We start from the raw sequence: 110,647 nt of genomic DNA on the forward strand, positions 1-110,647 counted from the left end.
CGCTCGCGCAGGCCTTCGACGTCCGCGGGCTCGACCTCGCGGCGCCCACGCCGTTCGAGGTCGCGCCGGGCCTGCTCCTCACCGCCTTCGCGGCGCACCACGCGGTGCCGAGCGCGTCGCTGCGCTTCGAGGACGCGGAGACCGGCGCGACGGTCGCCTTCTCGAGCGACACCTCCGACTGCCCGGGCCTCCGCGCCGCCGCGCACGAGGCGGACCTGTTCGTCTGCGAGGCGACCTACCTGGCGGCCACGCCGCAGGAGCTCGAGGGGCACGGGCACCTCACCGGGTCCGGCGCGGGCGGCGTCGCGGCGGGGGCGCGGGTGGGCACGCTGCTCGTCAGCCACATCGCGGATCCGGCCGAGGCCCCGGCGATCCTGGCCGACGCGGCGCGGGCCGCGGGGCCGGACGTCGCGACCCTGCTCGCGCGGCCGGGCGCGCGCTTCCCGCTCGACCGGCGGACCCGGGCTGCGGAGCGCGCCCCCGCCCGCTGAGGGCGGGGGCACGAGCGGGCGGCGGCAGCGCCGCGCTCCCTCGCGCCGAGTCCACGCCGCCGTCCGGGGGACGGCGGCGCGGGCCCGGCCGGTCGCCGCCCCCGCGCCTCGGTACGCTCGCGAGGTGACGCGCCCCGGGGATCCCATCGACCCGGCGGCCGCGCACCCGGGATCCGCCCCCGGCACCACCCCGGCCGGCGTGGAGTCGGCGGTCGCCGACGTCGCGCGCACGGGAGCGGAGGGCGCCACGGGCGCCGACGGTCCCGGGCCGAGCGCCCGCACCACCGCCGCGGGCGCCGCGATCCAGGTCGGCACCATCGTCAGCGTGAGCCTCGGGTCCTCGCTCGCCGGGCTCGTGATCCCCGTCGTCGGCGCCGTGCTCGTGGTCGCCGCGCGCCAGGTGATGATGGCCGCGCTGGTGCTGCCGGTGGCGCGGCCGCGGATCCGCCGCATGACCCGCGCCCAGCTCGTGCCCGCCGTGCTGCTCGGGCTCTCGCTCTCCCTGATGAACCTCTCCTACTACGCGGCCGTCGACCGGCTCGGCCTCGGCATCGCGGCGACCATCGAGTTCCTCGGCCCGCTGTCCATCGCCCTCATCGCCTCCCGCCGCCTGCTCGACGCGGCGTGCGCCCTCGTCGCGGCCGCGGGCGTCGTCGTGCTGACCGGGCTCGAGGGCCGCATCGACCCGTTCGGCCTCGTGTGCGGCGCGACCGCGGCGGTCACCTGGGCCGCGTACATCGTCTTCACGCGACGGGTTGCGGAGCGGCTGCCGGGCCTCGAGGGGATCTCGGTGGCGAGCCTCGTGAGCGTCGTCGTGCTCGCGCCCTGGGCGCTCCTCACGCTCGACGTCGCCGCGCTGGACTGGCGCGTGGTCGGCCTGCTGGCCGCCATCGGCGTGCTGTCCTCGGCCGTGCCGTACTCGCTCGACACCGTGATCCTCCGCCGGATCACGCCGCGCCTCTTCGCCGTGCTCACGAGCCTCAGCCCGGTGGTCGCGGCGGTCCTCGGCGTGATCGTGCTGCGCGAGACCCTCTCACCCGTGCAGCTCGGCGCGATCGTCGTGGTCTGCGTCGCGGCCGGCGTCGCCATCGCGACGCGCGCGCCGTCGCGCCCGGCCGCCGCCTGACGACCGGGCGCGACGCGGCCGAGCGCGACCGGCGTCAGCGCGCCCCGAGCTCCGTCAGCACCTCGGCGAGCTGGCCCACGGCCCAGACGAGGTCCTCCTCCTCCACGACGATGGGCGGCGCGAGCCGGATCGTCGAGCCGTGCGTGTCCTTCGCGAGGACGCCGCGCTCGGCGAGCCGCTCGCACACCGCGCGTCCCGTGGCGAGCGCGGGGTCGATGTCGATGCCGGCCCAGAGGCCGCGTCCGCGCACCTCGAGCACGCCGTGGCCGACCAGCTCGCCGAGGCGCGCGTGCAGCACGGCGCCGAGTCGGCGGGCCCGCTCCTGCGGCTCGCCCGTCGCGAGCATGTCGACGACCGCGTGGCTCACAGCCGCGGCCAGCGGGTTGCCGCCGAACGTGGATCCGTGCTGCCCCGGCCGGATGACGCCCAGCACGTCCGCGTCGCCGACGACCGCGGAGACGGGCACGATGCCGCCGCCGAGCGCCTTGCCGAGGAGGTACAGGTCGGGCACGACGCCGGCGTTGTCGCACTCGAAGGTCGCGCCGGTGCGGCCGAGGCCCGACTGGATCTCGTCGGCGATCATGAGCACCCGCTCGCGCGTGCAGATCCGCCGCACGTCCGGCAGGAACGACGCGGGTGGCACGACGATGCCGGCCTCGCCCTGAATCGGCTCGACGAGCACGGCGACCGTGTCCTCGTCGATGGCGGCCTCGAGCGCCGCCGCGTCGCCGTAGGGCACGGTGACGAAGCCGGGCGTGAACGGCCCGAAGTCGGCGCGCGCCTCCTCGTCGTCGCTGAAGCTGACGATGGTGGTGGTGCGGCCGTGGAAGTTGCCGGCCATCACGATGATCTTGGCGCGGCCCGCGGCCACGCCCTTCACGCGGTAGCCCCAGGCGCGCGCCACCTTGATCCCCGACTCCACGGCCTCGGCACCCGTGTTCATGGGCAGGACCATGTCCTTGCCGGCGAGCGCGGCGAGCGCCGTGACGAACGGCCCCAGCTTGTCGTTGTGGAACGCGCGGCTCGTGAGCGTGATCCGCCCGAGCTGCTCGGTCGCGACCCGCACGAGCTCCGGGTGGGAGTGGCCGAAGTTCACGGCCGAGTAGGCGGCGAGGCAGTCGAGCAGGCGCCGGCCGTCGAGGTCGGTGACCCATGCGCCCTCGCCGGACGCGACCACGACGGGCAGCGGGTGGTAGTTGTGCGCGGCGTGCGCCTCCTCCGCGTGGATCGCGAGGGCGCCGGCCTCGGAGCCGGCGGGGCGGTCGAGGGTGTCGGTCATGTCCCCGCCCCCTACTTCCGGAGCTCGAGCGTGCAGCACTTCACGCCGCCGCCGCCGAGCAGCAGCTCGGACAGGTCGACGCCGATGGGCTCGTAGCCGCGCTCCCGCAGCGACGCCTCGAAGCCGACCGCCTTCTCGGCGATGACGACGTGCAGTCCGTCGCTGTAGGAGTTGAGGCCGAGGATCGACGCGTCCTCGGCGCTCACCTCGATCGCGTCGGGGTAGCGGCGCTCGATCTCCTCCAGGCTCGCCGCGTCGAAGGCGCTCGGAAGGTAGGCGATGTTGGTGTCGTCGAGCACCGCGATGGCGGTGTCGAGGTGGTAGAACGACGGGTCCACGAGGCGCAGGGTCACGACCTCGCGGTCGAAGATCCGGGCGACCTCGGCGTGGCTCGTGCTGTCGCTGCGGAAGCCGGTGCCCGCGAGGATCGTGTCGCCGACGAGGAGGATGTCGCCCTCGCCCTCGTTGACCTCGACGGGCACGCGCACGTCGAAGCCGGCCTCGCGGAACCAGTCCATGTACGCGGGGCCCTCGGGCTGGCGCTCCGGGTGCTGGAAGGAGGCGCCGTACGCGATGCCGTCGAGCGTGAAGCCGCCGTTGGCCGCGTAGACCATGTCGGGCAGGCCCGCGATCCCGTCGATGAGGTCGACCTGGAAGCCGAGGCCCACGTAGGTGTCGTGGAGGGTCTGCCACTGGCGCACCGCGAGCGAGGTGTCGGTCGGCACGGCGGGGTCCATCCAGGGGTTGATCCGGTACACCACGTCGAAGTGCTCGGGCCGGCACATGAGCACGCGCTTCGCGACGGCGGTGCGGCCGGATCCGGTCTCGGACGGTCGGGAGAGGGTGGAGGGCATGGTGCTCCTGCTTCGTGCGGCGCGCCTCGCGGCGCGGTCGTGGAGGCGGACGATGTCCCAGAGCCCCGAGGGGACGCCTTCCGGACAGCCTGGCATGCGGATCGCGCCGGTTCGCGATGCCGGCACGCGGATTCCGCGCGTGAGGGCCCGGTCGCGCGCACGATCCCGCCGTAGGCTCGGGACATGGACAACCTGGACCACCGGATCATCGACCTCCTCCGCCAGAACGGCCGCGCCGGCTACGGCGACATCGGCGGCACGGTCGGGCTCTCGGCCAGCGCGGTGAAGCGGCGGGTCGACCGGCTGGTGGCCGACGGCGTGATCCGCGGCTTCACGATCCAGGTCGACCCCGCGGTCGACGGCCTCAGCACCGAGGCCTACGTGGAGCTGTTCTGCCGCGGCACGGTCGCGCCCGACGAGCTGCGCCGGATCCTGCAGGGCGTGCCCGAGGTCGTCGACGCGGGCACCGTCACGGGCGACGCCGACGCCATCGTCCGCATCCGCTCCCGCGACATCCCGAGCCTCGAGGACGCCCTCGAGAAGGTCCGCCAGGCTCCGAACGTCGACCACACCCGCAGCGCCATCGTGCTCAGCCGTCTGGTGAACCGGACGCTGGAGTAGCGCTACCCGACCCGCACCCCGTGGAGCGCCGCCGCGGAGCGCGGTGCGACGGTGGGATGCAGGGAGGCATCCGCCTCGTCCTCCTGGATGGCGGCGAGCTCGTCGACCACCGCGGGATCCGGCCGGAACGGAGCCAGGAGCTCGACCAGGCACGCGAGCGGGGTGGAGCCCGCGTAGACGGTCCGGTAGGAGCCGTCCGGCGAGTCCCACCGACCGCGGAAGCGCCCGCGTTCCGCGTAGCGCCAGTCCGTCCACACCCACGGGTCAGGAGCGCGGCCGACGCGCCAGACCTCACCGGGAGACGTGCGCAGCGCGTAGCGGGGCCGCTCCACCGGACGCGTCTCAGGCGTCCGCGACGAAGGACCGCGCCGCCGCGAGGATCCGCGCACCCGCCTCGTCGAGGTCCGGCGAGTCCCGGATGAGCCGCGCGGGCGACGCGTCGTCGAGCTGCGGGTTGAGCCCCGTGAACCAGGCCTGGACCACCCGGGGGTGCTCCCGCTCCGCGAGGATCCCGGCCGCGTGGAAGGCCAGGCGCAGCCGCGTCATCGTCGCGGTCGAGGGGACCCGCTCCCCATCCGCCCACTGCCGGACGGCGCGCGTCTCCCGGACGGAGCCCAGGTAGGCGACGAGCTTGGCGCCGAGCACCTCGCGGAGGCCGCCGACCAGGTCGGCGTCCGGTGCGCGCGTGGCCGTCTCGTAGGCGCCCAGCCCGGGCGTGGTGATCGACATGCCGCCAGCCTACTCGTTCGACGTGCGGATCACATGCGCCGTGACAGGGTGATCACACCCGGGATCACACGGGCGCTCAGGCGAAGAGCGCTACCAGGATCACGACGAAGATGACCACGAAGAGCGCAGGGATCGCGTAGCGGACGAGGTTCGTGAGCCCCTCGGAGGCGATGACGGCACGGGCCGCGTGCGAGGTGGCGCCGCGGTCGCGGAGGTCGCGCGCGACGGCGATGGCCTGCGAGTTGATGGAGAACTGCACGGCGGCACCGAGCACGCCCGTGGCGAGCAGGATGAGCGCGGCCGCGAGGCGCGTGCCGAGGTCCGCGTCGGCGAGGCCCGTCCGCAGCAGGACCACGGTGGAGGTGAGCAGGAAGACCGGGGCGAGCTGGCTGATGATCATCTGCTTGCGGGCACGCGACCACATGGTGATCAGCTCGAGCTCGGACATGCGGGGCCTCCTGTCGGCGGCCGGGCGGGCCGCTCCCCCATCCTCCCCCGCGGACGCGGTCCGCGGGGCGCCGTGCGGCGCATGTCGCGGCGTCCGGCGGCCGACGGATCGCTAACCTCGGCGCATGGATCCCGCGCCCGGCTACCGCATCGACCCGGGCTCCGCGACCCCGCCCTTCGAGCAGCTCCGCGCCGAGGTCGCGCGCCGGGCCGCGGACGGCGACCTGCCGGTCGGGGCGCGGCTGCCGACCGTGCGGGCGCTCGCGGAGCAGACGGGCGTCGCCGTGAACACGGTGGCGCGGGCGTACCGGGAGCTCGAGGCGGACAGGGTCATCGAGACGCGCGGGCGCGCCGGCTCGTTCGTCGCCGCGCAGGACGAGGTGCCCGCGGCCCTGCGCGACGCGGCCGTCGCGTACGCGCGGCTCGCCCGGCGCCTCGGCGCGGCCGACGAGGACGCGCGCCGCGTGGTCGACCAGGCGCTCGCCGCCGGCTGATCCCGGTCCGCGCCGGCACGCGGCGCCGCCGGGTCGCCGGGATTCCACCTCCCGTTCACCCGGAGGCCGGACAGTACGGACGCCGCCCCACCCGAACGGAGACCACATGCCCGAGTCCTCCCCGGAGGCGGCGACGCCGCACGACGACGCCGCGCAGCTCGTGCTCGACCGCGCCGACGCCGTCACCCCGCCGCGAACCCTCGTGGACGTGCTGCGGGCGACGGTCGCGGAGCACCCCGACGCCTCCGCCATCGAGGACGGCGAGGGCGCGCTCAGCTACCGCGAGCTCATGGCGCGCGTCGTGCAGGTCGCCGCATCCCTGCGGGAGGCGGGCGTGGGGAAGGGCGACCGGGTCGGGATCCGCATGCCGTCCGGGTCCCGCGACCTCTACGTGACCGTGCTCGGCGTGCTCGCGAGCGGCGCCGCCTACGTGCCCGTGGACGCCGACGACCCCGACGAGCGCGCCCGCCTCGTGTTCGGCGAGGCGCGCGTCGCGGGCGTCGTGACGGGGACGGGCGCGTTCACGCCGCGCACCGCCGACCCCGACGCCGCCGAGGCCGCCGCGCTCCGCGTGCTCCCCGCCGCCGCCGCGCACGCCTCCACCTCCGCCCTCCCGCTCGTCGCGCCGCCCGCGCCCGAGGACGACGCGTGGATCATCTTCACCTCGGGATCCACCGGCACCCCCAAGGGCGTCGCCGTCTCGCACCGCTCGGCCGCGGCCTTCGTGGACGCCGAGGCGCGCCTCTTCCTCCGCGACGAGCCGATCGGCCCCGGGGATCGCGTGCTCGCGGGCCTCTCGGTCGCGTTCGACGCCAGCTGCGAGGAGATGTGGCTGGCCTGGCGCCACGGCGCGTGCCTCGTCCCCGCGCCCCGCAGCCTCGTGCGCAGCGGCATGGACCTCGGGCCCTGGCTCACGACGCACGGCGTGACGATCGTGTCCACCGTCCCGACGCTCGCGGCGCTGTGGCCCGCGGAGTCGCTCGAGAACGTCCGGCTCCTCATCTTCGGCGGCGAGGCCTGCCCGCCCGAGCTCGGCCAGCGGCTCGCGACCGACGGCCGCGAGGTCTGGAACACGTACGGCCCCACCGAGGCGACGGTCGTCGCGTGCGCGGCGCCGCTCGGCGGATCCGGCCCGGTGCGGATCGGCCTGCCCCTGGACGGCTGGACCCTCGCGGTCGTCGACGCCGAGGGCGCGCGCGTGCCCGAGGGCGGCGTCGGCGAGCTGATCATCGGCGGCGTCGGGCTCGCGCGCTACCTCGATCCCGCCAAGGACGCCGAGAAGTACGCGCCCTTCCCCGCGCTCGGCTGGGACCGCGCCTACCGCAGCGGGGACCTCGTCCGGTTCGAGGCGGCGGGCCTGGTCTTCCAGGGCCGCGCGGACGACCAGGTGAAGGTGGGCGGCCGGCGCATCGAGCTGGGCGAGATCGAGGCGGCGCTGCAGGACCTCGACGACGTGCAGGGCGCGGCCGTCGCCGTGCAGACGACGGGTGCCGGCAACCCGGTGCTCGTCGGCTACCTCGTGCCCCGGGATCCCGCGGCGTTCTCCCGCGAGGACGCCGTGCAGCGCCTCCGCGTCGCGCTGCCCGCCGCGCTCGTGCCGCTGATCGGCGTGGTCGAGTCGCTGCCGACCCGCACCTCCGGCAAGGTCGACCGGGCCGCGCTCCCGTGGCCGCTCCCGGGCGCCGCGGGCGACGAGGGCGCCGACCTCGACGCCGAGCTCCGCCCGCTCGCCGAGATGTGGTCCGCCGCGCTCGGCACGTCCGTCGCGAGCGCCGACGCCAACTTCTTCGACCTGGGCGGCGGGTCGCTCTCGGCCGCGCAGCTCGTCGCCCGGATCCGCACCGTCGACCCCGAGTTCACGGTCGCCGACGTCTACGCGCACCCGCGCCTCGGCGCCATGCACGCGGCCATCGCCGGACGGGCCCCGCGGGCGGAGCGCAGCGGGCCGCGGGTCGACGTGACGCCCACGCCCCGCCGCACGCAGTGGATCCAGACCCTCCTCGGCGCGCCCCTCCTCGCCCTGCAGAGCCTCCGCTGGCTCGCGCTCCTGCTGACGGCGAGCGCGCTGCTCCGCCCGCTCGGCGGCTTCGACGCCCTGCCGGACGTGTCGTGGTGGCTGCTGGTGCCCGGCCTCCTCCTCTTCGCGACGCCCTTCGGCCGCATGGCGATCTCCGCGGTCGCCGCGCGCCTCCTCCTCCGCGGCCTCACGCCCGGCGACCACCCGCGCGGCGGCCGGTGGCACCTGCGGATCTGGCTGGCCGAGCAGATCGCGCAGCAGATCGGCGCGGTCGGGCTCGCGGGTGCGCCGTGGATCACGTACTACGCCCGGGCGCTCGGCGCGCGCATCGCCGACGACGTCGACCTGCACACGCTGCCGCCCGTCACGGGCATGCTCCGCATCGGCCGGGGCGCATCCGTCGAGCCCGAGGTCGACCTCTCCGGCTACTGGATCGACGGGGACACCGTGCGCGTCGGCGCGGTGCGCATCGGGGCCGGGTCAACGGTCGGCACGCGCTCGACGCTGCTGCCGGGCACGCGCATCGGCAAGGGCGCGGAGATCGCGCCCGGCTCGGCCGTCTTCGGGCGCGTGCCGGCGGGCCAGCGCTGGGCGGGCTCCCCCGCGGCGCGCGAGGGCCGGGCGCGCGTCTGGTGGCCCGAGCACCGGCCGCCGCGCGGCACGCGCTGGGTCGCGGCGTACGGCGTCGCCTCGGTCGCCACCGCGCTCGTGCCCGTGGTGGCGTTCGTCGCGGGCGGCGGGATCCTCGCGGTCGCGATCCGCGGATCCGCCGACCTCGGCGACGTGTGGTGGCGCGGCCTCGGCGCGCTCGTGCCCGCCGTGCTCGCCACGGGGATCGTGCTCGCGCTGCTGGTCGTGGGATCCGTGCGCCTCCTCGGCCTCGGCGTCACCGAGGGCGTCCACGGCGTCCGGAGCCGCGTCGGCTGGCAGCTGTGGTCGACCGAGCGCCTGCTCGACCTCGCCCGGACCGTGCTCTTCCCGCTCTACGCGGGCCTCTTCACGCCGGTGTGGCTGCGCCTCCTCGGCGCCCGGGTGGGGAAGGACGTCGAGGCGTCGACCGTCCTCCTCATCCCCGCGATGACCACGATCCGCGACGGTGCCTTCCTCGCCGACGACACCCTCGTCGCCGGCTACGAGCTCGGCGGCGGCTGGATGCGCGTCGCCCGCGCCGAGATCGGCCAGCGCGCGTTCCTCGGCAACTCGGGCATGGCGGGTCCCGGGCACAAGGTGCCGAAGGACGGCCTCGTCGCCGTGCTCTCGGCGGCGCCCACGAAGTCGAAGGCCGGATCCTCCTGGCTCGGCTCCCCGCCCGTGCGGCTCCGGCGCACGGTGGCCGCGGCCGACGACGCGCGCACGTTCCGCCCGCCGACGCGCCTCCGCGTCGCCCGGATCCTCTGGGAGCTGCTGCGCGTCGTGCCCGTGATCGTGACGTGCGCCATCGGCCTGGCCGTGCTCGTGACCCTCGCGGCCCTCACCGAGGCGTGGGGCCCGCTCGTCGCGTTCCTGCTCGGCGGCGTGGTGCTGCTGGTGGCGGGAGCCGCCGCGGCGGGCATCTCGACGGCCGCCAAGTGGATCCTCATCGGCCGCGTCCGCCCGGAGGAGCACCCGCTGTGGTCGTCGTTCGTGTGGCGCAGCGAGGTGTCGGACGTGTTCACCGAGATGGTGGCCGCGCCCTGGTTCGCGTCGTCGGCCGCCGGCACGCCCGCGCTCGTCTGGTGGCTGCGCAGCCTCGGCGCGCGGATCGGGTCGGGCGTCTGGTGCGACTCGCACTGGCTGCCCGAGGCGGACCTCGTGACGCTGGGGGACGCGTCGACGGTCAACCGCGGGTGCGTCGTGCAGACGCATCTGTTCCATGATCGGATCATGAGCATGGACACCGTCACCCTCGACGCGGGTGCGACCCTCGGGCCGCACAGCGTCATCCTCCCCGCGGCGCGCATCGGCCCGCAGGCCACCGTCGGCCCCGCGAGCCTCGTGATGCGCGGCGAGCTGGTGCCCGAGGCGAGCCGTTGGAGCGGCAACCCCATCGGACCGTGGCGCGAGGTCAAGACGGGTCGCTACCTCCCCGCCGCCGCGACGGCCGTCGCCGTCGCCGCTCCCGCTCCCGCCGACCCCGCCGCGCGCGCGACCGCCGGGCCCCGGTGAGGGCCCCGGTCTCGTCCGGCGACGACTACACCCCCGAGGTCGGATCCTCCGCGTACGCGGTCGAGCGCTACGACCTCGAGCTCGACTACCGCGTGGCCCGCAACCGCCTCAAGGCGCGGGCGGTCCTCACGGCCGTCGCGCGCGAGCCGCTCGCCCGGTTCGAGCTCGACCTCACGGGCCTCCGCGCGACGGACGTGCGCGTCGACGGCCGGCGCGAGACCCGGCACGTGCAGCGCGGCGGACGCCTCGTCGTCACGCCGGCTGAGCCGATTGCCGCGGGCGCGACCTTCGCGGTCGACGTCGCCTACTCGGGCGAGCCGGGCCCGCGCCGCACCGTGTGGGGCGAGCTCGGCTGGGAGGAGCTCGGCGACGGCGTGCTCGTCGCGTCGCAGCCGAGCGGCGCGTCGACCTGGTTCCCCTGCAACGACCGGCCCGACGACCGGGCCGCGTACCGCGTGCGCGTGACGTGCGAGGTCGACTACGCCGTCGTCGCGAGCGGCCGGCTGCTCTCCCGCGTGGAGCGCTCGGGCCGCGCGACCTGGACCTACGCGCAGGACGCGCCGACCGCGCCGTACCTCGCGACCGTGCAGATCGGCCGGTACGCGGAGAAGCGCCTGCCCGCCGGATCCACCGAGGCCGTCTTCGCGTACCCGCGCCCCCGCGAGGCGCGCGTGCTCGCCGACCTCGCGCCCGTGCCGCGCATGATGGCGTTCTTCGAGACGCTGTTCGGGCCGTACCCGTTCGGCGAGTACCGGGTGGTCGTCACCGACGACGAGCTGGAGATCCCGCTCGAGGCGCAGGCGATGGCGGTGCTCGGCGCGAACCACGCCGACGGCACGGGCGGATCCGAGCGCCTCGTCGCCCACGAGCTCGCGCACCAGTGGTTCGGCAACGCGGTGGGCCTCGCGTCGTGGCGGCACATCTGGCTCAACGAGGGCTTCGCCTGCTACGCCGAGTGGCTGTGGTCGGAGGAGTCGGGCGGTCCGTCGGCGGATCAGCTCGCGCGCGAGCACCACGCGCGCCTCGTCCGCGAGGGGTCGCGGCTGGCGATCGGCGATCCCGGGCCCGACGCGATGTTCGACGACGTCGTCTACAAGCGCGGCGCCCTCGCGCTGCACGCGCTCCGGCTGACGCTCGGCGAGACGGCCTGGCGCGAGCTGCTGCTGCGGTGGACGGATCCGACGTGGACGGCGCCGCGCACCACCGCCGACCTCGTCGGCGCGGCCGGCGACGCGGGAGCCCTGCTGCGCGCGTGGCTCGCGGGCGGGCCGCTGCCCGCGCTGCCGCGGGTGGGGCGGCGCTGAGGCGTCCGACAGGGAGAGCCTCGGCTGGTGGATCGTTCTTACACTTCGGGCCGATGTATGACGACGATGGCGCTGCTCGACTCTCCTGTCGGCCCGGTCTCGCGCTGGGCTAGGGCCGTGACCAGATCGCTTCCGAGCTCCACGTCGACCACCCGGTAGCGCTCGTCCTCGCCGTCGATCCACGCGGCCATCCCGGTCGCGTCGCTCGCGAAGAGGACCAGCGACGGATCCACGAGCAGCCCGCGCCCGTCGGCCTTCAGCACGGCCTCGATCCGCACCCACTCCGCGAGGGTGATCCCCGGCGGCGCCTCCCGGCCGCGCGGCTCCGCGTCGATCCCGATCGGCCCGTGCTCGCTCACCGCGACGACGACCGCGTCACCCGCGTGCGCGACGCTCGCGTGCAGGCCGTCGAGCGCGCGCGATCCGCCGAGCACCGGCCGCCCGTGCGGCCCGCCGCAGGTCGCGCAGCGGGCGCGCACGGTGACGTCGGCCGGATCCGCGCCCACGAGCTCCGCAGCGAGCGCCCGGAGCGCGTCCCGGCCCGCGGCGGTGCGGGCGGGGCGGGACGCGTCCGGCGCGACCGGGACGCGGGCGACGCGGACGGCCTCGCGCCCCGCCCCGGCGCGCGCGATCACGGCGGTCTCGTCCATGCGCTCATCGTGGCAGGCGCCGGAGGAGGGCGACCGCCCGTCGGCGTCGCGTCCGCGGTGTCCCGGTCGTCCGCGGGGCCGCCACGCCGCCGCCTCCCGGCGACGCGGTGATGACGGAGCACGGGATCACGAGCCTCGCGTCCGACGACGGCAGCACGCCGTCGGTCAGAGGAGCGCGGGGGCGCGCCTCCGGTCCTCGTGGCGGGCGGAGATGGACGCCCCGAGCAGGACCAGCCGGAGCGTGCGCTCGGCGGCGTCCTGGAGGAGCCGCTCGCCCTGGTCGACGGCGTCGCTTAGGGGCATGGGGATGGTCATGATGGACGCGATCGCGTCGATGCCGATGTCGTGGACCGCGGGCGCGCCCTCCCCGATCGACCCGGCGATGGCCAGCACGGGCACGCCCGCGCGCTGGGCCCGCGCCGCGATCTCGGCCGGCACCTTCCCGCGGGGCGTCTGGTAGTCGATCGCCCCCTCGGCGGTGATGACGAGGTCGGCGCGCGCGATCAGGCCGTCCAGGTCGATGGAGCCGAGACCCACGCCCAGCAGCGCGTCGAACCGCGACACGAGGCGGGCGCCCAGCCCGGCGGCGAGGCCGGCCCCGAGGCCTCCGGACGCTCCCGTCCCGCCGCCGAGGCGGAGGTCGAGGCCGGCGGCGTGCGGCGCATCCCGCGCGAGGACCGCGGCCCACGTCTCGAGCGCGTCGGAGAGCCGCTCGACCTGGTCGGGGGTGGCGCCCTTCTGCGGGCCGAAGACGCGGGCCACGCCGCGGTCGCCGCAGAGGACGTTGTGGATGTTGCACGCGACCACGACCTCGATCGTCGCGAGGCGGGGATCCAGGCCGCGGAGGTCGACCTCGTGCAGGCGGGCGAGGTGCTGCCCGCCGTCGGGGAGCTCCTGGCCCTCCGCGTCGAGCAGGCGGGCGCCCAGCGCGGACAGCGCACCGGCGCCGCCGTCGGAGGTGCCCGAGTCGCCGCATCCGACGATGATCGTGGTCGCGCCGTCGTCGAGGGCCGCGAGGATGAGCTCGCCGACGCCGCGGGTGGTCGTGCGCCCCGGATCGCGGTCGTCGCGCGGCACGAGCCGGAGTCCCGCCGCCGCGGCCATCTCCACGACGGCCGTGGAGCGGGCGCTCCCCCCGAGGCGCGCCCAGTGCGCGTCGAGCGCCTGTCCGACCGGTCCGGTCACGCGGGCGGCCACGAGGTCCCCGCCCGTTGTCCGCGCGAGCATCTCGGCGGTGCCCTCCCCGCCGTCGGGGATGGGCACGAGGTCGAGGTGGACGCCGGGGAGCACGCGGCGCACTCCGGCGCCGATCGCCCGGGCGACGGTCGCGGCGTCGAGGCTCTCCTTGAACCCGCTGGGGGCGATGAGGATGCGGTGGGGCACGTTCATGGACATGGGACTACCTCGGGCTCGGTCGGGCGGGCGGGCGGGCGTGGCGGGCGGGTCAGGGGAGGAAGAGGGGCAGGCCCAGCAGCGGCCAGACCCACCAGGCGAAGGCGGCGATGATCGCGAGCATGACCGGGCCGAGGACCGCCGAGAGCCGGAGGAGCTGCGACGGCTGGAAGCCGGGGACCCCCTCGACGGCCGCGAACATCGCGACGGGCTTGGCCGAGCTCGTGAGGGTGTGGCAGAAGCCGGCCGCGGCCGTGGAGGCGAAGGCCGCCGCGGCGGGATCGACGCCGACGCCCGGGGCGAGGGCGACCACGATGGGCACGAGCGCCGCCGAGCGCGCCGAGCGGGACTGGATGACCAGGTGGGCCGCGAGGGAGACGGCGATCACGGCGACCACGAACACGGGGCCCGCGGCACCGCCCAGCGCCCCGAGCGGCGCGAAGGCGCCCTGGGCCAGCCACTCGGCCGCGCCCGTCGAGGTGAGCGCGGTGCCGAGCGTCAGGGTCGCGGCGAGGAACAGGATCAGCGTCCACGGCACCGCCTTGAGCGCCTTGCCGAGCGACGTCGACCCGTAGCGGGGCGACGTGGCGACGAGGGCGCCGAGGAGGGCGACGATGGCCGGGTGCAGTCCGTGCAGGGGCTCGGTGCACCAGAGCACGATGACGGCGGCCAGGAGGAGCGCGGCCCGCGACTCGACCGCGGTGAGCGCGCCCGAGACGGGCGTGGGCGCGTCCGCCTCGAAGTCGCCCAGGTCGATCGACAGGTGCCGGCGCCGGTCGCTGCGGTCCGTGAACAGGAGGAGCACGATCTCGCACGCGACGTGGGAGCTGACGAGCGCCACGGGCAGCCCGAGCAGCATCCACCGGACGAAGTCGAATCCCGTCCCCGTCGCCGTCTCGACGATCTGGCTCGTGATCAGGTGGGCGCCGGCGCCGAGGAGCGACGCCGCCGCGGACAGCAGGATGACCGTGGGGAACAGGAGCGACAGGGCGACGACGATCCGCGCCCGGTCGGCGAGGACGCGCGCGAGGGCGAGGAACACGGGGAGCGCGAGGGCGGCCCGTCCGGACGTCGCCGGCACGGCGAAGGTCGTGACGACCAGCGAGGCCGTGACCAGGTGGAACAGCTGGCGCGGCGTCCTCGCCCCCACCATCACGCTCGCGGCGCCGCGGAGCGCCAGTCCCGACGAGGCCACCCCCGACGCGATGACGAAGGCCGCGAGCAGGAGCCAGACCGTCTCGTCGCCCAGGGACTGGAACAGCTCGTCCGTGTCGATGACGCCCATGACCACGAGGGCGGTGGCGGCGCCGAGGGCCACGTAGGTGTCGTCGACGGGCGTGAAGATCCAGAACCAGACGGCGAGCACGAACACGACCAGGGCGGCCGCCGCCGCGCCGTCGAGCCCGGCTCCGGGGCGGGACACCGTGGACGCGAGCAGGACGACGACGACGATCCCGGCGATCGCGCCGAGGATGCGGGGCGTCCTCCGCGCCGTGAAGAGGCTGCGGAGGTCGCGGCCGGTGGCCGGGTCGCCCGCGGGCGGGTCCGGCGGCGGCGGGGTGGTGGCGTACCTCGTCTCGCTCACCGGAGCCGGTATCCCGCGCCGCGGACGGTCTCGACCCGGGCCGCCCCGATCTTCGCCCGCAGGGCGCGGACGTAGGCGTCGACCACGTTCGAGGCGGGATCGAAGTCCTGCCCCCAGATGGCGCCGAGGATCTGGTCCCGGGACAGCACCTGCCCGGGGTGCCGGAGGAACAGCTCGAGCAGCGCGAACTCGCGCGGGGTGAGGTCGTGGGTGTCCGGCCCGATCTGCACGCGGCGACCGCGGACGTCGACGACCATGCCGTCGTGGACGAGCTTGGCCTCCGGCGTCAGGCGCTCGAAGTCGTCCAGCCGGAGCCGGACGCGCGCGAGCAGCTCGGCGAACTGGAACGGCTTGGACATGTAGTCGCTCGCGCCGCCCTCGAGACCGCTGACGGTGTCGACGACCGAGTCCCGTGCCGTGAGGACGATCACGGGCACGTCGACCGCCTCGCCGCGGAGCTGGAACAGGACGGTGAAGCCGTCCATCACGGGCAGGCCGATGTCGAGCACGACGAGGTCGAACCGTCCGGACCGCGCCATGAGGAGCGCGGTCTCGCCGTCCCCGACCACGGTGGTCTCGTACCCGGCCCCGCGGAGGCCGCGGCCGATGAAGGTGGCGATGTTCCGGTCGTCCTCCGCGATCAGCACGCTCTTCGCCCTCATGGCGCGGCCCCGTCCTCGGGCGCGGGCGCCGGCTCGTCGCCCGCGTCGCGGGCCGCGGTCGGCGCCGGGACGGTGATGCCGAAGGTCGCGCCGTGCCCCGGCGTGCTGGTGAGCCAGGCCGAGCCGCGGTGCGCGTCCGCGATGGCGCGCACGATGGCGAGCCCGAGCCCGGCGCCGTCGCGCTGCCCGGATCCGGAGCCGTGCTGCGGGGGCGCGTCGTTCGCGCTGCCGTGGTGGAACCGCTCGAAGATCCGGCTGGCCTCGTGCTCCTCGACGCCGGGTCCGTCGTCGGCCACCCAGAACACGACCACGCGGTCCGCCGCCCGGCCCTCGAACCGCGACCCGAGCCGGACCGTGGATCCCGTCGCCGTGTACTGCACGGCGTTCGCGGCGAGCTGGAGGACCGCCTGGGTCACGCGCTGCTCGTCCACGCGGATCGTCCCCTCCGCGATCTCCATGAGCCGCCAGCGCCGGTCGCCGAGCGCCTGCGCCTTCGTCTCGACGTCCAGGGTGAGGGACGTGGCGTCCACCTCCTGGACCTTGACGAAGTTGGGCTGCTCCGCGCGGGCGAGCATCAGGAGGTCCGACACGATGCGCCCCATGCGGGCGAGCTCCGTGTCGACGAGGCGCAGGGTCTCGGCCCGCCTCTCCGGCTCGCTCTCGAGCAGCTCCAGGTGCCCGCGGACGACCGTGATCGGCGTCCGGAGCTCGTGGCTGGCGTCGTCGACGAACTTCTGCTGCGTGGTCGACGCCCGCTCGAGCCGGTCGAGCATCGCGTTGAACGTCTCGGCGACGGCCGAGATGTCGTCGCGGCCGCTCACGGGCACCCGCCCGGTCAGGTCGTGCTCGGTGATGTCCTTCGCCACCTGGTGCACCTGCCGGATCGGGGCGAGGATCTGGCCGGCGACCAGCCACGCGATGACCGAGCTGAGCAGCAGGCCGCCCAGCGCGACCCACGCGATGGTGACGACGGCGTCGTCGACCCCGTCCCGCTCCTGGTCGGTGAACTGCGCGATGACGAGCGCTCCGGTCTCCGACCCGACGACGAACTCCGCACGGCCCCAGCGGACCGGCCCGTCCTCGGTCTCGGGGAGGGAGCCGGAGCGCTGCCGCGGGTCCAGCATGTCCTCCAGCAGGTCGTCGGCGTCGGCGAGGTCGGGGGTGGATCCGCGGTCCGGCGTCTGCGTGCCGACGACCTGCGTGCCGATCACGCCGGCCATCGACTCCCCGGTGCCGGGCGACTGCCGCGCGAGGTAGGTGGCGAGCAGCCGCTCGGCCGAGCCGAACGGCCGCGTGGTCGTCGGGTCGACGCCCTCCGTCGCGAAGCGGGCGAACTCGTCGAACTCCTGCGCGATCTCGGCGTTGGCGTCCTGCTCGACCTGCGTGAGGAAGATGCTCCGGGCGGTCACCGTCACGGCGATCAGCGCCATCATCGTGGTCAGGAGGATCCAGCCGGTGATCCGCCACCGCGCGGGGATCGAGGATCCGCGTTGGACGGACGCCGCCGGGGAGGCCGGGGCCGCCGCCGTGACGCCCGCCGCCGGACGGGGCGCGGGGCTAGTCGTCGGTGTCGCTGCCGATGTCGTCGTCATCGTCGCCTCCCTCGTCGTCGTCGTCGCCGTCGGCGGGAGGGGCCGGAGCGGGGGCGGGAGGGGCGGGCGCGGGCGCGTCGACGCTCGCGGAGCCACCGCCCGCGGGAGGCAGCGGCACGGCGTCGCCGCCGGCCGGGGCCTCGACCGCCGGGGCGTCGCCGGCCGGGGGGACGCTCGTCGGGTCGGCCGGCACCGGCACCGGCGTCGGCTCCGGCGCGGTCCCGGTGTCCGCGGGCAGGGACGAGGGGACCCGGATGGGCTCCTCCGGCACGACGGGATCGCCCGGAGCGGTGGTCAGCGCCTGGCTCCCGAGGGCGAGCAGGACGGGGACGGCCAGGAGACCCGCGAGGACGGCGTACTTCTTCGTCAGGGCCACGATCCGAGCATGTCGGAGCCGCATGAAGGAAATATGAAGGACGACGCCCGGCGGATCAGTCCAGGTCGCGCGCCAGCTCCTCGTCGGTCTCCGTCGCCTGACGGGTGCGGCCGTCGTCGTCCACGTACTCGTAGGCGCTCGTCGTGATCCTGCCCGTGCCGCGGTAGCCCAGCCGCTCGTACAGCGCCCGGGCGCGGGGGTTGTCGAGCGCCACGCCCCCCGTCAGGCGGCCCGGCGCGACGCGCGCGTCCGCGGCCCGGACGATCGCCGTGCCGACGCCCCGCCCGCGCGCGGCCTCCTGGACCTGCAGGTTCCGCAGCTCCGGCCGGTCGCCGCGCAGGTCGAGCTGGCCGGATCCGAGCGGCCGGTCGCCGTCCCACGCGACGAGCAGCACGGATCCGCCCGCCTCCTGCAGCTCCCACATGGCCCGCGCGAAGCCGCGTCCCGGCGGCTCCTCCCGCTCGAGCCGCCCGACCTCCGAGGCCGCGAGCGCGCGGACCTCGACGCCCGTCACCTAGATGACCGCCTCGCTCCAGCCGTCCGGGTTGCCGAAGCGGTGGGCCGTGATGCTGATGGCCTGCTCGCGCAGGAACGTGAGCATCTCGACGCGGCCGGCCGCGGTGATCTCGTCGGCGAAGACGGCGACGTCGGGCGTGCCGCGGAGCGCCTCGGAGAGGGCGCGCGCCTCCACGATCCGCGTCCCCCGGTCGGCGATCAGCCGCACGCGCTCGGTCGGGATCCCGTCGGCCGCGACCCGCGCGAGCCACGCGTCGTCGGTCTCGATGGTCACGTGCACGCGCGGGAGGTCATCGAGCACCTGGCCGAGGCCGGCGGGCAGGATCCCCGGCACCGACACGTGCATCTCCGCGCGGGCGAGGCGCCCGGCCGCGAGCACGCGCAGCAGGTCGGCGAGCGCGCCCGACTCCTGGAGCCGCACCGTGACGGGCAGCGGACGGTAGCGGAACAGGTTCCGCTCCACGCCGAGGCCGCTCGGGTCCTTGACCTGGCCGAACTCCTCGTGCCAGGCGACCGCGTCGCTCAGGGCCGAGCGGCGGACCAGGTCGAAGTCCTCGTAGCGGATGGCGGGCTGCGCCGACTCGATGAGCTCCGTGACGCGCGGCGCGAGCCCGCGGAGGTGCAGCGAGCTGGAGTGCCGGCCCTCGTCGGTGATCCACGAGCCGAGGCCCATGAGGTAGTTCGGGCCGCCGGCCTTCGTGCCCGATCCGACCGAGGAGCGCTTCCAGCCGCCGAACGGCTGGCGCTGCACGATGGCGCCCGTGATCCCGCGGTTCACGTAGAGGTTGCCCGCCTCCACGGTCTCGAGCCACTGCTCGAGCTCGCGGGCGTCGAGGCTGTGCAGGCCCGCGGTGAGGCCGTACGGGATCGCGTTCTGGAAGCGGATCGCCTCCTCCAGGTTCCGTGCGCGCATCACGCCGAGCACGGGTCCGAAGAACTCGGTGAGGTGGAAGTACGACCCGGGCTGCACGCGGTCGCGGACGCCCGGCGACCAGAGGCGGCCGGTCTCGTCCCTCTGCTCGGGCTCCACGAGCCACCTCTCGCCGACGCCGAGCTGCGTGAGCGCGTGCTTGAGCTTGCCGTCGGCCGGCTCGATGATCGGACCCATCTGCGTGGTCGGGTCCGACGGGTAGCCCACGCGCAGCGACGACACGGCGTCGGTGAGCTGCGTCAGGAACCGGCGCGACTTCCCGACGGAGCCCACGAGGATCACGAGGCTCGCCGCCGAGCACTTCTGGCCGGCGTGGCCGAACGCGCTCTTCACGACGTCGGCGGCGGCCAGGTCGAGGTCGGCGCTGGGCGTGACGATGATGGCGTTCTTGCCGCTCGTCTCCGCCAGCAGCGGGAGGTCGGGGCGCCAGGAGCGGAAGACCTCGGCGGTCTCGTAGCCGCCCGTGAGGATCACCCGGTCGACCGCCCGGTGCGAGATCAGGTGCTCGCCGAACTCGGCCTCGCCGGCGTCGACGAGCGCGAGCAGCTCGCGCGGCACGCCGGCCTCGCGGAGCGCCTCGACGAGCACGGCGCCGGAGCGACGGGCCTGCCCGGCGGGCTTCAGCACGACGCCGCTGCCGGACGCGAGGGCCGCGAGCACGCTGCCCGCGGGGATCGCGACGGGGAAGTTCCACGGCGGCGCCACGACGGTGACGCGCGACGGCACGAACCGGGCGCCCTGCACGCGGTCGAGGTCGCGGGCGCGCTCCGCGTAGTAGTGCGCGAAGTCCACGGCCTCGCTGACCTCGAGGTCGGCCTCGGCGATGGTCTTGCCGGTCTCCGACGCCATGACCTCGATGAGGCGCGCGCGGTTCCGCTCGAGGGCGACGCCCACGCGGTGCAGGAGGGCGGCGCGCTGCTCGCCGGGGCGGGCGCCCCAGGCGGCGGCCGCGGTGCGCACGCCGTCGAGGATGTCGTCCAGCTGGTCGGTGGAGTCGATGCGCGCGGCGTCGATGGTCGTGACGCCGAGCCGCGACGCGGCCACGCGCGACAGGATCTCGCGGCCCCAGGCGCGGTTCGCGGGCAGCGCGGGATCGGTGTCGGGCGCGTTGTGGAACGGCGTCGGGGGAGGCGTCCGGGTCGGCGAGCGTGCCGGGCGTCAGCAGCGAGCCGCGCGTGAGGCCCATGACCACGCTCGTGAGCTGCGGGTCGACCTCGTCCTCAGGCTCCTCCGGCGTCTCGGGCTCGGCGAGCGGATCCACGTCGTCGAGCTCCGGCGGGAAGCGGCGGTCCTGGGTGCGGTTCGGCGCGGGGATCGCCTCGTCCACGCCCGCGAGCGACGACCGGAACCGCTGCTCCTCGCGCGCGAACAGCTCCTCCGACGTGCTCAGCTCGAACACGGCCGACATGAAGTTCTCCTGGCTCGCGTTCTCCTCCAGGCGGCGGATGAGGTACGAGATGGCGACGTCGAACTCGGTCGGGTGCACGACCGGCGTGTAGAGCAGCAGCCCGCCGACCGTGCGCTTCACGGCCTCGGCCTGGCCGGTCGCCATGCCGAGCAGCATCTCGAACTCGATCCGGTCGGTGACGCCGCGCTCCTCGGCGAGCAGCCACGCGTACGCGACGTCGAAGAGGTTGTGCCCGGCGACGCCGACCTTCACGGCGTCGGCCGCGGCCGGGTGCAGCGCGTGCTCGAGCATGCGCTTGTAGTGCGTGTCGGTCTCCTCCTTGGTGGACCAGGTGGCGACGGGCCAGTCGTGCATGCGGCCGTCGACCTGCTCCATCGCGAGGTTCGCGCCCTTGACGATGCGGACCTTGATGGGGGCCCCGCCCGCCGCGCGCCGCTCCTGGGCCCACGCGGTGAGCCGCTGCAGCGCGGCGAGCGCGTCGGGCAGGTACGCCTGCAGCACGATCCCGGCCTCGAGGTCCCTCAGCTGCGGCTGGTCGAGCACGCGCGTGAAGACCGCGATGGTCAGGTCGAGGTCCTTGTACTCCTCCATGTCGAGGTTGATGAACTTGGGGCGCGGCGACGCGAGCGCCAGCTCGTACAGCGGGGTCAGCCGTTCGACCACCTTCTCGACGGCCTCGTCGAAGGCCCACATCGACAGCTGCGAGACGACGCTCGACACCTTGATGGAGACGTAGTCCACGTCGTCGCGGGCGAGCAGCTCGCGCGTGCCCGCGAGGCGGCGCGCGGCCTCCTTCTCGCCGAGCACGGCCTCGCCGAGGAGGTTGAGGTTGAGGCGGGATCCGCCGGCGCGCAGCTTCTCGATCGCCGGGCCGAGCTTCTCGCTCGTGGCGTCGACGATGAGGTGCCCGACCATCTCGCGGAGCACCCGGCGCGCGACGGGGACGACCACCTGCGGGAGCACCGGTCCGAGGATGCCGCCCGCGCGGATCGCGCCCTGCATGTACCAGGGCAGGAAGCCGGGGGTCTTCGAGGTGAGCGCGGCGAGGCTGTTGCCGGCGACCGGCAGGTCCTCGGGGCGGACGACCCGGTCGACGAAGCCGATGGTGAAGTCGAGCCCGTGCTCGTCCTTGAGGACGCCCGCGAGCCGCTCGGCCGAGGGATCCGCGGGGTGCGTCGCCGCCTCCGCCAGCCAGGTGCGGACGAGGGCGACCGAGCGGTCGGCGAGGTCCTCGCGGGCGAGCCCGGCGGTCGGGACCGCGGCGGTGTCGGATGCGGGTGCGGTCTCGGCGGTCATTGCTGTGCCTCTTCGTCGTGGGTGGGCGCGGCCGATCTCCGTCGGCGGTCGCGCTCGGAGCGCGTGCTCCCAGTGTGCGACCATGCTCTCATCGGATGCGCTGAACGTTTCCGATGATCATCGTGCGGTCCCGCCGATGATTCCACGCCGCGGCCGGATCCTCGGGAGGCGCACGTGCTCGAGATGCGACGGCTGCGGCTCCTGCGCGAGCTCAAGCTCCGCGGCACGATCGGCGCGGTCGCCGACGCCCTGTCGTTCAGCCCGTCGTCGGTGTCGCAGCAGCTGTCGCAGCTGGAGCGCGAGGCGGGCGTGACGCTCCTCCGCCGGGTCGGGCGGCGCGTGGTCCTCACGCCGCAGGCGGAGATCCTCGTGGAGCACACGACGGCCCTGCTCGAGCGGCTCGAGCGCGCCGAGACCGAGGTGAACGCGTCGCTCGCGAACGTGTCCGGCACCATCCGCGTGGCCGCGTTCCAGTCGGCGCTGCTCGCGCTCGTGCCGCCGGCGCTCACGATCCTCCGCGACGACTACCCGGACCTGCGGGTCGAGATCACGATGCGCGAGCCCGAGTCCGGCCTCCACGACGTGTGGGCGCGCGACCACGACCTCGTCATCGCCGAGCAGTACCCGGCGCACGCGGCGCCGCGGCCGGCCGACCTCGACCGCGAGGAGCTGTGCGTGGATCCGCTCCGCCTGGGCCTCCCGCCCGGCCGCGACGACGTCCGCACCCTCTCCGACGCCCGGCGCCTCCCGTGGGTGATGGAGCCCGCGGGCACGGCGTCGCGCCACTTCGCGGAGCAGGTGTGCCGGGTCGCGGGCTTCGAGCCGGACGTGCGCTACGTGACCGCGGACCTGCAGGCCCACATCGACCTCGTGCGCGCCGGCCACGCCGCCTCCGTCCTGCCCGACCTGGTGTGGGCCGGCCGCGAGCCCGACGTGCGGCTGGTCGGCCTGCCGGGCTCGCCGCGGCGCACGGTCTTCACGTCCTCGCGCGTCGGCAGCCTCGACCGGCCGGGGATCCGGGCGTGCCGCGACGCCCTCGCCCGCGCCGTCGAGGTGATGGGGCAGGGCGCGGCCTGAGCCGGTCGGCCGGGACGACGACGGGCCCGGATCTCCGTGGGATCCGGGCCCGTCGTCGCGGGATGCGCATGCTCACCCCGCGGGCGGGCCGCCGTCGGGGTCGCGCGCAGCGTCCGATCCGCTCGCCGCGGCTCCCCCGGCGGACCTCCGCCGCCCGGTCATCACGATGAGGACGACCGCGGCCGCCGCGAGCACGACGATCCCCACGCCCACGCCGACGACGACCCCGAGGTAGGGCGCGACGCCCTCCTCCCGGCCGGCGGCGATGCCCGGATCCGTGGTGGTGGACCCAGGATCCGCGGACCCGGTGGCGCCGTCGCCGGAGGAGGCCGCGCCGCCCTCCGCCTGCGCGGCGCAGCCCGGGCCGTCGGGCGTGCCCGCGCTCGCCGGCGCCCCGGCGGGCGCCCGGTACGTGAAGGCCATCGAGTCGGAGACCGGGTGCCCGTCGGCCGAGACCACGCGCCAGGTCACCCGGTACTCGCCGGATCCGCCGAGCGCGACGGGCACGGACACCGTGCGGCCGCCATCGGTCGCGCAGCCGGTCTCGAAGTGCGTGCCCGCGGTGTCCGGTCCCGTCACCTGCACGACCGACGAGCCGCCGGCCGCGGGCGAGGACCCGGTCGTCGCGTCGTCGGCCGCCCCGCCCCCGGCGGCGAGGTCGAGGATCACGTCGTTGAACGTCAGCGTGACCTCCGACGGCGGCGCGTCGATCGTCGACCCCGGGGCCGGCGAGCTCGACACGAGGTAGTTGTGCGCGGATGCCGGCAGCGCGCCGTCCGGCCCGCTCCCCTGCGCCAGCCCGGCGAGCGCGAGCGCGGCCGTCGCGAGGGAGGCGCCGGCGACCACGGCGGCCGCCCCCCGGAGCGGGCCCCGACGCGGGGACGCGCGGCGGGGGCGGGCGCCGGAGCGCACGTGGATCCGGTCCCCGGGCGTCACGCGCGGCCGCCGGCCTCGCGGCGCACGCGGGTGAGCGCGAAGACCGCGACCACGAGGGCGGCGGCCCCGAGGGCGAGGCCGCCCACGCCGAGGCCCACCGCGACGGCGCCCGTGGAGGCGTCCGTGTCGGCGGCCTCGACGGTCGCCTCCGGCGCCGGGGTGCTGGTCGTCATCGCGCTCATGGGGTCGGCGGGCGGCGCGTCCTCGACGTAGAGCGTCGGCGCGGGGTGCTCCGGCTCCTCGCCCGAGGCCGGGGTCGGCTCGTCCCAGTCGACGACCGAGCCGTCCGAGTAGCCCTGATGGGCGGGCAGCACGATGCTGCCGGTCTCGGGCACGGGGCCGACCGAGATCGTGAACCGCTGGAACTCGCCGGACGCGAGGCCCTCGCCGTCGTCGGCGGTCCAGGTGACCGCGACGGGCGCCTCCGTGATCGTGGCGTCCTCCGTCTTCACCGGCGTGTCGAGCGCCGCGGTCGTGACCGCCGCGGTCCACCCGGGCACGGGCTCGGTGGAGACGCTCGAGAACGGGGTGTCCTTCGGCAGGTCGACCGTGACGCTCGTGGTGGTCGCCGTGGCGGACTCGGTCGGGACCTTGAAGGTCAGCGTGCTGTAGCTGCCGGCGGCCGCCTGGTCGGGCGAGACGCGCACGTGCGCGGAGGCCGCGAGCGGCACGGCGACGGCGAGCGCGACGCCGCCGACGAGCGCCGTGGCCGAGCGGAGGATCCGGCGGGTGCGGGGGGAGGTGGAGGAAGTGGAGGAGGTGGTCATTGCGGGGTTCCTGTTCCGGGCCGCGACGAGCGGCCCCGGGAGCGGACGCGGCGAGGCCGGCGTCCGGAGGGGAGAGGGAGGGGCGGCGGATGCACGGGGCATCGGACCGCGGCGCGACCGGGGTCGCACGGGAGGGCGGCGCATCGGCCGGGGTGGCGGATGCGCGGGACCCGCGGCCGCACGAGGGCGCGGACGGCGGGTCGTGCCGCCGGGCGAGCGGGGCGGGTCGGGAGGACCGGCCGGACGGCTCAGGCGGCGTCGAGGACGGACGCGCGCGGCGGTCCGCGGTGCCGCAGGCGCCCGAGCCGGGCGCAGAGGTCGCGCAGCGCGCGCGGCGCCCGCGCCGCACGGGACAGGGCCGTGCGGCCGCGGCCGACGGGCCGGAGGAACGGGATCGCGAGCGCCAGCACCACGCGGAGGCCGGACGCCGCGACGAGCGCGCGGAGCGCCGCCTCGCCGTGCCGCAGCGCGAGCACGGTGACGACGAGTGCCGCGCCGTGCGAGAGCAGCATGCCGGCGTCGAGCGCGGACGCCCCGCTCCCGGCGGCGGACCCGGGCAGGTCGAGCGGGACGACCCCGTGGCCCATGCCGGCGTGCGGATCCGCCGGGACGGCCGAGCCGGACGCGGCGCCGGCCGCCGTGAACAGCCCGTGGAACAGCAGCTGGCTGACGCCCACCGCCGCGGTCAGCCGCCAGAGCGCGGGCCGGGGCCCGGCGAGCGCGATGGCCGCGAGCGAGGCGAGCGCGAGCCCGAAGGCGACGACCGCCCACGAGGGCGCGGCACCGCCGCCCACCCCGTGGAAGAGCGCGGCCACGAACGTGGCCGTGGTGGATGCGGCGAGCCCCCGGATCACGCGCAGGACGCGTGGAGCGATCGGGGACGGAGCAGGCATCGACTGCAGTTTAGGGGACGGACCAATGAGCATCCGGCGACGGTCAGGCCGCGCGGCCGCCCTCCGCCGCGAGCGACGCCGCATCCGTGTCCGCCGGTCCGGCTGCAGCCGGGTCGGCGAGAGCCCCCGTCAGCCGGCCCACCACGTCATCGAGGGCGTCGCGCAGCGCCTCGAGCTCCGGGATCGTGAGCCCGGTGCGCGCCGCGGCCTGCGCGGGGACGTCCAGGGCGCGCTCCCGGAGGTCGCGCCCCGCCTCGGTGAGGGAGACCACCACGACCCGCTCGTCGACGGTGCTCCGTGCGCGGTCGACGAAGCCGGCGACCTGCAGGCGCTTGAGCAGCGGGGTGAGCGTCGCGGGCTCGAGCTGCAGGGTGGCCCCGAGGGCCGAGATCGAGCGGTGGTCCCGCTCCCAGAGCGCGAGCATCACGAGGTACTGCGGATGCGTGAGGCCGAGCGGCTCCAGGATCGGCCGGTACACCGCCACGACCGTGCGCGCGGCCACCACCGCCTGGAAGCAGACCTGGCTCTCGAGCGCCAGCGGATCCGTCGTCATCGCGTCCTCCTCGGCCGTCCGTCCGGTGCTGATCCGTGCACCGCGTTCGATGCTACGCAGACGGGGAGATGGTGGTCGCGCGACGGGAGCGTCGTCCGCCGCCGGGCCCCCGTGCGCAGCCCCGCCGGATCGGGTCAGCCGGCGGCTACGAGCTCGATGTTGATGTCGTCCGGGTCCTGCACGGAGAGGATCGACATCCCGTCGAGGTCCGTGACCTCGCCGTGCGCGATGCCCCGCGCGTCGAAGAGCGCGGCCGCCGCCACCAGGTCGTCCCGCGATCCGACCGCGAGGCTGACGTGGTCGAGGCCGCGGACGGCGGGGTCGAACGTGCCGCCGTCGCCCGCCACCGGGCGCAGGCCGAGGAGCTGGTCGCCGACGCCGTAGATGACGCCGCCGAAGAAGACGCTCGGGTCCTCGAGGACGCCGGGGTCGCTCGGGTCGGCCTCGCTCCGGATGGCGGGGGTGAGCCCCAGGACGCCCTCGTAGAAGGCGCGCGAGCGGGCCAGGTCGGACACGGAGAGGCGCACGTGGTGCACGGCCGTGATGCTGGTGAGCGGAGCGGTGGTCGGGTCGGTGTCGGTCATGGTCCGACGCTAGGACGGTCCCGTCGGGCGTCGCGGCCCGGTTCGGTTTCCGACCACGGCTCCCCGGCGACGTCCAGCTGGCGCCCCGGCGCCGCTACGGCTCCGCCCCGCCGCGGGATCAGTCGTGCAGGTCGATGCCCCAGGTGCCGGACCACTCGGATCCGGGCTCGAGCGTGATGAGCCCGTCGCCCGAGTTGAAGGCGTCGGCCGGCGCGGTCATCGGCTCGACCGCGACGGCCCACACGTGGCCGTCCGCGACGGGGTACCACGGCGTGACGAAGACCTGCCAGTAGGTGAACTCGCCGTCGGCCCAGATCTCGGTGCGGCGGCCGTCGGGCGCCTGCACGCCGTGGCGGGTGACGCCGTCGACCACGCGGGCGTCGGCCCACGCGTCGTCGAGCTGCGCGTCGCGGACGCGGACGCCGCCGCGCAGGTCGAAGCGCGTGCCCTCGACCGCCGTCTGGGCGCCCGTCGGGTTGAGGCGGACGGGATCCACCTCGATGTGGGTGGGCGCGTCGATGACGACCTCGAGGTCCTCGGTCGGCACGTCGCCGACGCGGAGGAAGGGGTGCGTGCCGACGGCGACGGGCGCATCCGCGGAGCCGACGTTCCGGATCCCGTGCGTGACGCGGACGCCCTGCCCCGTGAGCTCGTAGCGCACGGTGGTCTCGAGGGCGAAGGGGTAGCCGCGCTGCGGGTGCACGTCGGCGGCGAGGGTGACGGAGACCTCGTCGCGGTCGACGAGGCGGTACGGCGCGTTCTCGAGGAGGCCGTGGATCGCGTTCTCGCGGTCGACCTCGGTGATGTCGAGCTGGTGCGTGACGTCGCCCTGCTGCCAGATGCCGTCGCGGATCCGGTTGGGCCAGGGCGCCAGCACGATGCCGCTGCAGAAGGGGGGACGCGCCTCGTCCGGGTACGACTGGACGAGGTCGGTGCCGTCCACCTGGAGCACGCGGAGCGCGGCGCCGACCTCCGCGATCACCATGCGCTGGGTGCGTCCGTCCACCTCCGCGACGATCTCGTGCTGCTGGCCGGTGGGGAGGCGGGGGATGTACGACACGTCTTCGGGCACCCGCCGAGCCTATCCGTACCGAGCGCTGTGGCGCCTCCCAGGGCCGCGCGCGGGTCGCTCCCTAGGATCGTGCGCATGGCCCGGCATGAGAACGAGAAGGTACGCGCGATCCGCGAGAAGGCACGCATCGAGAGGGCCCTCGACGACCGCCGTCGCAAGCGCCGCCGCCTCATCGCCCAGTTCTCCGTCGCGGGCGGCCTCGTCGTCGTCATCGCGGCCATCGCCGGCGGCGTCTACCTCCTCGGCCAGTCGCAGGCGGCGAGCGCGGCGGGCCCCGTCGCCGACGCGACCGCGCCGCTGTCCACCGGCGACGAGGTGCGCGTGGCGTCCGAGCCCACGGGCGTGAGCGTCGGCGCGGCCGACGCCCCCGTCACGCTCGACGTCTTCGAGGACTACTCGTGCCCCCACTGCGCGCAGTACGAGGCCGAGGCCGGGCCCATGCTCGACCGGATCGCCGCCACCGGCCAGGTGCGCATCGTGTACCACCCCATCCAGATCGTCACGAAGTACGGGCAGGTCGCGGGCAGCGCCGCCGCGTGCGTCCTGGCCGAGGAGCCCGACAGGTGGCCGGCCGTGCACTCCGCCCTCTTCGACAACCACTCCACCCTCACCGACTCGTGGACGCACGCCGACTTCGTCACCTGGCTCACGACCGAGGGCGTCTCCTCGGACGCCGCGCGCACGTGCGTGGCGGAGGGCCGGTTCTCCTCGTGGATCACGAAGAACACGTCCGACGCCAGCGCGGCCGGCGTCACGGGCACTCCGACGCTCCGGATCCAGGGCGACGTCGTCCCGACGACCGCGGGCCAGGAGCTCGTGGACGCGCTCACGGCCGCGGGCGCGCAGCTGCCCGCGGGCATCGCCGCCGACAGCTGACCCGGATCGCATCCCGCGGCGCGGCCGCCCCGCCGCGGACGCTCGGTCGCGGACGCTCGGTCAGTGCCCGCGATGGTCCTGCACGGTCATGCGCGGGCCGAACCGGGGCTTCCGGAAGCCGCTCGCCTCGATGAGGCGCATCACCCGCTGACGGTGGCCGCGCCACGGCTCCAGGAGCTCGAGCATGCCGTCGTCGTCGACCGCGTGGCCGGCGAGCGCCCATCCGACGGTGTCGTGCACGTGGAAGTCCCCGACGCTCACGGAGTCCGGGTCGCCGTGCGCGCGCTGCGTGGTCTCCGCCGCCGTCCAGATGCCGACGCCCGGGATTGAGCGGAGCCGTCGCGTGATCTCGTCGCTCCCCCGGCCGAGCGCCAGCGTGCGCTCGAGGCCCGCCGCGGAGGTCGCGACGGCGATGAGGGTGCGCGAGCGCTTCGGATCGACGCCCGCGCGGTGCCACTCCCACGACGGGATGAGGCGCCAGCGCTCGGGCGCGGGCAGCACGCGCATCCCGGCGGGCACGGGGCCGGGGGCGGGCTCGCCGTGCGCGAGGATCAGCTGCCGCCACGCCCGGCGGGCCTCGAGCCCCGTGACCTTCTGCTCGAGCACCGCGGACGCCATCGCCTCGAACACGTGGTTGGTGCGCATGAGCCGCAGCGCGGGCAGGCGGCGGCGGGCGTCGCGGAGGAGCGGGTGCGCGGAGACGTCGAGGTCGGACCAGTCGTCGCCCTCGCCGAGGAGCTCCGGCACGCCCGCGATCGCCCACTCGGCGCCCAGGCCCCAGGCGCGCGCCTCGACGCCGCCGTCGGAGCGCGGATCGAGCCGCAGCGACGCGCTCCCGAGCGGCGTGCGGGCGGTGCGCCAGACGCCGACGCGGCGAGCGCCGGGCGGGGCCGGGTCCCAGCGGCAGGTCGGATCCGCGACGCCGCGGAACAGCGGGCGCAGCACGAGCCGGAGGTCGACCTCGCGATCGGGGAGGTAGGTGGTGCGCGCGTCGGGCGCCGTCTCCCCCGCACCGCCCTGATCCACCCCCTCAGGGTACGCACGGCGGCCGACCCCGCTCGCCGTGCCGGGCCCGCGTCGCGGAGCTCGTGAGGAGCGCCCGCATCGCGCTCCTCACCGCCGTCGACGCGCACGGGCAGCTCGTGAGCCGCCCGCTCGCCAGCCGGGAGCGCGACGTCGACGGCGACCTGCGGTCCTCCACGCAGGACCCGAGCGACACGACCGCGGAGATCGGCGCGGACGACCGGGTGGACGTGTCGCTGCAGTCCGGCGACGGGTTCCTCTCCATCGCCGGCACCGCGGAGATCACGCGCGACCGGGCCCGCATCGACGAGCTCCGATCCGCGCCTGCCGCGCACGACGACGGCCCGGGCCTCACGAGGGGGCCCGGGCCGTCGTGCGGCCGGACGCGCGCCCGCGCCGCTAGCCGCCGCCGATCGCCTCCGGGACGCCCGCCGCCGTGCCGTCGACGACGAGGTCGGCGCGGTGGCGCGTGCCCTCGACGAGCACCGCGTTCGCGCCGTCGACGTCGCGCGCCCAGGCCGCTGCGGCGTCGGCGTCGCGCCCGCCCGCCGTGTGCCGGTCCACCAGGCGCGCGAAGCGCGCGTCGTCCGGCGTCGCGCAGTACCAGGACTCGTCGAGCTCCGCGGCGAGCCGCGCCCACGGATCCTCGTCGACGAGCAGGTAGTTGCCCTCGAGCACGACGAGCCGGGCGGCGGGCTCCACCGGGATCGCGCCCGCGACCCCCTCGTCGACGGCCCGGTCGAAGGACGGCGCGTAGACCGCATGGTCCGTCTCGGCGCGGAGCCGCCGCACCAGGGCGAGCACGCCCCACCCGTCGAACGTGTCGATCGCGCCCTTGCGGTCGTGCCGGCCGAGCCGGTCGAGGGTGGCGTTGGCGAGGTGGAACCCGTCCATGGGCACGTGGACCGCGGTGCCCGATCCGGCGATCCCGTCGACGCGCGCCACGAGCGCCCGCGCGAGCGTCGTCTTCCCGGCGCCCGGGCTGCCCGCGATGGCGAGCACGGCGCGACGGCCGGCGCGGACGAGGCCCAGGGCTCGGCAGGCGAGGGCGTCGAGGTCGCCGAGCGGGGCGGCTCCGGCGGGCGGTCGAGGGTCCGGGCTTCTCTCCATCCGACCAGTCTCGCGGGGCCGTGCCCCATGATGGTCCTGTGCGCATCGGAATCCTCACCTCAGGCGGAGACTGCCCCGGACTCAACGCGGTCATCCGCGGGGCGGTGCTCAAGGGAACGACCATCCACAAGCAGGAGTTCGTGGGCTTCCGCGACGGCTGGCGGGGCGTCGTCGACGGCGACGTCATGCCGCTCGCGCGCCGCGACATCCAGGGCATCGGCAAGCAGGGCGGCACGATCCTCGGCACCAGCCGCACGAACCCGTTCGAGGGCGACGGCGGGGTGGAGCGGATCCAGGAGAACCTCGACCGCCTCGGCATCGACGCGATCCTCGCCATCGGCGGCGAGGGCACCCTCGCGGCTGCCAAGCGCCTCACGGACGCGGGCCTCAAGATCGTCGGCGTCCCCAAGACGGTCGACAACGACCTCGACGCCACCGACTACACGTTCGGCTTCGACACCGCGGTGCAGATCGCGACCGACGCCATGGACCGCCTCCGCACCACGGGCGACTCGCACAGCCGCTGCATGGTCGCCGAGGTGATGGGCCGCCACGTCGGCTGGATCGCGCTGCACTCGGGCATGGCCGCGGGCGCGCACGCCATCCTCATCCCGGAGCAGAAGACGTCGATGGACGAGATCATCGGCTGGGTCCGCTCGGCCTACGACCGCGGTCGCGCGCCGCTCGTCGTCGTCGCGGAGGGCTTCGTGCCCGAGCACGCGTCCGACGCGCACGGCGAGCGCGGCCTCGACGCGTTCGGGCGTCCGCGCCTCGGCGGCATCGGCGAGCAGCTCGCGCCGATCATCGAGGAGCGCACGGGCATCGAGACCCGCGCGACGACCCTCGGCCACATCCAGCGCGGCGGCACCCCGTCGTCGTACGACCGCGTGCTCGCGACCCGCCTCGGCCTCGCCGCGGTCGACAGCGTGCGCGACGGCCACTGGGGCCGCATGGTCGCGCTCCGCGGCACCGACATCGTGCACGTGGGCTTCGAGGAGGCGCTCGGCCGCCTCAAGACCGTGCCGCAGCAGCGCTACGACGAGGCCGCGATCCTCTTCGGCTGATCCCGGCCGGCCACCGCCGCCGCTCGCGCCCCGCTCGCGCCGCACGACGGCCCGGGCGTAGCGTGACGACATGACGTACCGCGCGCTCGTGGCCGAGCAGACAGTCGCCGACGACGGCACGAAGGGCATCGCGGTCGCGCTGCGCGACCTCCCCGACGCCCGGGCGACGGGCGGTGCGGACGGTCCGGGCGACGGCGAGGTCGTGCTCGACGTCCTCTTCTCGAGCGTCAACTACAAGGACGGCATGCTGCTCGGCGGCCGCCCCGGGATCGCCCGGACCAGCCCGCTCGTGGCCGGCATCGACGCGGTCGGCACGGTCGCGGCGGGCGGATCCCCGGCCTTCTCCCGCGGCGACCTGGTGATCCTGAACGGCGCCGGCCTCGGCGAGAGCCGCGACGGCGGGCTCGCCGAGCGCGTGCGCGTGCCCGCCGCGGCGCTCGTGCGCGTCCCCGACGGCATCTCCGCGTCCCGCGCCGCCGCCATCGGCACCGCCGGCTTCACCGCGATGCTCTCGGTGCTGGCGCTGGAGCGCGGCGGCGCCGCGCCCGGGTCCGGCGACGTGCTCGTCACGGGCGCCGGCGGCGGGGTCGGATCCGTGGCGGTCGCGCTCCTCGCGGGCCTCGGCCACCGGGTGGTCGCGAGCACCGGCCGCGTCGCGGAGCTCGGCGACCGGCTGCGCGCGCTCGGCGCCGCGGAGGTGATCGACCGCTCCGAGCTCGGCGAGCCCGGGCGACCGCTCCAGAGCGTCCGCTGGGCGGGCGCGGTCGACAGCGTGGGCAGCGCCACCCTCGTCAACGTCCTCGCGCAGACCCGGTGGGGCGGCGTGGTCACGGCGGCGGGCCTCGCCCAGGGACCGGACCTGCCGGGCACCGTGCTGCCCTTCATCCTCCGCGCCGTGACGCTCGCGGGCATCAACTCCGTGGAGGCGCCGGCCGCGCTCCGCCGCGAGGCGTGGGCGCGGCTCGCCGCCGACCTCGACCTCGCGCTCCTCGACTCCCTCACGAGCACCGTGCCGCTGGACGGCGCGATCGCGGCGGGCGAGCGGATCCTCGCGGGCGCCTCCAGCGGGCGCGTCGTGGTCGACGTCCGCGCCTGACCCGCCCGCCGTCGCCGCCGCCGTGCGGCCGGTCGGGCTCACGCCCGCGCTACCCTGGGCGCGACGCGGCACCCGGCCGCCGGAGTGAGGGAACATGACCGCGGTCGCCGCCACCGGAACGATCTTCGTCACGCTCGCGGCCCTGCTGCACGTGTTCTTCTTCCTGCTCGAGAGCGTGTGGTTCGACCGTCCGTTCGCCTGGAAGCGCTTCGGCGTCGCCGACCAGGAGAAGGCGCTCGTCATCAAGCCGTGGGCCTACAACCAGGGCTTCTACAACCTGTTCCTCGCGCTCGGCGCGGGCCTCGGCCTGATCCTCTACTTCGTCGGCAACGTCCCCGCCGGCCTCACGCTCGTCCTGTTCACGACCGCGTGCATGGTGCTGGCGTCGATCATCATCGCGAGCACGGGCAAGAAGTACCTGCTGCCCGCGCTGATCCAGGGCGTGCCGCCGCTGCTCGGCCTCGTGTTCTTCGCCGCCGCCTCCTGAGACCCCGCCGAGGGTCCGTCCGCGCCCGTCGCCGTGCCCTTCCGCGACCGAGGGTGATGAGGTTAGGCTCACCTACATCATGACCGTCGTCCCCCTCACCGAGGCCCTCCGCGACCGCGCCCGTCCGCGCGCCGAGGCGCAGGACGCGGACGAGTTCATGACCGCGCTCGTGACGGGCCGCGGCTGCCGCGACGACTACGTCGCCCTCGTCGCCCAGCACTACTTCATCTACCGCGCCATCGAGGCGGCGACGACGCGCATGGCGTCGGATCCGGTCGCGGCGCGCTTCATCGACCCGCACCTCACGCGCCTCCCTGCCATCGAGGCCGACCTCGACTTCCTCGTCGGGCCGGACTGGCGGGAGGTCGTCCGCCCGCTCGCGAGCACGGCCGCCTACGTCGAGCGGATCGAGCGGGTCGCGTCCGTCTGGGTCGGCGGCTTCGTCGCGCACCACTACACGCGCTACCTCGGCGACCTGTCCGGCGGCCGCCTCCTCCGCACGCTCCTCCAGCGCCAGTTCGGCTTCGACACGAACGGCGTGGGCCTCTACCTCTTCGCGGAGATCGCGGAGCCGCGCCGCTTCTGCAGCACGTACCGCGAGGCGCTCGACCAGGTGCCGTGGGACGACGACGAGCGCGCCCGCGTCGTCGCCGAGGTCGAGCACGCGTACCGGCTCACCACCGACGTCTTCGCCGAGCTCGCCCGCGGGCGCGCCACCGCGCCGCTCCGGCGGGCCTGACCCGCTCCCCCGGCGGCCGCCCGCCGTCCCCTCCGCGTCCACCCGCCGGGCGGATCGGGCGTCCGGGGTCGGGCATAGGCTCCGGACATGGACGGCTACGACCTCGACTTCCTGCCCATCCCGCTCCCGCTGCCCGAGGCCCCGGCCGACACGCGGCCCGTGCGGCTCGACTACCTCCACTTCACGGTGCTCATGGACACCGACCGGCGCCTCGCCGCGCTCACGGCCGTGAACATCGACGGCGCGCGGCTCGTCGACGTGGAGCGCTCCGACGACTGGCACCTGGATCCGCGCCTCCCGGAGGACCAGCAGTGCGGCCCCGAGCTGTACGCGCGCAACGACATCGACCGCGGGCACCTCGTGCGGCGGCGGGATCCCGTGTGGGGCGAGATCGCGGAGGCCGCGCGGGCGAGCGCCGACACCTTCGCGTACACCAACGCGGCCCCGCAGGCGGCGGACTTCAACCAGTCCAAGGAGCTGTGGCTCGGCCTCGAGGACTACGTGCTCGGGAACGCCGACCTCGGCGACCGGCGCCTGACCGTGTTCACCGGGCCGGTCCTCTCGGCCGACGACCCCGTGTACCGCGGGGTGCGGATCCCGCTGATGTTCTGGAAGATCGCGGCCTGGGTGTCGGACGGCTCCCTGGCGGCCACGGCCTACCTGCTCGACCAGGCGCCGGAGCTCGGCGACCTCGAGCGGGAGCCCGCCGTGGCGGACGCACCGGAGCTCGGGCCGTTCCGCACGTTCCAGGTGGCCGTGGCGGAGATCGGCGCGCTCACCGGCTTCGACGTGACGCAGCTCGCGGCGGCCGACCGGCTCGGCGTCCCCGCGACCGCGCGTCCCGGCACGCCCCACGACGGCCGCGACGGCTGGGTCGAGCTGGAGCGGTACGCGGCGATCACGCTCTGAGCCCGCGGAGGCGCGCGAGCGCCTCCCGCACGACGAGGGGCCCGGCCGCTCGGCCGGGCCCCTCGTCGTGCGCGGGCGGGCTACGCCGGCGGGGTCGCCGCGGCGGCCGCGCGGGCGGCGGCCGGGAGGGCGCGGATCACGCGCTCGAGTGACGCCTCGTCCATCGCGGCCGAGACGAACCACGCCTCGAACACGGACGGCGGCAGGCTCACGCCCTGGTCGAGCATCGCGTGGAAGAAGGCCGGGTAGCGCCACGTCTCCTGCGCCTGCACGGTCGCGTAGTCGACGATCCCGCGCTCCGGCGGCGTGCCGAAGGTGAAGCTGAAGAGGCTGCCGGCGCGCTGCACCGAGTAGGCGAGGCCCGCGCGGTCGAAGGCGAGCTCGACGGCGTAGATGAGGATGTCGGCCGCGATGTCGAGCGCGCGGTACACGTCGGCGTCCGCGAGGCGGAGCGTGGTGAGGCCCGCGGCGACCGCGACCGGGTTCCCGGACAGGGTGCCCGCCTGGTAGACGGGACCGAGGGGCGCGAGGTGGTCCATCACGTCGGCCCGGCCGCCGAGGGCGGCGACGGGGAGGCCGCCGCCGATGACCTTGCCGTAGGTGACGAGGTCGGGCGTCCACGCGTCGGGGTGGTCGGCCGCGAGGCCGGCGTTGTCGAGGCCCCAGTAGCCGGCGGGGTGCACGCGGAAGCCCGTGAGCACCTCGTCCGAGATGAGCAGGGACCCGTTGCCCTGCGCGATGCGCGCGAGCTCGGCCGTGAAGCCGGGCAGCGGCGGCACGACGCCCATGTTCGCGGCGGCGGCCTCGGTGATCACGGCGGCGATGCGCGGACCGTGCTCGGCGAACACCGCGCGCACGGCGTCGAGGTCGTTGTAGGGCACCACGATCGTCTGCGCGGCGATGGCCTCGGGGATGCCCGCGGAGCCCGGCAGCGCGAGCGTCGCGACGCCCGAGCCGGCCTCGGCGAGGAGGCTGTCGGAGTGGCCGTGGTAGTGGCCGGCGAACTTCACGAGGAGGTCGCGGCCCGTGTACCCGCGGGCGAGGCGGATCGCCGTCATGGTGGCCTCGGTGCCGGTGGACACGAGGCGGAGCTTCTCGACGGGGCGCCGGTCCGGGGCTCCGTCGACGCCGGCGACGCGCACGCGCTCGGTGACGAGCTCGGCGAGCTCCGTCTCCGCGGGGGTGGTCGCGCCGAAGCCGAGGCCGAGGGCGGCGGCGTCCTGCACGGCCCGCACGACCTCCGGGCGGGCGTGGCCGAGGATCGCGGGGCCCCACGAGTTGACGAGGTCGACGTACTCGACGCCGTCCGCGTCGGTCACGTAGGGGCCGGCGGCCCGCACCATCATGCGCGGCGTGCCGCCGACGGAGCCGAACGCCCGGACGGGCGAGTTCACGCCGCCGGGGATGACGTCGCGTGCGCGGTCGAAGAGGTCCTGGGAGTGGGTCACGGTGAGTCCTTCGGTGCCGGGCGCCGATGCGCTCGGGTGCTGCGGGCCGGACGGGGTCCGGCGGGGACGGGGAGGGTCAGCGGCGGGCGAGGCGCTCGGCCAGCTCGACGGCCCAGTAGGTGAGGATCGCGTCGGCGCCGGCCCGCTTGATGCCGAGGACGCTCTCCTCGATGGCGCGCTCGCGGTCGATCCAGCCGTTCTGCGCGGCGGCCTCGATCATCGCGTACTCGCCGGAGATCTGGTACGCCCAGACGGGCACGGCGCTCGAGGCGGCGACGTCGGCGAGGATGTCGAGGTAGCTCATGGCGGGCTTCACCATGACGACGTCGGCGCCCTCCTCGATGTCGAGCTCCACCTCGCGCATGGCCTCGCGGCGGTTGCCGTTGTCCATCTGGTACGTGCGGCGGTCGCCCACGAGCTGCGAGTCGACGGCCTCGCGGAACGGGCCGTAGAAGGCGCTCGCGTACTTGGCCGCGTAGGCGAGGAGCGCGACGTCGTGGTGCCCGGCGTCGTCGAGGGCCTCGCGCACGGCGGCGACCTGGCCGTCCATCATGCCGCTGAGGCCGAGGAGGTGGGATCCCGCCTCCGCCTGGGCGAGGCCCATGGCGCGGTAGCGGTCGAGCGTGCGGTCGTTGTCGACCACGCCGTCGGCGTCGAGCACGCCGCAGTGGCCGTGGTCGGTGAACTCGTCGAGGCAGAGGTCGGTCTGGACGACGAGCGCGTCGCCGACCTCCTCGATCGCGACGCGCGTGGCGACGTTGAGGATGCCGTCGGGATCGCTCGCGCCGGTGCCCTCGGCGTCGCGCACGGACGGCACGCCGAACAGCATGACGCCGCCGATGCCCGACTCGGCCGCCTCGACGAGCGCGCGGCGGAGGCTGTCGAGGGAGTGCTGGGAGACGCCCGGCATCGAGGTGATGGGCGACGCCTCCGCGAGGCCCTCGCGCACGAACATCGGCAGGACGAGGTCGGCCGCGTGCAGGCGCGTCTCGGCGGTGAGCCGGCGCATGGCCGGCGAGGTGCGGAGACGGCGGGGGCGGTAGTAGGGGGCGGTCATTCCGTCGTGCTCCGATCGAGGAGGTCGGCGAGGCCGGGGAGGCTCGCGGTGTCGACGCGCGGCTCCTCGCGGCGGGCGATGTCGACGAGGGACTGGATGAGGGACGCGGCCGAGCGCTCCGACGCGACCACGTCGACGCGGACGCCGGAGCGGCGCGCGTCCTTCGCGGTGCGCGGGCCGATGCACGCGATGAGCACGCCGTCGGGCACGTCGCCGAGCTGCTCGTGCACCTGCTCCGCCACGCTGCCGGACGTGACGAGGATGGCGCGGACGCGGCCCGAGGCGACGTCCTCGCGGATCCGGTCGCTGACGGGCACGCCGACCGTGCGGTAGGCGACGACCGAGCGGACGTCGTGGCCGCGCGCGATGAGCCCGTCGGTGAGCGTGGGCTTCGCGATCTCCGACCGGAGCGTGAGGACGCGACGGCGCGGGGATCCGGCGGCCATCTCGGTCCACTCCTCGAGGAGCGCGGTGGCGGAGGAGTCGATGGAGGGGACGAAATCGACCGTGTAGCCGGCGGCCACCAGCGCCGCGGCCGTGGTCTCGCCGACCGCCGCGATGCGGGTGCCCGCGGGCACGACGGCGCGGTGCGAGGACAGCACGTCGACCGTGGTGGCGCTCGTGACGGTGAGCCAGTCGAAGGACCCGGCGGCGAGGTCGGCGAGGGCCGACTCGAGCGCCTGCGCGTCCTGCGTGGCGGCGAAGTTGATCATGGGCGCGACGACGGGCGTGGCGCCGTGCGCGCGGAGGTCGTAGGCGACGCCGTCGCCCCAGGGGCCGCCGCGCGGCACGAGGACGCGCCAGCCCTTCAGGGGCTTCTGGTCTGTCGAGGTCATCGGGTCCCTCCCAGCGGCGCGAGGTCGGCCGCTCCGGCGTCGAGGAGCTCGCGGGACACCGGTCCCGCGAGCGTGGAGGCGCGTGCGCCCAGCTGCTCGAGGTCGAGCCCCGAGGTGTCGAGCTCGTGGCTCGCCGCCATGCGCTGGGATCCGTCGGGCCGGTAGACCACGGCGGTGAGGGCGAGGCGCGCGCTCGTGACGGTCGCCCACGCGCCGATGGGCGCGGCGCAGCCGGCCTCGAGGGCGGCGAGCACGCCGCGCTCGGCGAGGACCGCGGCGTGCGTGAACGGGTCGTCGACGGCCTCGACCGCGCGGCCGACGACCGAGTGCGTCTCGGCGTCCTCGGTGCGGATCTCGAGCGCGAGCGCGCCCTGGCCGGGCGCGGTGGGCCAGCGGTCGAGCTCGAGGTGCTCGGTCGCGGCGTCGATGCGGCCGATGCGCTCGAGGCCCGCGGCCGCGAGGACCACGGCGTCGAGGTCGCCCGCGCTCACGCGCGAGAGCCGGGTGTCGATGTTGCCGCGGATGTCGACCACGTCGAGGTCGGGCCGCTCGGCGAGGATCTGCGCGCGGCGGCGCGGGGATCCGGTGCCGACGCGAGCACCGCGCGGCAGGGTCGCCAGCGTGAGGCCGTCGCGCGCGCACAGCACGTCGCGGGGATCCTCGCGCGCGGGCACGGACGCGACCGTGAGACCCGCGTAGGGCGTCGTCGGCAGGTCCTTGAGCGAGTGGACCACGAGGTCGCACTCGCCGCGCAGGAGCGCCTCGCGCAGCGCGCTCGCGAACACGCCGGTGCCGCCGAGGGTCGCCAGGGACTCGCGCGACGTGTCGCCGTGCGTGGTCACGGGCACGAGCTCGACCTCGAGTCCCGACGCGCCGGTGATCTCCTCGGCGATCGCGCGCGTCTGGGCCAGGGCGAGCGCGCTCCCCCGGGTCCCGATGCGGAGCGTGGTCGTCGGAGCCGGCGTCGTGGGACCGTCCGTCACGGTGCCAGCCCGGAGACGGCGGGCTTGAAGCCGAGCCGCACGTTCTCGCAGCAGCCGGGACGGCAGACGTCGTACCAGGGCCCGAGGTCGGTGACGTGGGGGCGGTCGGCGGCCTTCACGCCGTCGCGGCGCTCCAGCACGAGGTCGATGAGGCCGTCGACGTACGCGGCGTGCACGCCCGGCGTGGGGACGCGCACCGAGTACAGGCCGTTCTCGGCGGCGGACTCGGTGGCCTCGTTGTCGAGGTCCCACTTGACCTCCATGTGGTCGCTCACGAAGCCGAGCGGCACGATCACGACGGCGCGGCGGCCCTGCGCGGGCAGCTCGCCGATGGCGTCGTTCACGTCGGGCTCGAGCCACGGCATGGAGGGCGGGCCGGAGCGCGACTGGTAGACGAGCTGCCAGGGCACGTCCTGCTCGATGCCGAGCTCCTTGCGGACCTCGTGCATCACGACCTCGGCGACCGCGAGGTGCTGCGCCGCGTAGGCGCCGTCCTCGTCGAAGCCGCGCTCGGCGGGGCCGGACTTGGCGGCGTCCGAGGAGGGGATCGAGTGCGTGGAGAAGAGGATCTCGACGTCGGTCGCGAGGTCGACGGGCGCGCCCTCGGCCTCGAAGTGCGCCACGACGTCGCGGATGCCGTCGCGCGTGCCCTCGATGAACGGCGTGACGAAGCCCGGGTGGTCGAAGAACTGGCGCACCTTGTCGATGCGGACGACGCCCTGCAGGCTCGTGTCCTCGAGCGCGTCCGCGAAGTCCTCGCGGTACTGGCGGCAGGAGGAGTACGAGCTGTACGCGCTCGTGGCGACGGCGATGAGCTGGCGGTAGCCCTTCTCCTCGGCCTCGCGCAGCGCGTCGTTGAGGTACGGGCCCCAGTTGCGGTTGCCCCACAGCACGGGCAGGTCGATCCCGCGCTCGGCGAGGCGCGCCTCGAGGGCGGCCTTCAGCTCGCGGTTCTGCTCGTTGATGGGGCTGATGCCGCCGAACGCGCGGTAGTGGTGGGCGACCTCCTCGAGGCGCTCCTCGGGGATGCCGCGGCCCTGCGTGACGTTGCGGAGGAACGGGATGACGTCGTCCTGGCCCTCGGGACCGCCGAACGAGGCCAGCAGGATGGCGTCGTAGGCGACGGGCTCCTCGACGTGCGCGGGGCCCATCTTCGCGGCCTCGCTCGCGGCGGAGACGAGGGCGCCGGGTGCGCGCGGGGCGTCGGTGGCGGGGGCGGGCTTGCGACCCAGGTTCACAGCGGCCATTACTGGAGGACCTCCACGAGCTCGGCGGTGGTGATGCGGCGTCCCGTGTAGAACGGGACCTCCTCGCGCACGTGACGGCGCGCGTCGGTGTTGCGCAGGTCGCGCATCATGTCGACCAGGTCGACGAGCTCGTTCGACTCGAGCGGGAGGATCCACTCGTAGTCGCCGAGGCCGAATGACGAGACCGTGTTGGCGATGACGCTCCGGAAGGCCGCGCCCTGGCGGCCGTGCTGGGCGAGCATGCGCCCGCGCTCCTCGGGCGGCAGCAGGTACCACTCGTAGGAGCGGACGAAGGGGTAGACGCAGAGCCAGTCGCGCGGCTCCTCGTCGCGGAGGAAGCCGGGCACGTGGGCGCGGTTGAACTCGGCGTCGCGGTGCACGCCCGCGGCGCTCCAGGAGGGGATGAGGGCGCGGATCAGGCGCGCACGTCGGATCTCGCGGTAGGCCCACTGCAGGGTCTCCATCTGGGGGCCGTGGATCCAGACCATGAGGTCGGCGTCGGCGCGCATGCCGGAGACGTCGTAGAAGCCGCGGACGGTGACGCCCTCCGCCTCGACGATGGAGACGATGCCGTCGAGCTCGTCGACCGCGCCGGGCACCTCGCGACCGTCGAGGTCGTCGGGGCGCTGCGGATCGCGGCGGAGGACGGCCCAGAGGGCGTAGCCGCTGGGGCCGGCCTCGGGGGTCGACGCGTCACCGGGACGCGCCTCTCCGGAGGGGTCGATCGGGGGGACCTGAGATGCCGCCGACTCGGCAGCCGGGATGCTCATGATCTCCATGGTACGTCGCGCGGACACCCGGCCCCGCATCGGCCGGACGCCCGTCAGATCATTCGCCGCCTACCGGGCGTCGCGGCCCGTCAGCGCCAGCAGCCGGACCTGCAGCGGGGCGTCCTCGCCGACGGGCACGGGCGACGCGAAGAGCCCGCTGGCCTCGAGCGTGTCCTTCTGCGGCGCGAACACCGTCCACGTGGCGCGCACGAGCTCGTCGTCGATGCGCTCGTCGGCGCCGGTCGCGCGGGCGAGGTCCCAGCCGTGGATCACGACGTCGGACAGCTGCTCGCGGAGGTACTCGCGGGCCGGCACGCGGTCGGTCGAGAGCACGACGGGGCGCTCCGGGTCGACGGCCCGCCACGCCTCGAGCGCCTCGCGGGAGTAGCGGCCCCACTCGGCGACCAGGTCGTCGTCGAGGTCGCGGATGAGCGGCTTCCCGGTCTCGGCGGTGTGGCCGGCGAGGAGGAGCGGCACCCACTGCTGCTCCTCGATGACGTGCGACACCAGCTCGCGGACGTCCCACTCCACGTCGGGCGTCGGGGCCGTCCAGTCGGTGACCGCGCCCAGCCGGTCGGCGAAGCCGCTGTGCGCGCGGCGGAGGAGGTCGTGCCAGTCGAGGTCGGTGTCCATGGTCGCGCTCCCGTCGGTGGTGTCCCGGGGGAACGTCCGCGGTGGGCGCGCGCATTCCCGGGAGGCCCGAGCGCGGCCCCGGCCGCCGGGCCCGGATCAGGCCGGGGGCTGCCGGGCGGCGGAGAACTGGTGGCGGGGCGCGCGGAGGGCGCGGAACGGATCCGTGCCCGCGAGCCCCTGCAGCCCGGGCGCGAGCACCCCGAGGATCCCGACCACCGCCACGAGCACGACGACGAGGCGGGGCCAGCCGGACGCGACCGTGTGCACCACGGCCATGGGCTCCAGCAGGTTCACGCCGATGAGGAACACGGTCGCCGAGACGGCGAGCGACATGGCCGCGCCGTCCGCGATGCCCACCACGGCGAGGATCACGAGCACCCACAGGCCGTACCAGGGGTAGACGACGGGCGACATGGCGACGATGCACGCGAACGCCAGCGCGAGGCGGGCCTCGCCCGAGAGCGTGCGCGTCGTGAGGATGCACCAGGCGGCGCCCGCGAAGCCGAGCAGGATGCCGGCGGTCTTGATCCCGCCCTCGACGGCACCGCCCGGGCCGCCGAGCGCGTCGACCAGCGGGCCGAACGCACCCGCGGCGAGGCCGAACGGCATGAACCACGAGACGACGGAGACGGGGCTCGACAGCGCGCCGATCCAGCCGAGGCCGACGCCCAGCACCTCTCCCCCGAGCGCGAGGAGCCCCATCGCCGCGATGCCGGACGCGGTCCACGCCGCCCAGACGCGGGGGTCGCGCGTGGGCGGGCGCAGGCCGGGGACGGCGCCCACGGAGCCGTCGACGGCCACGCCCGCGGGCGCGAGGTCGTCGCCGCGGCGGGCGCGCATCTCCGCGTGCACGATGGCGACGATCGGCAGGGCGACGAGCGCGATGGGCTTGACCGCGACGGCGGCGGTGACGAGGACCACGGCCAGCACCGGACGGGAGTCGATGGCGGCGAGGAGGCCCGCGACCAGCAGCCCCATCATCAGGGCGTCGTTGTGGGCGGCGACCACGAAGTTGAAGATCACGAGGGGGCTCGCGGCGAGGAACCACACGGTCCGCACGGGGTCGATGCGACGGCGGCGGGCGACGCGGAGGCCGCACGCGACCATCAGCACGACGCCGACGACCGCGACCGCGCGCGCCGCGAGCACCGCCGCCTCGAGCCCGAGCGCCGTGTCGATCCCGCCGATGCCGCGCTCGATCGCGAGGTGCAGCGGGCCGTAGGGGGCGGGGTTGTGCGCCCAGAGCGGGTCGACGCCCGTGCTCCGCCAGTCGGACAGCACGGCGGGCCCGTGCTCGTAGGGCGAGAGGCCGGCCCCGAGCACGCGGCCCTGGGCGATGTACGAGTAGACGTCGCGGCTGAACAGCGGCACGCTCACGAGGAGCGGGGCGGTCCAGAGGGCCGCGAGCCGCAGGGTGGCGCGCAGCCCCGACGCGCCGAGGCGCGGGAGCAGGGCGCCGAGGAGGAGCCAGGCCGCGGTGAGCATCAGTCCGCCCACCACGACGGCGACGGATGCGGTGCCCGTGGCGACGGGCGACACGCGGAGGGAGCCGACGAGCGGCAGCCGCGCCAGCTCGGACTCGGCCGGCGCGTGGCCGACCACGACCGAGGCGACGAGCAGCAGGAGCGATCCGCCGAGCCCGACGAGCGCCGGGAGCACCAGCGGGTGCCGCCCGAGGTCGCCGGGGTCCCGCCCCACCCGACGTCGCGGGAGGGCGGGCTCCCCCGCGGTCATGACGAGCGCTCCCGACGGGAGGTCAGCGACGCGCGGCGCGGGCCACGGCCCAGACCACGCCGCCGACCACGACGACGGCGCCCACGCCGACGGCCACGAGGAGCAGCGGGTCCTCGTCGGCCGTGCGGCGGATGCGGCGACGCAGGTCGGCGATGCCGTCCTTCGCCCGGCGGCGGACGTCCAGCTTCGCCTCGAGGGCATCGAGCGTGGCGGAGATCTCCTCGCGCGTGTGCTGGATGTCGAGCTTCAGCTCGGTGCGGGACCGGGGTCCCGTGGGGCGGGGGCGGTCAGTGGTCATACTTGCCGGTCCCCTTCACCGCGTCGACGTCCTCCTTGATGCTGTCCACGGTGTCCTCGGGCGTCGGCGGGACGCCCTTCTTGAACCAGCGGAGGCCGAGCAGGGCCAGCACCACCGTGATGAGGAGGAACACGCCCGCGACGATGAGCGCGGCGAGCCACGGCGCGAACGCCTCGGACAGGCCGAGGATCGCGGCGGCGACGAGCACCAGGAACGCGATGAACGCGAAGAACAGCGCCACGACGAACAGCGCCGAGCCGATCCCCGCGTGCTTGGCCTTGGAGACGAGCTCGTTCTTGGCCGACTCGATCTCGTCCTTGATCAGCTGGACGATGAGCGTCGGCAGGTCGGCGACGAGCCGGACGAGCGAGCGCTTGCTCTTCGGATTGAAGTCCTGATCCGTCATGCGGGTTTCCCTCCTGGGGATGGGCGGGCGGGTCAGCGGGAGGTGCCGGAGCCGTTCGGCTCGGGCGATGCGGGGTCCATGGTCGGGTACGTGCTGGTCGACGCGCTCGAGGGGGCGGAGCCGCTCGAGGAGTCCTTCTTGCCGCCGGTGACGGTGCCGACGACCTTCTTGGCGCCGCCGACGACCGCGTGCGCGACGTCGGGGGTGTGGTCCTTCACGAAGCCGGCCGCGTTGTCGACCTGGCGCTGTACCTTCGGGTCGTCCCAGACCTTCTTGGCGTTCGTGCGGATCTGCTCGTAGCGCTTGCGTCCCGCGCGGGCACCGAGGACGTAGCCGACACCGGCTCCGGCGACGAAGAGAAGCTTGCCTTTCATGGGAGATCTCCGATCGTTGAGGGGGCACGTGCTGCACACGTCCGTCCAGCGTATCCCTCCGGCAGGTCGCCGTGGTCGGGGGCGGCGGGGCGGACAGTGCCCGGCCAGGGGGCGGTATCGGCCCGCATCAGGAGGCGAGCACGCGGCCGGCGGCGGCCAGCGCGTCGGCCACGACGGAGGCGAGCCCGGTGCCCGCGACGGCGGATCCGGTGATCTCGAGCCCGGGGTGCTCGGCGGCCTCGTCGCGCACCGCCTGCACGCGCTCGCGGTGCCCCGAGGCCGCGAACGGGAGGGCGTTGGTCCAGCGCACGCGGGCGGATCCGGTGACGCGGCCCGCGAGGTCGACGCCCAGGAGCGCGGACGCGTCGCGGACGGCGACGGCCGTGAGCTCGTCGTCCGGCACGCCCGCCGTGTCGTCGTCGCCGCCCGCGCGCCCGTAGGAGAGGCGGAGCACGTGGCGGTCGCCCGCGAGGTCCTTCAGCCACGGCCACTTGGCGGTGGCGTGCGTGAGGGCCTTGGCGCGGATCCCCGGGGCGTCGGCCGCGACGAGCACGCCCGTGCCGCGCGGAGCCGCGTCGAGCTCGGGCGCGCGGACGACCAGCGTGACCAGCTCCACGGACGACGGCGCGGGCCAGCCCTCCGTGACCCGGCTCGGGGCGAGGCCGGTGAAGAGGCGGAGGAGGCCGCCGGCGGGGATCGCGAGGACGACGCGCCGGGCGTCGATGCCGCGGCCGTCGGCGAGGTCGACGTGCCAGTCGTCGGAGGCGGCGGCGCCCGCGTGCGAGCGGTGCCGGTGCACGGACGCGACGGCGAGCGAGGTCCGGACGTCCACGCCGAGCCGCTCCAGGTCGGCGACGAGCGCGTCGACCAGGAGGTGGACGCCGCCGACGATGCCGCTCACGGCGGATCCGGCGGGAGAGGCGGCGCGCATCGACGCGACGGCGCGGCCGAGGGAGCCGTGCTCCGCGAGGCCCTGGCGGAGGCCGGGCGCGACCGCGTCGGCGTCGACCTCGTCGGGGTGCGCGCTGTGCACGCCGGAGACGATGGGGGCGACGAGCCGGTCGACGACGCGGTCGCCCATGCGGGCGCGCACCAGGCTGCCCAGCGTGCGCTCCCGGGCGCCCACCGCGGCCGGGAGCAGGAGGTCGGCCTTGGCGCGGGCGACCCCGGCGCGGCCGATGGCGGTGGCGATGGTGGGGTCGAACGGGTGCGCGGGGATCCCGAGCAGGCCCGTGCGCGGCAGCTGGATGGCGCGCTCGGCGAGCTGCACCCACGCGCCCTCGGGGTTCGGCTGCACGATGCGGTCCGCGAGGCCCAGCTCCGCGAGGTAGGCAGCGACCGTGCCGCGGCGCGTGGCGAAGCTCTCGGCCCCGCTGTCGAGGCGGAGGCCGTCGACCACGTGGGATCCGACGGTGCCGCCGAGCGCGGCCGACGCCTCCACGAGGATCACGCGCTCGCCGGCCAGCGCGCAGGCGCGGGCCGCGATGAGCCCGCCCACGCCGCCGCCGACGACCACGACGTCGGTCGGGTCGACCTCGCCGGCCGCCTGTCGGGGATCGCTACTCACGGACGAGGTCCACGATGCGGGTGAGCACGGTCGGGTCCGTCTCCGGCGGCACGCCGTGGCCGAGGTTGAGGACGTGCGCGGGTGCCGCCTTCCCGCGCTCGAGGACGTCGCGGACGTGCGCCTCGAGGATCGGCCAGGGGGCCGCGAGCAGGGCCGGGTCGACGTTGCCCTGCACGGGCACCGACCCGCCGAGGCGGCGCGACGCCTCGTCGAGGGGGATCCGCCAGTCGACGCCCACCGTGTCGACGCCCACGTCGCGCATGGCGCCGAGGAGCTCGCCGGTCCCGACGCCGAAGTGCACGAGCGGGACGGTGCGGCCGTCGGCCGCGGTGACGGTGCGCACGTGGTCGAGCGCCAGCGCGGACGCCGGGGCGACGCGCTCGGTGTAGTCGGCGAGCGAGAGGCCGCCGGCCCACGAGTCGAAGAGCTGGGCCGCGGAGGCGCCCGCCATGACCTGCGCGTGCAGGAAGACGCCGGTGATCTCGGCGCACCAGCGCATGAGGGCGTCCCAGGCGTCCGGATCCGCGTGCATGAGGCCGCGGGCCGCGATGTGGTCCTTGCTCGGACCGCCCTCCACGAGGTACGCGGCGAGCGTGAACGGGGCGCCGGCGAAGCCGATGAGCGGGGTGTCGCCGAGCTCGGCGACGGTGCGCGCGACGGCCTGGCGGATGGGCTCCAGCGCGGCGGGGTCGAGCGACGGCAGCGCGGCGACGTCGGCCGCCGTGCGCACGGGCTGCTCCAGCACCGGACCGCGGCCCGCGACGATGTCGACGCCGACGCCCGCGAGCTTCAGGGGGATGACGATGTCGCTGAAGAAGATGCCCGCGTCCACGTGGTGGCGGCGCACGGGCTGCAGCGTGATCTCGCTGGCCATCTCCGGGTCGAGGCACGCGTCGAGCATGCGGGTGCCGACGCGCAGCTCGCGGTACTCCGGCAGCGACCGGCCGGCCTGGCGCATGAACCACACGGGCGCGCGCTCGCCGCGGTGGCCGCGGTACGCCTCGACGAGGAGCGAGGACGCGGTGCGGGTGTTGAGCGGGTGCTCCGCGGGGAGGGGGACGGCGGCGGACGCGGGCGCGGAGGCGGAGGTGGGCGTGATCACGGGGAAGATCATCGCATCCCGCGCCTGCGCACCCGCCCCGACGGGGGAGGCGCGGGCGGCCCCGACGGACGTAGTCAGGGTGCCCTCACCGGCCCCGAGCACGGGGTGGGGAGGTTTACCATGGGGTGTGCTCATATGTCTGACGGCGAGTCATCACAACGCCAGCTTCGAGGTCCTCGAGAAGCTGTCCGTGGCCGCACCCTCCGTCGCCGGCACGCTCATGGAGCAGAACGACTTCATCGCGGGGGCCGTCGTCCTCGCCACCTGCAACCGCTTCGAGGCGTACCTCGACGTGGAGGAGCCCCTCACCGCGGCCCGCGCGCTCGCCGTCGAGGCCACGGTCGACGTGGTGAGCGGTGCGAGCGGCATCGACCGCGACGCCGTCCGCGGCAGCGTCGACGTCAAGTGCGGCGACGCGGTCGCCGAGCACCTCTTCGCCGTCTCCTCCGGGCTCGAGTCCGTCGTCGTCGGCGAGGGCGAGATCGCCGGCCAGGTGCGCCGGGCCCTGGAGGGTGCGCGCACGGGCGGCACCACCAGCACGGGCCTCGAGCGCCTCTTCCAGACCGCGTCGAACACGTCCCGCGGCGTCAAGACCCGCACGGGCCTGCAGAGCGCCGGACGGTCCATGGTCCGTCTCGCGCTCGACCTCGCCGAGAGCCGCATCGCGGACTGGGCCGCCACGCGCGTCCTCCTCGTCGGCACGGGCGCCTACGCGGGCGCGAGCCTCGCCGCCCTCCGCGACCGCGGCGTCGTCGACGTGCACGTCTACTCCCCCTCGGGCCGCGCCGCGAAGTTCGCCGGCCCGCACGGGATCCCCGCGGTCGAGGGCCGCGACCTCCTGCGCGCGCTCGCCGCGTCCGACGTGGTCGTCACCTGCAGCACCGCCCCCGCGGCCGTCCTCGCCGCGCACCACATGCAGGGCGCGGCCGCGGTCTCCGGGGACGGGCGGCGCCGGCTCGTCATCGACCTCGGCCTCCCCCGCAACGTGGATCCCGACGTCGTCACCGTGCCGGGCGTCGAGCTCCTCGACCTCGAGACCATCAGCCTGCACGCCCCACTCCGCGACCTGACCGCCACCGAGGACGCGCGCGAGATCGTCAGCACCGCCGCCGCCGAGTTCCGCGCCGCCAGCGCCGAGGACGCCGTCGCCCCCGCGGTCGTCGCGCTGCGCACCCACATCTTCGACGTCCTCGAGGGCGAGCTGGAGCGGGTCCGGGCGCGCGGGGACTCCTCCGAGGCCACCGAGAAGGCGCTCCGCCACCTCGTGAGCGTCCTCGTGCACCAGCCCTCCGTCCGCGCCCGCGAGCTCGCCCGCCAGGGCGAGGGCGCCCGCGTGGTCGACGCCGTGCAGGCGCTCTTCGGCCTCGACGTGGAGCTGCCCGCCGCGGTCTCCTCCCCCGTCGTCGTCGCCCTGCCGCGCACGGCCGAGGCGGGCTCGGCGTCGTGAGGCCCCGCATCCTCCGCGGCCCGCGCCTCGACGCGCCGCTCAGGATGACCGAGCCGGTGCGCACCGAGCGCCTGGTGATCCGCCCCTACACGGCCGACGACCTCGACGACTACGCCGACATCCAGCGCCGCCCCGAGGTGGTCGAGTACATGTTCTGGCCGCTCCGCGACCGCGAGGCGTCCAAGCGCCACCTGGCCGCCCGCCGCCGGCAGACCCGCCTCGAGCAGAGCCACGACTTCCTCGGGCTCGCCGTCGAGCTGCCGGACGAGCCGAGCCTCAACCCGCGCCCCGGATCCGGCCGCGTCGTCGGCGACGTCTCCCTCCTCCTGCGGAACGCGCCCTCGCGCCAGCTCGAGGTCGGCTGGGTCATGAACCCGGACTTCGCGGGCCGGGGCTACGCCACCGAGGCCAGCCGCGCCATGCTCGACATCGCCTTCCGGCGCGCGGGCGCGCACCGCGTCCTGGCGCAGCTCGATGCCCGCAACGCCTCGTCCGCGCGCATGGCCGAGCGCCTCGGCATGCGCCGCGAGGGGCTCTTCCGCGAGGAGCACCTCGTGAAGGGCGAGTGGGTCGACAGCCTCTACTACGCCGTGCTGGCCGACGAGTGGGCGGCGATGCCGCCCACGACGACCTGACCCGGGGATCGCCATGGACGGCGACCTGCCCGCGCTCGACCCGGTCGAGGTGCGAGGTCCCGTGCGCACCGCGCGGCTGGTGCTGCGCCCCTTCACGCCCGACGACGTGGTCGCCCTCGACGCCTACGCGGCGGCTCCCGGCGCGCGGCCGCACCTCGCCGGATCCGCGTCCGACCCCGCCCACATGCTGGCCGACCGCCTCGGCTGGACCCGGCTGGCCGCGGTCGGCGACCGGCTCGCGCTCGCCGTCGAGCTGCCGGCGCAGGGCCCCCGGCCGGCGCGCGTCGTCGGCGAGGTGCACCTGCTGCTCCGCGACCCCGGCGCCCGGCAGGCGGAGCTCGGCGTCGTCCTGCACCCGGACGCGCGCGGCGCGGGCCTCGGGGCGGAGGCGGCCGACCGGATCCTCGCGCTCGCCTTCGACGAGGCGGGCGTGCACCGCGTCGCGTGCCGGATCGACGCCGCGGACGCGCCCGCGCTCGCCTTCGCCGCGCGCCTCGGCATGCGGCGCGAGGGGCTCCTCGTCCACGACCGGTGGGTGCGCGGCGCATGGGCCGATACCGTGGTCGTGGCGCTGCTCGACGTGGAGTGGGCGGCTCGCACGAGCCTCGACGGACTGTAGGAGGACCGCGTGACATCGACCCCCGACCCCGCCGGACGACCGGTCGTCCCCGTCCTCGACGATGACGACGACGACGACCTCGACGAGCGGGACGAGGCGGATCGCGGCCTCGCCGCCGCCCCTCGCCGCACCGCCGACGAGCGGCCCCTCCGCGTGGCCGCGCTCGCCCTCGTTCGCGACCGGCGCGTGCTGATGGTGCGCGTCGAGGGGCAGGACGTCCTCTACCTGCCCGGCGGGAAGATCGAGCCGGGCGAGGGCGCGCGGCAGGCCCTCGTGCGGGAGGCGTCGGAGGAGGTCGGGCTCGACATCGACCCGGCCAGCATCGAGGACCTCTTCACCGTCCTCGAGGACGCGCACGGCGCGCACGCGGGGCGCCTCGTGAGCATGACGGTCTACCGCGCGGAGCCGCGCGCGGGCACCCGGCAGGAGCCCATGGCGTCGGGCGAGGTCGCCGAGGTGGAGCTCGTGGGATCCGCGGACGCGGACCGCTGCCCGCCCGCCGGCCGGGCGGCGCTGGAGCGCCTCGTGGCGCTCCGGCTCATCGACTGACGGCGTCGTCCCCGGGGGCGGCGGCGTCCGCGGCGTCCGCCTCGGCGAGGGCCGGGGATCCGGCCGCGAGCTCGGCCGCGCGGGTCGCGCGCACCTTCCGCCGCTGGTCGACGAAGGCGCCGACCGCCGCCAGGGTCGCGATGCCGCCCGCCACGAGCGTGCCGGTCACCTCGCCCACCCCGTCGACCCGCACGGCGGCCACGAGGATCGCGACGGTGATCGCGGCCATGACGACGGCGACCGCGAGGATGAGCCAGGACAGGAGGCCCTTCGCGCGGGCGTCGGGGGTGCGGGTGGCCATGCGCCCATCCTCCCACGCACCGCGCGGCGGCCCGCGGACGGCCCGAGCCCGTGCGTCCGGTGGGAGCGGGGTGACGCCGGGCGCGAGCGGGCGTACCGTCGAAGATGTCCCATCCACCGAACGAAGGAGTGATGCATGAGTGCAGACGACAAGGCCCAGAACACCGGCGAGAAGCTCGCGGGGAAGGCCGAGGAGGCCTTCGGGAAGCTGACGGGCGACGACAGCAAGGTCGCCCACGGCGAAGCGAAGCAGTCCGGGGCAAGCGCCAAGCAGGCCGGCGAGAACGTGAAGGACGTCTTCAAGAAGTAGGACTTCCGGAGGGACGTCCCTCCTGAGAGGCGAGGGGCCGGGTGCGGAGCATCCGGCCCCTCGTCATGTCCGGGGGCGGTGCGACGCGGGTCAGGCGCCCGGATCCGCGTCGGCCCGCGCCCGCAGCGCACGCCGGTCGGGCTTGCCGGACGGCAGCGTCGGCATGACCGCGATGCCGCGCACGGCCGCGGATCCGGCGACCCGGCCGAGGCGCGCCGCGAGCTCCTGCCGCACGCGCTCCCCCAGCGCCGGGTCGACGGATCCGGGCGCGAACACGACCGGCCGCTGCCCCCAGCCCGCGTTCTCGCCCGGCACGACGACGGCCTCGCCGAGGGCGCCGTGCCAGGCGGCGAGGGAGCGCACGGCCTCCTCGACGGCGGCCAGCCGGAGCTTCTCCCCGCCCGAGATGACCACGTCGTCGAGCCGCCCGGTGACGCGCAGCACGCCGTCGGCCAGCTCGCCGCCGTCCCCGGTGCGGTACCAGCGGCGCCCGTCGTGCTCGCCGAACACGGCGTCGGTCGCGGCGGGATCGCCGAGGTAGCCCTCCGCGAGCATGGGCCCGGCCAGCTCGACCTGGCCCTCGACGACCGCGACCTCGGCCGTCGACACGGGCACGCCGTCGTAGACGCAGCCGCCCGCGGTCTCGCTGGATCCGTAGGTGCGCACCACGCGCCACCCCAGCGCGGCCGCGCGGCCGACCAGGTGCGGCGGGGTCGCCTGGCCGCCGACGAGGATCGCGTCGAGCCGCCGTACGGCGTCGCGGACGCGGCGCGCATCGGCGTCACCGGCCGTCGTCCCGTCGAGGCCGCCGACGCCCTCGGCCGCCTCGACCAGCCGGTGCAGCTGCGTCGGCACCAGCGACGTGTACGACGCCACGCGCGCGTCGAGCGTCGCCGCGAGCTCCGCGAAGGCGCGCGGGTCGAAGCTGCCGGGCGCGAGGACCGCCGGCGCCGTGCCCGCCGCGATGGACCGCACCAGCACCTGCAGGCCGGCGATGTAGTGGGTCGGCAGCGCTAGCATCCACTGCCCCGGCGCCCCGAGCGCCGTCTGCGACGCGGCGGCGCTCGCCAGCAGCGCGTCCGCCGACAGGGCCACGCGCTTGGGCCGCCGGGTCGTGCCGGACGTCTCCACGACCAGGGCGACCCGGCGCTCCACCTCGGCCGGCGGCGGCGGGCCGTCGCCATGGGGCGCGTCGACCGGCCGGGCGAGCAGCGCCGGGCCGTCGCCCGCGAGCGCGGCGCGGAGGAGCGGCACGACGTCGGCGCCGCTCGCGGTCAGCCGCTCGAGCCTCCTCACGCGCGGACGGCCCGGATCAGAACTGCCATGGGAACGGCGACCAGTCGGGCGCGCGCTTCTCGAGGAAGGAGTCGCGCCCCTCGACGGCCTCGTCCGTCCCGTAGGCGAGGCGCGTGGCCTCGCCCGCGAAGATCTGCTGGCCGACCATGCCGTCGTCCACCGCGTTGAAGGCGTACTTGAGCATGCGGATCGCCGTGGGCGACTTCCCGAGGATCGTCTCGGCCCAGTCGAGCGCGGTGGACTCGAGCTCCGCGTGCGGCACGACCCGGTTCACGGCGCCCATCTCGTACATGCGCTGCGCGCTGTGCTCCTCGGCGAGGAAGAACACCTCGCGCGCGGCCTTCTGCCCCACCTGGCGGGCGAAGTACGCGGATCCGTACCCGCCGTCGAACGACCCGACGTCGGCGTCCGTCTGCTTGAAGCGGCCGTGCTCGGCCGACGCGATCGTGAGGTCGCACACCACGTGCAGCGAGTGCCCGCCGCCCGCGGCCCAGCCGGGGACGACCGCGATGACGACCTTCGGCATGAAGCGGATGAGGCGCTGGACCTCGAGGATGTGCAGGCGGCCCGCGCGCGCCGGGTCGACGCCCTCCGCGGTCTCGCCCTCGCCGTACTTGTAGCCGTCGCGCCCGCGGATCCGCTGGTCGCCGCCGCTGCAGAACGCCCAGCCGCCGTCCTTCGGGCTCGGGCCGTTGCCCGTGAGCAGCACGACGCCGATGCGCGGGTCCTGGCGGGCGTCGTCGAGCGCCTGGTACAGCTCGTCGACGGTGCGGGGCCGGAAGGCGTTGCGCACCTCGGGCCGGTCGAACGCGATGCGGGCGACGCGTCCCGCGAGGTCGTGGTGGTACGTGATGTCGGTGAAGCCCTCCGCGAGGGGCACGTCGCGCCAGCGGGTGGGATCGTGGATGTCGGAGACCTGCTTCACCATGCGCCCAGCCTAGGCGGCGGGTGGAGGGCCGGCCGCGGGGCGGTCCGCCGCCGCGGGTGCGAGGCTGGAGCCATGATCCCCGCCCTGGACGACCTCCTCGCCACCGCCCGCGTCGTCGCCCTCCCGCTCCGCACGCGCTTCCGCGGCCTCGACGTGCGCGAGGCCGTCCTCCTCGAGGGGCCGCTCGGCTGGACGGAGTTCTCGCCGTTCGTCGAGTACGACGACGCCGAATCGGCCGCGTGGCTCGAGGCCGCGATCGACTTCGGCTGGACGCCGCCGCCCGCGCCGCTGCGCGACCACGTGCTCGTGAACGCGACCATCCCCGCCGTCGAGCCCGCGCGGGTCGCGGAGATCCTGGCGCGCTTCCCCGGCTGCCGCACCGCCAAGGTCAAGGTCGCCGAGCGCGGCACGGTGCTCGCCGACGACGTGGCGCGCGTCGCCGAGGTCCGCCGGCTGCTCGGGCCCGAGGGCCGCGTGCGGATCGACGCGAACGCCGCCTGGAACGTGGACGAGGCGGAGCACGCGATCCACGCCCTCGCCGCGCACGACCTCGAGTACGTGGAGCAGCCGTGCGCGACGGTGGAGGAGCTCGCCGAGCTGCGGGAGCGGATCCGCCATCTCGGCGTGCCGATCGCCGCCGACGAGAGCGTGCGGAAGGCGGAGGACCCGCTGCGGGTCGCGCGTGCCGGCGCCGCCGACCTGCTCGTGATCAAGGCGCAGCCGCTCCGCGGGATCCACCGCGCGCTCCGCATCACGCAGGACGCGGGCCTGCCCGTCGTCGTCTCCAGCGCCCTCGACACGAGCGTGGGGATCGCGATGGCCGCGCACCTCGCGGCCGCGATCCCGGAGCTGCCGCACGACTGCGGCCTCGGCACGGTCTCGCTCTTCGTCGAGGACGTGACGACGGAGCCGCTCGTGCCGGTCGACGGCCGGATCCCCGTGCGCCGCGTGACGCCGGATCCGCGCCTCCTGGACGCGCATGCCGTGGACGCGGATCGCCGGGCCTGGTGGCTCGACCGGATCCGCCGCACGCACGCCGTGCTCGCCCGCGGCTGGGAGCACGAGCGGCCGTGAGCGGCTACAGCCCGCTGTAGGTGTGCAGGCCCTTGAAGAACACGTTGACGACGCCGAAGTTGAACATGACGGCGGAGAACCCGATGATGGCCAGCCACGCCGAGCGCGATCCGCGCCAGCCGCGCGTGGCCCGCGCGTGGATGTACCCGGCGTACAGCACCCAGATGATGAAGGTCCAGACCTCCTTGGTGTCCCAGCCCCAGTAGCGGCCCCACGCGCGCTCGGCCCAGATGGCGCCGGCCATGAGCGTGAAGGTCCAGAAGATGAAGCCCACGATGTTGAGGCGGTACGCCATCGACTCGAGCGTGACGGAGTCGGGCAGCGTCGCGAGGAAGCGCATCCGCACGGCCTTCGCGTCGGCCGCGAGCGACTCGCGCCGGAACTGCAGCAGCTGCACGCCGGAGAGCGCGAAGGCCAGGGCGAAGAAGCCCGTGCCGAGCGCCGCGACGAAGACGTGGATGACGAGCCAGTACGACTGCAGCGACGGCGGCAGCGGAGCCACCTCGACGCGGTACTGCACCACGGCGACGCCCAGCAGGATGAGCACGAGCCCCGTGACGAACGTGCCGAGGAAGCGCAGGTCGCGGCGCGTGAGGACGATGAGGTAGACGCTCAGGATGAGCAGCGTGCCCGTCATGGCGAACTCGTACATGTTCGCCCACGGCACCCGCGACGCGGCGAGGCCGCGCAGGACGGTGGACACGGCGTGCACGGCGAACCCGAGGACGAGCAGCACCATGGCGACGTTGAGGCTGAGGGAGCGGCCGGCGGCGACGGGGGCGTCCGGCCCGGCGGCGACGCGGTCGCGGCCGGATGCGGCGGGCTCGCGCTCGATGGTGGTGGTGCCCGCGCCGCGCCGGGCGGCGGTGGCGCCGACGGCCGAGGGCTGGCGCGCGGCGGCGGTGGCGGCGTCGGCCACGAGCGCCGAGCGGCGGGCGAGGTCGAGGGCGAACGCGATGAACGCGGCCGCGTAGAGCCCCATCGCGACGAGGAGCGCGATGAGGGAGACGTCGTCGAGCATGGCCGTGTTCACGAGGGGAGCCTAACTCCTGCGTCTGACACCGGGACGGGCGCGAGACCCGCCAGGTGCGTGTCCGCCAGGGCCGCGACGGCGGCCTCCAGCGTGGGGTCCTCGCCGCGGGCCAGGCCCGCGTACTCGAGGGTGGTGGATCCGTCCGCCTGCGGCACGGCCTTGACCCAGATGCGGCGGCGCGGCACGAACAGGGACGTGAGCAGGCCGCCGAGCACCAGGATCGCGAACAGCAGGACCCAGCCCTGCGTGGGGTCGTGGTGCACGTCGAACGAGACGAAGCGCGGCACGGCGTCGAGGCTCACGGTGCCGAGCCCGTCGGGGAGGTCCGCGGTCTGGCCGGGCGCCAGCTGGATGGACGCGACGCCCGTCTTCCCGCCGGTCAGCTGCGTGAGGTCGCCCGTGGCGAGGGTGTAGACGGACGTGGGCACGCCGCCGTCGATCCCGAGGTCGCCCGTGTAGACGTTGAGCGTCAGCAGCGGGTTGTCGAGGTCGGGGTAGGAGGAGAAGAACGGCGCCTTCTCCGCGCCCTGCGTCGGGTAGAAGAAGCCCAGCATGCCGACCTGCTCGCGCAGGCCGTCCGGCACCTTGACGACGCCGAGCGAGGTGAGCTTGGTGTCCTGCGGGAGGAACGGCACGTCCGCGCTGTAGACGCTGTTCCCGTCGGGGTCGCGCACCGTCACGTGCGGTGCGTACCCGTTGCCGAGCAGGTACATGTCCGTGCCGCCGATGGCGAGGGGCTCGTTGACCTTCACCTCGCGCTCCTGGGGCGTGCCGCCCGGGACGTCGGCCGTCACGTCGGCCGTGAAGTCGAGCGGCTGCCCGATGGCGTTCGGGTTCTCCTGCTCGTACTCGACGTGCAGGGCGTCGAGCTTGACGCGGTACGGCGTGAGCGCGGAGTCGTCGAAGAACCGGCCGGGGTTGAACGAGTCGAACGTGGACAGCGTGTTCACGAAGGACTGGCCCTCGACGAGCACCTTCTGCCCGGAGTAGCCGAAGCCGCCGCCGATGCCGACCGTGACGAGGATCCCGACGAGCGCCGAGTGGAAGACGAGGTTGCCGGTCTCGCGCAGGTACCCGCGCTCGGCGGAGACGGAGAGCACGCCGCCCGCGGCCGACGCGTCGTCGACGAGGACCGTGCGGTAGCGCTGCCGCCTGAGGAGGGCGCGGGCCTGGCGGACGGCGTCGACGGGATCGGCGGTCGTCGTGCGGGTCGTGTACCCGGCGAGGCGTGAGAGCCGCGCGGGAGTCTTGGGCGGTGCCTGGCGCAGGGCGTCGAGGTGGTGCTTGGCGCGCGGCACGACGCAGCCGATGAGGCTGATGAACAGCAGCAGGTAGATGGAGGAGAACCAGACCGAGCTGTACGTGTCGAACACCTGCAGCCCGTCGAGGACGGGATAGAGGTCCGGGTTGTCGGCGCGGAACTGCGTGACGCCGTTCGGGTCCGAGCTGCGCTGCGGCACGAGCGACCCGGGGATCGCGGCGAACGCGAGCAGCAGCAGGAGGAACAGCGCCGTGCGCATGCTCGTCAGCTGCCGCCAGAACCAGCGCAGGGTCCCCACGAGGCCGAGCTTCGGCTGCGCGATGGGCGCGCCGCCCTCCGAGGTCGGCCGCGGAGCCGGCCGCGGCGCGTCGACGTGGTCAGATGGCCGGGACATACGAGGCGATCACCCCCTGGAGCTGGAGCATCCACGCCGACCAGAGGCCGGACACCATGAGCAGGCCGGTGAGGATGAGCAGGGCTCCCCCGATGAGGTTGACGGTGCGGATGTGGCGGCGGAGGAACCCGACGGTGCGCGTCATCCAGCCGAGGCCGAGGGCCACGAGGAGGAAGGGCACGCCGAGCCCCACGCAGTAGGCCGCCCCGAGGAGAACGCCGCGGCCGGCGTCCGCGGACGTGAGGCTCATGGAGATGACGACCGCGAGGGTCGGGCCGATGCACGGCGCCCAGCCGATGCCGAACACGACGCCGAGGAGCGGCGCGCCCGCGAGCCCGGTCGCCGGCCGCCACGAGCTCTTCACCTGGCGCTGCAGGAACCCGAGCCGACCCGTGAAGACGAGCCCCATGACGATGAGGACCACGCCGAGGACGCGCGTGATGACGTCCTGCCAGCGCATCAGCCAGAAGCCGGCGGTGGCGGAGACGAGCGTGGTGACGATGAAGACGGCCGAGAAGCCGAGCACGAAGAGCGCGGTGCCGAGGAGCAGGCGGCGACGCGTCGCGGATCCGCCCTTCGCCTCGGCCATGCCGCCGATGTACCCGAGGTACCCGGGCACGAGCGGCAGGACGCAGGGCGACGCGAACGAGACCAGGCCCGCGAGCAGCGCCAGCGGCACCGCGACGAGGAGCTGGCCGGAGAGGGCGCTCTGGATCGGGTCCACCTACCCCGCCGCCTCCGCGACCGTGTCGGTGACGAGGGTGCGCAGGACGCCCGGGTCGATCTGCCCGAGCACGCGGGACGCGACGCGGCCCTCGCGGTCGAGCACGATGGTGGCGGGCACGGCGTTGGGGGCGATGGTGCCGGCGAACGCGAGCTGCATGGAGGTGTCCTCGACGTCGAGGACGGAGGGGTAGGTGATGCCGTACGTGCGGGTCGAACGAGTCGACGTTCGGCGCCTGGTCGCGCGTGTTGACGCCGAGGAACCTCACGCCGTCGGGCGCGTGCTCCTCGCTCGCGGCCTGCAGGTCCTTCGCCTCGAGCCGGCAGGGCGGGCACTCGGCGTACCAGAAGTTGACGACCGTGACGGAGCCGCGGTAGTCGGCGGACGAGATCTCCGTGCCGTCGGAGAGCGTGCCCGAGAAGTCGACGGGGTCGGCGCGGTCGGCCAGCGGGACCTCGGTGAACGTGCCGTCGCCGGCGATGTAGCGCTCGTTGTTGCCGCTGCGGTACTGGGCGGCGAGCGGATCCTCCGCGCAGCCGGTCAGCACGACGGCGGCCAGGGCGGCTGCGGCGGCGACGCCGAGGAGGTGGCGCGGACGGCGGACGCCCCGCATCACACCGCCCCCTGGTCGACCGCGAGGTCGGACAGGCCGGCCGCGGCGTCGATGTAGCCGGTCTCCACGAAGCGGTCGCCCACGCGCTCGACCGTGGTGATGCTCGACAGCGCGCAGCGGCGCTTGCGCGGGTCGTGGAAGAGGCGCTCGCCCCCGAGGGAGAGGTGCACCATCCAGATGGGGAGCTGGTGGCTGACGATGACGACGTCGCCGTCCGGCACCGAGCGGTGGGCGGCCTTCACGGCCTCGGCCATGCGCGCGGCGATGGAGCGGTACGACTCGCCCCAGCTCGGCCGGATCGGGTCGACCACGAGCGGCCAGAGCCGCGGGGTCCGTGCGAGGCGCGCGGGCGAGGGGAAGCGCGACCCCTCGAAGCGGTTGGTGGGCTCGATGACCCGCTCGTCGGTCGCGACCTCGAGGGCGAAGCGCTCGGCCCACGGGGCCGCCGACTCCTGCGCGCGCTGGAGGGGCGACGCGATGACCCGGTTCACAGGAGCGCCGGACTCCTCCAGGGCTCGCGCCGCGGCGTCCGCCATGCGGTGGCCGAGCTCGGAGAGACCGAATCCCGGGATGCGTCCGTAGAGGACTCCGTGCGGGTTGTGCACCTCGCCATGGCGGACGAGATGGATTCGTGAGGCGACCACGCGTCAAGTCTAGGTGGCGGGCAGATGTACAACCGCCGAGGATCGGTCGCAACCCCCTGCGCGAATCATTAGCCCCCAATACGATTGGGCCCACCGGTGGGGACCGGTCGACTCGGACCGGCACCGACCGGATGTTACGTGTGTATACGAACGTTTGGGCCCCAAAGGAATCGCACGCTAAGTTAGGTGCGTGAGGTCGTGATCCGGCCTTCCAGCGAGAGCCCCGTGGCACACGGGACCTCGCAGAGACCCCCGTCTAACGGACAGGGGCCCGCATGACGATGCCGTCCGGGACGGCGCGGAAGGAACGGGCACCATGACGATGACACCGACCAGGCCCACGGCCACCGACACCACCAGCACCGACGCCGCCTTCGACCAGGTCGAGGCCGTCGGCCCCGTCGATCCCTACGCGGACTCCGACCTCCCCGAGCCCTCGCTCGTCACCCCCGGCGCCAGCACCGACGCCGTCAAGGACTACCTCCGCCAGATCGGCCGCGTGCCGCTGCTCACCGCGGAGCAGGAGGTGACCGTCGCCCGCCGCATCGAGGTGGGCGTCCTCGCCCAGGAGGTGCTCGACACCCGCACCGGCCTCACCTCCGCCGAGCGCCGCGAGTACCAGACGCTCGCCCAGGACGGGATGCGCGCCAAGCAGCACCTCGTGAACGCGAACCTGCGCCTCGTCGTCAGCATCGCCAAGCGCTACACGGGCCGCGGCCTGCCGTTCCTCGACCTCATCCAGGAGGGCAACATGGGCCTCGTGCGGGCGGTCGAGAAGTTCGACTACCAGGCCGGGTTCAAGTTCTCGACCTACGCGTCCTGGTGGATCAAGCAGTCCATCACCCGCGGCATGGCCGACACGAGCCGCACCATCCGCATCCCCGTGCACACGGTGGAGCACATCAACCGCATCAACGCCGTGCAGCGCGAGCTCGCGGTGGAGCTGGGCCGCGACCCCTCCATGGAGGAGATCGCCCGCGAGTCGGACACGCCCGTCACCAAGGTGCGCTACCTGCTCGACCGTGCACAGGAGCCCATGTCGCTGCAGGTCCTCGTGGGCGGCAGCGGCGGCGACGGCGACACGGAGATGGCGGACCTCATCGAGGACGCGGACGTGACGCAGCCCATCGACGTGGTGACGCAGCAGCTCATGGCCGCGCACGTCACGCGCCTCATCGACGGGCTCGCCGAGCGCGACGCCGAGGTCGTGCGCATGCGCTTCGGCCTCGCCGGCCTCGAGCCCCGCTCGCTCGCCTACGTGAGCCAGCAGCTCGGCGTGACGCGCGAGCGCGTGCGCCAGATCGAGAAGAAGTGCCTCGCGAAGCTCCGCATCCCGGAGCTGGAGACGTACATCCGCGGCTGATCCCGCGCGTCGTCGAGGGGCCGTCCGCGTTCGCGCGGGCGGCCCCTCGTCGTCGATCTCCCCGGATCGCCCCACCCGGGACCCCACCATCCTGCGGATCCGCCCGGAAGCCCTGTGCGCAAGTGATTAGTGCGCATACATTAGATGTCCACCCAGCCGCGAGCGCGCATCCACGCCGCGGACGCAGACGCGGAATCGACGACGATCCGCGGAGAAGGAGGAGCCATGGCTCTCACGCAGGCCGCACCCGGCATCACCGACGTCCCCCGCATCAGCTGGTCGCCCGTGGCCGCCGGACTCTGGGTCGCCCGACGCGGCGACGAGTTCGCCGGCATGTCCGAGGAGAGGTGGGGCGCGGGCTTCCACGTGACCGACCGCCTCGGCCGCGACGTCGGCGACTTCCCCACGCTCGCCGAGGCACGCGCCGCCCTGTCCTGACCCGCTCGCCGCGGCGCGCGATGGACGCCGCCGCGACGCGCGACGGACGCCGCCGCGACGCGCGGACCTGCTCGGACGGACGGGGCGCGGACGGCGGGGCGACGACCGACCCGGGCCTAGGGTCGATCAGGTGCCCGCCCCCGGAACGACCCCGACTCCCCCTGCCCCCGACGACCGCGCCGACGGCTTCGTGCGCGTGCGGGGCGCGTCGGAGAACACCCTCCGGGACGTGGACGTCGACATCCCGCGCGACCGCATCGTCGCCTTCACGGGGGTGTCGGGATCCGGCAAGTCGTCGCTCGCGTTCGGCACCGTCTACGCGGAGGCGCAGCGCCGGTTCTTCGAGTCGGTCGCGCCGTACGCCCGCCGGCTGATCCGGCAGGAGCAGACGCCGCACGTCGAGAGCATCACGGGCCTCCCGCCCGCGGTCGCCCTGCAGCAGCGGCGCGGGGCGCCGAGCACGCGCTCGACGGTCGGCACGGTGACCACCCTGTCCAACTCGCTGCGGATGCTGATGTCCCGCGCGGGCGCCTATCCCGCCGGGCAGGGGCGGCTCGACTCCGACGCCTTCTCCCCCAACACCGCCGCGGGTGCGTGCCCCGTCTGCCACGGCCTCGGCGTCGCGCACACCGTGACCGAGGCGTCGCTCGTGCCGGATCCGTCGCTCAGCATCCGCGAGGGAGCGGTCGCCGCGTGGCCGGGCGCCTGGCAGGGCAAGAACCTGCGCGACATCGTGATCGCGCTCGGGCACGACGTGGACGTGCCGTGGCGCGATCTCCCGCGGGAGGCGCGCGACTGGCTCCTCTTCACCGAGGAGCAGCCCGTGGTGCAGATCACCCCGCAGCGCGACCGGGTCGCGAAGCCGTACAACGGGCGCTTCTGGAGCGCGCGCTCCTACGTCCTGCACACGCTGGCCGACTCGGCGAGCCCGCGCCTCCGCGAGGCGGCGCTCGCACACATGGTCTCGGGCACGTGCGAGCGGTGCGGCGGCAGCGGCCTCACGCCCGAGGCGCTGGCCGTGACCTTCGCGGGCCGCAGCATCCAGCAGCTCAACGCGCTCACGCTCGCGGACCTCGCCGCGGCCATCGCACCGACGGACGTCATGGGCGACGTCGCCGTGACGATCACGACCGACCTCGTGGCGCGCCTCGCCGTGCTCGTCGACCTCGGGCTCGGCTACCTCAGCCTCGGCCGCGTCACGACGACGCTCTCGCCCGGCGAGATGCAGCGGCTCCGGCTCGCGACGCAGCTGCGGTCGGGCCTGTTCGGCGTGGTCTACGTGCTCGACGAGCCGTCGGCGGGCCTGCACCCGGCCGACGCGGAGCCGCTCCTCGAGGTGCTCGAGCAGCTGCGCGACTCCGGCAACTCGGTCTTCGTGGTCGAGCACGACATGGACGTCGTGCGGCGGGCCGACTGGATCGTCGACGTCGGGCCGGGCGCGGGGCAGGCCGGCGGATCCGTGCTCTACAGCGGTCCGGTTACGGGCCTCCGGGACGTGACCGCGTCGGCGACGCGCCCGCACCTCTTCCCCGACCTCGCGCCGGCGCGGGCCGAGCGCACTCCGCGGACGCCCACCGGGAGCATCCGCGCGACCGGCGTGACGCTGCACAACCTCGTGGACCTCGACGTGGAGATCCCGCTCGGGGTGATGGTCGCCGTGACGGGAGTCTCGGGATCCGGCAAGTCGACGCTCGTGAGCCGCGTGCTGCCGGACCTGCTGCGGGCCTCGCTCGCGCCCGACCGCGTGGTGGTCGAGGCGGCCGACGCCGCCGAGCCGGCCGACGACGCCTCCGGCCCCGCCCGCATCGCCCGGGTGGAGGGCGCCGAGGCGGTCGACCGGCTCGTCTCCGTAGACCAGCGGCCCATCGGCCGCACCCCGCGCTCGACGCTCGCCACCTACACGGGGCTCTTCGACGCGGTCCGGCGGACGTACGCCGCCACCGACGAGGCGCGCGCCCGCGGCTACGGCGCGGGCCGGTTCTCCTTCAACGTCGCGGGCGGCCGGTGCGAGACCTGCCAGGGCGAGGGATCGGTGACCGTCGAGCTCCTCTTCCTCCCCGGCTCCTACGGGCCGTGCCCCACCTGCCACGGCGCCCGGTACGAGCCGGCGACACTGGAGATCGCGTACCGCGGGCGCTCGATCGCGGACGTGCTGGCGATGACGGTGGACGAGGCGCACGGCTTCCTCGCCGACGTGCCCCTCGCCGCCCGGGCCCTCGCCACCCTGCGCGACGTCGGGCTCGGCTACCTGCGGCTCGGGCAGCCCGCGACCGAGCTGTCGGGCGGCGAGGCCCAGCGCATCAAGCTGGCCACCGAGCTGCAGCGCGCGCCCCGCGGCCACACCCTCTACCTGCTGGACGAGCCGACGACGGGCCTGCACCCGGCCGACGTCGTGCTGCTCCTCCGCCAGCTCCAGGGGCTCGTCGACGCGGGGAACACGGTCGTCGTCGTGGAGCACGAGATGGACGTGGTGGCGGACGCGGACCGGGTCATCGACCTCGGGCCGTCGGGCGGCGACCAGGGCGGGCGGATCGTGGCGCAGGGCACCCCGCGGGAGGTCGCGGGGACCGCGGGCAGCCGCACGGCGCCGTACCTGGCGCGGCGTCTCGGCGCGTCCTGAACGGGGGTCGACCGGGTCGGCCCGGGCCCAGGCCGACGTGGGTAGTGTGACGTCCAGCGTCCGCGCCGCGCGCGCGTCCGACGCCCTCATCGGCACCCGCACCTCGCTAGGAGCACCTCGTGACTGACTCGACCGGAACACCCTCCACGCCCGCGGGCTGGTACGCGGACCCCGCCGGATCCGACCGCCTGCGCTGGTGGGACGGGTCCCGCTGGACCGACCACCTGACGGACGCGCCCGCGGCCGTCTCGTCGGCCTCGGAGCCGACCGGCGAGGACGGGACCGCGCGCGGATCCGCCGAGCAGGCCCCCGCGTCGGCCCCCGCCGCGTCGCACGTGCCGCCCGTCGAGGCCCCGGCCGCGCCGCCCGCCTATGGGCAGCAGGCTCCGCAGCCGTCGTACGCGCAGCAGCCCTCCGCGCAGCAGCCGTACGCCCAGCAGCCCTACGCGCAGGCGGGCTACGGCCAGCAGCCCTACGGCGCGCCGACGCCGCCGCCGAAGGTGCCCGCGTCGACGTCCCCCTTCACGTGGGCGATCTGGGTGCTCGCGGCCCTGCCGGTCCTGTCGATCGCCTTCGCGGCGACGCAGGACTACGGCAGCGCCCTCGACCTCCGCTCGGCCGGCCCGCGCCCCGAGGCGGCCATCGCGTCCGCCCTCTCCAGCCTCGTCCAGCTGCTCGTGTACGCCGGCACGGTCGTCCTCGCGTTCCTCGATTGGCGCGAGCTCACGCGTCGCGGGATCGTGCGCCCGTTCCACTGGGCGTGGGCCTTCATCCCCGTCGCCGGCGGCGTCTACCTCATCGGCCGCTCGATCGTCGTCCGCCGCCGCATCGAGGGCGCGCCGGCGAACGCGCTGGCGCCGATCTGGCTCTGGATCGGGCTCAACGTCATCGTCATGTTCATCGCCCTGGTGAAGCTCGTCGAGGTCTTCTCGTCCGCGATGCGGATGTACGGCACCGGCGGCTTCTGATCACGCGGCGGCCCGCCCGCCCCCTGCGCCCCGGTCGGCGCGTCCGCTCACACGAAGCGGATGCGCTGGCCGGGGCGCAGCTGCGCGGCGAGCCGGACGTCGTCGCGCGCGACCACGCCGATCACCGGGTAGCCGCCCGTCATCGGGTGGTCGGCGAGGAACAGGATCGGCCGGCCGGAGGGCGGCACCTGGAGCGCGCCCTTGACGACGCCCTCGCTGGGGAGCTCTCCGGGGATCCGCCGCTCGAGCGGGGTGCCGTCGAGGCGGACCCCGACGCGGTCGGCCTCGGCGGTGACCTCCCAACGGCCGTCGAGGAGCGCGGCCCAGGACCCGTCGGCGAACCAGTCCAGGCGCGGCCCGGGCGACGCGCGGAGGATCACCTCGCCGTCCGCGGGCGCCGTGACGGCGAGCGAGTCGACGGGCGGGACGGGGCCGGCGGACGCGGACCCCACGGGCAGCACGTCGCCCGCCGCGACCGGCGCCGGGCCGACGCGCGAGAGCAGGTCGGTGGCGCGGGAGCCGAGGACGGGCGCCACGTCGATGCCGCCGCGGACGGCCAGGTACCAGCGGATCCCGCGCTCGGCCGCGCCGATCTCCAGGGTGTCGCCCGCGTCGAGCAGCACCGCGGCCGCGTACGGCGCGGGCCGGGCCGCGCGTCCCGCCGTGCGGACGAGCGGCCCGACCGCACCCGTCACCGCGACCCAGACCGCCGCGGTCGCGCGCAGCACCGCGCCGCCGAGCACGATCTCCAGGCCCGCGGCGCCGGGCGCGTTGCCGACGAGGAGGTTGGCGTCGGCGAGGGCGCGCGGATCCAGCGCCCCGGACGGCGAGACGCCGATGCCGCCGTGCCCGGGCCGGCCGGCGTCCTGCACGAGCATGAGCGGGCCGGTGCGCTCGACGACGAGCGCGGGGGCGACGGGCGCGGAGGCCCGCCGACCGCGGCGGGCGGCCGGGACGCCGCTCACGCCGTCGCCTCGCGGAAGCGCACGGCGGATCCGGGTTCGAGGAGCGCCGCCGGCTCCCGCGCAGGATCCCACAGCACCACCCGCGTGGTGCCGATGAGCTGCCAGCCGCCCGGGGAGGCGCGCGGGTAGATGCCGCTGAACTCCCCGGCGAGCGCGACGGCCCCGGCCGGGACGCGCGGTCGCGGCGACGACCGGCGCGGCACCTCGAGGCCGGGCACCCCCGCGAGGTAGCCGAAGCCGGGCGCGAAGCCGCCGAACGCGACCGTCCAGGTGCCGGAGGTGTGGCGCTCCACGACCTCGCGCTCCCCGATGCCGAGGAGCGCGGCCACGTCGGCCAGGTCCTCGCCGTCGTAGACCACCTCGATCTCCACCGGGTCGCCGCCGCGCGCGCCCGCCTCGTCGGCGGGTCGGGCGGCGAGCGCCCAGGCGCGGGCGGCAGCGAGGGGCAGCACGCCCGGATCCACGGTCACGAGGATGCTGCGCGCACCGGGCACGACGTCGACGACCCCGGCCGGTCGCGTCGCGTCGAGCACGGGCTGCAGGCGGAGCACCTCGTCGAGGGAGTCGAGGTCGAGCATGACGGCGGCGTCGCCGCACGGGAGCAGCCGGAGGGTCACAGGGCGCGCCGGTCGCGGGCGGGGAGCGCGCGGGATCCCGTGGCGGCGGATCCGTCGGCGTCGGCCGCGTCGCCCGCGTCGGGCACGGGCCGCACCGCGACGCCCGCCGCCTCGAGCGTTTCCCGCACCGCGCGGGCCAGCACCACGGCGCCCGGGGTGTCGCTGTGCAGGCAGAGGGAGTCGGGGTCGAGCCGCACGACGGATCCGTCGATCGCCACGACCGTGCCCTCCGTGGCCATCCGCACGGAGCGGGCCGCGACCTCGGCCGGGTCGTGGATCACCGCGCCCTCCTGCCGCCGGGACACGAGCGCCCCCTCCGGCGTGTACGCCCGGTCGGTGAAGGCCTCGACGCGCGTGGGCAGCCCGGCGGCCTCCGCGAGCCGGAGGATCTCGGAGCCGGGCAGCCCGAGCACGGGGAGCGTCGGGTCGAGCGCGACGACCGCGTCCACCACGGCCTGCGCCTGCACCGGGTCGTGCGCGATGGCGGTTGTAGAGGGCGCCGTGCGGCTTGATGTAGGAGACTCGCGCGCCGACCGTGCGGGCCATGCCGGAGATCGCGGCGAGCTGGTAGAGCACGTCGCCCGTGAGCTCGGCGGGCGACGCGTCGAGGTCGCGCCTGCCGAAGCCCGCGAGGTCGCGGTAGGCCACGTGCGCGCCGACGGCCACGCCGTTCCGGGCCGCCCGCTCGAGCGCGTGCAGCATCACGATCGGGTCGCCGGCGTGAAAGCCGCACGCGACGTTGGCGCTCGAGACGACGTCGAGCATCGCGTCGTCGTCGCCGAGGGTCCAGCGGCCGAAGGACTCGGCGAGGTCGCTGTTGAGGTCGATCTGCATGGCGTCTCCCCTGCACCGGGCGCGGCGGCCGCGCGTCGCGGCGCCGTCCCCACCAGGCTAGGCGGCCCGCGGGGCGACCGGCCCGACACGGGCGCGGATAGACTCGACGACCGTGACCACCCGAACCCTGATCAAGAACCTGGCCGCCCTCGACGACGGGGACGTGGCCGTCTCCGGATGGGTCGAGACCGTCCGGGACCAGAAGAAGATCCAGTTCGTGATCCTCCGCGACGAGTCCGGCGCGGTGCAGCTCACCTACAAGCGCCAGGGCGACGAGGACGCGACCGCCGACACCATCTCCGGCCTCGCCGCGGGCACCTTCCTCACCGCCACCGGCACGCTCAAGCACGACGAGCGCGTCAAGCTCGGCGGGCTCGAGATCGGCCTCGCCGGCATCGAGGTCGCGGGCGCGGCCATCCCGGAGACGCCCATCGCGGCCGACTCCTCCATCGACAAGCGCCTCGACTGGCGCTTCATCGACCTGCGCGCGCCCCGCAACTCGCTGATCTTCCGCGTGCAGACCACGCTCGTCCACGCCATGCGCACCTACTGGGTCGAGCACGACTTCATCGAGGTCTTCTCCCCGAAGCTCATGGCCACGCCCTCCGAGTCGAACGCCGAGCTGTTCAAGGTCGACTACTTCGACGGCGTCGCGTACCTCGCGCAGAGCCCGCAGTTCTTCAAGCAGATGGCCCAGTCCGCGGGCTTCGGCAAGATGTTCGAGGTCGGCCCGGCGTTCCGCGCCGACCCGTCCTTCACCTCGCGCCACGCGACCGAGTTCACCTCCGTGGACGCGGAGATCAGCTGGATCGAGAGCCACGAGGACGTCGCGCGCCTCCAGGAGGAGCTCATCGTCGCCGCGCTCACCGCGGTGAAGGAGAAGCACGGCGACGAGATCCGCGAGCTGTTCGACGTGGAGGTGACGGTGCCGAGCGTGCCGTTCCCGCGGATCCCGCTGCTCGAGGCCAAGGAGATCGTCGCGAAGCGCGGTCACGTGATCGACCGCGCCGACGATGACCTCGACCCCGAGGGCGAGCGCCAGATCGCGGCGCACGTGATGGAGGAGTTCGGCCACGAGTTCGTGTTCCTCACCGACTACCCGTCGTCGATCCGGCCGTTCTACCACATGCGCAAGGCCGGCGACCCGTCGCTCACGAACAGCTACGACCTCATCTGGAACGGCGTCGAGATCACCACGGGCGCCCAGCGCGAGCACCGCGTCGAGGTGCTCGAGGAGCAGGCCCGTGAGAAGGGGCTCGACCCCGAGGAGCTCGGCTCGTACCTCGACTTCTTCCGCTACGGCGTGCCCCCGCACGGCGGCTTCGGCATGGGCCTCAACCGCGTGCTGATGCTCCTCCTGCACCAGTCGAACCTGCGCGAGGTCACGTACCTCTTCCGCGGTCCGAACCGCCTCACCCCGTAGGTCCTGCTCCACCGGACGGCCCGATCCCCGCGCAGGGGGTCGGGCCGTCCCGCGTGCGGGGCACGCGATCGGGGGCACGCGTTCGGGGGCGCGGATCTACATCGCCCGGGGGAACCGCGCCGGCGAGGGCGTCCGTAGCGTGGCAGGCACGGCCCTCCCGACCGGGACGGCCTCCGCCCGACGCCGAGGAGCCCGCATGCCCGACGAGACGCGACACGACCGCAGCCGCGCGCACGGCATCGCCCGGCACGGCCGGTTGCGGAAGCCGAGCGGGGCGCGGACGGCGGCGCTGGCCGCCGTCATCGTCGCGGCCGTCGCGGTCGTGAGCACCGGATCCGTGGCCGCGTACGCCGCGTGGGACCTCGCGCGGACCCTGGAGGCGAACTCGGTGGAGATCGGCGACGGGCAGGCGCCTCCGCCGTCCATCGGCGCGATCGACGGGGGCGCGAACATCCTGCTGGTCGGCGGCGACACCCGCGAGGGCCAGGGCGACGGCTACGGCACGGGGCGCGACGTGCTGACCGGGAACCTGAACGACGTGACGATGCTCCTCCACATCAGCGAGGACCACACGCGCGCGACGGTCGTCTCGTTCCCGCGCGACATGCTCGTCGACATGCCGTCGTGCACGGGTCCGGACGGGGCGGAGGTCCCCGCGTCGTCCGGGGAGCAGATCAACGTGGCGCTCAAGAACGGCGGCCTCCCGTGCGTCGTGCGCGCCGTGGAGGCCATCACGGGTCTCGACATCCCGTACGGCGGCGTGATCCAGTTCAACGGCGTCGTCGAGATGTCGAACGCCGTGGGCGGGGTGCCGGTCTGCATCGCGAACCGCCTCCACGACCCCAAGACGGACCTCGACCTGCAGCCCGGGGTGCACCCGCTGCAGGGGCGCGAGGCCGTCCAGTTCCTCCGCACCCGCCATGGCGTGGGCGACGGGAGCGACATCGACCGCATCAGCAACCAGCAGGTGTTCCTCAGCGCGCTGCTGCGCACCATCACGGCGTCGGACACGCTCACGAATCCGGCGAGGGTCTACGGCATCGCCCGCGCCGCCATCGACAACATGGTCCTGTCGACGTCGCTCGACAGCCCGGCCGCGATCGCCTCGCTCGCCCTCACCGTGAAGGACATCCCCCTCGACCGCTTCACGTTCGTCCAGTACCCGAGCATCCGGCTCGAGTCCGGGCGCGTGGCGCAGGACGTCGCCCAGGGCGACGAGCTGATCCGCCTCCTCGCGGCCGACGCCGACTTCGCGCTCGCGCCGGGCAGCACGGGGCAGGGGGTCGCGGCACCGGATCCCGCCCCCGCGCCGACGCCCGACACCGGCACCGCCCCGTCCGCGGATCCCTCGGCCCCCGCCGTGCTCCCCGAGGGCGTCACCGGCCAGACGGCGTCCGAGGAGACCTGCTCGAACGGCTGACGCGTCCGCGCCGCCGGGCATCCGCCGCGCGACGGGATGCCCGCGATCGAGCCGCACTTTTCCTCCGTTGCCGTAATATCTCTCCCATCGCTCGGTGCCCTCGCCCGCGGGTCGCCGAGCAGTGGACTCCACGGGATCAGCACGACCCGTGCCCTCGAGGGACACCAGGACGGGTCACAGGGGAGCACCGCATGGGCCAGCTGATCTTCGACGGCACCACGCGCACCACCATCGACGACCGTGCGCTCGCGCACCTCCAGATCGTGATGCTCAACAAGCTCCGCCGGAAGGAGAGCTTCGCGTTCTCGTGGAAGTACCCGGCGTCCGAGGGCGACGGCCGCAGCACGGTGTGGGTCGCCCCCGAGCTCCCCCTCCACTTCCGCTTCTCCGGCAGCCGCTCCCCCGCCATCAACCCGGCCTGGGTGGACGTGCTGATGGAGAGCGCGAACACCGGCGGCGGCCTCCATCTCCTGCCCGAGCCGCCCGCCGGCGCGGCCCCGCACGCCGCGCCCCGGACCGACTGACCGCCTTCCCGGATCTCCGCCGCTCCCCCGACCATCCCCGCGCACCCGCGCGACGCCCCGAAGGACGCCATGGCCCTCACGAACCTGCCCTACGACGACGACGCGATCCTCACCGCGGCCGACGCCGCCGCCGCACTCGACCGGGAGGTGCGCGACGTGTCGGTCGACTTCGACAACACGAGGGTCTCCCCCGACGACGTGGCGCGGATCACGGCCACGATCACCTACACCGTCCCCGCGGACGTGGCCGTGCGGATCCTCGACGAGGCCCGCCCCCGCGCCTGGACGCGACCTGCTCGCCGGGTCGACCGGAGTCCCGGCGCGACCTGCATCCCGGTGCGTACGGGGGTCCTCCGCTCGGCCGACGACCCAGTCCCCGGCCGCTGCGAGGGTGAGGCCATGACCCGATCCGACGCGTCCGCCGCACCCGCCGCCCGCCGCACGACGCACCCGTCCCGCCCCGTCGCGGAAGCGCACGCGCCCGCGCCCGCCCGCGAGACCGTCCGGAGCGCGCTCCGCGCGACCGCGGTCGTCCTCGTGTACAGCCTCCTCGTGGGCGGCGTCACGAGCCCCGCACAGGGCTTCCTGCCCGACTCGGTCGACTCGCTCGCGAACTCGGCGGGCGGCTGGAGCATGCTCGCCTTCCTCGGCGTCTGGCTCTCGCGGGCACGCCCGCTGCTCGGGACCGTGCTCGGCGCCGTGTCCTTCGTCGCGATGGTGGAGGCCTACGGCATCGTCAGCCTCTGGCGCGGCTACTTCCTCGCGGGCCCGTTCTCGTCCATGTGGGTCCCGATCGGCCTCGTCGCGGGGCCCGTCATCGGCGTCGCCGCGGCGCTCGTGCGGCACGGGTCGCCCGGCTGGGCCGTCGCCGGGGTCGTGCCGCTCAGCGCCGTGCTCGTCGCGGAGGGGATCTGGGCGCTCCGGACGGTGTCGGACACCACCAGCCCCGTGTACTGGACCCTCGAGATCGTCCTGGGCGTCGCCTTCCTCGTGGCGGCGGTGCGGCGCCGACGGCGGATGCGCGCCGTCGCAATGCGCGGCTAGCCCCGCACCGCGGCGATCCGCCGGCGCGAGCGGAACGCCACCCCGAGCCCGATCGGCACGACGAGCGCGGCGCCGACGGGCCCGACCGCCGCGACGGCGGACACGACCGCGAGGACCGATCCGCCCGCCAGGATCAGCGCATCGGCCTGCCAGGCGGCGACCACGAGCGCGGAGGCGTCGCCCGCCGGGGTGGGCACGGGCGCCATGACCTCGAGCGGCAGCGGTCCCTTCGCTGCGTCGAGGGCGCGGACGACGACGAGCAGCAGCACGACGGCCGGGGCCGCGACGAGCGCCGCCCCGCCAGCGCCCGCCGCGACGGCGATCCCCGCCCCCGCGAGCGCGCACGCACCGCCGGCCGTCGCGGGCAGCGCGGCATGGAGGAGGAGCAGGCGCCCGGTCGGGATCCCGTAGAGCGGCGGCGCGGACGACACCTCGACGACGTGCCGGAAGCCGTCCGCCCCGACGCCGAGCGCGAGGAAGGCGACGAGCGCGGCGCCGACCGCGGGCACCCCGAGCGCCGCCCCCGCGCCGTCGAGCGCCACGGCCACGAGGGCACCGGCGGCCGCGATGCCGAGGCAGGCGGAGGCCGCGCGCACCGGCGTGCGGAGCGCCCCCACGAGGTCGCGCCGGAGGACGAGGGCCGCCGGGGATCCGCCGCTGACGGCGCGCCACCCGCGCCCGATCCGCGGCACGGGCCGGAAGCCGCCCGCGGCCATCGCGAGGTCGCCCGTGGTGGCGAGCGTCGTGGCCGTCTGCCAGCGCTGGGCCTGCGCGAGCAGCTCGGCTCCGCGGAGGCCGCCGAGGAGCACGGGCATGACCGCGAGCGCCACGGCGGCGGACGCGGCGAGCACCCCGAGCCCGGCGGCGGATCCCCCGGCCGGGCCGCCACCGGCCCCGCCCCCGGGCACGAGCGACGCGAGGCCGGCCCACGGCACGAGCGGCACGGGCGCCAGCACGGCGACCGCGGTGGATCCGAGCAGCACGGCGGCCGCACCGGCGCGCCCGCCCGGCGTCAGCCGCTGCCCCGCGAGCCAGCAGCCCGCGAGGAGCACGCCGACGAGCGTCCCGCCCGCGGTCCAGGCGACGACCGCCCCGGGGTCCGACGCGCCCGCCACGAGCAGGGCGAGCCCCGGCACGAGCGCCGCGATCCCGGCGAGCCCGGCGCACCCGAGGACGGCGCGCACGGCCGGCCGCGCGAGCACCGCCGCCCGCGGCAGATCGCTGCCCACGAGCGCGGAGGTGAGGAACGGCGGCAGCAGCGCCGGGCCGCGTGCCCCGCCCGCCAGGACGAGCGCCGTCGCCGCGAGGCCCGAGACCACGGCCGCGGCGGTCGGCCCGTGCTCGACGAGCACGGCGGCCGCCCGAGGCTCCGCGAGCTCCAGCACGACGGCGCGGAGCACGGGGACCCCGACGATCAGCACCGTGAGGACCCCCGCGTACACGGCGTAGGCGAGGTCCATCGCCGAGGCGCCGCCGCGCGCGAGGCGGATCGACCGGACGGCGCGGAGGGCGCGGAGGGCGCGGAGGGCGCGGCCGCCCCTCACGCCGCGTCGCCCGCGAGCGCGACGGCCCGGCGCGCCACCGCGTCGCGGAGCACCGGGCTGTGCGTGGCGAGCACGACCGTGCGGCCGTCGTCGAGCTCCTCGCGGAGGATCCGGATCACGAGCTGCATCCGTTCGGGATCGAGCCGCTGCTCGGGCTCGTCGAGCAGCAGGACGTCGTGGGGGCGCACGGTCGCCATGGCGAGCGCGGCGAGCTGCGACTGCCCGGAGGACAGCTCGTGCGGGAAGCGGCGGGCGAGGGACGTGAGCCGCCACCGGTCGAGGTGCGCCGCCGCACGTTCGCGGGCGGCCTCGGCGTCCGCGCCCCAGGTCGCGGCGATCACGGCGAGGTGCTCGGCGAGCGTCAGGTCGCGCGCCACGGGCGGGTGGCCGATGGATCCGGACACCGCGCGCCGGAAGGCCGGGTCGCGCTCGTCGACGAGGCGCCCCTGCACGCGGGCGGATCCCGTGGTCGGCCGGCTGATCCCCGCGAGCACGCGCAGGAGGGTGGTCTTCCCGGCGCCGTTCGGCCCGGTGACGGCGACGGCCTCGCCCGCGCCGACCACCAGGTCGACGGGCCGCAGCAGCGGGATCCCGTCCACGACCACCGACACCCGCTCGACCTCGACCGCATCCCCCATCGGGCCAGTCTCGCGCACGGCCGGAGCCGGGCGGAAGCGCTTCCGGGCGCTGCGGAGCCGGCGGCTACACCTCGAAGTCGACCGACGCCGCGGACGCGACCAGGCTGCGCACGAACGCGGCGACGCGCTGGTGCTCGGGGTGCACGTCGTAGGCCTCCAGCCCCGCGCGGTCGTCGAAGTCGGCGATGAGCACGAGGTCGTGGCTGCGCGCGGATCCGACCACGTCGCGTCCCACCTGGAAGGAGCGGACGCCGGGCACGAGCCCGGGCAGCGTCTCGAGCGCCTCGCGGACGCGCGCGGCGTCCCGGTCGAGGGCGGCGGGATCGCGGTCGGCGAGCTTCCAGGAGACGACGTGGCGGAGGGTCATGCCCCGACCCTATCCGCGGTCGGCCGTGCGGGAGCAGCCGCGCCGGGAGCGACTCCGCGGGAGCGGCTCCGGATCAGCGCGCGAGCGCCGCCCGCAGCCGGTCGGCGTCGATGCGCCAGTAGTTGTGCACGCGCCCGTCGATGAGCAGCACCGGGATCTCCTCGGCGAAGCGGTCGGCGAGGGCCCGGTCGTCGAGGATGCTCCGCTCCTCCAGCGTGACCTCGGCCGCGCGGTCCGCGGGGAGGCCGCCGAGCACGCCGGTCACGACCTCGCGCGCGTCGTCGCAGAGGTGGCAGCCGGGCTTGCCGACGAGGGTGAGGACCGTTGCGCTCATCCGCCCAGCGTAGGCGAGGGCCCCTGCGACCCCGCCCCGGCCCGGGTGCCAGGAGCGTCGCCTACGCTGAGGCGATCATGGTCGATGAGGCGCGCACCCCGATCCTCGCGTTCTTCGACGTGGACAACACCCTCGTCCACGGCGCGAGCGTCTTCCACCTCGTGCGGGGGCTCCGCGCGGCCGGCCTCCTCACCGTGCGCGACATCGTGGGCGCCGGATGGAAGCACGCGCGGTTCAAGGCGCGCGGCGAGAACGACCGTCATCTCGCGTCCGCCCGGGCCCGCGGCCTCGAGGTCGTCACCGGGGTCACCGTCGCGGACATGGCACGGCTCGCGGACGACATCTACGAGCGGCACACCGCCCCGATGGTCTGGCCGGAGACGCTCGGCCTCGCGCAGGAGCACCTCGCGAAGGGCCACCAGGTCTGGCTGGTCACCGCGTCGCCGTCGTTCCTCGCCGACGTGATCGCCCGCCGCCTCGGCCTCACGGGCGCGCTCGGCAGCGCGCTCGAGGTGCACGACGGCGCGTACACGGGACGCCTCGAGGGCGAGTTCCTGCACGGCGCGCACAAGGCCGCCGCCGCCCGGGGGCTCCTCACGCGGACGGGCGCGGACGCCGGGGCGTGCTGGGCCTACTCCGACTCCCGGCACGACATCCCGCTGCTCACGCTCGTCGGCCACCCGGTGGTCGTCAACCCGGACCAGGCGCTCGCCGCCCACGCCCGCGAGTCCGGCTGGCCGTCGATGCGGCTGCGGCGCGCGAGTATCCGCGACGCCCGCCGGCGCGTGCGCCGCGAGGCCGCTCAGGCCGGGGGATCCCCCGCGGCCTGAGCCGGCTCCCGCCCGCCGGGCGCCTGACCCCCGGCCGCCGGCCGGCCGCAGGACGCCGGACCCCGGACGCACGAAGAGGACGCCGCCCCGTCGCCGGGTCGGCGTCCTCTCCTCGCGTGCGGCGCCCTCGTGGACGCGTCCGCTCTACTTCTTGTTGCGGCGCTGGTGACGCGTCTTGCGAAGCAGCTTGCGGTGCTTCTTCTTCGCCATGCGCTTGCGACGCTTCTTGATCACTGAACCCATAGGGGCACCTCATCTGTTGCCGGACGGAACACGCGGGCTCTGGTGACCCGCGGAAAATAGCCTCAGAGGAGTCTAGCCGACATCCGACATGCCGGAGTGACGCGACGCCTCGCCGGGCTGGCCGGGCAGCGCGTTCGACGGGTCGATCGCGGCGAGCACGGCGGACTCGGGCACGCGGAACGAGCGGCCGAAGCGGATGGCGGGCAGATCGCCCGAGTGGACGAGCCGGTAGACGGTCATCTTGGAGACGCGCATCATCTCGGCGACCTCGGCCACCGTGAGGAATCGGACGTCGGACAGGTCACGCGACATGGGCGGATCGACTCCTCGTTCTGCGTGACCGGCTCACGGACCCCCTGCCCCCGCGATGCGGGCGCTGGTGCGCGAGTCTAGATGTGCGGATGGACGCCTGTCCATCGTGTCACATCCTGCATCACGAGTCCCGCGCGTTCCCCTGCTTCCGACCGCGCAGGCGGCCCAGCGAGGCCTGGCCGGCGGACCCGGCGACGCGCGTCGCGTCGTGCACGGCGGCGGCCGCCTGGTAGCGGGTGTCCGCCCAGATCCGGCCGAGGGACGCGGCGAACGGATAGCCGGACGGGTCGTGGTCCCCGTCCTCGTCGGGATCGGCGGACAGGCCGCCGCCGAGGAGCCCGGTGTCGGGATCCGCCCGGTCGCCCTCGTCCGCGTCGTCCTCGTCCCGGTCGACCTCGACGAACGGGGCGACCCATGCGTCCAGCAGCTCGAGCGGCGCGGGCTCGAGGCGGTAGTAGCGGTGCTGGCCCTCCTCCCGCACGGAGACGAGGCCGATGTCGCGCAGCACCCGCAGGTGCTTCGACACGGTGGGCTGGCTGATCCCGAGCGTCTGCACCAGCTCCGAGACGCTGATCTCCCCGGTCGGCGCCTCGGGCACCGCGCGTCGGTCGAGCAGCACGCGGAGGAGGTCGCGTCGGGTGGGATCCGACACGACGTCGAAGATGTCAGCCATGCCCGAAGGGTATTCCGTCCCGCGCTCGCAGTACCATGACCATCCGGGCCACCCGGGCCCGGAGCGGACAGGGGACCATGCGCGTCAAGCCGGAGAACGGGCGTCCCCTCCTGGGTCGCATCCGCGACTTCCTCGACTACTTCGCGCACTCCACGCCCGCCCGGTTCGCGATCCTCATCTTCGCGGCGCTCGTCCTCACGCTCACGACGATCCTCATGCTCCCGGGCATGACGTCGACGGGCGAGACCGCGCCCTTCGCCGACGCGCTCTTCACGGCCGTGTCCGCCATCTGCGTCACGGGCCTCGCCACGGTCGACATGGCGACCTACTGGACGCCGCTCGGCCACGCGTTCATCGCGCTCGGCGTGCAGATCGGCGGCATCGGCGTGCTCACGCTCGCGTCGATCATGGGGCTCATCGTCTCCCGCCGCCTCGGTCTCAAGGCCCGGCTCATGGCGGCGAGCGACAGCAACCCGCTGCGGATCCACCACGGCCCCGTCGCCGAGGGCCAGGCCGTGAAGCTCGGCGAGATCGGCACGCTGCTGCTCACGGTCGCGATCAGCGCCCTCGTCATCGAGCTGTCGATCGCGGCGCTCCTGCTGCCCCGGATCCTCCTCGAGGGGATCCCGCTCGGCCAGGCGCTGCTCGACTCCTTCTACTACTCGCTCATGGCGTTCACGAACACGGGATTCGTGTTCAGCGAGGCGGGCTTCGAGCTGTACCACCAGGACTACTGGTTCCTCAGCCTGCTCATGATCGGGGTGTTCCTCGGGAGCATCGGCTTCCCCGTCATCTACGCCGTGTACCGCGGCTGGCGGAAGCCCCGGCGGTTCTCCGTGCACGTCAAGCTCACGCTGTGGACGTCCCTCATCCTCATCGTGCTCGGCACGCTCGCCTACGTCGTGCTCGAGTGGGACAACAAGAGGACCTTCGCGCTCATGGACCCCGTGCAGCACGGCTTCCAGGCCCTGTTCCTGTCCGTGATGACGCGCTCCGGCGGGTTCTCCACGCTCGACATGGCCGAGTTCGGCAACGCGAGCCTGCTGGTCACCGACATGCTCATGTTCATCGGCGGCGGATCCGCGTCCACCGCCGGCGGCATCAAGGTCACGACCCTCGCGATCCTGTTCCTGGCCGCGTTCGCCGAGGCCCGCGGGAGCGAGTCGATGGAGGTCTTCGAGCGCCGCATCCCGAGCGACGTGCTCCGCCTCGCGGTGAGCATCGTGCTCTGGGGCGCGACGACGGTGGCCCTCAGCAGCATCGTGCTGCTGCAGATCTCCGGCGAGCGCCTCGACTACGTCCTCTTCGACGCGATCTCCGCCTTCGCCACCTCGGGGCTCAGCACGGGCTTCACGGCCGAGGCCACGGATCCTGCGAAGTACGTGCTCGCGGCCACCATGTTCCTGGGGCGCGTCGGCACGGTGACCCTCGCGGCGGCCCTCGCCGCGAGCACGCGCCGCCAGCTCTTCCAGCGCTCCGAGGAGCGGCCGATCGTCGGCTGAGCCGGCGACGCGCACCCCCTTCCCCACCGCACCGACCGATCGACCGGACCAGAGAGGCTCCCCCCATGGGCGACCGCATCCCCCACAACGCCCCCGTGCTCGTGATCGGGCTCGGCCGCTTCGGCGCCGCGACCGCCGGCCAGCTCGCCCGGCTCGACCGCGAGGTGCTCGCGATCGACGCCAGCGAGGGCCTCGTGCAGAAGTGGTCCGACCGCGTGACGCACGCCGTGCAGGCCGACGCCCGCAACATCGAGGCGCTGCAGCAGCTCGGCGCGAAGGACTTCTCCATCGCGGTCGTGGCCGTGGGCTCGTCGATCGAGGCGAGCGTGCTCATCACGGCGAACCTGGTCGACCTCAAGATCCCGCAGATCTGGGCCAAGGCCATCAGCCAGTCGCACGGCAAGATCCTCGAGCGCATCGGCGCCAACCACGTCATCTACCCGGAGGCCGAGGCGGGCGAGCGCGTGGCGCACCTGGTGTCCGGCCGGATGCTCGACTTCATCGAGTTCGACGACGACTTCGTGCTCGCGAAGATGTACCCGCCGAAGCCCATCCGCGGCATGGCGCTCGCGGAGTCGTCGGTGCGGCGCCGCTACCGGATCACGGTGGTCGGCGTGAAGACGCCCGGCAAGCCGTTCACCTACGCGACCGCCGAGACGGTGGTCTCGAACCACGACCTCATCATCGTGTCCGGCACGTCGGCCGACATCGAGCGGTTCGCCTCGCTGTCCTGACGCGTGCGGCGGCGACGCTCAGCCGGCCGCGAGCTCGCGGGCGCGGGCGAGCGCGGCGTCGGTCGCCCGGTCGAACAGGCCCGACAGGTCCGCCGCCTGCAGCACCTCGACGGCCCGCTCGGTCGTCCCCTTCGGGCTCGTGACCCGGCGGCGGAGCTCGGCGGGCTCGTCGTCGGAGGCGGCGAGCAGCTCCACGGCACCGCGGAAGGTGCCCTGCACGAGGACGCGCGCCTCCTCCGGGCTGAAGCCCTTGGCCACGGCCGTGCGGGTGAGCTCCTCGATGAGCAGGAAGACGTAGGCGGGGCCGGATCCGGAGATCGTGCTGAGCGCGTCGATGCGGTCCTCGGGCACCTCGACCACGTCGCCGACCGTCGCGAACACCGCGCGGGCGAGCGCGAGGTCCTCGGGCGTCGAGCGCGTCCCGGCGGCGAGCCCCGCCACCCCGCGGCCGACGAGCGAGGGCGTGTTGGGCATCGAGCGGACCACCGCGACGTGCTCGGGCAGCAGCGACTCGAAGGTCGCGACGGTCACGCCCGCCGCCACGCTGATCACGAGGGCGCCGGGCTCCAGGTCGTCGGCGACCTCACGCAGGAGGTCGGGCACCATGTGCGGCTTGACGCCCACGATCACGATGCGCGCGCCGCGGACCGCCCGGCGGTTGGCGTCGGGGTCCTCCTCGACGCTGGCCGCCGCGACGCCGTCCCGCACGTCGAGCGCCGCGGCGCTGGCGGCGGAGCGCGTCGTGACGCGCACGTCGCCGTCGACCTCGACGCGCGGCGAGAGCAGGCCGCCGAGGATGGCGCCGTTCATGGATCCGGTGCCGAGCATCGCGAGCGACGGGAGGCGCACGGGCCCGGTCCCCTCGGCGGCGTCGTCGGTGGCGGGAGCGGCGGGGCGGGCGGCGTCGGCGGGCATGCCCCGATCCTAGGGATCGGCGGGCCGTCAGCCGGGGCGTCCGCGTGGCTAGGCTGAGTCGACCGGGGCATGCGCGCCCGGGCGGCCCGAGCCGTCCACGCCGGTCGAGGAGGTCCCGCCTTGAGCGAATCCCACGGCAGCAAGGCGATCTTCGCCGCGCTCATCGCCAACGTCGGCATCGCGATCACGAAGTTCGTCGCGGCCTTCTTCTCCGGATCGTCGTCCATGCTCGCCGAGGGCGTGCACTCGCTCGCGGACTCCGGCAACCAGGTCCTGCTGCTCATCGGCGGCAAGCGCGCCAAGCGCGTCGCGGACGAGGAGCACCCGTTCGGCTACGGCCGGGTCCGCTACGTCTACGCGTTCATCGTCTCGATCATCCTGTTCTCGGTCGGCGGCGTGTACTCGCTGTACGAGGGCATCCACAAGATCGAGCACCCGGAGCCGCTCGACGTGCCGTGGCTCCCGGTCGTCGTGCTCCTCATCGCGATCGCCCTGGAGTCGTACTCGCTGCGCACCGCGATCAAGGAGTCGAACCCGCTGCGCGGGAAGCAGAGCTGGGTGCAGTTCGTGCGCCGCGCGAAGAGCCCCGAGCTCCCCGTGCTCCTGCTCGAGGACACGGCGGCCCTGTCCGGCCTCGTCCTCGCGCTGCTCGGCGTGGTCGCGTCCATCGTCACCGGCGACGGGATCTACGACGGCATCGGCACGCTGCTCATCGGCGTGCTCCTCGTCCTCGTCGCGGTGGTGCTCGGGATCGAGATGAGCAGCCTGCTCGTCGGCGAGGGCGCGTCGAAGCCCGACGTCGCGGCCATCCGCGCCGCCATCACCGCCGGGGGCGAGGCCGAGTCGATCATCCACATGAAGACGCTGTACCTCGGCCCGGACGAGCTCCTCGTCGCCGCGAAGGTCGCCATGCCCGCCACGACCTCGCTGGCCGACGTGGCCGCGGGGATCGACGCCATCGAGCGCCGCGTGCGCGAGGCGGTGCCCGTCGCCCGGGTCATCTACCTCGAGCCCGACGTGCGGGTCGCCGCGCGCTGACGCCCGACGGCGGCCCGGTCAGCCGGCAAGCGCCTCCGAGCCCGGGCCAGCGCCCGCGCCCGCGCTGAGCCGCCGCTCCGCGAAGAACGCGTCGAGGAGTCCCGCGCACTCGTCCGCACGGACGCCCGCGAACACCTCCGCGCGGTGCGGCAGCCGCCGGTCGCGCAGCACGTCGTAGAGCGACCCGGCCGCGCCCGCCTTCTCGTCCCACGCGCCGAACACGACCCGGGGGACGCGCGCGGCGAGGATCGCGCCCGCGCACATCACGCACGGCTCCAGCGTGACCACGAGCGTCGTCCCGACGAGGTGGCGGTCGCCCGTGGTCGCCGCGGCCTGGCGCAGCGCCTCCACCTCGGCGTGGGCCGTGGGATCCTGCCGCGCCTCGCGGAGGTTGCGCCCGCGCCCGATGACCGCACCCGACGCGTCGACCACGACCGCGCCCACGGGGACATCGCCGGTGGCCGCGCAGGCCCGGGCCTCGTCGAGCGCCACGGCCATCCAGCGGCCGTAGTCGCCCGGCACGCGCAGGTCCAATGGCGTTCCCCCTTGCTGATTAGATGGAGCCTATGCGAGTCCACGTAGCCGACCACCCGCTCATCACGCACAAGCTGACGGCGCTGCGGGACCGCACCACCCCCTCCCCCGTGTTCCGCAGCCTCGCCGACGAGCTCGTCACGCTGCTCGCCTACGAGGCCACGCGCGACGTCCGGGTCGAGACGATCACCGTCCAGACCCCGGTGGCGCCGGCCCAGGGCCTCACCCTCAGCGACCCGAAGCCGCTCGTGGTCCCCATCCTCCGCGCGGGCCTCGGGATGCTCGACGGCCTGATGCGCCTCATGCCCAGCGCCGAGGTCGGCTTCCTCGGCATGGTCCGCAACGAGGAGACCCTGCAGCCCGACATCTACGCCGAGCGCCTGCCCACCGACCTCTCGAACCGCCAGTGCTTCGTGGTCGACCCGATGCTCGCCACCGGCGGATCCCTCATCGCCGCCATCGAGTACCTGTTCGACCGCGGCGCCGTCGACGTCACCTGCATCTGCCTCATCGCCGCACCCGAGGGCCTCCGCGCCGTCGAGGAGGCGACCGCCGGCCGCGAGGTCACCATCGTGCTCGGCGCGCTCGACGAGAGGCTCGACGAGGTCGGCTACATCATCCCGGGCCTCGGCGACGCGGGCGACCGCCTGTACGGCACCGCCGCCCACTGAGCCGCACCGCCCCGCCCGCGGCACCCGTCCCCCTCGGGGGACGGGTGCCGCTGTCCGTCCACGCACGGAAGCTGCGCGTCCCGCACGATTCCGGCCGTCGCTGTTGACACGGGCGCACGGATCCGTGCAAGCTCTCCCCATGACTCTGAACGCGCACGTCCTGACCTCCTCCGAGGCCTCGGGAGTCGCCGGCATGATGATGCCCGGCCGTGTCGCGATGTCCTGTCGAATGTCGGCCTGACCCGCCGCCTTCGCCCGAGCGGTCCCGCGACGCATCCGTCGCCGACCCTCCTCGCCGTCACCGGCGCATCCGCCCCCTGAGGCGTCTCGCACTCCCCTGAGGTCCCGCGCACCCACGCTGCGCCGCACCCGCATCATCACAAGGACTCCCGCCATGTCGCTCGCGACCATCGACACCGCCCGCACCGCCCTCCGATCCGCTCCCGCCGCGCCGGTCCTCCGCGCCGCCGCGCCGCTCGCCCCCGCGATCCGCCGACCGCACGCCGCTCCGGCCGCCGCACCCGCTCCCGCTCCCGCACCGGCCCGCCTCCGGGCCGTGCCCGAGGGCACCGAGGCGCGTGGCTTCGCCATCTACGTCGGACTCGACGAGCTCAAGGCCGCCGCCGCGGGCACCGACCTCGGCACCGTCGTCGCCGCGCTCAAGCGCCTGGCCGCGGAGCTCGCCCCCGGCGTCGAGACGCACGCCGCCGTCGCCCTCGCCCCCGAGGGCGCAGGCGGCCGCGACATCGACGTGGTGCGCCTCGCGCTGCAGGATCCCGCGGCGGTCGCCCAGCACCGCGAGCAGCCCGAGGACGAGGACCGCGCGGACGGCGGCGTCACCGTCGACCTGTCGCGGAAGCGCGTCGTGCTCGACGGGGACACCGCCCCGCTCACCTACAAGGAGTTCGAGCTGCTGCAGTACCTCGTGCTGCGCGAGGGGCGCACCATCGAGCGCGCGGAGCTCATCGCGTCGCTGTGGTCCGCCGCCGACGAGGACGACGTGCCGAACGAGCGCACCATCGACGTCCACGTCCGCCGCCTGCGCTCCAAGCTCGGCCGCTACGAGGAGATCGTCCGCACGGTGCGCGGGGCCGGCTACCGGTTCGACCGGCACGCCGACGTCTCCGTGCACCACGCCAGCACGCAGTCGCCCGACCTGTTCTGAGGCAGAGGGAGGCGGTCCGGTCGCTCCCGGGGGAGCTGTCGGCGGACTCCCAGGACATCGGGCCCGTTGCGGGTAGCGGGGCGTTACGGGATCGTTATACAGTCTTCTCGTCCCCACCGTTTGCTGTGGCGGTGGAGACGGAATGTGATTGCAGGACACTCCTGGTGCAAGGGAGAGGGCCGGCCCCATGCCTCTGGGGTCGGCCCTCAGTCGTCTCCGGGCCCTGTCGCCGGAGCGGCCTCCCCGAGGCGGTCGCGGGCCGCGGCGCTCAGTAGACTTCCCCACGAGAGCGCCGCCCGAAGACCCTCCCGGCAGCGCACCGACGAGGAGGCCTGGTGGGCGAGACCGCGGACGCCGTGCGGGCCTGGGAGTCGCTCTTCCGCGCCCAGGTCAGCGTCATGCGCCGCCTCAGCACCGACTTCCCGAGCCACGACCTCTCGTTCAACGAGTACGACGTGCTCTTCAACATCTCGCGTCAGCCCGACGGGCGCCTCCGCCTCCGCGACCTCAACCAGCACGTGCTGCTGACCCAGCCGAGCGTGAGCCGTCTCATCGACCGGCTCGTCGCGCGCGGCCTCGTGGTGAAGTGCGGGGACGAGAGCGACGGCCGGGCGACGATCGTGCGCCTCACGGAGGCCGGCGACGCCGCCTTCCGGGCCGTCGCACGCATGCACATGGAGTCGATCGCGGCCACCGTGGGCGCGGCGCTCACGCCCGACGAGCTCGACACCCTCCGGGCGCTCACGGACAAGCTGCGCGGGGGCGTCGCCGAGGCCTAGGCCGCGGATCCCGCCCGCGGACGGGTGACGGCCTCCGGCACGGTCGGCCGGGCGAACGGACCGCCGCGCGCGACGAGCAGGCGCAGGAGGGCCAGGACCAGGTCGGCCGCCGTGACGAGGCAGGCGGCCCAGCCGATCGCCGTCGTGACGCCCGCCGCCGCCGGCCCGCCCATCTCCGCCACGGCGAGGACGCCGACCACGAGGACGCCGAGGACGCCCACGGCGAACGCGTCGAGCGAGGAGAACGGCGGCACGGTCCCGGCGGCGGCCGGCCCGCGGCGGTGCGGCGCCAGGCGGTGTAGCCCGTCGCGGATGCGGGAGACGCCGTACACCGCCTCGCCCAGCTCGAGCGGCAGGTGAGTCGCACCGAAGACGACGTCGGCGAGGGTGCGCTCGCGGATCCGGCGCAGGGTGCGGATCTGCAGCGGCAGCCGCACCAGCACGGGCACGGCCCACCACCACCGCGGCTCGAGGATCCCCTGGATGCCGGCGGCCGCGAGGTAGAGCCCGGCGAGCGCGTAGGCCGCCACGCGGAGGACGGGGCCGACGCCGATGCGGAGGGCGGCCAGTCGGGCGCGACGCCGGTCGGCGGCGTCCGCGGGGGCGCGGCCCCGGGTGAGGCGGGTGACGTGCGCGCCCCAGCGCTCCCGGCGCCGGCGCATGGTGCCCCAGGTGACGGCGGTGTCGACCCGGGCGTGGGCGTCGGGCACGAGGGCGGAGCGGTCGTCGCCGGCGAGCAGGGCCGTGAGGATCACGTCGGCCGACGCCCCGGGGCCGGAGGTCCCGTCGTGCGGGGCGAGGCGGAGCAGGGTGGCGGGCGCGAGCGGCACCGGGCCGATGAGGCCGAGGTCGATGCCGGTCTCCACGGCGCCCATGGCCCAGTGCCGCTGGAGGAGCCGGAGCGCGCCGGCGCCCGGGCCGCGGGATCCGCTCGGGCGCGGATCGACGCGCGCGGACACGGTGACGGCGTCGGGGTCCCGGTCGAGGGCCGCGGAGAGGCGCTCGAGGACCGGCGGCTCCAGCTCGGCGTCGGGCGAGACGAGCAGCACGCGCCCCTCGTCGCCGACGATGCGGAACGCGAAGTCGTACGCGGACCGGAGGGAGCCCTCCCGGGCGCCGCGGTCGATCACCGTGACGGTGGTGCCGGCCGGGCCGGCGCCGGGGCGGGCGCGCTCGTGCCGGCCGTTGAAGGTCCGCGCGACGGCGAAGGTGTCGTCGCGGCTGCCCGCCACCACGACCACGACGCGGTCCGGCGGGAGCGTCTGGCCGAGCAGCGAGGCCAGGGTGCGCGCGATGCTCGTCCCCGCGTCCCCCGCGACGACGACGGCGGAGACGGTCGCCCGGGACGCGGGCGGCGCGCCCGGAGGCGAGGGGGTGCGCGGATCGTCCATGGGCCTCTCGACGTCGACGGGTCTCTGTCGGCGGACGGCCCCGGACGGACGCGCACTGCCAGGTGCGATATTACGTGCCGCCCGGCTGTCGACGCGCATCGACCCGGCCCCCTGTCCGCTGCGGGCCTCCGTCCTAGGCTCGATCCATGAGCGACGACGACGCCCCCGATCACGGATCCGCCGACCGGGAGGGCGCGTCCCCCGCGCACGGCCCGAGCATCGTGTGGCTGCGCGACGACCTCCGCGTGGCCGACAACCCGGCCCTGCACGCGGCCGTCGAGCGGGGCGAGCCGATCGTCGTGCTGTACGTGCTGGACGAGGAGAGCGACGGGATCCGCCCGCTCGGCGGCGCCGCGCTCTGGTGGCTGCACATGAGCCTGTCGCGGCTCGGCGACTCCCTCCGTGAGCTCGGCTCGCCGCTCGTGCTGCGCCGCGGGAAGGCCGCGGAGGTGCTCGACGACCTGGTCGCGGAGGTCGGCGCCGGCGCCGTGCTCTGGAACCGGCGCTACGGCGGAGCGGAGGTCGCCGTCGACACGGCGATCAAGAAGGACCTCGGCGACCGGGGCCTCGACGTGCGCAGCTTCCAGGGGTCGCTGCTCGTCGAGCCGTGGACCGTGATGAACAAGCAGGGCGAGCCGTTCCGCGTGTACTCGCCGTTCTGGCGCGCCGCGCAGGAGCAGGCGGAGCCCCGCACGCCCTTCCCCGCGCCCGACGCGCTCGACGCGCCCGCGCGAGCCCCGCGCTCGGAGGACCTCGACGACTGGGGCCTCCTGCCGACCGAGCCCGACTGGGCCGGCGGCCTGCGCGCATCGTGCGACCCCGGCGAGGCCGCCGGGCTGCGGCGCCTCGAGGACTTCGTCCAGCACGAGCTGGAGGACTACGCGGAGGACCGCGACCGGCCCGCCGCCCTCTCCACGTCCCGGCTGTCGCCGTACCTGCGCTGGGGCGAGGTGAGCCCGTTCCAGGTCTGGCACCGGATCCAGCGCACGCGCGGCCGCACGGTGGGCGGTGACGACGTCAACGCCGCCAAGTTCCTGTCCGAGATCGGCTGGCGCGAGTTCAGCTACCACCTGCTGTACCACCACCCCGACCTCGCGACCCGGAACTTCACGCCGCGCTTCGACCGCTTCCCGTGGGAGGAGCCGACCGACGCGACCCTGGGCGCATGGCAGCGCGGCATGACGGGCGTGCCGCTCGTCGACGCCGGCATGCGGGCGCTCTGGCGGGACGGCCACCTGCACAACCGCGTGCGCATGGTCGTGGCGTCGTTCCTCATCAAGAACCTGCTCATCGACTGGCGGCTCGGCGAGCAGTGGTTCTGGGACACGCTCGTCGACGCCGACGCGGCCAACAACGCGGCGAGCTGGCAGTGGGTCGCGGGATCCGGGGCGGACGCCGCCCCCTACTTCCGCGTGTTCAACCCCGTGCTGCAGGGGCAGAAGTTCGACCCGACGGGCGAGTACATCCGGTCGTACGTGCCGGAGCTCGCGCACGCGCCGCGCGACGTCGTCCACGAGCCGTGGAAGGCGCAGGGCGACCTCGTCGCGAGCGCGGAGGACGTCGCCGACGAGCAGGCCGCCGGCGGGCTCGCGGCCTACCCGTCGCCCATCGTCGACCTCAAGGAGTCGCGTCGGCGGGCGCTGGCCGCATACGACGTCGTCAAGGACCTCTGACGCGGAGGGCCCGCGCGTCGTCGACGCGCGGGCCCTCGGTCGTGCGGATGCGGATCAGGCGTCGTCGCGCTCCCCGAGGCGCTCCTCGCGGTCGTGCCGCTCGCGGATCCCGCGGCCGAGCTTGACGTCCTCGCGCTCGGCGGCGGCCTTCTTGTCGCTCACCTTGGTGTCGCGCGGCGGCAGCTGCAGGGTCTCCTCGGCGGCGATGCCCGCCTGGAGCTGGCGGCCGCGCTCGAGCTCGGCGTCGAACTCGGCACCGAACAGGAGCGCGAGGTTCGCGATCCAGAGCCAGAGCAGGAAGATCACGACGCCGGCGAGCGAGCCGTAGTTCTTCGCGTAGTCCGAGAACGTCGTGACGTAGAACGCGAAGGCGACCGAGGCGATGACGAGCACGAGGAGCGCGAGTCCCGCGCCCAGGCTCATCCAGCGGAACTTGGGCTGCTTCGCGTTCGGGGTCGCGTAGTAGAGGATCGCGATGAGGAAGACGATCGCGAGCGCGAGCACGGGCCACTTCGCGATGGACCAGACGATCTGCACCGTCTCGCCGAGGCCGAGCGCGTCGCCGATGGCATCCGTGACGGGGCCTGAGATCGCGAGGATGAGGCCGCAGACGAGCAGCAGCACGATGCCGATGACCGTCACCGCGAGCTGGGTCGGCTTGAGCTTCCAGAACGGCCGGCCCTCCGGGATCTCGTAGATCCGGTTCATCGCGCGGCTGAAGGCACCCACGTAGCCGGACGCCGACCAGATGGCCAGCACGATCCCGGAGACGAGCGCGAAGCCCGCGGCCGGGGAGTTGACGAAGCCCTCCAGCACGGGCGTCAGCAGGTCGAGCGCCGACTGGGGGGCGACGCCGCGGAGCACGTCGAGCACGGCGTCGACCGTGGTCTGCCCCTGCCCGAAGACGCCGAGGAGCGAGATGAGGGCGATGAGCGCGGGGAACATCGACAGCACCGCGTAGTACGTGAGGGACGCGGCGATGTCGGTGCACTGGTCCGAGCCGAACTCGCGCATGGTCTTGCGGAGCACGTACTTCCAGGACGGCTTCTCGATCTCGGTCGGTGAGTCGGGCTTGCGCCCGTCGTCCTCATGGGGCCGGTCCTCGATGGTGCCGGCCGTGTCTCGTGCTGCCACTGGTGCCTCCGTGATGGTCGCGGGTCGGGTACCCCTCCCCAGCGTGGCCCGTGCACGGCGGCGCGCCTAGCCCGTCGGGGCACCGGGCCGCCCGATCGCGCGCGTCCGCGACACCGGCGCGCGTCTCGTATGCTCGCCGAGGACCTCGCGCGCCCGCGGATCCGGCACCCACCGGAACATCCGCCCGCTCCCGCGCGTTGTCCTCGTGATCGCCCCGGCGATCACCGTGCTCCGCTCCGCGCGCACGGACGCCGCCCGAGCAGTGGAGGACCCATGCTGCGCACCATGATGACCGCGAAGATCCACCGCGCCACGGTGACGCACGCGGACCTGCACTACGTCGGATCGGTCACCGTCGACCGCGACCTGCTCGATGCCGCGGACATCCTCGTGGGCGAGCGCGTCAGCATCGTCGACGTCACGAACGGCGCCCGGCTCGACACGTACACGATCGCGGGCGAGCGCGGCAGCGGTGTGCTCGGCATCAACGGCGCGGCCGCGCACCTCGTGGACGTGGGCGACGTCGTGATCCTCATCGCCTACGGCCAGATGACCACGGAGGAGGCCCGCGCGCTCGAGCCGCACGTGGTGCACGTGGATGCGCGGAACCGCATCCGGGCCGTCGACGCCGACCCCACGGCCCCGCCCGCACCGGGCCTCGAGCGCTCGCCGCTGGCCGAGCGGGTCTGACGCGAGGCCTCCCGCCCTCCTCCGAGGACCGGCCACTGTACTGGGTCCCCCAAACGACGGACAGAAGCCGGTCCCCCCCAAAACGGGGGACAAACGCGCGCATCCAGGAGGATCGCGGGGATCCCGGGCTACCGTGGAGGCATCCGGTACGGCTCTTCGGGTGAGCGGTACCGCACCAGCCGGTTCGTCTGCGGGTAACAGACGTTCACGTGCGCAGTCCGGCCCGGGCCTCGAAGGTCCGGGCCGGTCTCATTCCCCCCCGCCGCGTCGGGATCGGGCGCCGCCTTCGCGCGGGGTCAAGGTCCCTCGGCGCGTCGTCTCCGGCGCTCGTCGCGCTCCGCGTCCGCGGCAGCCGCCTCGTCGGGCGTCGGCGCCGTGCCCCCGCGGTCACGCGGCTGCCACCACGCGCCGCGGCCGTCGACCGGGTACGCGTCCTGCAGGGCCTCGACCATGGTCTGGAGCTGGAGGCGCAGGGCGTCCGTGACCGCGCGCGCGTCCGCGTCGGGCGCCACGGGGATCCGCTCCCCCACGGCCATGTGCACGGGGACGCCGATGCGGTCGCGCATCCGGATGCGGCGGTTCTTGGTGAGGAGCCGGTGGCCGCCCCACACCGCGACGGGCACGATGGGCACGCCGGCCTCGGCGGCCAGCCGTGCGGCGCCGGTCTTCAGCTCGCGGACGCGGAACGACGCGCTCACCCCGGCCTCGGGGAACACGCCCACCAGCTCGCCGGCGCGCAGCGCCCGCACGGCGTCGGCGTAGGCCGCGGCGCCCGCGGACGCATCGACGCTGATGTGGTGCATGCGACGCAGGACCCAGCCGACGCCCGGCTTGTCGAACGCGCCCTTCTTGGCCATGAAGCGGATGCGGCGGCGGCCGTGCAGCCAGGTCGCCCACTCCACGAGGGCGAACTCCAGGTAGCCGAAGTGGGTCATGGCGATCACCGCGCCGCCCGTCTCGGGGATCCGCTCCCGGCCCTCGGCGACGAGGCGGAGGCGGAGGGACCCGAAGAGCGCGCGGCCCAGGATCACGGCGGTCCCGTAGACGGGCTCGCGGGTGCGGCGGCTCATGCTCCGACCCTACGGGGCCGAGAAGGGCGCGTCCCGCGAGTTGGCGGCGGGCGGACACCCGGGCGGACCCGGGCGCACGAGGCCGAAGGCGGGTCGATCCGCGGAACGGTGCGTCGCGCGCGCGACGCCCCGGGCTACGCGTCGGTGCGGTCGCTGTCCGCGTCGGCGACGGGGGCGACGTCGGCCTCGCTGGACGCGCCGGGCTCGACCGTTGCCTGCGCCTCGTCGTCCATCGACTCCAGCGTGATGTCGGCCTCGGGGACCTCCTGGCCGTCGGCGTCGAGCGGCACGATGTAGTCGCCGAGGCGACGGCGGGCCGCCTCCTCGCGCTGCAGGCGGATCCGCTCGAGCTTCTCCTCACGCAGGCGCAGGCGCTCGGTGTCGACCTCGACGCGGCGCACGGTGACGCCGCGCGTGGGCCCGGCGGCCTTCGCGGGGGTGGTCTTGCGGGAGGCCTCGCGCTTGGCGGCCTCGCTCGCCGGCTTCCGCGACGGGGCGGTGCCCGACTTCGCGGCCGCCGAGGCGGGCTTGGTCGACACCGCGGGCGGCTTGCCCGACCCCGGGCAGCGCTCGTGGTTGCGTCCGTGGTCGAGGATGTTGCCCGTGGCCATGCCGACGGGGTTCGCCTTGCCGCAGACCGAGCACTTCGTCGCGGGGGTTGCTGCCACGTTCGATACCACTTTCCATCGCCGCGCCGTCGCCGGACCGAGGATGCCGGTCGGCCGGACGGCGCCTCTCCACGGTACCCGACTGCGGAGGTGCGGGGATACCGGAGTCCCCGACGGGGCGGGTCAGGCGGGGACGCAGGTGGTGCGCATCCGCACGACGACGGCGCCCTCGGCCTCCTCGACCTCGAGGTCCACCGTGACGGAGGCCAGCTCGGCGAGGCTCGCGAGGTGCGTGCCGCCGCACGGGATGCGCGCGGTGCCGTCGGGCAGCTCGCAGACCCAGGACCGGCGCGAGGTGAGCAGGTCGCCCTCGCGCTCGATCCGCGCCGCGGCGCCCGGCGGCGACCCAGCCGGCGAGGGTCGCGTCGACCTCCGCGCGCACCTCGTCGAGGCGGTCGAGGAGCGCGGCCGGCGTGAAGCCCTTCTTCCGCAGCGACTTGCCGAGGCGGTAGGTGTCCACCGACGACCACGGTCCGATGCGCGACGTGCCGATGGCGAGCGCGTCGAAGCCGGGGGCGCCGAGCGCGTCGGGTGCCACGTCCTTGGTCCAGGCGCCGGCGAGCGCGCGGTCGAGGGCGAGCGAGGCGAGGTGGCAGCCGGTGTGGCCGGCGGAGAGCGCGCGGCGGTGCTCGGGATCCACCGCGACCTCCGCCGCGTCGCCCGCGCGGACGTCCGCGTCGCCGGGCACGACGTGGACGGCGACGAAGGCCCATCCCTCGGCGCCCTTCTTGACCGGGACCTCGGCGCCGACGTGCAGCGCGGCCGCGCCGCCCTCGGGCTCCGTCTCCGCCGCGCCGACCAGGCAGTCGAGCACCTCGATGCCGGCGCCGCGCACGAGGAGCACCGCGCGGTCGGCGGGCTGGTCCGGCCACGCCGCGTCGACGGGGTGGCACGCGGTGGCGTCGAGCACGACGGCGAGCGTGCCGTCGTCCCGGCGGTCGACGCGGAGGACCGTGCCCTCGGAGGCGACGGATCCCGCCGGGTAGGTCACGCGCGTGGGCGGCAGGGCGACGGCGCCCGCGGGGGTGGAGGTCATGGCGGCTCCCGGCTCGGTGTGCCTCGATCCTCGCAGACCGGCGCCCGACGCCGGACGCCCGCCGGCCCGGCGGATCCCGCCGGCCGGCGCGTCACGCGGGTGCCGTCCCCGCGGAGGGCGCCCGTCCGAGGATCCGCCGCAGCGCAGCCCGCTCGAGGAGCGTCCACGCCGCGCTCGACAGGAGGTGCAGCGCGGCGGCGAGCGGGGCGACGGCGGCGAAGGCCACCGTCACGAACGGCAGCACCCGCATCGTCACCGCCATGCCGGGCAGCGCCGGATCCGCGGCCGCGGGCGGTCCCTGGAAGCGCAGGTCGGCACGGCGGCGTACCTCCACCACCACGGCCAGCAGGGCGAGCACGGCCACGGAGACGACGACGGGCGCGAGCCCGAGCCCGGCAGCCGACAGCGCGCTCGCGCCGAGCGGCATGCCCGCGAACGGCGCGGCGAGCAGCGCGTTCGCCTCGCCGCCGATCCGCGCGTGCGCGAAGAGGGCGTAGACGGCCGCGAGCACGGGTGCCTGCGCGAGCGACGGCAGGCAGCCGGCGAGCGGCGACGCCCCCTCCCGCGCGTAGAGCTCCTGCGTCGCGCGGGACAGCCGCTCCGGGGCCCCGGCGTGACGGCGGCGGAGCTCGGCGAGCGCCGGGGCCAGGCGGCGGCGCTGGATCTCGGCGCGCACCTGGGCGACGCCGACGGGCACGAGGAGGGCCCGCACGCCGAGCGTGAGGAGGATGACGGCGACGCCGGTCGCGGAGGCGCCGGCGAGCGGGTGGATCAGGTCGGCGAGGCCGACGACGAGCTGGGACAGGCCGTCGAGCACGGCTCGGACGGGGGCGATCGATGTGGGGTCCACGGGTTTCCTTGCGACGAGAGCGGAGGGGGTCCGTCTGGTCGTCGCATGCGGGCGCGCGCCCGGCCCGTGCCGCGCGCGGGCGGCGGACCTGTGCGGGCCGCGGTCAGGCGGCCGGGAGCGGCGCGGGCACGACGACCTGCGCCGGACGGCCCGGGGCTCGCGAGCGCTCGTGCCCGTCGGCGTCCGGGTCGCTCGAGGAGACGAGCACCGGGAGGTCGACGTCCTCGTCCGGGCGCCTGGGCGGCGTGCCGGATCCGAGCAGCCCGCGGGCGGCGGCGACGCGCACGAACGCGACGGCCGCGGCCACGGAGGCGGCGCCGAGGAGGGCCGCGAGGAGGATCGCGGGCGAGATGCCCGCGCCGCCGAGCACCACGTCGCCCAGGAGGGCGAGGACGCGGCCGAGGACCTCCAGGACGAGGGGCATGCGCCGACGGTAGCACCGGGATCGGCGGGAGCACGAGGGGCGGTCGCGTCCGGAGCGCCCCCGCGCCGGCGCGTCCGCGACCTCGTGGACACGCCGTCGTGCACGGCACTCCGAGGTACCGCGCAGTGCGTGATACTGTGCGACGCATGAGAGAGACCGGCTGATGGACACCACGCAGCTCCTCAAGGGAGCGCTCGACACCGCCGTGCTCGCGGTCGTGCAGCACGACGACGGGTACGGCTACGACATCGTGCGCCGCCTCCGCGACGCGGGCCTCGGCGACGTCGGCGACGCCTCCGTCTACGGGACGCTCCGCCGCCTCTACGCCGCGGGCGCGCTCTCGAGCTACGTGGTGCCATCGGAGGGCGGGCCGCACCGGAAGTACTACGCGATCAACCCCGAGGGCCGCGAGCTGCTCGCGGGGCAGCGCGCCACCTGGGCGGCGTTCGCGACGGCCATGAGCGGGCTCCTCGGCGAGCCCGCCCCCGCGACCCCCCGCACCCGGAAGGCCGGCGGCGCCGGCGAGGGCCCCGTGCCCGCATCCGTCGACATCCGCACGATCGGAGAGAAGCCGTGAACACCGCAGACCCCGCCCTCGACAGCCGCATCCGGGACTTCGCCGCCGCCGTGCGCGCCCGCCTCGACGACCTCGACCCGGAGGACGTCGACGATCTCACCGGCGGCCTCGAGGCCGACCTGCAGGAGGAGGCCGCGGATCACGACGGCGCCCTCGAGCTCGGCGACCCCGTCTTCTACGCCGACGAGCTGCGCACCTCGGCGGGGCTTCCGGAGCGCGCGGAGGAGGCACCCGTCGCCGCCTCGCCGATCTCGCTGCTCCGGCAGCGGATCGACGAGACCGGGCGCGAGATGCTCCGCACCGTCCGCGGGAACCGCGAGCTCTCCGCGATCCTCGACCTGCTGATCGTCTTCCGCCCCGTGTGGTGGCTCCTGCGGGCGTGGGCCGGGTACCAGTGCACCCTGATCGTCTCCACGGTCCTCCTCGGCTCCTCCCACCCCTTCACGCTGCTCCCGGGCGGCCCCCTGGGATGGCTGCTGCTGCTCACCCTCATCGTCATCAGCGTGCAGTGGGGCCGCGGGCGGTGGGCCGGGAACCGCGTCCTGCGGACCTCGCGGACGGTCGTCAGCGTGATGACCGCGCTCTCGCTCGTGATCCTCGTCCCGGTCGCGCTCGCCGAGTCGGGCAGCGACGGCTACGTCGACGAGAGCACCTACGCGCCGCCGTACGAGGAGCCGGGGCTCTCCCTCGACGGCAAGGCGGTCACGAACCTCTTCGCCTACGACGCCGAGGGGAACCTCCTCGACCGCGTGCAGCTCTTCGACCAGGACGGCGAGCCGCTGACCACGGTCAGCGGCGTCGAGCAGGACGGCCTCGTCATGGACCCCACGACCGGCGAGTACGTGTCGCCCGCGGACGGGGCCTGGAACGTGTTCCCGCTCGAGCGGGACCTGCTCGCCCTGTCCGACGGGTCCGCCACCGCGGGATCCGACCCGGTGCGCCCGCCGTTCGCGAAGGCGCTGCCGCTCCCCGCCGGATCCGACGCGACGTCGACCCCCGCACCCACCCCGGGTGCCGGGACCGACGGGGCACCCGCACCCGACGCGACGCCCGCGCCCGAACCCACGCCCACGCCCACGCCCACGCCCACGCCGGAGCCGACCCCGTGAGCGCCCTCCTCGACCACGGCCGCCCCGCCCCCGGGCGCGGTGCCGACGCGGAGCTCGCGCGCCTGACCGCGCGGGAGCGGGAGATCCTGGTGCTCGTCGCCCGCGGCCTGTCGAACGCGGAGATCGCCGGCCGGCTCTTCCTCGCGCCGACCACCGTGAAGACCCACGTGAGCCGCACGCTCGACAAGCTCGGCGTGCGCGACCGCCTGCACGCCACGATCTGGGCGTACGAGAACCACGTCGTGGAGCCGCTCGCGGCCACGCGCTGACGGGAGACGAGGGGCGATGCACCCGGGAGACGAGAACGGCCCGCCAGTGGCGGGCCGTTCCATTCTGTCTCAACCCAGAGATGCGCACCCGGAGGTGCTGTGCGCCCGGAGGGATTCGAACCCCCAACCTTCTGATCCGTAGTCAGATGCTCTATCCGTTGAGCTACGGGCGCAGTCGTGCGGCGATGATCCCCGCGAGCGGCGATCAGGCCGGGAGACAGACTACATGCTCGCGGGCCGCGTCGCGAATCGGCGCCGCGAGCCCGCTCCGCAGGCCGGCCCCTGTCCGTCCGCGCCCACCCGGCGGGCGCGCCGTTCCCCGCTGATTAGGCTGGATCGACCCGAACCGCGAGGAGCGACCCTTGGCATCCTGGACCGACCACGTCGTCTGGTGGCACGTCTACCCGCTCGGCTTCACGGGCGCGCCGCAGACCCGCGACGACCTCGCCGAACCCGACGGCGGCGCCCCCGCCCAGCCCGACGCCGCCCCCGCCCACCGCCTCGACCGCCTCCGCGCGTGGCTCCCCTACCTCGTGGACCTCGGCGCGAACGGCCTCCTCCTCGGCCCCGTCTTCGACTCCGAGACCCACGGCTACGACACGCGCGACCACCTGGCGGTCGACCCCCGGCTCGGCGACGACGCCGACCTCGACGCCCTCCTCGCCGACGCCTCCGCCCGCGGCGTGCGCGTCCTCCTCGACGGCGTGTTCAACCACGTCGGCCGCAGCCACCCGCGCTTCGTGCAGGCCCTCGCCGAGGGGCCCGGATCCGAGGCCGCATCCTGGTTCCGCTGGGACGCGGCCGGCGAGCCCGTCGGGTTCGAGGGCCACGGCGCGCTCGTCACGCTCGACCACGACTCCGAGGCCGTGCGCGCGCACGTCGCCGAGGTGATGATCCACTGGCTCGACCGGGGCATCGCCGGCTGGCGCCTCGACGCCGCCTACGCCGTCCCCGCCTCCTTCTGGGCGGCCGTGCTGCCGCGCGTCCGCGAGCGGCACCCCGACGCCTGGTTCGCGGGCGAGATGATCCACGGCGACTACGCCGGGTACGCCGCCGCGTCGACCATCGACTCCATCACGGCCTACGAGCTGTGGAAGTCGATCCGCAACTCGATCGCCGAGCGGAACCTCTTCGAGCTCGACTGGACCCTCACGCGCCACGCCGAGCTGCTGCCCGCCGTCACGCCGCAGACCTTCGTCGGCAACCACGACGTCACGCGCATCGCCTCCGCGGTGGATCCCCGCCACCTCGGCCACGCGATCGCCCTGCTGCTCCTCCTCCCGGGCGTCCCGTCGATCTACGCGGGCGACGAGCGCGGCCTCACCGGGGTGAAGGAGGACCGCGCGGGCGGCGACGACGCCGTGCGCCCCGCGTACCCCGCCTCCCCGGAGGAGCTGCCCGACGACGCGGACGCGGCCCGGATCCGGAGCCTCCACCAGGAGCTCGTCGGCCTGCGCCGCCGGCACGCCTGGCTGGTCGACGCGCGCATGGAGACCTCCGGCCTCACCAACACGGCGCTCATGATCGCGCTCCGGCCGTCCGGCTCGGGCGCCGCGGGCGGCGTCGCGCCCGGGTCGCCCGACGCGCTGCGGCTCCTGCTGAACATCGGCGACAAGCCGGTGGAGGTCGGCGCGCCGCACGGCGGTGTCGAGGCGGGCGCGCTCGGCGCCGACGGCCGCCTGCCCGCGCACGGGTGGGCGGTCCTCACCGGCGCCTAGGGCGCCGACCGGGCGGCCGTCCCCGCCGCCTGCCGGCTGCTGCGTCAGACGGCGCGATGCGGCCAGCCGTAGACCTCGGCGAGCAGCACGGACCGGGCGGCGTGCGCCGCGGCCTCCTCCTCGGCCTCGGCGTCCGGATCCTCGTCCGCCGGGGCGAAGCGGCCGTCGGCGATCTCCGGCCCGTCGTCGTCGAACGGCCGGTGCGTGAGCGGCCACCCGATCGCCGCGAGCGCGGGCCACACGGCGGGATCGGTGGCGTCCGCCCCGTGCTCGCCGTCGGCCCCCCGCGCACCGCGGCCGACGAGCATCTGCTCGTCGGCCGGATGCGGATCCACGGCGCGCAGCCCCTCCCCGTCGCCGTACGGCGCGAAGAGGAACTGCGAGAAGTGGCGGGTCACGGCGTCAGGCTAGTCGGCCGCGGCGTCCGGGAACGGGCGTGCGACCGGGTTGTGGAAGGCCGCCCACCATCTCCCCGCGCGCGGCCCGGGATCAGTCCCCGGAGCGCCCCGGCTGGCCCAGCGGCACGGCCTCCGGACGCTCCACGGTGCTGCGGATCTCGCCCGTCGCGGCGGGATCGAGGATCGCGTCCATGACCTCGAGCACGTGGAACGCGAGGTCGCCGGACGCGCGGTGCGGCACGCCGCGGCGGATGGCGTCGGCCATCTCCGCGAGGCCGCAGCCGCGACCGGCGTCGACGAAGCCGGCGCTCGGCTCCACGTCGGTCCACTCCCGCTGCTCGGACGTGGCGACCTGCACCTGCCCGGAGAAGTGGTTCGGGTCCGGCACCGAGAGCGTGCCGGCCGTGCCGTAGACCTCGATGTTCGGGATCCGGGTCGCCCAGACGTCGAAGCTCATGGTGACGGTGGAGACCGCGCCCGACGCGTGCGTGAGCACGGCGCTCACGTGCGTGTCGACGGTCACGGGGATCTCGCGCGCCTCGGGGTCGGAGGCCGCCGAGCGCACCCGGTCGGAGCGGAGCGACGCGCCCTGGACCCGGGTGACGGGTCCCAGCAGCGTCACGAGCGCCGTGACGTAGTACGGCCCCATGTCGAACAGGGGACCGGCGCCCGGCTGGTAGTAGAACGCGGGGGCCGGGTGCCAGAGCTCGTGGCCGGGCGCGCCCCAGAAGGCGTTCGCGGCGACGGGCTTGCCGATCGTCCCGGCGTCGAGCACGGCGCGGGCGGTCTGGATGCCGGTGCCGAGCACGGTGTCCGGCGCGGATCCGACGCGGAGGCCCTTCTCCTCGGCGAGCCGGAGGATCGGCTCGGCCTCGGCGGGGCTCAGCGCGAGCGGCTTCTCGCCGTAGACGTGCTTGCCGGCCTCCAGCACGCGGAGGTCGACCTCGGCGTGCGCGGCGGGGATCGTGAGGTTCAGCACCGTGTCGATGCGCGGGTCGGCGATGAGGTCGTCGACGCTCAGCGCGTCCACGCCCTGCGCGTCGGCGACCGTGCGCGCTCGATCCAGGTCGAGGTCGGCGACCGCCACGAGGCGCACGCCCGGCAGCTTCTCGAAGGCCGCGAAGTACTGCTCGCTGATCTTCCCGACGCCGATGATCCCGAGGGTCATCGCGTCCTCGTCGTGCGTCAGCGTGCTGCCCACAGGAGGCCCCTCTCGATGATGGTGCGGACGTTCGGGTCCTCGACGACCTCGATGCGGTGGCCGGGGGCGGAGACGAAGATGCGGCCCTCGCCCCACTGGCGGGTCCAGATGGCGGGCGCGGTCACCGGGCGGTGCCACGGATCCCACGGCCGCACCGTCTGCGTGGTGGTCGCGAGCACGTCGTTGTACTCGTCGCTCAGCACCCAGTACTGCTCGGTGACGAGGTCGAAGTCGGCGATGCCCTGCGTGATCTCGTGCGTGCGCCCGAGCTCCGTCATCTCGACCGTGTACGGGATGTAGTTGTCGGACTGCTCGCCCGTGCGCTCGGCCGGGTCCTTGCCCGCGTGGTGGGCGAACTGGCCGCCGATCATGTGCAGGTAGTCCGCGGTGTTCCGGTACGAGTCGGCGATGCCGCCGTGCCAGCCGGCCATGCCGGTGCCGGCGATGACGGCGGCGCGGAGGCCGGCCATCTCCTCGGGCTCGATGGTCGTCATGGTGTTGGCCTGGACGATCAGGTCGGTCGCGGCCATGACGTCGGCGTCGGCGTAGACGGCCGATCCCTCCTCGACGCGGACCTCGAAGCCGTTCTCCTCGAGGAACGGGATGAACAGGCCCGTGGTCTCCACGGGCATGTGGCCGTCCCAGCCTCCGCGGACGACGAGCGCCTGGCGGGCGGCGGTCACGAGAGCGCCGTCCGGATCGGGCACCCGCGGTGCGGGGTGGCGGACGTGCGGGGCATCTGCATCACTGCGACTCCTTCGTCGAGCGCGACCGGTCGGCTGCCGGTCGCCCCTCGAACGCTACGCACCGGCGGTCGGCCGGGGCAAGCAGGGCGCGGACGATCCGAAACGTTTCACTCGGGCGACGACACGGCGTCCATGCGGAGCGCGGGCTCCTCCCCCGCCGGGGCCGCTCCGGGGGGCGGGGCCGTGCTGCCGCGGATCACGAGCGCCGTGGCGAGGTCGAGGCGCGTCGGCTCGTCGCTGCGCCCCTCGCGGATCCGCAGCACCATGCGCGCCGCGGCCTCCGCCATCTCGCGCACGGGCTGCCGGACCGTGCTGAGCGCGGGCGAGACGATGCGGGCGAACGGCAGGTCGTCGTAGCCGAGCACGGACAGGTCGTCGGGGACGCGGATCCCCCGCTCGCGCGCGGCCTCGTACAGCCCGAGGGCCTGCTCGTCGTTGCCGGCGAAGATCGCGGTGGGGCGGTCCGGGCCGTCGAGCAGCCCGCCGCCGGCGCGGTGCCCGGCGCCCCGCCCGAAGTCGCCCTCCGCCTCGACCAGCGAGACCGCGGGCCCGGCCGCCTCGAGCGCGCTGCGGAAGCCCGACATGCGCGCCCGCGAGTAGAGCCGGTGCGGCGGGCCGCTGATGGCGCCGATGCGGGTGTGCCCGAGCCCCAGCAGATGCTCCCCCGCGGCGTGCCCGCCCTCCCAGTTGGTGGATCCGACGGCCGGCACGTCCGCGGCGGGCGACCCGGCCGGATCCACGACCACGAACGGGATGCCGCGGCTCCGCAGCTGCCGCTTCTGGGCGGGCGCGAGGTCGGAGAAGACGAGGACGAGGCCCATGGGGCGACGCTGCATGACGCCTGCCATCCAGTCGCCGTCGAGCGCGGTGTCGCGACCGTGCTCCGTGACGATGACGCTCAGCGCGTGCTCGCGCGCGACCGCGGAGACGCCGCGCAGCAGGTCGACCGAGAAGCCGGTGTCGACGACCTCCAGCACGATCTCGATGAGCGCGCCGTGCGGGCGCTCGGCGCCGCGGCGGCTGTACCCGTGGAGCTCCATGAGCTCCTCGACGCGCGCCCGGGTGGCCGGCGAGATGCCCTTGCGGCCGTTGAGGACCTTGCTGACCGTGCCGATCGACACGTTCGCCTCGCGCGCGATGAGGCCGAGGGTGGTGCCGGCGCCGTGGTCGGGGTCCGGCCGCCGTGGCGCGTCGGGAAACGTGTCGCTCATGTGGGTGATGCTAGATCGTCGGGGGCCGCACGTCCTCGCCGCGGGCGGGCTCCCCCGCGTGCGTCACCGCCGGACGACCCGGATCGTCCGCACCGACGCGTCCGCCGGATCGGGCAGGACCATGCCGGATCCCGCACCGCTACGCAGGTAGTCGACCGCCACGCCGTCGATGAGCTCCCCGGGCAGGATCGCGGGGATCCCCGGCGGGTACGGCGTGATCTGCTCCGCGGCCACGCGCCCGACCGCCTCCTCGGCGGGGACGTCCTCCACGGGCCCGAAGAAGGCGTCCCGCGGGAGCATGACGGTCTCCATCTCGAGGTCGCCGGGCGGCGGCAGGTGGATGGACCCGGGCTCCGGGAACCCGCTCGACGCCGTCGCCATGTCCTGCAGGGCCGCCAGCAGCCGGTCGGCCGTCCCGTCGTCGTCCGACAGGGACACGAGCGCCTCCACGCGACGGTGGTCGCTCGTGTGCATGTCGAGGCGCCGCTCGGACCGCAGCCAGTCGGCCGCCTGGTAGCCGCTGATGCCGAGGTCGGAGAGGTCGATGAGGACGTGCAGGACGTCGAGCTCGTGCGACGACTCGGCCGCCAGCAGCTCCTCCTCCAGCACGTGCAGCCCCGGGATGCCCTCCACCTCGCGCCGGATCCGCCGGCTGACGTCGAGCGCGCCCTGCACGAGCGCGGTGCCGTGCTGCACCATCTGGCGGCGCCAGCCGTCGATGCCGGCGTAGATGAGCGTGTTGGAGCTCGTCGTGGAGAGCACGTCGGCGCACTGGCTGAGCCGCACGGGATCGATGAGGTCGCCCTGCAGGTGGTACGCGGAGCCCTGCTCGAACCCGGTGCCCATCTTGTGCACGCTGACCACGCAGAGGTCGGCGCCGGCGGACATGGCCCAGCTCGGCAGGTCCTCGTGGAAGGGCAGGTGCGCGCCCCACGCCTCGTCGATGATGAGGGGCTTGCCGCGGCGGTGGCAGATCTCCGCGATCGCGGCGATGTCGGCGCAGGTGCCGTACGGCGTCGGGCTGGTGATGAGGCAGGCGCGGGCGTCCGGCCAGCGCTCCCACATGGCCTCCACGTCCTCGGGTGCCGGCGGGTGGGCGAGGTGCAGCTCGCCGTCCCAGCGCGGGGAGATCCACCGCGGCCGGAGCCCGGACAGGACGATCCCGGCGGTCACCGACTTGTGCGCATCGCGGCCGATGAGGATGTCCCCGTCGCCGCCGGCGACGGCCAGCATGGAGGCCTTGACGGACAGGGAGCTGCCGCAGGTGGAGAAGAACGTCCGGTCGGCCCCCACGGCGTCGGCGAGGAGCTCCTGCGCCTCCTGCAGGATGCCGCGCGAGGACGAGCGGTCGTCCATGCCGGACGACGCGAGCAGGTCGCTCTGGAACGCCTGCAGCCCGAGCACCTCGAGGACGCGCGGATCGACGCCGCGTCCCTGCCGGTGCGCGGGCGGGGTGAAGCCGTAGCGGTCGAGCCGGCGGTGCTCGGCGATGGCCTCGAGGACGGGCGCGCGCTGGTGATCCATGCCTCCACGGAACCTCGGGTCGCGCCGGCGCCCAAGGGCCTTGCGTCGGAGGCGGATCCGTGCGCAGGAGCACGGGAGGACCAGGCGGCGGAGCCTGCCGGGAGCACCGAGACGGGGATCATGACGCAGATGACGCAGATGGCGGAGACGGTGGGATTTGAACCCACGGTACCCATACGGGTACTCCACCTTAGCAGGGTGGTGCACTAGGCCGAACTATGCGACGTCTCCAGACGTACCCGTCCACTGTACCGGACGCGGGGGCCTGCTCGACATCCTCGTCCCGGAGCAGCCGAGCCCGAACGGGGGGTGCGTCGCGGTTGTCCTCCATATGGCGGACACGTAGTGTCTCTCTCGACGCGTGTGCCGGACCCGACCGGCTTACCCCCCGCGTGTCGATGTGTCAGCCCAGAGATGTCCCGCTCGCCCACGTGGCCGCGGTCCCGGATCCCCCGAACCGGCGCCGCTCACCCCCGCGCCCGCGACGACGTCGCGAGCCCCCCGTGGGCGAGGATGTGGATTCTCGTCCGGCGGAGGATTCGGGTCGAAAGCTGAACGAGATAGACGGGTCCTCGCTGCATAGGGTGTGCGGCGGGGCCCGTCGCCCTCACCTGCTCCGGCCGCCGCGCCTCACCGGGAGCCCTTCGAGCACGTGACCGTGCCGGCATCCGTGCCCGTGATGGCCGGCGGGAGGACCGTCGGCGCCGTGACGGCCGGGCCGGATCCCGTGCCCGCGGCGGGAGCGCTCGCCGACGGCGACGGCGACGGCGCTGCGGGCTGCTCGGCGACCGCGCCGAGACCCGTGTTGCCCGCCTCGACCTCGAACGTCGCGTCGGTCCGCAGCAGCTGCATCAGCTGGTCGCCGTCCGCCTTGAGCGGCTGGACCTTGCCCGCGTACACGCCGGTGCCGGCCGTCGTGCCCGGGTACTGGAGGAAGCGCACCTGGTCGAGCGGGATGTCCTTGAGGGCCAGGGCCATCGACGCCATGGTCTGGTAGTCGAGCGAGGTGGAGCGCTGCATGTTGTCGACCGCGGCCTTCGCGAGGCCGTACACCCGCGTGGGGTCGGACAGCGTGCTCGACTGCTTCATGGTGCGCACGAGCGCCGACAGGAAGACCTGCTGGTTGCTGATGCGCCCCAGGTCGCTGCCGTCGCCCACGCCGTGGCGCGTGCGGAGGAACTGCAGCGCCTCCTTGCCCTGCAGGGTGTGCGGGCCGGCCGCGAGGTTGAGGTCGGTGTGCTTGTCGACGATGGGGCTCGCCACGCACACGGGCACGCCGCCGACCGCGTTCGACATCTCGATGACGCCGTCGAACTCGATGAGCGCCGCGTACGGGATGTCGAGGCCGGTGAACTGGGCGACGGTCTTCGCGACGCACGGGAGCCCGCCGTCGGAGAGCGCCGTGTTGAGGGGCTGGGCCGACATGGCGGGTGCCATCCCGGATCCGTCGCTGCGCTCGCACGAGGGGATGGGCACGACCATGTCGCGCGGCAGGCTGACGACGGTGGCCTGCGAATGGTCGGCGGAGACGTGCAGCACCATGTTGACGTCGTTGAGGGCGCCGTCGGTCCTCCCGTAGCCGTCGCCCTGGCCCTGGCGGGTGTCGGACCCGGCGAGCAGCATGTTGAAGCCGCCGTCGAGCGCGCCGATGCTCACCGTGGTCTGCTCGGTGCCGTCGCTGATGTCGACGGTGTTCGCCTGGACCGACCGGTCGAGGTCCCAGGCCGCGATGCCGACGACGCAGACGCCGCTGACCATGAGCACCGCGAGGGTGAGGGCCACGCCGACGAGGAGGGTGCGGGCGGCGGCGGGGCGGGGCAGCCGGCCGTGCCGGGCGATGAGGGGGGTCGTCGCGGCTCGCCGGGGGCGGCGGGGGGCGTCGCTCATGCGGGTCCTCTCCGGGCGGAGGGCGTGGGATTCGAACCCACGAGACATCTCTGCCCACCAGTTTTCAAGACTGGCTCCATCGGCCGCTCGGACAGCCCTCCCGATGCGCGCCCTCCCGCGTGGCGGGCGAGGTGCGATCGATGAGGATCCTACCGGTGGCCGGGTCGGCCCGCGGTGGTCCGGCCGGGTGGCCGCGCGGGAGGCGCCACTCTCGCACGGGGAGGATCGGAGCCGCCTGAACTCTCCCCAGGCGGGGAATCGCCCGGCCCGCGCCGCTAGACGCGGGCGAGGACCGCGGCCGCGCCGTGCTCGGTGATCGGCCCCGTGACCTCGGTCGCGACCGCGATGACCTCGGCGGGCGCCTGGCCCATGGCGATCGCCCGGCCGTGCTCGCCGGCCCACTCCAGCATCTCGATGTCGTTGCGCCCGTCGCCCATGGCGACCACGTGCGTGCGGGCGATCCCGTGCAGCTCGCGGACGCGCTCCATGGCGGTGGCCTTGTTCACGCCGTCGGGCGCGATGTCCAGCCACGCCGTCCAGCCGATGGAGTAGCTCACGCGGTGCAGGCCCATCCGCTCGACGACGTCCTGGAACTCCTCCATGTCGTGGCCGGGCGAGATGACGACGACGCGCGTCGCCGGCACGTGCAGCAGCTCCTCGAACTCGACCTGGCGGCCGTTCGCCTCGAGCGCGCCGTCCGGGAAGTCGCCGCCGGAGTAGAGGTAGACGCCGTCCGCGTCCTCGACGGCGTAGCGGCCGCTCGCGAGGTGCGGGCGGATGCGCTGCAGCACGTCCGACGGGTCGAACGTCTCGACGTGCCGGCGCGTGTAGCCCGTGGGCGCGTCCGCGTCGCGCTCCAGGGTGATGGCGCCGTTCGAGCAGACCATGTAGCGGGGGTGGATCCCCAGGCGGTCGACGATCGGCAGGGTGTCGGCGACCGAGCGGCCGGTGGAGGGCATGACCAGGTGGCCGACCTCCTCCACGCGCCGCACCTCGCGGATGACGGACTCGTCGAGCGAGCCGTCCTCGCCGAGCAGGGTGCCGTCGATGTCGAGGGCGATGAGGAGGCGGTCGGCGTCGGGCACCCGCGGGGTCATCGCGCGGCCTTCGCCGTGGCGGGCTCCAGCACCTCGAGGCCGCCGAGGTACGGACGGAGCGCCTCGGGGACGCGCACGGAGCCGTCGGCCCGCTGGTGCGTCTCGAGGATGGCGACGATCCAGCGCGTGGTGGCAAGCGTCCCGTTGAGCGTGGCGACGGGGGTGGTGCGGCCGTCCTCGCCGCGGAAGCGCGTGCCGAGGCGGCGCGCCTGGAAGGTGGTGCAGTTCGAGGTGGAGGTGAGCTCGCGGTAGGCGTCCTGCGTGGGGACCCACGCCTCGACGTCGTACTTGCGGGCGGCGCTCGACCCGAGGTCGCCGGCGGCCGTGTCGATGACGCGGTAGGCGAGGCCGAGGTCCTGCATCATGCGCTCCTGCATCGCGAGCAGGCGCCCGTGCTCCGCCTCGGCGTCGGCGGGGTCGACGTAGGAGAACATCTCGAGCTTCTGGAACTGGTGCACGCGGATGATGCCGCGGGTGTCCTTGCCGTACGAGCCCGCCTCCTTGCGGTAGCACGTCGACCAGCCGGCGTAGCGGATGGGGCCCGCGGCCAGGTCGAGGATCTCGTCGGCGTGGTACCCGGCGAGCGCCACCTCGCTCGTGCCCGTGAGGTAGAGGTCGTCGTCCTCGAGGCGGTAGACCTCGTCGGCGTGCGCGCCGAGGAAGCCGGTGCCGGCCATGATCTCGGGCTTCACGAGCGTGGGCGTGATGAGCGGCACGAGGCCGGCCTCGAGCGCGCGGGCGAGGCCGAAGTTCATGAGCGCGATCTCGAGCCGGGCCCCGATGCCCTTGAGGAAGTGGAAGCGCGCGCCGGAGACCTTGGCGCCGCGGCCCATGTCGATGGCGTCGAGGATCTCGCCGATCTCGAGGTGGTCGCGCGGGGCGAAGTCGAACGCGGGCTTCTCGCCGACCTCGCGCACGAGCGCCCAGTCGTCCTCGCCGCCCGCGGGCACGCCGTCGATGACGATGTTCGGGATGCGCCGCATGGCCTCGTCGAGAGCGGCCTCGGCCTCCTGCGCCCGCTCCTGGGCGGCGGTGACGCGCGCCTTGAGCTCCTGCACCTCGGCGATGAGGCGCGGCTTGTCGGCCTTGTCGGCCTTCGCGACGAGCTTGCCGTGCGCGTTCTGCTCGGCACGCAGCCCCTCGAACTCGGTGACCGCGCGCCGCCGCTCGGCGTCCGCCCGGACCGCCTGGTCGACCACCTCCACGGAGGCTCCGCGCAGCTCCTGCGAGGCGATGACGAGGTCGGGATGGTCGCGGAGGGTCTGCGGATCGATCACCCCGTCACTCTAACGAAGCGGGTCGGGCGCGTCCCGGCGGGCGGACCCGTCCGGGACGCCGACGCCCGACCGGGCCAGGATCGAATGGCGGCGCGCTCCTGCGCGCCCGCCGGGCACGCGCCCGGCATCCGAGGACGAGAGGCACGCGCATGACGACGACCACCGGCAGGGAGCAGGACGCGGGCGAGTCCGACGCGGGCGGCTCGAAGCTCAAGAAGGCCATCACCGGCCCGCTCCTGTTCCTCTTCATCCTCGGCGACGTGCTGGGTGCCGGCATCTACGCGCTGATGGGCACGCTCGCGCAGGACGTGGGCGGGGCGCTCTGGGTGCCGCTCGTCGTCGCGCTGCTGCTGGCGCTCCTCACGGCGGGCTCCTACGCCGAGCTCGTCACCAAGTACCCCAAGGCGGGCGGCGCCGCGATCTTCGCCGAGCGCGCCTTCCGGCAGCCGGTGATCTCGTTCCTCGTCGGCTTCTCGATGCTCGCGGCCGGCGTCGTCAGCGCCGCCGGGCTGTCGCTCGCGTTCGCGGGCCAGTACCTCTCGACGCTGCTCGCGCCCCTGTTCGACGTGCCGCAGATCCCCGCGGCCATCGTGTTCCTGCTGCTCGTCGCGGCCCTCAACGCCCGCGGGATCACGGAGAGCATGCGCGGCAACGTGATCATGACCGTGGTCGAGCTGAGCGGCCTCGTCATCGTGATCGTCGTCGTGGCCGTGATGCTCGGCGGCGGGGGCGGCGACGCCTCGCGGGTGACGCAGTTCCCCGAGGGCTCGAACGCGGCCCTGGCCACGCTGTCGGCCGCGATCGTCGCCTACTACTCGTTCGTCGGCTTCGAGACGAGCGCGAACATCGCCGAGGAGGTGCGCGACCCCAGCCGCGTCTACCCGAAGGCGCTCTTCGGATCGCTCGCCACCGCCGGCGTCGTCTACGTCCTCGTCGCCCTGGCCAGCTCCGTCGCGCTCTCGCCGGACGAGCTGTCCGAGTCGACCGGCCCGCTGCTCGCGGTGGTCCAGGCCACCGGCGTCGGCATCCCGGCCTGGATCTTCAGCCTCATCGCCCTCGTGGCGGTCGCCAACGGCGCCCTGCTGACCATGATCATGGCGAGCCGCGTCACCTTCGGCATGGCCGAGCAGGGCCTGCTGCCCGGGATCCTCGGCCGGGTGCTGCCGAACCGCCGGACGCCCTGGGTGGCGATCGTCGCGACGACCGTCGTCGCCGTCGCGCTGACCTCGGTGGGCGACGTGGGCACGCTCGCCGAGACCGTCGTGCTCCTGCTGCTGTTCGTCTTCATCAGCACGAACGCCGCCGTCCTGGTGCTCCGGAAGGACCGGGTCGAGCACGCGCACTTCCGCGTCTGGACCATCGTGCCCGTGCTCGGCGTGCTCTCCTGCATCCTGCTGCTCACGCAGCAGAGCGGGCAGGTGTGGCTGTTCGGCGCGATCCTGCTCGCCGTCGGCGTGGTGCTCTACCTGATCAGCCGAGCCACCGGCGCGCGGTCGAAGGACCTCGACCGCGACCGCGCCTAGGCGTCGCCGGCGCCGGGCTCGGCCGAGAGGATGCCCCGCAGCCAGTCGCGCGCCTCGAGGAACACCCCGTCCTCGTACTGCGCGCGGTACGTGCTCGGGGCGCCGTCGGCCCGCGGGTACGAGCCGAGGAACGTGACCCGCGGGCTGAAGCGGCGGATCCCGAGCAGGGCGTCCGCCACGCGCTCGTCGTGCACGTGCCCCTCGGCGTCGATGACGAAGCGGTAGCGCCCGAGCTCGTCGCCGATGGGCCGCGACTGGATGAGCGCGAGGTTCACCCCGCGGGTCGCGAACTGCTCGAGGAGGTCGAGGAGGGATCCGGCCCGGTCGTCGGGCAGCTCGACGATGAGGCTCGTCTTGTCCGCGCCGGTGCGCGGCGGCAGCGTGGTGGCGCGGCCGACCAGGACGAAGCGCGTGACGGCGTTGGGGTTGTCGCCGATGGCGCGCGCCACGGCCTCGAGCGGCTGGCTCTCGGTGATCTGCGGCGGCGCGATGGCCGCGTCCGCGGTCCCGTCCTCCAGCAGCGACATGGCCGCCTGCACGTTGCTCGACGCGGGGAGGTGGCCGTGCGTGGGCAGCTCGCGCTCGAGGAAGCGGCGGCACTGGCCGTAGGCCACGGGGTGGGCGGCGATCGTGCGCACGTCGGCGAGCGCCGTGCCCGGCCGGACGACGAGGTCGAAGGAGACGGGCACGAGGTGCTCGCTGAGGATCCGCAGGCCCGGGATGTTCGCGAGCGCGTCCTGCGTGGCCGTCACCCCGCCCTCGACGGAGTTCTCGATGGCGATCATCGCCGCGACCGACGTGCCGGACACCACGTCGGCGAGCGCCTCGGACGCGTTGTTGACGGCCCGCCACGTGCGCCCGCGCGCCGCCTCCACCTGCTTGAGCGCGGCCTCCGTGAAGGTGCCGGAGGGGCCGAGGTAGCTGTACGTCTCGTCGGGCCGGGAGGAGTCGGGCATGCCTGCACCCTAGATGGGAATCGGCGGGGCCCGGTGCCAGGATGGATCCATGCATGACCGCGCAGGCACCGCCGCCCTCCCGTCCGACCTCATCGACATCGACGAGCTGATCCGGGCCTACCACGATCTCCATCCCGACGTGGAGGACCCCGAGCAGAAGGTGGCGTTCGGCACGAGCGGCCACCGCGGCAGCTCGCTGAAGACGGCCTTCAACGAGGACCACATCCTCGCGATCACGCAGGCGATCGTGGAGTACCGGGCCGAGCAGGGCATCACGGGCCCGCTGTTCATCGGCCGCGACACCCACGGGCTCTCGAAGCCCGCCGAGGACACCGCCCTCGAGGTGCTCGTCGCCAACGGCGTGCGCGTGCTCGCCGACTCCCGCGACTCCTGGTGCCCCACCCCGGCGCTCTCGCACGCGATCCTCCGCTGGAACCGCGACGACGCGCACGGTGACGACGACGTGGCCGACGGCATCGTCGTGACCCCCAGCCACAACCCGCCGGCCGACGGCGGCTTCAAGTACAACCCGCCGCACGGCGGACCGGCCGACTCCGACGCCACCGGCTGGATCGCGGCGCGCGCCAACGCGATCATCGCGGCCGGCCTCGTCGACGTGAAGCGCGTGACCCTCGAGGAGGCGCGCGCGCAGGTCGAGGGCTACGACTTCCTCGGCCACTACGTCGACGACCTCGGCTCGATCATCGACATGGACGCCATCCGCGCGGCCGGCGTCCGCATCGGCGCGGACCCGCTCGGCGGCGCCTCGGTCGAGTACTGGGCCGCCATCGGCGAGCGCCACGGCCTCGACCTCGAGGTCGTGAACCCCGAGGTGGACCCCGCCTGGTCGTTCATGACCCTCGACTGGGACGGGAAGATCCGCATGGACCCGTCGTCCTCCTCCGCCATGGCGAGCGTGCTCGCGCGGAAGGACGACTTCGACATCCTCACGGGCAACGACGCCGACGCCGACCGCCACGGCATCGTCACGCCCGACGCCGGGCTCATGAACCCGAACCACTACCTCGCCGTCGCGATCGACTACCTCTACGCGCATCGCCCGCACTGGCGCGCGGACGCCGCGATCGGCAAGACGCTGGTGTCCTCCAGCGTGATCGACCGGGTCGCCGACTCGCTCGGCCGCCGCCTCTGGGAGGTGCCGGTGGGCTTCAAGTGGTTCGTGCCCGGCCTCATCGACGGATCCGTGGGCTTCGGCGGCGAGGAGTCGGCCGGCGCCAGCTTCCTCCGCATGGACGGCACCGTCTGGACCACCGACAAGGACGGGATCCTCCTCGCGCTGCTGGCCGCGGAGATCCTCGCGGTGACCGGCAAGACGCCCAGCGTGCTCTACCGCGAGCTCACCGAGCGCTTCGGCGACCCCGTGTACGAGCGCGTCGACGCGGCCGCCACCAAGGCGCAGAAGGCCACCCTCGGCAAGCTCGACGGCGACGCGATCCAGGCCACCGAGGTCGCGGGCGACCCGATCACGGCGAAGCTGAGCACCGCGCCCGGCAACGGCGCGGCGGTCGGCGGCGTCAAGGTCGTCACCGACCGGGCGTGGTTCGCGGCCCGCCCGAGCGGCACCGAGGACGTCTACAAGATCTACGCGGAGTCGTTCGTGGGGCTCGACCACCTGCACGAGGTGCAGGCGGAGGCCAAGCGCATCGTCGACGCGGCGCTCGAGGCGTAGCACGGGCCGCGGGTGCGGCGCCGCCCTGGGCGCGCTCGCATCCGCGGTGATTACGGTGGGGGGATGCGCCATTCCGGGGATGTGGACGCGTTCCTGTGGGACGAGCCGCCGACGCGTCCCGTCGACGGCCCCGCGGACGGTCTCGCGGACGGCCGCGCCGACGCCGCACCCGCGCACGACCGCAGCGTCCGCCTGCCCGACGGCCACGCCCGTCGCCGCGTCGTCGCGCTGGCGGCCCTCTTCGCGGTCGTCATCGCCGGCATGGTCGTCACGCACTCGGACGGCCGGGGCCTCTGGCCGGACGTCCTCTACGCCGCGGCCATCCACCTCGCGCTCATCGCCGTGATGCCGCGGGTCGACACCGTGGTGCACGGGGCCGCCGTGCTCGTGTGGTGCACCGGGATCGAGCTCCTGCAGATCACCGGGCAGCCCGCGACCTGGGCGCTCGACGCGCCGCTCGTGCGGCTGGTCCTCGGCACGGGCTTCGACCCGGTCGACCTCGCGGCCTACGCGCTCGGCGTGCTGCTCGTGCTCCTCGTCGACCGCCTGCTCCGGTCGGGCCGCCGGCTCGGCGACATGCGCTAGCGCGGGCTAGGCGACGCTCCAGAAGTGCACCTCGGCACCCGGGTGCTCCGTGGTGATGGTCTCGT

The 110,647-nt window shown here is 74.9% G+C and carries 110 protein-coding genes, 3 tRNA genes and 4 pseudogenes (2 of these 117 running past the window's edge); 44 read left to right on the forward strand and 73 right to left on the reverse strand.

The window, feature by feature from the left end; all coding sequences use genetic code 11:
• Both QFZ62_RS07735 and QFZ62_RS07740 read left to right on the forward strand, forming a co-directional pair.
• Window positions 1-491 carry the 3' portion of an MBL fold metallo-hydrolase gene (locus QFZ62_RS07735; RefSeq protein WP_307507720.1) on the forward strand. Its footprint begins 349 nt before the window's first position, so the window shows 491 of its 840 coding nt (coding positions 350-840); the start codon falls outside the window, past its left edge; it ends in the stop codon at window positions 489-491.
• A 124-nt stretch (window positions 492-615) separates the two neighbouring features.
• A complete protein-coding gene (locus tag QFZ62_RS07740) occupies window positions 616-1,617 on the forward strand; it encodes a DMT family transporter (protein ID WP_307503839.1) in 1,002 nt (333 codons plus the stop codon).
• A 34-nt stretch (window positions 1,618-1,651) separates the two neighbouring features.
• Here QFZ62_RS07740 and rocD read toward each other — a convergent pair whose 3' ends face one another.
• Entirely contained in the window at window positions 1,652-2,896 is a 1,245-nt protein-coding gene (gene rocD / locus QFZ62_RS07745; protein ID WP_307503842.1) for an ornithine--oxo-acid transaminase, read from the reverse strand.
• An 11-nt stretch (window positions 2,897-2,907) separates the two neighbouring features.
• Window positions 2,908-3,750 (reverse strand): dimethylargininase, encoded by an 843-nt coding sequence (gene ddaH / locus QFZ62_RS07750; RefSeq protein ID WP_307503846.1) that lies wholly within the window; start codon window positions 3,748-3,750, stop codon window positions 2,908-2,910.
• Between the two features lie 183 nt (window positions 3,751-3,933).
• Between ddaH and QFZ62_RS07755 the strand changes: the two genes are divergently transcribed.
• Window positions 3,934-4,371 carry an Lrp/AsnC family transcriptional regulator gene (locus tag QFZ62_RS07755; protein WP_307503848.1) on the forward strand — a complete coding sequence of 146 codons (438 nt, stop codon included), beginning with the start codon at window positions 3,934-3,936 and terminating at the stop codon, window positions 4,369-4,371.
• A gap of 2 nt (window positions 4,372-4,373) precedes the next feature.
• Here QFZ62_RS07755 and QFZ62_RS07760 read toward each other — a convergent pair whose 3' ends face one another.
• The 3 genes from QFZ62_RS07760 to QFZ62_RS07770 all read right to left on the reverse strand — a co-directional run bounded on the left by QFZ62_RS07760 (window position 4,374) and on the right by QFZ62_RS07770 (window position 5,548).
• Complete coding sequence (locus QFZ62_RS07760) at window positions 4,374-4,703, reverse strand: RES domain-containing protein (protein ID WP_307503851.1); 330 nt, start codon at window positions 4,701-4,703, stop codon at window positions 4,374-4,376.
• Window positions 4,704-4,713: 10 nt separating this feature from the next.
• Window positions 4,714-5,100, reverse strand: coding sequence for a hypothetical protein (locus tag QFZ62_RS07765; protein ID WP_307503854.1), 387 nt, complete (start codon window positions 5,098-5,100; stop codon window positions 4,714-4,716).
• 76 nt (window positions 5,101-5,176) lie between these two features.
• Window positions 5,177-5,548, reverse strand: coding sequence for a hypothetical protein (locus tag QFZ62_RS07770; protein ID WP_307503857.1), 372 nt, complete (start codon window positions 5,546-5,548; stop codon window positions 5,177-5,179).
• A 124-nt stretch (window positions 5,549-5,672) separates the two neighbouring features.
• Between QFZ62_RS07770 and QFZ62_RS07775 the strand changes: the two genes are divergently transcribed.
• The 3 genes from QFZ62_RS07775 (at window position 5,673) to QFZ62_RS07785 (ending at window position 11,507) form a co-directional block, all read left to right on the forward strand.
• Window positions 5,673-6,041 (forward strand): GntR family transcriptional regulator, encoded by a 369-nt coding sequence (locus tag QFZ62_RS07775; RefSeq protein WP_307503862.1) that lies wholly within the window; start codon window positions 5,673-5,675, stop codon window positions 6,039-6,041.
• A gap of 106 nt (window positions 6,042-6,147) precedes the next feature.
• Complete coding sequence (locus QFZ62_RS07780) at window positions 6,148-10,203, forward strand: Pls/PosA family non-ribosomal peptide synthetase (RefSeq protein WP_307503864.1); 4,056 nt, start codon at window positions 6,148-6,150, stop codon at window positions 10,201-10,203.
• Window positions 10,200-11,507 (forward strand): M1 family metallopeptidase, encoded by a 1,308-nt coding sequence (locus QFZ62_RS07785; RefSeq protein WP_307503867.1) that lies wholly within the window; start codon window positions 10,200-10,202, stop codon window positions 11,505-11,507. Before QFZ62_RS07780 ends, QFZ62_RS07785 begins: the two co-directional genes overlap by 4 nt.
• Window positions 11,508-11,545: 38 nt before the next feature.
• On the opposite strand, the gene QFZ62_RS07790 is transcribed toward QFZ62_RS07785, so the two are convergent.
• The 8 genes and pseudogenes from QFZ62_RS07790 to QFZ62_RS07825 form a co-directional block, all read right to left on the reverse strand.
• Window positions 11,546-12,157, reverse strand: coding sequence for a 4'-phosphopantetheinyl transferase superfamily protein (locus tag QFZ62_RS07790; RefSeq protein ID WP_307503871.1), 612 nt, complete (start codon window positions 12,155-12,157; stop codon window positions 11,546-11,548).
• 165 nt (window positions 12,158-12,322) lie between these two features.
• A complete protein-coding gene (locus QFZ62_RS07795) occupies window positions 12,323-13,552 on the reverse strand; it encodes a glycerate kinase (RefSeq protein ID WP_307503874.1) in 1,230 nt (409 codons plus the stop codon).
• A gap of 49 nt (window positions 13,553-13,601) precedes the next feature.
• Window positions 13,602-15,134: an SLC13 family permease gene (locus QFZ62_RS07800; RefSeq protein WP_307503876.1), complete on the reverse strand. Its 1,533-nt coding sequence runs from the start codon at window positions 15,132-15,134 to the stop codon at window positions 13,602-13,604.
• Complete coding sequence (locus QFZ62_RS07805; RefSeq protein WP_307503878.1) at window positions 15,131-15,796, reverse strand: response regulator transcription factor; 666 nt, start codon at window positions 15,794-15,796, stop codon at window positions 15,131-15,133. The genes QFZ62_RS07800 and QFZ62_RS07805 overlap by 4 nt, the downstream gene beginning before the upstream one ends.
• Window positions 15,793-17,229: a cell wall metabolism sensor histidine kinase WalK gene (locus tag QFZ62_RS07810; RefSeq protein ID WP_307503880.1), complete on the reverse strand. Its 1,437-nt coding sequence runs from the start codon at window positions 17,227-17,229 to the stop codon at window positions 15,793-15,795. Before QFZ62_RS07810 ends, QFZ62_RS07805 begins: the two co-directional genes overlap by 4 nt.
• 124 nt (window positions 17,230-17,353) lie before the next feature.
• Window positions 17,354-17,764, reverse strand: a complete 411-nt coding sequence (locus QFZ62_RS07815) for a hypothetical protein (protein ID WP_307503883.1) — start codon at window positions 17,762-17,764, stop codon at window positions 17,354-17,356.
• Between the two features lie 55 nt (window positions 17,765-17,819).
• Window positions 17,820-18,278, reverse strand: coding sequence for a GNAT family N-acetyltransferase (locus QFZ62_RS07820; RefSeq protein WP_307503886.1), 459 nt, complete (start codon window positions 18,276-18,278; stop codon window positions 17,820-17,822).
• A pseudogene (locus QFZ62_RS07825) lies at window positions 18,279-21,915 on the reverse strand (proline dehydrogenase family protein).
• A 174-nt stretch (window positions 21,916-22,089) separates the two neighbouring features.
• Here QFZ62_RS07825 and QFZ62_RS07830 point away from each other — a divergent pair.
• Window positions 22,090-22,992 (forward strand): LysR substrate-binding domain-containing protein, encoded by a 903-nt coding sequence (locus QFZ62_RS07830; protein WP_307503889.1) that lies wholly within the window; start codon window positions 22,090-22,092, stop codon window positions 22,990-22,992.
• Window positions 22,993-23,064: 72 nt separating this feature from the next.
• Here QFZ62_RS07830 and QFZ62_RS07835 read toward each other — a convergent pair whose 3' ends face one another.
• From QFZ62_RS07835 to QFZ62_RS07860, 6 genes are all read right to left on the reverse strand, one after another.
• The gene (locus tag QFZ62_RS07835) at window positions 23,065-23,838 is read right to left on the reverse strand and encodes a copper resistance CopC family protein (RefSeq protein ID WP_307503893.1); all 774 of its coding nucleotides are present in this window, start codon (window positions 23,836-23,838) and stop codon (window positions 23,065-23,067) included.
• A gap of 86 nt (window positions 23,839-23,924) precedes the next feature.
• Window positions 23,925-24,695, reverse strand: a complete 771-nt coding sequence (locus QFZ62_RS07840; RefSeq protein ID WP_307503896.1) for a YcnI family protein — start codon at window positions 24,693-24,695, stop codon at window positions 23,925-23,927.
• Window positions 24,696-24,943: 248 nt separating this feature from the next.
• Window positions 24,944-25,549, reverse strand: coding sequence for a hypothetical protein (locus tag QFZ62_RS07845; RefSeq protein ID WP_307503899.1), 606 nt, complete (start codon window positions 25,547-25,549; stop codon window positions 24,944-24,946).
• Between the two features lie 82 nt (window positions 25,550-25,631).
• Window positions 25,632-26,141, reverse strand: a complete 510-nt coding sequence (locus tag QFZ62_RS07850; RefSeq protein WP_307503904.1) for a MarR family winged helix-turn-helix transcriptional regulator — start codon at window positions 26,139-26,141, stop codon at window positions 25,632-25,634.
• Window positions 26,142-26,275: 134 nt separating this feature from the next.
• Window positions 26,276-26,725, reverse strand: a complete 450-nt coding sequence (locus tag QFZ62_RS07855) for a VOC family protein (RefSeq protein WP_307503907.1) — start codon at window positions 26,723-26,725, stop codon at window positions 26,276-26,278.
• Between the two features lie 118 nt (window positions 26,726-26,843).
• Window positions 26,844-27,797 (reverse strand): aldose 1-epimerase family protein, encoded by a 954-nt coding sequence (locus QFZ62_RS07860; RefSeq protein ID WP_307503909.1) that lies wholly within the window; start codon window positions 27,795-27,797, stop codon window positions 26,844-26,846.
• A 75-nt stretch (window positions 27,798-27,872) separates the two neighbouring features.
• On the opposite strand from QFZ62_RS07860, the gene QFZ62_RS07865 reads away from it, so the two are divergent.
• Window positions 27,873-28,673: a thioredoxin domain-containing protein gene (locus tag QFZ62_RS07865; protein WP_307503912.1), complete on the forward strand. Its 801-nt coding sequence runs from the start codon at window positions 27,873-27,875 to the stop codon at window positions 28,671-28,673.
• A gap of 60 nt (window positions 28,674-28,733) precedes the next feature.
• Here QFZ62_RS07865 and QFZ62_RS07870 read toward each other — a convergent pair whose 3' ends face one another.
• Window positions 28,734-29,699, reverse strand: a complete 966-nt coding sequence (locus QFZ62_RS07870; RefSeq protein ID WP_307503915.1) for a DNA-3-methyladenine glycosylase — start codon at window positions 29,697-29,699, stop codon at window positions 28,734-28,736.
• 59 nt (window positions 29,700-29,758) lie between these two features.
• On the opposite strand from QFZ62_RS07870, the pseudogene QFZ62_RS15595 reads away from it, so the two are divergent.
• Window positions 29,759-30,007, forward strand: a pseudogene (locus QFZ62_RS15595) (pyridoxamine 5'-phosphate oxidase family protein); the annotation flags it as partial.
• An 88-nt stretch (window positions 30,008-30,095) separates the two neighbouring features.
• On the opposite strand, the gene QFZ62_RS07875 reads toward QFZ62_RS15595, so the two are convergent.
• Window positions 30,096-30,806, reverse strand: a complete 711-nt coding sequence (locus QFZ62_RS07875; protein WP_307503918.1) for a nucleoside/nucleotide kinase family protein — start codon at window positions 30,804-30,806, stop codon at window positions 30,096-30,098.
• A gap of 38 nt (window positions 30,807-30,844) precedes the next feature.
• On the opposite strand from QFZ62_RS07875, the gene QFZ62_RS07880 reads away from it, so the two are divergent.
• From QFZ62_RS07880 to QFZ62_RS07900, 5 genes are all read left to right on the forward strand, one after another.
• The gene (locus QFZ62_RS07880) at window positions 30,845-31,870 is read left to right on the forward strand and encodes a 6-phosphofructokinase (protein WP_307503921.1); all 1,026 of its coding nucleotides are present in this window, start codon (window positions 30,845-30,847) and stop codon (window positions 31,868-31,870) included.
• A 70-nt stretch (window positions 31,871-31,940) separates the two neighbouring features.
• Entirely contained in the window at window positions 31,941-32,966 is a 1,026-nt protein-coding gene (locus QFZ62_RS07885) for an acryloyl-CoA reductase (protein ID WP_307503924.1), read from the forward strand.
• A gap of 94 nt (window positions 32,967-33,060) precedes the next feature.
• Window positions 33,061-33,453, forward strand: a complete 393-nt coding sequence (locus tag QFZ62_RS07890; RefSeq protein ID WP_307503925.1) for a DUF1304 domain-containing protein — start codon at window positions 33,061-33,063, stop codon at window positions 33,451-33,453.
• Window positions 33,454-33,532: 79 nt separating this feature from the next.
• The gene (locus QFZ62_RS07895) at window positions 33,533-34,192 is read left to right on the forward strand and encodes a heme oxygenase (biliverdin-producing) (RefSeq protein ID WP_307503928.1); all 660 of its coding nucleotides are present in this window, start codon (window positions 33,533-33,535) and stop codon (window positions 34,190-34,192) included.
• Window positions 34,193-34,279: 87 nt separating this feature from the next.
• Window positions 34,280-35,101, forward strand: a complete 822-nt coding sequence (locus tag QFZ62_RS07900; RefSeq protein WP_307503931.1) for a DNA/RNA non-specific endonuclease — start codon at window positions 34,280-34,282, stop codon at window positions 35,099-35,101.
• A gap of 80 nt (window positions 35,102-35,181) precedes the next feature.
• On the opposite strand, the gene QFZ62_RS07905 is transcribed toward QFZ62_RS07900, so the two are convergent.
• From QFZ62_RS07905 to hemE, 13 genes are all read right to left on the reverse strand, one after another.
• A complete protein-coding gene (locus tag QFZ62_RS07905) occupies window positions 35,182-36,549 on the reverse strand; it encodes a glutamate-1-semialdehyde 2,1-aminomutase (protein WP_307503934.1) in 1,368 nt (455 codons plus the stop codon).
• A gap of 76 nt (window positions 36,550-36,625) precedes the next feature.
• Window positions 36,626-37,606, reverse strand: coding sequence for a porphobilinogen synthase (gene hemB / locus QFZ62_RS07910; protein ID WP_307503936.1), 981 nt, complete (start codon window positions 37,604-37,606; stop codon window positions 36,626-36,628).
• Window positions 37,603-38,442, reverse strand: coding sequence for a uroporphyrinogen-III synthase (locus QFZ62_RS07915; RefSeq protein WP_307503939.1), 840 nt, complete (start codon window positions 38,440-38,442; stop codon window positions 37,603-37,605). Before QFZ62_RS07915 ends, hemB begins: the two co-directional genes overlap by 4 nt.
• A complete protein-coding gene (gene hemC / locus QFZ62_RS07920) occupies window positions 38,439-39,425 on the reverse strand; it encodes a hydroxymethylbilane synthase (RefSeq protein ID WP_307503942.1) in 987 nt (328 codons plus the stop codon). The genes QFZ62_RS07915 and hemC overlap by 4 nt, the downstream gene beginning before the upstream one ends.
• Window positions 39,422-40,672 carry a ferrochelatase gene (locus tag QFZ62_RS07925; RefSeq protein WP_307503945.1) on the reverse strand — a complete coding sequence of 417 codons (1,251 nt, stop codon included), beginning with the start codon at window positions 40,670-40,672 and terminating at the stop codon, window positions 39,422-39,424. Before QFZ62_RS07925 ends, hemC begins: the two co-directional genes overlap by 4 nt.
• Window positions 40,672-41,442 carry a hydrogen peroxide-dependent heme synthase gene (gene hemQ / locus QFZ62_RS07930; RefSeq protein WP_307503948.1) on the reverse strand — a complete coding sequence of 257 codons (771 nt, stop codon included), beginning with the start codon at window positions 41,440-41,442 and terminating at the stop codon, window positions 40,672-40,674. Before hemQ ends, QFZ62_RS07925 begins: the two co-directional genes overlap by 1 nt.
• A 69-nt stretch (window positions 41,443-41,511) precedes the next feature.
• Window positions 41,512-42,075 carry a TIGR03086 family metal-binding protein gene (locus QFZ62_RS07935; protein WP_307503951.1) on the reverse strand — a complete coding sequence of 188 codons (564 nt, stop codon included), beginning with the start codon at window positions 42,073-42,075 and terminating at the stop codon, window positions 41,512-41,514.
• Between the two features lie 96 nt (window positions 42,076-42,171).
• Complete coding sequence (gene mptB, locus QFZ62_RS07940; protein WP_307503954.1) at window positions 42,172-43,809, reverse strand: polyprenol phosphomannose-dependent alpha 1,6 mannosyltransferase MptB; 1,638 nt, start codon at window positions 43,807-43,809, stop codon at window positions 42,172-42,174.
• 22 nt (window positions 43,810-43,831) lie between these two features.
• The gene (locus QFZ62_RS07945) at window positions 43,832-44,107 is read right to left on the reverse strand and encodes a DUF3618 domain-containing protein (protein ID WP_307503958.1); all 276 of its coding nucleotides are present in this window, start codon (window positions 44,105-44,107) and stop codon (window positions 43,832-43,834) included.
• Window positions 44,097-44,513 carry a phage holin family protein gene (locus QFZ62_RS07950; RefSeq protein ID WP_307503960.1) on the reverse strand — a complete coding sequence of 139 codons (417 nt, stop codon included), beginning with the start codon at window positions 44,511-44,513 and terminating at the stop codon, window positions 44,097-44,099. Before QFZ62_RS07950 ends, QFZ62_RS07945 begins: the two co-directional genes overlap by 11 nt.
• Window positions 44,514-44,545: 32 nt before the next feature.
• A complete protein-coding gene (locus QFZ62_RS07955; RefSeq protein WP_307503964.1) occupies window positions 44,546-44,887 on the reverse strand; it encodes a YtxH domain-containing protein in 342 nt (113 codons plus the stop codon).
• A gap of 127 nt (window positions 44,888-45,014) precedes the next feature.
• The gene (gene hemG, locus QFZ62_RS07960; RefSeq protein ID WP_307503966.1) at window positions 45,015-46,454 is read right to left on the reverse strand and encodes a protoporphyrinogen oxidase; all 1,440 of its coding nucleotides are present in this window, start codon (window positions 46,452-46,454) and stop codon (window positions 45,015-45,017) included.
• A complete protein-coding gene (gene hemE, locus QFZ62_RS07965) occupies window positions 46,447-47,568 on the reverse strand; it encodes a uroporphyrinogen decarboxylase (RefSeq protein WP_307503968.1) in 1,122 nt (373 codons plus the stop codon). The genes hemG and hemE overlap by 8 nt, the downstream gene beginning before the upstream one ends.
• Window positions 47,569-47,683: 115 nt before the next feature.
• On the opposite strand from hemE, the gene QFZ62_RS07970 reads away from it, so the two are divergent.
• The 4 genes from QFZ62_RS07970 to QFZ62_RS07985 are packed head-to-tail and all read left to right on the forward strand — an operon-like array spanning window position 47,684 to window position 50,806.
• Complete coding sequence (locus QFZ62_RS07970; protein ID WP_307503971.1) at window positions 47,684-49,003, forward strand: glutamyl-tRNA reductase; 1,320 nt, start codon at window positions 47,684-47,686, stop codon at window positions 49,001-49,003.
• Entirely contained in the window at window positions 49,000-49,638 is a 639-nt protein-coding gene (locus tag QFZ62_RS07975; protein WP_307503974.1) for a GNAT family N-acetyltransferase, read from the forward strand. The genes QFZ62_RS07970 and QFZ62_RS07975 overlap by 4 nt, the downstream gene beginning before the upstream one ends.
• A gap of 13 nt (window positions 49,639-49,651) precedes the next feature.
• Window positions 49,652-50,257 (forward strand): GNAT family N-acetyltransferase, encoded by a 606-nt coding sequence (locus QFZ62_RS07980; RefSeq protein ID WP_307503978.1) that lies wholly within the window; start codon window positions 49,652-49,654, stop codon window positions 50,255-50,257.
• Window positions 50,258-50,266: 9 nt separating this feature from the next.
• Entirely contained in the window at window positions 50,267-50,806 is a 540-nt protein-coding gene (locus tag QFZ62_RS07985) for an NUDIX domain-containing protein (RefSeq protein ID WP_307503981.1), read from the forward strand.
• Here the strand turns inward: QFZ62_RS07985 and QFZ62_RS07990 are convergent.
• Window positions 50,796-51,107, reverse strand: a complete 312-nt coding sequence (locus QFZ62_RS07990; protein ID WP_307503982.1) for a hypothetical protein — start codon at window positions 51,105-51,107, stop codon at window positions 50,796-50,798. The two genes, QFZ62_RS07985 and QFZ62_RS07990, sit on opposite strands and share 11 nt — an antisense overlap.
• 135 nt (window positions 51,108-51,242) lie before the next feature.
• On the opposite strand from QFZ62_RS07990, the gene QFZ62_RS07995 reads away from it, so the two are divergent.
• Window positions 51,243-51,416, forward strand: a complete 174-nt coding sequence (locus QFZ62_RS07995; protein WP_307503985.1) for a CsbD family protein — start codon at window positions 51,243-51,245, stop codon at window positions 51,414-51,416.
• Between the two features lie 90 nt (window positions 51,417-51,506).
• Here QFZ62_RS07995 and QFZ62_RS08000 read toward each other — a convergent pair whose 3' ends face one another.
• Both QFZ62_RS08000 and QFZ62_RS08005 read right to left on the reverse strand, forming a co-directional pair.
• Window positions 51,507-52,712, reverse strand: coding sequence for an AMP-binding protein (locus QFZ62_RS08000; RefSeq protein ID WP_307503988.1), 1,206 nt, complete (start codon window positions 52,710-52,712; stop codon window positions 51,507-51,509).
• 16 nt (window positions 52,713-52,728) lie between these two features.
• Window positions 52,729-53,640 (reverse strand): 1,4-dihydroxy-2-naphthoyl-CoA synthase, encoded by a 912-nt coding sequence (locus tag QFZ62_RS08005; RefSeq protein ID WP_307503990.1) that lies wholly within the window; start codon window positions 53,638-53,640, stop codon window positions 52,729-52,731.
• Window positions 53,641-53,712: 72 nt separating this feature from the next.
• Between QFZ62_RS08005 and QFZ62_RS08010 the strand changes: the two genes are divergently transcribed.
• A complete protein-coding gene (locus QFZ62_RS08010) occupies window positions 53,713-54,714 on the forward strand; it encodes an o-succinylbenzoate synthase (protein ID WP_307503993.1) in 1,002 nt (333 codons plus the stop codon).
• 4 nt (window positions 54,715-54,718) lie between these two features.
• Here QFZ62_RS08010 and ccsB read toward each other — a convergent pair whose 3' ends face one another.
• The 5 genes and pseudogenes from ccsB to QFZ62_RS08035 form a co-directional block, all read right to left on the reverse strand.
• Entirely contained in the window at window positions 54,719-55,747 is a 1,029-nt protein-coding gene (gene ccsB / locus QFZ62_RS08015) for a c-type cytochrome biogenesis protein CcsB (RefSeq protein WP_307503996.1), read from the reverse strand.
• On the reverse strand, window positions 55,744-57,402 hold the full coding sequence (locus tag QFZ62_RS08020) for a cytochrome c biogenesis protein ResB (RefSeq protein ID WP_307503999.1): 1,659 nt from the start codon (window positions 57,400-57,402) through the stop codon (window positions 55,744-55,746). Before QFZ62_RS08020 ends, ccsB begins: the two co-directional genes overlap by 4 nt.
• Window positions 57,386-58,126, reverse strand: coding sequence for a cytochrome c biogenesis CcdA family protein (locus QFZ62_RS08025; RefSeq protein WP_307504003.1), 741 nt, complete (start codon window positions 58,124-58,126; stop codon window positions 57,386-57,388). Before QFZ62_RS08025 ends, QFZ62_RS08020 begins: the two co-directional genes overlap by 17 nt.
• Window positions 58,127-58,739, reverse strand: a pseudogene (locus QFZ62_RS08030) (TlpA family protein disulfide reductase).
• A complete protein-coding gene (locus QFZ62_RS08035) occupies window positions 58,739-59,383 on the reverse strand; it encodes a histidine phosphatase family protein (protein ID WP_307504006.1) in 645 nt (214 codons plus the stop codon). The pseudogene QFZ62_RS08030 and the gene QFZ62_RS08035 overlap by 1 nt, the downstream one beginning before the upstream one ends.
• A 316-nt stretch (window positions 59,384-59,699) precedes the next feature.
• On the opposite strand from QFZ62_RS08035, the gene QFZ62_RS08040 reads away from it, so the two are divergent.
• From QFZ62_RS08040 to QFZ62_RS08055, 4 genes are all read left to right on the forward strand, one after another.
• Window positions 59,700-60,746: a sigma-70 family RNA polymerase sigma factor gene (locus QFZ62_RS08040; protein ID WP_307504009.1), complete on the forward strand. Its 1,047-nt coding sequence runs from the start codon at window positions 59,700-59,702 to the stop codon at window positions 60,744-60,746.
• A gap of 225 nt (window positions 60,747-60,971) precedes the next feature.
• Entirely contained in the window at window positions 60,972-61,184 is a 213-nt protein-coding gene (locus QFZ62_RS08045; RefSeq protein WP_307504011.1) for a hypothetical protein, read from the forward strand.
• Between the two features lie 130 nt (window positions 61,185-61,314).
• Window positions 61,315-63,804, forward strand: coding sequence for an excinuclease ABC subunit UvrA (locus QFZ62_RS08050; protein ID WP_307504012.1), 2,490 nt, complete (start codon window positions 61,315-61,317; stop codon window positions 63,802-63,804).
• A gap of 119 nt (window positions 63,805-63,923) precedes the next feature.
• Window positions 63,924-64,772 carry a DUF2510 domain-containing protein gene (locus QFZ62_RS08055; protein ID WP_307504015.1) on the forward strand — a complete coding sequence of 283 codons (849 nt, stop codon included), beginning with the start codon at window positions 63,924-63,926 and terminating at the stop codon, window positions 64,770-64,772.
• A gap of 47 nt (window positions 64,773-64,819) precedes the next feature.
• On the opposite strand, the gene QFZ62_RS08060 is transcribed toward QFZ62_RS08055, so the two are convergent.
• The 3 genes and pseudogenes from QFZ62_RS08060 to QFZ62_RS08070 form a co-directional block, all read right to left on the reverse strand.
• Complete coding sequence (locus tag QFZ62_RS08060; protein WP_307504018.1) at window positions 64,820-65,737, reverse strand: biotin-dependent carboxyltransferase family protein; 918 nt, start codon at window positions 65,735-65,737, stop codon at window positions 64,820-64,822.
• Entirely contained in the window at window positions 65,734-66,354 is a 621-nt protein-coding gene (locus QFZ62_RS08065) for an allophanate hydrolase subunit 1 (protein ID WP_307504020.1), read from the reverse strand. Before QFZ62_RS08065 ends, QFZ62_RS08060 begins: the two co-directional genes overlap by 4 nt.
• Window positions 66,351-67,188, reverse strand: a pseudogene (locus tag QFZ62_RS08070) (LamB/YcsF family protein). Before QFZ62_RS08070 ends, QFZ62_RS08065 begins: the two are co-directional and overlap by 4 nt.
• Before the next feature lie 112 nt (window positions 67,189-67,300).
• Between QFZ62_RS08070 and aspS the strand changes: the two are divergent.
• The 4 genes from aspS (at window position 67,301) to QFZ62_RS08090 (ending at window position 71,599) form a co-directional block, all read left to right on the forward strand.
• Window positions 67,301-68,611, forward strand: coding sequence for an aspartate--tRNA(Asn) ligase (aspS, locus tag QFZ62_RS08075; RefSeq protein ID WP_307504024.1), 1,311 nt, complete (start codon window positions 67,301-67,303; stop codon window positions 68,609-68,611).
• A 196-nt stretch (window positions 68,612-68,807) separates the two neighbouring features.
• The gene (locus tag QFZ62_RS08080; protein WP_307504026.1) at window positions 68,808-70,031 is read left to right on the forward strand and encodes an LCP family protein; all 1,224 of its coding nucleotides are present in this window, start codon (window positions 68,808-68,810) and stop codon (window positions 70,029-70,031) included.
• A 191-nt stretch (window positions 70,032-70,222) separates the two neighbouring features.
• Complete coding sequence (locus tag QFZ62_RS08085; protein WP_307504029.1) at window positions 70,223-70,555, forward strand: ATP-dependent DNA ligase; 333 nt, start codon at window positions 70,223-70,225, stop codon at window positions 70,553-70,555.
• Window positions 70,556-70,624: 69 nt separating this feature from the next.
• Window positions 70,625-71,599: a DUF6518 family protein gene (locus QFZ62_RS08090; protein WP_307504033.1), complete on the forward strand. Its 975-nt coding sequence runs from the start codon at window positions 70,625-70,627 to the stop codon at window positions 71,597-71,599.
• On the opposite strand, the gene QFZ62_RS08095 is transcribed toward QFZ62_RS08090, so the two are convergent.
• The 4 genes from QFZ62_RS08095 to QFZ62_RS08110 all read right to left on the reverse strand — a co-directional run bounded on the left by QFZ62_RS08095 (window position 71,596) and on the right by QFZ62_RS08110 (window position 74,482).
• Window positions 71,596-73,143, reverse strand: coding sequence for a hypothetical protein (locus tag QFZ62_RS08095; protein WP_307504039.1), 1,548 nt, complete (start codon window positions 73,141-73,143; stop codon window positions 71,596-71,598). The genes QFZ62_RS08090 and QFZ62_RS08095 overlap by 4 nt on opposite strands.
• Window positions 73,140-73,781 carry an ABC transporter ATP-binding protein gene (locus tag QFZ62_RS08100; RefSeq protein ID WP_307504042.1) on the reverse strand — a complete coding sequence of 214 codons (642 nt, stop codon included), beginning with the start codon at window positions 73,779-73,781 and terminating at the stop codon, window positions 73,140-73,142. The genes QFZ62_RS08095 and QFZ62_RS08100 overlap by 4 nt, the downstream gene beginning before the upstream one ends.
• A 64-nt stretch (window positions 73,782-73,845) precedes the next feature.
• Entirely contained in the window at window positions 73,846-74,148 is a 303-nt protein-coding gene (locus QFZ62_RS08105) for a Dabb family protein (RefSeq protein ID WP_307504044.1), read from the reverse strand.
• Between the two features lie 73 nt (window positions 74,149-74,221).
• Entirely contained in the window at window positions 74,222-74,482 is a 261-nt protein-coding gene (locus QFZ62_RS08110; protein ID WP_307504048.1) for a glutaredoxin family protein, read from the reverse strand.
• Window positions 74,483-74,559: 77 nt separating this feature from the next.
• Between QFZ62_RS08110 and QFZ62_RS08115 the strand changes: the two genes are divergently transcribed.
• Window positions 74,560-75,312, forward strand: a complete 753-nt coding sequence (locus QFZ62_RS08115; RefSeq protein ID WP_307504050.1) for an HAD family phosphatase — start codon at window positions 74,560-74,562, stop codon at window positions 75,310-75,312.
• A gap of 144 nt (window positions 75,313-75,456) precedes the next feature.
• Here QFZ62_RS08115 and QFZ62_RS08120 read toward each other — a convergent pair whose 3' ends face one another.
• The 3 genes from QFZ62_RS08120 to QFZ62_RS08130 all read right to left on the reverse strand — a co-directional run bounded on the left by QFZ62_RS08120 (window position 75,457) and on the right by QFZ62_RS08130 (window position 76,540).
• Complete coding sequence (locus tag QFZ62_RS08120; RefSeq protein WP_003792170.1) at window positions 75,457-75,555, reverse strand: 30S ribosomal protein bS22; 99 nt, start codon at window positions 75,553-75,555, stop codon at window positions 75,457-75,459.
• Window positions 75,556-75,627: 72 nt separating this feature from the next.
• Window positions 75,628-75,867, reverse strand: coding sequence for a helix-turn-helix domain-containing protein (locus tag QFZ62_RS08125; RefSeq protein WP_011931768.1), 240 nt, complete (start codon window positions 75,865-75,867; stop codon window positions 75,628-75,630).
• Between the two features lie 121 nt (window positions 75,868-75,988).
• On the reverse strand, window positions 75,989-76,540 hold the full coding sequence (locus tag QFZ62_RS08130) for a helix-turn-helix transcriptional regulator (RefSeq protein WP_307504055.1): 552 nt from the start codon (window positions 76,538-76,540) through the stop codon (window positions 75,989-75,991).
• A 77-nt stretch (window positions 76,541-76,617) separates the two neighbouring features.
• Here QFZ62_RS08130 and QFZ62_RS08135 point away from each other — a divergent pair, with 77 nt between their 5' ends.
• Together QFZ62_RS08135 and QFZ62_RS08140 are read left to right on the forward strand one after the other, a co-directional pair.
• Window positions 76,618-78,042, forward strand: a complete 1,425-nt coding sequence (locus tag QFZ62_RS08135; RefSeq protein WP_307504058.1) for a TrkH family potassium uptake protein — start codon at window positions 76,618-76,620, stop codon at window positions 78,040-78,042.
• A 65-nt stretch (window positions 78,043-78,107) separates the two neighbouring features.
• Window positions 78,108-78,776, forward strand: coding sequence for a TrkA family potassium uptake protein (locus QFZ62_RS08140; protein WP_307504061.1), 669 nt, complete (start codon window positions 78,108-78,110; stop codon window positions 78,774-78,776).
• Between the two features lie 18 nt (window positions 78,777-78,794).
• Here QFZ62_RS08140 and proC read toward each other — a convergent pair whose 3' ends face one another.
• The gene (gene proC, locus QFZ62_RS08145) at window positions 78,795-79,604 is read right to left on the reverse strand and encodes a pyrroline-5-carboxylate reductase (protein WP_373425973.1); all 810 of its coding nucleotides are present in this window, start codon (window positions 79,602-79,604) and stop codon (window positions 78,795-78,797) included.
• 207 nt (window positions 79,605-79,811) lie between these two features.
• Between proC and QFZ62_RS08150 the strand changes: the two genes are divergently transcribed.
• A complete protein-coding gene (locus QFZ62_RS08150; protein WP_307504067.1) occupies window positions 79,812-80,729 on the forward strand; it encodes a cation diffusion facilitator family transporter in 918 nt (305 codons plus the stop codon).
• A gap of 18 nt (window positions 80,730-80,747) precedes the next feature.
• Here QFZ62_RS08150 and tadA read toward each other — a convergent pair whose 3' ends face one another.
• Complete coding sequence (tadA, locus tag QFZ62_RS08155; RefSeq protein WP_307507723.1) at window positions 80,748-81,227, reverse strand: tRNA adenosine(34) deaminase TadA; 480 nt, start codon at window positions 81,225-81,227, stop codon at window positions 80,748-80,750.
• A gap of 68 nt (window positions 81,228-81,295) precedes the next feature.
• Between tadA and upp the strand changes: the two genes are divergently transcribed.
• From upp to QFZ62_RS08170, 3 genes are all read left to right on the forward strand, one after another.
• A complete protein-coding gene (gene upp, locus QFZ62_RS08160; protein WP_119403196.1) occupies window positions 81,296-81,934 on the forward strand; it encodes a uracil phosphoribosyltransferase in 639 nt (212 codons plus the stop codon).
• 394 nt (window positions 81,935-82,328) lie between these two features.
• Entirely contained in the window at window positions 82,329-83,099 is a 771-nt protein-coding gene (locus tag QFZ62_RS08165; protein ID WP_307504072.1) for a winged helix-turn-helix domain-containing protein, read from the forward strand.
• Window positions 83,100-83,434: 335 nt separating this feature from the next.
• Window positions 83,435-83,878 carry a MarR family winged helix-turn-helix transcriptional regulator gene (locus QFZ62_RS08170; protein ID WP_307504074.1) on the forward strand — a complete coding sequence of 148 codons (444 nt, stop codon included), beginning with the start codon at window positions 83,435-83,437 and terminating at the stop codon, window positions 83,876-83,878.
• On the opposite strand, the gene QFZ62_RS08175 is transcribed toward QFZ62_RS08170, so the two are convergent.
• A complete protein-coding gene (locus QFZ62_RS08175; protein WP_307504077.1) occupies window positions 83,875-85,269 on the reverse strand; it encodes a glycosyltransferase family 2 protein in 1,395 nt (464 codons plus the stop codon). The two genes, QFZ62_RS08170 and QFZ62_RS08175, sit on opposite strands and share 4 nt — an antisense overlap.
• A gap of 146 nt (window positions 85,270-85,415) precedes the next feature.
• On the opposite strand from QFZ62_RS08175, the gene QFZ62_RS08180 reads away from it, so the two are divergent.
• Window positions 85,416-86,942, forward strand: coding sequence for a deoxyribodipyrimidine photo-lyase (locus QFZ62_RS08180; protein WP_307504080.1), 1,527 nt, complete (start codon window positions 85,416-85,418; stop codon window positions 86,940-86,942).
• A 54-nt stretch (window positions 86,943-86,996) separates the two neighbouring features.
• Here the strand turns inward: QFZ62_RS08180 and QFZ62_RS08185 are convergent, their stop codons facing one another.
• Complete coding sequence (locus tag QFZ62_RS08185; protein ID WP_307504083.1) at window positions 86,997-88,076, reverse strand: YihY/virulence factor BrkB family protein; 1,080 nt, start codon at window positions 88,074-88,076, stop codon at window positions 86,997-86,999.
• A gap of 273 nt (window positions 88,077-88,349) precedes the next feature.
• Here QFZ62_RS08185 and panD point away from each other — a divergent pair, with 273 nt between their 5' ends.
• Complete coding sequence (panD, locus tag QFZ62_RS08190; RefSeq protein ID WP_307504088.1) at window positions 88,350-88,766, forward strand: aspartate 1-decarboxylase; 417 nt, start codon at window positions 88,350-88,352, stop codon at window positions 88,764-88,766.
• Window positions 88,767-89,062: 296 nt separating this feature from the next.
• Here the strand turns inward: panD and QFZ62_RS08195 are convergent, their stop codons facing one another.
• The 4 genes from QFZ62_RS08195 to QFZ62_RS08210 form a co-directional block, all read right to left on the reverse strand.
• Complete coding sequence (locus QFZ62_RS08195; RefSeq protein WP_307504091.1) at window positions 89,063-89,836, reverse strand: 1-acyl-sn-glycerol-3-phosphate acyltransferase; 774 nt, start codon at window positions 89,834-89,836, stop codon at window positions 89,063-89,065.
• Window positions 89,837-89,970: 134 nt separating this feature from the next.
• On the reverse strand, window positions 89,971-90,504 hold the full coding sequence (locus QFZ62_RS08200) for a hydophilic protein (RefSeq protein ID WP_307504094.1): 534 nt from the start codon (window positions 90,502-90,504) through the stop codon (window positions 89,971-89,973).
• Between the two features lie 1,127 nt (window positions 90,505-91,631).
• Window positions 91,632-92,390 carry a membrane protein insertase YidC gene (locus tag QFZ62_RS08205; protein ID WP_307504097.1) on the reverse strand — a complete coding sequence of 253 codons (759 nt, stop codon included), beginning with the start codon at window positions 92,388-92,390 and terminating at the stop codon, window positions 91,632-91,634.
• A 103-nt stretch (window positions 92,391-92,493) separates the two neighbouring features.
• Complete coding sequence (locus tag QFZ62_RS08210; RefSeq protein WP_307504099.1) at window positions 92,494-92,814, reverse strand: DUF6412 domain-containing protein; 321 nt, start codon at window positions 92,812-92,814, stop codon at window positions 92,494-92,496.
• Window positions 92,815-92,977: 163 nt separating this feature from the next.
• Between QFZ62_RS08210 and QFZ62_RS08215 the strand changes: the two genes are divergently transcribed.
• From QFZ62_RS08215 to QFZ62_RS08225, 3 genes are read left to right on the forward strand one after another with little or no spacing between them, the layout of a single operon-like run.
• Entirely contained in the window at window positions 92,978-93,391 is a 414-nt protein-coding gene (locus tag QFZ62_RS08215) for a PadR family transcriptional regulator (RefSeq protein ID WP_307504101.1), read from the forward strand.
• On the forward strand, window positions 93,388-94,500 hold the full coding sequence (locus QFZ62_RS08220; RefSeq protein WP_307504104.1) for a hypothetical protein: 1,113 nt from the start codon (window positions 93,388-93,390) through the stop codon (window positions 94,498-94,500). The genes QFZ62_RS08215 and QFZ62_RS08220 overlap by 4 nt, the downstream gene beginning before the upstream one ends.
• On the forward strand, window positions 94,497-94,769 hold the full coding sequence (locus tag QFZ62_RS08225; RefSeq protein ID WP_373425946.1) for a response regulator transcription factor: 273 nt from the start codon (window positions 94,497-94,499) through the stop codon (window positions 94,767-94,769). Before QFZ62_RS08220 ends, QFZ62_RS08225 begins: the two co-directional genes overlap by 4 nt.
• Before the next feature lie 100 nt (window positions 94,770-94,869).
• On the opposite strand, the gene QFZ62_RS08230 is transcribed toward QFZ62_RS08225, so the two are convergent.
• Window positions 94,870-94,942: transfer RNA gene (locus QFZ62_RS08230), tRNA-Arg, on the reverse strand.
• 189 nt (window positions 94,943-95,131) lie between these two features.
• On the opposite strand from QFZ62_RS08230, the gene QFZ62_RS08235 reads away from it, so the two are divergent.
• Window positions 95,132-96,487, forward strand: a complete 1,356-nt coding sequence (locus QFZ62_RS08235; protein ID WP_307504107.1) for an alpha-amylase family protein — start codon at window positions 95,132-95,134, stop codon at window positions 96,485-96,487.
• Window positions 96,488-96,531: 44 nt separating this feature from the next.
• Here the strand turns inward: QFZ62_RS08235 and QFZ62_RS08240 are convergent, their stop codons facing one another.
• The 10 genes from QFZ62_RS08240 to serS form a co-directional block, all read right to left on the reverse strand.
• On the reverse strand, window positions 96,532-96,885 hold the full coding sequence (locus QFZ62_RS08240) for a hypothetical protein (RefSeq protein WP_307504110.1): 354 nt from the start codon (window positions 96,883-96,885) through the stop codon (window positions 96,532-96,534).
• A 91-nt stretch (window positions 96,886-96,976) separates the two neighbouring features.
• Window positions 96,977-98,053, reverse strand: a complete 1,077-nt coding sequence (locus tag QFZ62_RS08245; protein ID WP_307507727.1) for a Gfo/Idh/MocA family protein — start codon at window positions 98,051-98,053, stop codon at window positions 96,977-96,979.
• Between the two features lie 17 nt (window positions 98,054-98,070).
• Window positions 98,071-98,769 (reverse strand): ThuA domain-containing protein, encoded by a 699-nt coding sequence (locus tag QFZ62_RS08250; RefSeq protein WP_307504112.1) that lies wholly within the window; start codon window positions 98,767-98,769, stop codon window positions 98,071-98,073.
• Window positions 98,770-98,939: 170 nt separating this feature from the next.
• Window positions 98,940-100,043 carry a LacI family DNA-binding transcriptional regulator gene (locus QFZ62_RS08255; RefSeq protein ID WP_307504115.1) on the reverse strand — a complete coding sequence of 368 codons (1,104 nt, stop codon included), beginning with the start codon at window positions 100,041-100,043 and terminating at the stop codon, window positions 98,940-98,942.
• A gap of 63 nt (window positions 100,044-100,106) precedes the next feature.
• On the reverse strand, window positions 100,107-101,567 hold the full coding sequence (locus QFZ62_RS08260; protein WP_307504118.1) for an aminotransferase class I/II-fold pyridoxal phosphate-dependent enzyme: 1,461 nt from the start codon (window positions 101,565-101,567) through the stop codon (window positions 100,107-100,109).
• Window positions 101,568-101,706: 139 nt separating this feature from the next.
• Window positions 101,707-101,798 (reverse strand) — tRNA-Ser (locus tag QFZ62_RS08265).
• A 399-nt stretch (window positions 101,799-102,197) separates the two neighbouring features.
• The gene (locus QFZ62_RS08270) at window positions 102,198-103,454 is read right to left on the reverse strand and encodes an LCP family protein (RefSeq protein WP_307504121.1); all 1,257 of its coding nucleotides are present in this window, start codon (window positions 103,452-103,454) and stop codon (window positions 102,198-102,200) included.
• 16 nt (window positions 103,455-103,470) lie between these two features.
• Window positions 103,471-103,555 (reverse strand) — tRNA-Ser (locus QFZ62_RS08275).
• A 174-nt stretch (window positions 103,556-103,729) separates the two neighbouring features.
• A complete protein-coding gene (locus tag QFZ62_RS08280) occupies window positions 103,730-104,551 on the reverse strand; it encodes an HAD family hydrolase (RefSeq protein WP_307504124.1) in 822 nt (273 codons plus the stop codon).
• On the reverse strand, window positions 104,548-105,828 hold the full coding sequence (serS, locus tag QFZ62_RS08285) for a serine--tRNA ligase (protein WP_307504127.1): 1,281 nt from the start codon (window positions 105,826-105,828) through the stop codon (window positions 104,548-104,550). Before serS ends, QFZ62_RS08280 begins: the two co-directional genes overlap by 4 nt.
• 149 nt (window positions 105,829-105,977) lie before the next feature.
• On the opposite strand from serS, the gene QFZ62_RS08290 reads away from it, so the two are divergent.
• A complete protein-coding gene (locus tag QFZ62_RS08290) occupies window positions 105,978-107,351 on the forward strand; it encodes an APC family permease (protein ID WP_307504129.1) in 1,374 nt (457 codons plus the stop codon).
• Here the strand turns inward: QFZ62_RS08290 and pheA are convergent.
• Window positions 107,348-108,307, reverse strand: coding sequence for a prephenate dehydratase (gene pheA, locus QFZ62_RS08295; protein ID WP_307504131.1), 960 nt, complete (start codon window positions 108,305-108,307; stop codon window positions 107,348-107,350). The genes QFZ62_RS08290 and pheA overlap by 4 nt on opposite strands.
• A gap of 49 nt (window positions 108,308-108,356) precedes the next feature.
• Between pheA and pgm the strand changes: the two genes are divergently transcribed.
• Together pgm and QFZ62_RS08305 are read left to right on the forward strand one after the other, a co-directional pair.
• Window positions 108,357-109,997, forward strand: coding sequence for a phosphoglucomutase (alpha-D-glucose-1,6-bisphosphate-dependent) (gene pgm / locus QFZ62_RS08300; RefSeq protein WP_307504134.1), 1,641 nt, complete (start codon window positions 108,357-108,359; stop codon window positions 109,995-109,997).
• Between the two features lie 63 nt (window positions 109,998-110,060).
• Window positions 110,061-110,582 carry a DUF2809 domain-containing protein gene (locus QFZ62_RS08305; protein ID WP_307504137.1) on the forward strand — a complete coding sequence of 174 codons (522 nt, stop codon included), beginning with the start codon at window positions 110,061-110,063 and terminating at the stop codon, window positions 110,580-110,582.
• Between the two features lie 6 nt (window positions 110,583-110,588).
• Here QFZ62_RS08305 and QFZ62_RS08310 read toward each other — a convergent pair whose 3' ends face one another.
• On the reverse strand, window positions 110,589-110,647 hold the 3' end of the coding sequence (locus QFZ62_RS08310) for an amidase domain-containing protein (RefSeq protein ID WP_307504139.1). Its footprint extends 838 nt past the window's final position; only the last 59 of its 897 coding nucleotides appear in the window; the start codon falls outside the window, past its right edge; the stop codon is at window positions 110,589-110,591.

This window comes from Clavibacter sp. B3I6 (genome assembly GCF_030816895.1).
Taxonomy (GTDB): Bacteria; Actinomycetota; Actinomycetes; order Actinomycetales; family Microbacteriaceae; genus Clavibacter.

Bases quoted from the DNA above. Each gene is read 5' to 3' on its own strand.
- rocD (WP_307503842.1), bottom strand. From the start codon at position 2,896: ATGACCGACACCCTCGACCGCCCCGCCGGCTCCGAGGCCGGCGCCCTC.
- ddaH (WP_307503846.1), bottom strand. From the start codon at position 3,750: ATGCCCTCCACCCTCTCCCGACCGTCCGAGACCGGATCCGGCCGCACC.
- QFZ62_RS07755 (WP_307503848.1), top strand. From the start codon at position 3,934: ATGGACAACCTGGACCACCGGATCATCGACCTCCTCCGCCAGAACGGC.
- QFZ62_RS07765 (WP_307503854.1), bottom strand. From the start codon at position 5,100: ATGTCGATCACCACGCCCGGGCTGGGCGCCTACGAGACGGCCACGCGC.
- QFZ62_RS07770 (WP_307503857.1), bottom strand. From the start codon at position 5,548: ATGTCCGAGCTCGAGCTGATCACCATGTGGTCGCGTGCCCGCAAGCAG.
- QFZ62_RS07775 (WP_307503862.1), top strand. From the start codon at position 5,673: ATGGATCCCGCGCCCGGCTACCGCATCGACCCGGGCTCCGCGACCCCG.
- QFZ62_RS07780 (WP_307503864.1), top strand. From the start codon at position 6,148: ATGCCCGAGTCCTCCCCGGAGGCGGCGACGCCGCACGACGACGCCGCG.
- QFZ62_RS07790 (WP_307503871.1), bottom strand. From the start codon at position 12,157: ATGGACGAGACCGCCGTGATCGCGCGCGCCGGGGCGGGGCGCGAGGCC.
- QFZ62_RS07795 (WP_307503874.1), bottom strand. From the start codon at position 13,552: ATGTCCATGAACGTGCCCCACCGCATCCTCATCGCCCCCAGCGGGTTC.
- QFZ62_RS07805 (WP_307503878.1), bottom strand. From the start codon at position 15,796: ATGAGGGCGAAGAGCGTGCTGATCGCGGAGGACGACCGGAACATCGCC.
- QFZ62_RS07810 (WP_307503880.1), bottom strand. From the start codon at position 17,229: ATGATGGCGCTGATCGCCGTGACGGTGACCGCCCGGAGCATCTTCCTC.
- QFZ62_RS07840 (WP_307503896.1), bottom strand. From the start codon at position 24,695: ATGACCACCTCCTCCACTTCCTCCACCTCCCCCCGCACCCGCCGGATC.
- QFZ62_RS07850 (WP_307503904.1), bottom strand. From the start codon at position 26,141: ATGACGACGGATCCGCTGGCGCTCGAGAGCCAGGTCTGCTTCCAGGCG.
- QFZ62_RS07855 (WP_307503907.1), bottom strand. From the start codon at position 26,725: ATGACCGACACCGACCCGACCACCGCTCCGCTCACCAGCATCACGGCC.
- QFZ62_RS07865 (WP_307503912.1), top strand. From the start codon at position 27,873: ATGGCCCGGCATGAGAACGAGAAGGTACGCGCGATCCGCGAGAAGGCA.
- QFZ62_RS07875 (WP_307503918.1), bottom strand. From the start codon at position 30,806: ATGGAGAGAAGCCCGGACCCTCGACCGCCCGCCGGAGCCGCCCCGCTC.
- QFZ62_RS07885 (WP_307503924.1), top strand. From the start codon at position 31,941: ATGACGTACCGCGCGCTCGTGGCCGAGCAGACAGTCGCCGACGACGGC.
- QFZ62_RS07890 (WP_307503925.1), top strand. From the start codon at position 33,061: ATGACCGCGGTCGCCGCCACCGGAACGATCTTCGTCACGCTCGCGGCC.
- QFZ62_RS07895 (WP_307503928.1), top strand. From the start codon at position 33,533: ATGACCGTCGTCCCCCTCACCGAGGCCCTCCGCGACCGCGCCCGTCCG.
- QFZ62_RS07900 (WP_307503931.1), top strand. From the start codon at position 34,280: ATGGACGGCTACGACCTCGACTTCCTGCCCATCCCGCTCCCGCTGCCC.
- hemB (WP_307503936.1), bottom strand. From the start codon at position 37,606: ATGACCGCCCCCTACTACCGCCCCCGCCGTCTCCGCACCTCGCCGGCC.
- QFZ62_RS07915 (WP_307503939.1), bottom strand. From the start codon at position 38,442: ATGACCTCGACAGACCAGAAGCCCCTGAAGGGCTGGCGCGTCCTCGTG.
- QFZ62_RS07925 (WP_307503945.1), bottom strand. From the start codon at position 40,672: ATGGCCGCTGTGAACCTGGGTCGCAAGCCCGCCCCCGCCACCGACGCC.
- hemQ (WP_307503948.1), bottom strand. From the start codon at position 41,442: ATGAGCATCCCGGCTGCCGAGTCGGCGGCATCTCAGGTCCCCCCGATC.
- QFZ62_RS07935 (WP_307503951.1), bottom strand. From the start codon at position 42,075: ATGGACACCGACCTCGACTGGCACGACCTCCTCCGCCGCGCGCACAGC.
- mptB (WP_307503954.1), bottom strand. From the start codon at position 43,809: ATGACCGCGGGGGAGCCCGCCCTCCCGCGACGTCGGGTGGGGCGGGAC.
- QFZ62_RS07945 (WP_307503958.1), bottom strand. From the start codon at position 44,107: ATGACCACTGACCGCCCCCGCCCCACGGGACCCCGGTCCCGCACCGAG.
- QFZ62_RS07950 (WP_307503960.1), bottom strand. From the start codon at position 44,513: ATGACGGATCAGGACTTCAATCCGAAGAGCAAGCGCTCGCTCGTCCGG.
- QFZ62_RS07955 (WP_307503964.1), bottom strand. From the start codon at position 44,887: ATGAAAGGCAAGCTTCTCTTCGTCGCCGGAGCCGGTGTCGGCTACGTC.
- hemE (WP_307503968.1), bottom strand. From the start codon at position 47,568: ATGATCTTCCCCGTGATCACGCCCACCTCCGCCTCCGCGCCCGCGTCC.
- QFZ62_RS07980 (WP_307503978.1), top strand. From the start codon at position 49,652: ATGGACGGCGACCTGCCCGCGCTCGACCCGGTCGAGGTGCGAGGTCCC.
- QFZ62_RS07990 (WP_307503982.1), bottom strand. From the start codon at position 51,107: ATGGCCACCCGCACCCCCGACGCCCGCGCGAAGGGCCTCCTGTCCTGG.
- QFZ62_RS07995 (WP_307503985.1), top strand. From the start codon at position 51,243: ATGAGTGCAGACGACAAGGCCCAGAACACCGGCGAGAAGCTCGCGGGG.
- QFZ62_RS08005 (WP_307503990.1), bottom strand. From the start codon at position 53,640: ATGGTGAAGCAGGTCTCCGACATCCACGATCCCACCCGCTGGCGCGAC.
- QFZ62_RS08010 (WP_307503993.1), top strand. From the start codon at position 53,713: ATGATCCCCGCCCTGGACGACCTCCTCGCCACCGCCCGCGTCGTCGCC.
- QFZ62_RS08020 (WP_307503999.1), bottom strand. From the start codon at position 57,402: ATGTCCCGGCCATCTGACCACGTCGACGCGCCGCGGCCGGCTCCGCGG.
- QFZ62_RS08040 (WP_307504009.1), top strand. From the start codon at position 59,700: ATGACGATGACACCGACCAGGCCCACGGCCACCGACACCACCAGCACC.
- QFZ62_RS08045 (WP_307504011.1), top strand. From the start codon at position 60,972: ATGGCTCTCACGCAGGCCGCACCCGGCATCACCGACGTCCCCCGCATC.
- QFZ62_RS08080 (WP_307504026.1), top strand. From the start codon at position 68,808: ATGCCCGACGAGACGCGACACGACCGCAGCCGCGCGCACGGCATCGCC.
- QFZ62_RS08085 (WP_307504029.1), top strand. From the start codon at position 70,223: ATGGGCCAGCTGATCTTCGACGGCACCACGCGCACCACCATCGACGAC.
- QFZ62_RS08090 (WP_307504033.1), top strand. From the start codon at position 70,625: ATGGCCCTCACGAACCTGCCCTACGACGACGACGCGATCCTCACCGCG.
- QFZ62_RS08100 (WP_307504042.1), bottom strand. From the start codon at position 73,781: ATGGGGGATGCGGTCGAGGTCGAGCGGGTGTCGGTGGTCGTGGACGGG.
- QFZ62_RS08105 (WP_307504044.1), bottom strand. From the start codon at position 74,148: ATGACCCTCCGCCACGTCGTCTCCTGGAAGCTCGCCGACCGCGATCCC.
- QFZ62_RS08110 (WP_307504048.1), bottom strand. From the start codon at position 74,482: ATGAGCGCAACGGTCCTCACCCTCGTCGGCAAGCCCGGCTGCCACCTC.
- QFZ62_RS08115 (WP_307504050.1), top strand. From the start codon at position 74,560: ATGGTCGATGAGGCGCGCACCCCGATCCTCGCGTTCTTCGACGTGGAC.
- QFZ62_RS08120 (WP_003792170.1), bottom strand. From the start codon at position 75,555: ATGGGTTCAGTGATCAAGAAGCGTCGCAAGCGCATGGCGAAGAAGAAG.
- QFZ62_RS08125 (WP_011931768.1), bottom strand. From the start codon at position 75,867: ATGTCGCGTGACCTGTCCGACGTCCGATTCCTCACGGTGGCCGAGGTC.
- QFZ62_RS08130 (WP_307504055.1), bottom strand. From the start codon at position 76,540: ATGGCTGACATCTTCGACGTCGTGTCGGATCCCACCCGACGCGACCTC.
- QFZ62_RS08135 (WP_307504058.1), top strand. From the start codon at position 76,618: ATGCGCGTCAAGCCGGAGAACGGGCGTCCCCTCCTGGGTCGCATCCGC.
- QFZ62_RS08140 (WP_307504061.1), top strand. From the start codon at position 78,108: ATGGGCGACCGCATCCCCCACAACGCCCCCGTGCTCGTGATCGGGCTC.
- proC (WP_373425973.1), bottom strand. From the start codon at position 79,604: ATGCTCGGCACCGGATCCATGAACGGCGCCATCCTCGGCGGCCTGCTC.
- tadA (WP_307507723.1), bottom strand. From the start codon at position 81,227: ATGGCCGTGGCGCTCGACGAGGCCCGGGCCTGCGCGGCCACCGGCGAT.
- upp (WP_119403196.1), top strand. From the start codon at position 81,296: ATGCGAGTCCACGTAGCCGACCACCCGCTCATCACGCACAAGCTGACG.
- QFZ62_RS08165 (WP_307504072.1), top strand. From the start codon at position 82,329: ATGTCGCTCGCGACCATCGACACCGCCCGCACCGCCCTCCGATCCGCT.
- QFZ62_RS08175 (WP_307504077.1), bottom strand. From the start codon at position 85,269: ATGGACGATCCGCGCACCCCCTCGCCTCCGGGCGCGCCGCCCGCGTCC.
- QFZ62_RS08180 (WP_307504080.1), top strand. From the start codon at position 85,416: ATGAGCGACGACGACGCCCCCGATCACGGATCCGCCGACCGGGAGGGC.
- panD (WP_307504088.1), top strand. From the start codon at position 88,350: ATGCTGCGCACCATGATGACCGCGAAGATCCACCGCGCCACGGTGACG.
- QFZ62_RS08195 (WP_307504091.1), bottom strand. From the start codon at position 89,836: ATGAGCCGCCGCACCCGCGAGCCCGTCTACGGGACCGCCGTGATCCTG.
- QFZ62_RS08210 (WP_307504099.1), bottom strand. From the start codon at position 92,814: ATGCCCCTCGTCCTGGAGGTCCTCGGCCGCGTCCTCGCCCTCCTGGGC.
- QFZ62_RS08215 (WP_307504101.1), top strand. From the start codon at position 92,978: ATGGACACCACGCAGCTCCTCAAGGGAGCGCTCGACACCGCCGTGCTC.
- QFZ62_RS08245 (WP_307507727.1), bottom strand. From the start codon at position 98,053: ATGACCCTCGGGATCATCGGCGTCGGGAAGATCAGCGAGCAGTACTTC.
- QFZ62_RS08255 (WP_307504115.1), bottom strand. From the start codon at position 100,043: ATGAGCGACACGTTTCCCGACGCGCCACGGCGGCCGGACCCCGACCAC.
- QFZ62_RS08260 (WP_307504118.1), bottom strand. From the start codon at position 101,567: ATGGATCACCAGCGCGCGCCCGTCCTCGAGGCCATCGCCGAGCACCGC.
- QFZ62_RS08270 (WP_307504121.1), bottom strand. From the start codon at position 103,454: ATGAGCGACGCCCCCCGCCGCCCCCGGCGAGCCGCGACGACCCCCCTC.
- QFZ62_RS08280 (WP_307504124.1), bottom strand. From the start codon at position 104,551: ATGACCCCGCGGGTGCCCGACGCCGACCGCCTCCTCATCGCCCTCGAC.
- QFZ62_RS08290 (WP_307504129.1), top strand. From the start codon at position 105,978: ATGACGACGACCACCGGCAGGGAGCAGGACGCGGGCGAGTCCGACGCG.
- pheA (WP_307504131.1), bottom strand. From the start codon at position 108,307: ATGCCCGACTCCTCCCGGCCCGACGAGACGTACAGCTACCTCGGCCCC.
- pgm (WP_307504134.1), top strand. From the start codon at position 108,357: ATGCATGACCGCGCAGGCACCGCCGCCCTCCCGTCCGACCTCATCGAC.
- QFZ62_RS08305 (WP_307504137.1), top strand. From the start codon at position 110,061: ATGCGCCATTCCGGGGATGTGGACGCGTTCCTGTGGGACGAGCCGCCG.